We start from the raw sequence: 115,343 nt of genomic DNA, 5'->3' as shown, positions 1-115,343 counted from the left end.
AGGATTCATTCCTGTAGGCAAATGGTTAAGCAAGACTCCGTTCGGCAAGAAAGCGGTCGAAGAGGAAGAGGAGATTACCGCTTCCTTCCATCAGGTATTTCAGGATAAGCTGCAGCGTGTAACAACCCGCAACAAAAGCGTGGAAGAATGGATGTCGGATCAAAAACAAAAAGATCGGTTGAATGGCGAATGAAAAGAAACAAATTAGCACTCATTGTACTTATTGCTGTAGTGTCCGTTTTTGCATGCTCGTTGACAGCCGCTGCTGCGGACCCTGATCCCAACAATCCGATCCCCGGAATTAACTTGAACATCGGAACGAGCAGTGCCGGCGGATCGTCCAGTACAGTTACACTTTTGCTATTGCTGACCGTTTTGAGTCTGGCTCCGTCCATTCTCATCTTGATGACGAGCTTTACTCGGATTGTCATCGTACTCGGTTTTGTCCGTACGTCGCTAGGCACACAATCGATGCCGCCGAACCAGGTGCTCATCGGGCTAGCCTTATTTCTAACTTTCTTTATCATGTCGCCTACGCTCAGCGAGGTGAACAAAACGGCACTGCAGCCTTATTTGAACGGCCAGATCAATCAGACGGAGGCCTTTCAAAAAGCTGCGGGCCCGATGAAGAAGTTTATGTTTGACCATACGCGTCAAAAGGATCTCAAGCTGTTTCTTGATTACACCAAGGCGCCGAAGCCTACGGGCGTAGACGACATTCCCATTACGGCTTTGGTTCCTGCGTATGCAATCAGCGAATTGAAGTCTGCTTTTCAAATGGGCTTTATGATCTTTATTCCGTTTTTGGTCATCGACATGGTCGTATCAAGCACCCTGATGGCAATGGGGATGATGATGCTGCCTCCGGTCATGATATCGCTGCCGTTTAAGATTTTGCTGTTCATCTTAGTAGATGGCTGGTATCTTGTTGTGAAATCGTTACTACTCAGCTACAGCACATGATCAAGATGACGGAGGTCTTTTAAATGGGTTCGGAATTCATAATACGCATAGCGGGCGAAGCCGTGTATACGGTTCTCAAAGCGAGCGCCCCCATGCTGATAATCGGTCTGGTGGTAGGTTTGATTGTCAGCATTTTTCAGGCGACAACACAGATTCAAGAGCAGACCCTTGCTTTTGTGCCAAAGATCGTAGCCGTGCTGCTGTCGATACTCATCTTCGGTCCGTGGATTATGAATACTTTGGTCGACTTCACCTATAATTTGCTGAACAACCTTTACAAATTTGTTGGATAGGTTGTGAGGGAAATGGGACTCTTTATTCAGCTTTTGCCTAGCTTTATGCTTATTTTTTGTCGAATTACATCATTCTTTGTCGTGGTGCCGGTCCTATCTTCGCGCAATGTGCCTACGGTATTCAAAATCGGGTTATCCATCTTTATCTCATTGATTGTTTTCTCTGGCATGGGGATGGATCATTCGATAGCGATCGACGGGCAGTACATACTGTTAATTATTAGGGAAATGCTGGTCGGCATTCTTCTGGGGTTTCTTGCTCACATATTTTTTACGGTCGTCCAAACGGCCGGTTCTTTCATGGATATGCAAATCGGTTTCAGCATGGCGAATGTTATCGATCCTTTGTCCGGGATGTCTTCCCCGATGCTGGGGAATTTGAAGTACATGGTTGCCATTCTGCTGTTCCTGTCTTTCGACGGGCATCATTATTTCTTGAAAGCGATCATGGAAAGCTACCGCTGGGTTCCGCTGGATAACCAATTGTTTGACAGAATTTATGGCGGACAAATTTCGGATTTTTTGTTCCAATCTTTCGGCAAAATGTTTTACCTGGCTTTTCAACTTGCGGCGCCGATTATCGCTGCGCTTTTTTTAACCGATTTAGGGCTCGGTCTTTTAACCCGGGTTGCGCCTCAGTTCAACATTTTCGTCATTGGAGCACCGCTTAAAATGATGTTGGGTTTTATACTGCTAGTTCTGTTGTTTCCGGAGCTGATCTCGCAGTTTCAGGGATTGTTTTCTGCCATGTTCGAGTCTATGGAGAAAATGCTTCAGCTCATTGCGGGCTCACAGAAGCAAGCGCCGTAAGCCAGGAGGAAAGTTGTGTCTCACAAACTTCGTTTGCAGTTGGATTTGCAATGGTTTGCTGGAGAAAAGACGGAACCCGCGACACCGAAGAAAAGACAGGAAGTGCGAAAGAAGGGGCAAGTCGCCAAGTCGATGGAACTGCCCGCGGCCCTCATCTTGCTGTTTTCTTTTGTTTCTTTTCTCATGTTCGGCGGGTTTATGAAAGAGCGGATTGTCGGCATTTGCCGCAACATATTTGAGCATCAGCTGACGATGGACGTCACGAAAGGCAATGTGCAAGTGATATTTGCCGAACTTGTCACGCAAGGTCTGATCATTTTGGCCCCGCTTTTCTTATTGGCGTTAGTGATCGCAGTTATGGGGAATTATTTGCAGATCGGATTTATGTTTATCGGCGAGCCGCTGATGATGAAGTTTAATAAAATCAATCCGTTCTCCGGATTTAAACGGATTTTTTCGCTTCGCAGCATCGTCGAATTTTTGAAATCCAGCTTGAAGATGAGCATCATCGGGTATGTCGTGTATTCCACATTGATGGCTGAGAAAGTGAAGCTGCTCGGGCTCGGGCATGCACCGATCGAAACCGCGTTTTCGTTCATCGCTTCGATTACGATTAAGCTGGGAATCAAGATCGGCGCCATTCTTGTCGTGCTGGCCATACTCGACTACATATATCAAAAATATGAATTTGAAAAAAGCATCAGGATGTCGAAGCAGGACATCAAGGATGAGTACAAGAAAAGCGAGGGCGATCCTTTCATTAAAGGAAAAATCCGCGCCAAGCAGCGCCAGATGGCGATGCAGCGGATGATGCAGGAGGTGCCTAAAGCCGATGTTATTATTACGAACCCTACGCACTTTGCCGTAGCGCTGAAATATGATTCGAGCAATATGCAGGCGCCGACCGTCATTGCCAAAGGTACCGATCATATCGCTCTAAAAATTAGGGAAGTCGCGAAGCAAAACGGAATTTTAACGATGGAAAACAAGCCGCTGGCACGCGCGCTTCACGCGCAGGTAGAGATCGGCGAGGCGATTCCCGCCGAATTGTTCCAAGCCGTTGCCGAAGTGCTGGCTTACGTATACAGAATGAAAGGCAAGACTAGATAAACAAGGAATGGAGGTACATACTGTTGAGAATCAAAGATTTAATCGTCCTGGTAGGAATCATCGGAATCATTCTAATGATGGTTGTACCGATTCCTATTCCTTTGTTGGATTTTTTGCTGATTATTAATATTTCAGTCGCATTAATGATCATTTTGGTGGCCATGAACACACAGGAGGCCCTTCAGTTTTCGATATTTCCTTCCTTGCTGTTGATTACGACCTTGTTCCGGTTGGCGCTGAACGTTTCTACTACGCGGAACATTTTGGCGCACGCCGAAGCAGGTAACGTGGTCCGAACTTTTGGTTCTTTCGTAGCCGAGGGCAACATTGTCGTTGGATTCGTCGTATTCCTCATTCTTGTCCTGGTTCAATTTATCGTTATTACCAAAGGTTCTGAGCGTGTTGCCGAAGTTGCGGCGAGGTTTACGCTCGATGCGATGCCGGGGAAACAGATGAGTATCGATGCCGACTTGAACGCAGGATTGATTAACGAAACGCAGGCGCGCGAGCGCAGGCAAAAGATTGAACGCGAAGCCGATTTCTACGGAGCGATGGACGGTGCCAGCAAATTCGTAAAAGGGGATGCTATCGCAGGCATCATCATTCTCATCATCAACCTGATCGGCGGTTTTATTATCGGAATGACGATGAAAGGGATGTCTTTTCAGGAAGCGCTGCAAACATTTTCGATTTTGACGATCGGCGACGGTCTGGTCAGCCAAATTCCAGCGCTGCTCATTTCTACCGCTGCCGGTATTATTGTGACGCGGGCTTCTTCCGAAGGCAACCTGGGCCACGACATCACTTCCCAAATCACTTCACAGCCCAAGCTTCTATATATCGTTGCTGGGACGCTGGTACTGCTCGGCATTTTCACGCCGATTCATTGGTACACGACGTTCCCGATTGCCGGCGTATTGGTTTATTCAGCGATGAAGATGCAGAAGAACCTCGATCAAAAAGCGATCAAGGAAGAGCAGATGGTCGAAGAACAGCAGATCGAGGAAGTGCGCAGCCCGGAAAGCGTTATCGGCTTGCTGCAGGTCGATCCGATCGAGTTCGAGTTCGGCTACGGTCTAATTCCGCTGGCGGACACGGGGCAGGGCGGCGATTTGCTTGACCGGATCATCCTGATCAGGCGCCAATGCGCGCTGGAGCTCGGGATTGTCGTACCGGTCATTCGGATACGCGACAACATTCAGCTCCGACCTAACGAGTATATCATCAAAATTAAAGGGAATACGGTTGCGCGGGGCGAACTGCTCCTTAACCATTATTTGGCCATGAGTCCGGGAATTGACGACGATTCCATCTCGGGCATTGAAACGACAGAACCGGCGTTCGGCCTGCCGGCTTTATGGATCGACGAAGCCGCCAAAGAACGGGCCGAATTGTCGGGTTACACCGTAGTGGATCCGCCTTCCGTCGTGGCGACGCATCTCACGGAAATTATTAAGAAACATTCGTATGAGCTGCTGGGCCGTCAAGAAACGAAAGCGCTCATCGAAAATGTCAGAGAATCTTATCCTGCGCTTGTCGACGATTTGATTCCTGCCGTTCTGTCGATCGGGGACGTGCAAAAAGTGCTGGCCAAGCTGCTGAGAGAAAAAATTTCCGTTCGCGATCTGGTCACGATTTTAGAAACGCTCGCCGATTACGGTTCGTATTCGAAAGACCCGGAAATATTGACGGAATATGTAAGGCAGGCGCTGTCCAGGCAGATCACCCAGCAATATACAACTTCCGGAGATTCGCTCAAAGTGATTACGGTAGGCCCTTCCGTTGAGAAAAAGATCGCCGATTCGGTTCAGCAGTCCGAGCACGGCAGTTATTTGGCGCTTGATCCGTCTTCGTCGCAAATTATTTTTCACAGAGTCAGCGAACAAGTGTCCAAGCTGATTCAATCCGGCCAACAGCCGGTCATCCTGACTTCGCCTACGATCAGAATGTATTTGCGGCAGATGCTGGAACGCACGCTGCAGGATATTCCTGTCCTGTCTTATAGCGAGCTTGAACCGAGCGTTGAAATTCAGAGCATGGGAGTTGTCAATTTATGAGAGTAAAAAGATATGTCGTAGATTCCATGCCTGATGCGCTGCAAAAGATTCGTTCCGATTTGGGCAAGGATGCCGTCATATTGAATACGAAAGAAATTCGAACCGGCGGTTTTCTCGGCATGTTCGGCAAGAAAAGAATCGAGGTCATCGCTGCGATCGATGTGAATGCCGGCGGCACAGGTTCAGCCGTGCCTCAGCCTAAAATTCAACCTGCCAGACCGCCGCAGCCTTTGGCCGTTCCATCGATGCCGGCGGCGGCGTCTGCTCCGTCGAAAGAGCCGGTCTATCGTTCCGACTTCCCGGAAGTACCTGACGTTCTGGCTGCAGCCGTTCCGGCACGGAGAGAAGCTGCAGCCGTCCCTGCCAAGGCTGCTCCGGTTTTTTCTGCTGTGCAGCAAACTTATGCGCCGCACAGCGCGCCGGCGGCCGCAAGCGTCAAGGAGAAGGAAGAGCTGCTGCTCGATGAAATCAAGCAGATGAAGGAAATGATGCGCAAGCTCACGGTTTCCTCGGCTGCGGCGGAGGTGCTGCCCGAGCCGCTGCAAGTACTCGAGCAAAGGCTGCTCGACCAGGAAGTGGATCCTTTGCTGGCGAAGCAATTGACCGAACAAGTCATGCTCGATGCGCAGCAAAGCGGCGAGACGGTGACGGAGGAATCCGCCTTCCGGCTGATGCGTTCGCAGCTTGACGGTATCCTTCGATCCGGCGAGTGCAAGCGGATTTCTTCGGATACCCGGGTCGTTCATTTCGTAGGGCCGACGGGCGTGGGGAAGACGACGACGATAGCCAAGCTTGCTGCCGAACAGGTGTTGAAATACCAAAGGAAAGTCGGCTTCATTACTTCAGATACGTATCGGATCGCGGCGATCGAGCAGTTAAAGACGTATGCAACGATTCTCAACGTTCCAATAGAAGTCGTATTTTCCCCGCAGGATTTGGCAAAAGCATTTCAAAACCTGGAAGGCTGCGACGTTATTTTTATGGATACGGCAGGCCGGAATTTCAGAAATGAAATGTATGTATCGGAATTGAACGCCTTGCTCAAAACACAGGGAAACAGCGAAACGATCCTTGTTCTCAGCATGACGACGAAGTATCGGGATATGAAAGCAATTACTACTAATTTTAATAAATTCAAGCTGGACAAAGTTCTGTTTACTAAGCTGGACGAGACCGACTCCTTTGGCGCGATCCTCAACCTCGTCCATGAATTTTCGCTGCAGCTCTCCTACGTGACTAACGGTCAAAGCGTTCCTGACGATATATCGGAAATAAGTGAAGAGCAAATCATCGATCTGTTACTGGAGGAACCGGGAGCATGACTGACCAAGCAGAAGAGCTGCGGAACCTGGTACAAATACAAAATGAAAAAGGCACCAGAGCAACCAGGATTATCACTGTGACAAGCGGTAAGGGCGGCGTCGGAAAATCGAATTTTACGCTTAACTTCGCTCTAACGCTGCAGTCTCTGGGTTACAAGGTTCTAGTTTTTGACGCGGATATCGGACTTGCCAACATCGATGTGCTGATGGGCGTTTCTTCCAAATTCAGCTTGTATCATCTGTTGAAGAAGGAAAAAAGCATTTGGGACATTATTCAAAAAGGCGCCGGCGGCCTTGAGTTTATTGCCGGAGGATCGGGTTTTAACGATTTGCTTCGTTTGACGGAAGAGGAACTGGATTACTTCGCGGAGCAGGTAGCCCAGTTGAACGGATATGTCGACTTTATCATATTCGATACCGGCGCAGGCTTGTCGAAGGAGACACTGAGATTCATTCTTGCCGCCGAAGAAACGATCGTTGTTACAACTCCCGAGCCGACTTCGATTACCGATGCATACGCGATTATTAAAATGGTGAATGCGATGGGCCACAAGGTTTCGTTCAAACTGGTGATCAACCGCGTAACGGATTTCAAAGAAGGCAAGCAAACTGCCGATAAAATAAGTATGGTCGCCAAACAATTCTTGCAGCTCGATATTCCTACGCTGGGATTCGTAGATGACGACAGTTCGGTATCCAAAGCCGTGAAAAAGCAAATTCCTTTTACGGTCGCTTTTCCAAACTCTGCAGCTTCCAAAAGCGTCCACGCTTTGGCCGAGCGGTTTATCAGCGGCTCCCAGGCCGGCGAATCTGGGGCAACAGGTGTGAGAGGCTTTTTGAACAAAATGATAAGGCTTATGAAATAGGGATTCTTAGAGAGGCAAATTTCAAAGAAGCCCATAAAGGGAGGGAAGCAGCATGGCGTCTTATAACATACTTGTAGTAGACGACTCCGTCTTTATGCGCAGAATAATAAGCGATCTTATTTCTGAAAACCCGCAGTATCGCATTATCGGCACCGCCAAAAACGGCAAAGAAGCCATCGAGCAGGTGAAGCTGCTGCGTCCCGACGCTGTAACGATGGATGTGGAAATGCCCGAGATGAACGGTCTTGACGCACTTCAGCGGATTATGGCGGAACAGCCGACACCGGTTATCATGCTAAGCTCGTTAACGCAGGAAGGCGCCGCCGAAACGATCCGTGCGCTCGAATTGGGCGCCGTCGATTTTATCCGAAAGCCGTCGGGCTCGATTTCTCTCGACTTGTACAAAGTGAAGCAGCTGCTGCACGAGAAGCTGCAAATCGCGGTCCGCTCAAAGCTGCGGGCGATACAACCGCTTGCGACCAGGGTGATGCATCCTCCCGCGATGAAAAGCGGCTTGACGATGATGAAGCCCCCTGACCAGAAAGGCGGCGCAGCTCCCGCAGCGGGGGTAAGCCAGTTCGAGCATCTGGTGGCGATCGGAACTTCAACGGGAGGACCGCGGGCTTTGCATCAGGTGCTTTCGCAAATTCCTGCCGGCTTTCCGGCGCCGATTCTAATCGTTCAGCACATGCCTCCCAACTTTACGAAATCGCTCGCGCAGCGGCTGAACGACATTTCGCAGATCAAGGTCGTAGAGGCCCAGGAAGGCGAAGTGCTCCAGACCGCTACTGCTTATGTAGCTCCGGGAGGCTGGCACATGACAGCATACCGGGATACGTCCAAAACTTACAAAATCCGCTTGACGAAGGAAGATCCCCGTTCCGGCCACCGGCCTTCGGTGGATGTCATGTTTGAATCCCTGCTCGCTTTCAACGAGTTGAGGAGGCACATCGTCCTGATGACCGGCATGGGAAGCGACGGAGCGAAGGCGATGCTCGCTCTGCGGCAGCATGGAGCGGTTACCACGATCGCAGAGTGTGAAGAAACTTGTGTAGTCTACGGCATGCCGAGATCGGCTGTCGAATTGAAGGCCGCGATGCACGTGCTGCCTCAACAGGATATTGCATTGAAGCTGTCCCAAGCCGTGCTGACTTGAGAAGGCTGTGACAAGCAGGTTACTTATTGATCCTACCCGGAGGTGTGTGTGTTTGGAACTTAGTCAATATTTATCCATGTTTATCGATGAATCGAGAGAACACTTGCAAGCGATGAACGAGAACTTGCTCAGTCTGGAAAGCAACCCGCAGGACATCAGCATCGTGCACAATATTTTCCGCTCCGCCCATACGTTGAAAGGCATGTCCGCTACGATGGGATTTGAGGATATCGCTTCTCTGACTCACGAAATGGAAAACGTCCTTGATTTGGTGCGCAACAGCAAGCTGGCGATGAATTCGTTCATTTTTGACTGTATTTTCAAAAGTCTGGATTCCCTGGAGTCCATGGTGGAAGACATCATTCAGGGCGGGACAGGCAAAGCGGACGTGACCCAAATCGTAGCTTCGCTCCGTTCCATAGTCACGGGCGATTACGAAAAGCCGCAAGCTGCGGCGGCTGCGCCGAAGAAAGAGGGAGCCAAAGGGATTGAGGTCGATGAGTATCAATACTCCATTTTGCAGCAGTCGATCGATGCCGGATTCCTCGTCTTTTATATCGAGGTCAGCGTGCGCGAGGATTGCGTTCTAAAAGCGGCCCGCGCTTATATGGTATTCGATACTTTGGAAAGAAACGGCGAAATTGTCAAAGCGACGCCTTCGGTTCAAGATATCGAACAAGAGAAATTCGACCGTTCTTTTTCGGTTTACTACATTTCGAAAATCGATCAGGCTTCGCTGGAACAAGAGATTTTGAAAGTTTCCGAGATCGAATCGGCCGTCATCATTACCGTCGATTCGGAGTCGCTGGCCGAGATGTCGCGTCCGATCAGCGAGGTGGAAGCCGCCACACAGGAGATTGCGGCTGCGGTAGCGGCGGCAGTTCCGGCGGCTTCCGAGACGCCGGCGGCCAAGCCGGGTCCTGCGGCGCCAGCGAAGCCGGCTGCGGCTGGAGGAGCTCCCGTCGCCAATCGGACGATCCGCGTGGACATCGAGCGGTTGGACGCGCTGATGAACTTGTTCAGCGAGCTGCTGATCGATCGGGTTCGGTTGGAGCAATTGGCGAGCGAAGTGAAGCGCAACGATTTGACGGAAACCGTCGAGCATATGTCGAGGGTAAGCAGTGATTTGCAAAATATTGTCCTGAAACTGCGCATGGTTCCGGTAGATTCGGTATTCAACCGGTTCCCGCGCATGATCCGGGATTTGGCCAAATCGTTAAACAAAAAGGTCGATCTGGTCATTACCGGAGCCGAGACGGAGCTTGACCGCACGGTCATTGACGAGATCGGCGATCCGCTCGTGCATCTGCTCCGCAACTCGATCGACCACGGCATAGAGCCGATTAACGACCGCTTGGCCAGTCGCAAAAGCGAACAGGGCACGGTTCAATTGCGCGCGTTCCACAGCGGAAACCACGTATTTATTGAAATCGAAGACGACGGAAGAGGCATCAACCGCGAGAAGGTATTGAAAACGGCGCTGAAAAACGGCCTGATTACACAAGACCAGGCGGCGAAGCTGAGTGACAAAGAAGTTTACAACCTGCTGTTCGAGTCAGGTTTCAGCACGGCCGATAAAATTTCCGACATTTCCGGACGCGGGGTAGGTCTTGATGTCGTAAAAACGAAGATCCAGATGCTCGGCGGCCACGTACAGGTTGATTCGCGTCCGGGTCTGGGCAGCAAATTTTCCGTACAGCTTCCGCTGACGCTGTCGATCATTTCGGCGATGCTGGTCCGTCTGGGCAGCGAGAAGTACGCGATTCCGCTCTCATCTATCGTTGAAACGGCGGCGATTCAAAGAAGCCAGATTCGCAACATCCACGGGAACAAAATGATCGACTACCGCAATTCCGTCATTCCGTTAGTATCGCTCAGCAAGTTGTTCGAAGTTCCCGATTTCCTGGAGGAACAGGAAGAGGAAACCGAAATTGTCGTAGTCCGCAAGGGAGACAAGCAGGTTGCCTTAATGGTGGACGAATTTATCGGTCAGCAGGAAATCGTGTTGAAGACGATGGGCAAATATTTGACAGGGCTGTTCGCGATTTCGGGCGCAACGATTTTGGGAGACGGGCAGGTAGCCCTGATCATCGATCCGAATGCATTGATCAAATAGTGATCAATTAGATCAATTAGCCGGAATAGAGCCGGTAAACTCTAAGGAGGGTTTCACAATGGGAGAAGAAAAGAAAGTTATCGTATTTGCTCTTGGCACGGAAGAGTATGGCGTTGAAGTAGAGAAGGTACGTACGATTGAAAGAATGCAGCCCATGACCCGCGTTCCCAAAGCGCCGGAGTTTATTAAAGGCGTCATCAATTTGCGCGGCGTCGTTATTCCGATTATCGATCTTAGATCCAGGTTCGGACTTGAAACGCAGGATTATTCGGATGCGACGCGGATTATTATCGTATCCCAGGGCGAGTTTGAAGTCGGGCTGATTGTCGATTCCGCGAACGATGTTATCGATATCGATACGGACAACATCGATAACCCGCCTGAAATCGTCGGCGGCATCAAAGCCAAATATTTGGACGGCATCGCGCGCGTCGGTGAGCAAAGGCTGCTCGTTTTGCTTAATTTGGAGCAGGTGCTGGATCGCCACGAAATCCAACAATTGGAAAGAGTTGAGGAATAACAAGTGGATGTGTTTAAGGATTTAGCCGATTTTCAAATGGACGTGCTTAAAGAAGTGGGGAACATTGGCGCGGGGCATGCCGCTACCGCGCTTTCCACTCTTCTGGACAAGCCGATCGATATGTTGGTGCCAAAGGTGAGAATGCTGCCCTTTGAGGAAATTTGCGAAAGCGTCGGTGGAGCGGAGACTGTCGTTTTGGCCATCTTTTTGCGTGTCGAAGGCGATGCGCCGGGAAATATGTTCTTCATCCTCCATTTGGAATCAGCTAAAAATATTTTGAGAGACCTGGTGGGACTCGAAATTCAAAATGAGGACGAATATTCCGAATTGGAACTTTCCGCTTTGAACGAAATAGGAAACATTTTGGCCGGCTCTTACTTGTCTTCGCTGGCGGATTTCACGCATCTGAACATGCAGCCGACCGTACCTTCGCTCGCTATCGATATGGCTGGAGCTATACTGAGTTACGGCTTGTTGCAGTTTGGCGAAATGGGGGATCAGGCTTTATTAATCGATACTAAATTTTTGGAAGGGGAAAATGAAGTACAGGGACATTTTTTCCTAATCCCTGATCCGGAATCGTTTGGGAAAATATTCGTAGCTTTAGGGGTAGACTCTCCATGACTCAAGACAATTTGATCAAAGTAGGAATGGCTGACCTGAACGTCGCGCACTTGACGGGCGTATTGAAGACGACAGGGCTTGGGTCTTGCGTGGGCGTTACCCTGTTCGACAACCGCGTCAAGGTCGCAGGTATGGCTCACGTCATGCTTCCATCATCGGAAATCGCCCGCGAAGGCTCCGTCAACATCGCTAAATATGCGGACACCGCCATTCCGGAACTCATTGCCAGAATGGAGAAGCTCGGCGCAAGCATTAGCCGGCTTGAAGCGAAGCTGGCCGGGGGCGCTCAAATGTTCGCGTTTGCGGGCAATAACGACACGATGAGAATTGGGCCGAGAAATGTAGAATCTTGCAAAGAAATGTTGAAGAAGTTCGCAATTCCTATTAAAGCTGAGGACACGGGTGCAAATTTCGGACGCACGATTGAGTTCAATTGCGAGTCCGGCATTTTGCTGATCCGCAGTGTCCAACAAGGAGTAAAGGAAATTTAAGCCATGGTAGGAACAATTCGAATCAATCTGATCGTCGCTGCCGCAGCGGCCGTTGTAACTTTTGCATTGTCTATTGCTAATAATTTGCTGCTGACAACTTGTTTAAAAAGCTTGTACAGTTTTGTAATCCTGTTTGTCCTGACTTTCGGATTCAGATGGGTGCTTGGCCTGTTGGTCCAGTTTGAACAATCCAAAACCGTTTTCCCGCATGAAGATGCAGCGTCGTCGGAATCGCACATTGGCAACAATCTCGATTTGTCAACTCCAGAAGACGAGGCGGCCGGCAGGCCGGCGGATCCGAACGAGCTGCAGTTCGCACCGCTGAATCCGCCCAAACTCGCTACCAAAACTAATTTGGACCCTGAACAACTGGCTGGTGCATTAAGGCGAATGTCAGAAGATTAAGGATGGTGAAACGTAATCCATGATCGTACAAAAGCAACCTCAGCTGGCTAATATCGAGCTCTGGCAGCAGTGGAAAGAGCAAGGATGGGTACCTGCGAAGCAAGCGCTCATCGAGAACTACCTACCTTTGGTTGATTATGTTTCAGGACGTCTTGCCATAGGGCTTCCGAAAAATGTTTACAAAGAAGATCTGTCGAGTTACGGAGTCATGGGTCTTATCGATGCCGTGGAGAAGTTCGATTACTCGCGAGGTCTGCAATTCGAGACCTATGCGTCGTGGCGCATCCGGGGGGCTATTATCGACGGGCTCAGACAAGGGGATTGGGTGCCCCGTTCCGTAAGGGAAAAAGCCAAAAAAGTGGAGGACGCTTACCAAAAGCTGGAACAGCAATATCTTCGCTCTGTAACGGATTCGGAGATCAGCAGCTACCTCCAGGTTTCTGTGGGGGAGTTTCAGCAGATGCTTCAAGATATTTCGATTACGTCGATATGTTCGATCGATGACCCGATCCGCGAGGAAGACGCCGAAACCCGTCTATCGCTGCTGATCGATGAGAAGGCGAAAAATCCCGAATCAAAAGTAAACGAATTTTTTCTCAAAGAATCTTTGGCGCGAGCGATTGAACGTTTGACGGAAAAAGAAAGAACTGTAGTTTCTTTATTTTATTATGAAGAGTTGTCCCTTAGCGAAATCGCGGAAGTGATGAGCCTGTCTCCATCAAGGATTTCCCAGCTGCACTCCAAGGCGATTCTTCGTCTGAAAGGCGCGCTTGGCCGCTTTAAGTCGCAGCTTTTTCAAGATACATAATTTAATGAGAGAGAACGAAAGGTGGTAAGGTCAATGGGTGAGAGGAACATGCCTTTAGACTTCTATATCACGATCTCCGTCTCCGATGATAAACTATCGGCATTTATGGAAATTAGCAATGTGGAAGACGGCTTTACAGTCAGTGTGAATCAATTGGAAGAACTGTTGAACGCCCATCATATCGTACACGGACTGGATCACGTACAGCTTGTACAGATTGCCGCTAATCCCAACCCTTTTTTGTTTCAAAAGGTTGTTATTGCCAAAGGGACCAAAGCGATCGAAGGTCAGAACGGCTATATTAAATATATTTACAACCTCGATAAATCGGAAAAAAAACCGCTGGAGCTGGAAGACGGCAAGGTAGACTATAAAGAAGTGATTTCGCTGAACAATGTGAAAAAGGGGCAATTGATCGGCCAGCGATTTGCCGCGACAGAAGGAACTCCGGGCAGAGCCGTGACAGGCGAAACGCTTTTCACCAAAGCGGGAAAAGAAGCGCGGTTCAAAATCGGCAAAAACGTGATTGCAGATGCCGAACAGTTAGCCCTTTATGCCGCTATTGACGGCATGGTCGTCAAAACCGACCGCGACAAAGTCAATGTTTTCCCTGTCTATGAAGTTAACGGGGATGTCGATTACAACATCGGCAACATCGATTTTATCGGAACCGTCGTCATTCGCGGCAATGTGCTGCCCGGTTTTAAAATCCGCGCGTCCGGCGACATCCGCGTTACAGGAGGCGTCGAAGCCGCTGAGCTTGAAGCCGACGGTTCCATTGAAATCAACGCCGGAATCGTAGGGCAGAGCAAAGCTTTCGTCAAAGCGGGGAAAGACGTCAAAAGCGCGTTCATCCAGGATGCGACCGTGGAAGTCGGTGAGGAACTGCACGTAGCTCAGAGCATTATGCATTCGACGATCAGGGCGGCGAAAGCCGTCAATTGCAACGGGGCCAAAGGGTTGATCGTCGGAGGCACGATACAAGCCGGGGAACGGGTTACGGCCAGAACCGTCGGCAATTCCATGTCGACCACAACGGTTATTGAAGTCGGCGTGCTGCCCGAGCTCAGAAATGAAATGCTTCAGCTGCGCAGCCAATTGAAGGTTCATATGGAAAATATGGATAAAACCGAAAAAGCGCTGACTTTGCTGGACCAACTGGCTGCTGCCGGACAGCTCGGACCGGATAAGGTGGCGATGCGGGTCAAGCTGAACCATACGAAAAGACAAGCTTTGGAAGAGCAGAACGGCATTAAAGAGCGGATTTTGGACATCGAGAAGTCGTTGGAAGACTCCGAGCAGGCGAAAATCGAAATCCTTTCGACCATTTACGGCGGAGTGAAAATCGTCATCGGCCGGTACACAAAATTCATTAAGGACCCTACGAGCCGCGTGACTTTCCGCTTGAGCGGCGGCGATATCGCGATGATCGCTTACGTATAACAAGCCGAGAAGGAGATGCCGCGTATGAGTCTGAAAGCGATAGATATGCAGTTTGCGGTTCATAAGAACGATGAAGCGGGCATACGGCAAAATCAACTTATGCAGAAGCCGCGGCAAGATGAGGCTGTGTTGGAAAACCAAGCTTCGCAAACGACGGAGAGAGACAGGCAGCGAAGCGCGAAGGTTGAGGAGAGCGCAGGAGCGGAGATCAGGGACCAGGGCCACCGGCAGCAGCGGGAGGAAGGCGGAAGCGCGAAGGAGAAGCAGGAGCCGGAGAAAGGTGTCTCCCAGTCCGCTTCCTCGCACGAGCATCCGTACAAAGGTCATCATATCGACTTGACGCTGTGAAGAAGCTTTCCTTATTATATATCGAAAATATTTCGAAAAAGTATATTGAAAAAGGTGATGCCTTTTGACTTTGCATCCTTGGATGTACGTCGTGCTTTTAGGTTTGTTCCTCATTGTATATGCACGATTTTTACCGAAAAAAGAAACGTCCGCTTCCAAGGCCAACGTCGTTCAGGAGATCGAAGAGACGATTGAACACTTCGCGTCCGAAATGGACGAGCAGAACCAGGCTATTCTCAATCTGTTTTCCAAGACGAAGCAGGATTACGAGGTCGAGTTGGCCAAGTTGTCCGGCAGGCTGGAATCGTTGGAAAAGCAGCGAAACGAGCTGTCGCACGAGCTTAACAAAGCGCATGTAAACCAGCAGCTGAATTTGAAAGCGATGAGCGCGTTCCAGGCTGCCGAAGAAGCAGGCAGCGCTTCCGATGAACTCGTTCGGCACGTTGAGCGAACAGCGCCGATCCCGGCGCAGCAAACGCCTGAAGCGGGTCCCGCGCCGGCGGAGACGGCTGCCGAAGCGGCTGCGGAGACGCCCGCATACACAGGTCTCAGCATGAAAAGCAGATATGCGGAGCTGTTCGCTTTGTACGATCAAGGCAAAGGCGTCGAAGCTATAGCCAGGAAGCTGGGCATGAATAAAGGAGAGGTCAACCTGATACTGCAGCTCTCCAGACAGGAGGAACGGACTCGTGTTTAGAAACCGCTCTTACGTATACGGGATAGGGACAGGCATCATTGTCGGAGCGCTGCTGCTGCAGGTTATGCTGGCAGCCCAGAGGCCGGCTGCGGCCCCCGCCGGTACTCCGATCGAGGAGATGGAGCCCCAGAAGCTGAAGGAACAAGCCGCGAAGTTTTATCAAGTGTATGAGAAAAACGTGAAGGTGTACACGCAGGATGAATTCGACGCCGGCGTGCAAAAGAAAGCCAAGGAAGAGACGGACAAGCTTGCCGCCGCCATTCCGTCCGACAAACCCGCTGAGCAGACGAGTCCTCCGGCGCCCAGCCGCACCGTTCTTTATGTGCAGCCGCATCTGGATGCGACGGCCGTCAGCGAGCTGCTTATGCAATCGGGCGTTATTACCGATCAAAAGGCGTTTGCCGCAGAGCTGGACAAGCAGGGCGGGGCATACAAAATTCAAATCGGCTTTCACGAATTTCAGGGCGTCCTCACGATGGAGCAAATCGTCAAAAACTTAATCAGCAAACAGCAAACAGGCTGAACAAGGTCTTTGTGAGGTCTGTTTTTGCGTTTGCCGTCGTCTCCCGCCGGCCCTTTCTATAGGGAATGCATGGGACAGGATAAAAGGTTGCAAAGCTTATATGAGATATGGTATATTTATTCTCGGTGTTAAAAACGCACGCACGTCAATTCGCGCAATGGTGCTTACTTTCGTAAGTTTTGCCCGAAGATGCGACATGCGGAGGATACCACAAAAACCAAATCAGAGGAGGGATTGGAGATGGCAGTTATCTCCATGAAACAGCTTTTAGAAGCTGGGGTACACTTCGGTCACCAAACACGCCGTTGGAACCCAAAGATGGACAAATACATCTTCACCGAAAGAAACGGCATTTACATTATCGACCTGCAAAAAACGGTTAAAAAAGTTGAGGAAGCTTACAACTTTGTGAAATCCGTTTCCGAAGAGAACGGAACGATTCTTTTCGTAGGTACGAAAAAACAAGCTCAAGATTCCGTTGCTGAAGAAGCGGAACGCTGCGGCATGTACTACATCAACCAACGTTGGTTGGGCGGTACGCTGACAAACTTCCAAACGATTCAAAAACGTATCGATCGCTTGAAAGAGCTCGAAAGATGGGAAGAAGACGGCACATTCGACGTGCTTCCTAAGAAAGAAGTTATCATTCTCCGCAAAGAGAAAGATCGCCTTGAGAAGTTCCTGGGCGGAATCAAAAACATGAGAGGTCTTCCTAGCGCTTTGTTCGTTATCGACCCTCGCAAAGAGCGCATCGCAGTTGCGGAAGCTCGCAAATTGGGTATCCCAATCGTTGGTATCGTTGATACGAACTGCGATCCGGACGAAATCGACTACGTTATTCCTGGTAACGACGATGCGATTCGCGCTGTGAAATTGCTGACTGCCAAAATTGCGGATGCTGTTATCGAAGCTCACCAAGGCGAGCAAACGACAGCTTAATTAATAGGAATGAGAAAAAAGGGTGGTTGGAAGGTGTAACAGCCTGTCATCACCCTTTTTTTAAAGAATATCTACATAATTACAATCGGGAGGTACCTTTCAATGGCTATTACAGCTGGAATGGTAAAAGAATTACGCGAAAAAACTGGTGCAGGCATGCTGGACTGCAAAAAAGCGCTTGAAGAGGCAAATGGCGATCTGACGAAAGCTGGCGAAATTCTTCGCGAGAAAGGTCTTTCTGCCGCTGCAAACAAAGCGGGACGCATTGCAACCGAAGGCGCTGTCGAGTCCTATATTCATGCCGGCGGTAAAGTTGGCGTACTCGTGGAAATCAACTGTGAAACCGACTTCGTAGGTAAAACCGATCAATTCAAAGCATTCTGCAAAGACATCGCAATGCACATTGCTGCAGCAAGCCCTACTTACGTGCGCCGCGAAGAAGTTCCTGCCGAAGCGCTGGAAAAAGAAAAAGAAATTCTTCGCAACCAGGCTTTGAACGAAGGCAAACCGGAAAAAATCGTTGATAAAATGGTTGAAGGCCGCATCGGCAAATACTACGAAGAGTTCTGCTTGATGGAACAGCCATTCGTTAAAGATCCGGACAAAACGATCGAACAACTGCTGAATGAAAAAATCGCAACCATCGGCGAAAACATCACGATCCGTCGTTTCGCTCGCTTCGCGCTGGGTGAAGGGCTTGAGAAAAAGCAAGAAAACTTTGCCGAAGAAGTTATGTCCCAAGTAAAACTCTAATACGCAATTCCCTAAAAGAATGGAACACTTGGTGTTCCTTCTTTTTTAGTGAATTTCGGGTATCCTGCTCACCTATTGAAACGGAGGTTATACAAGTTGGAGCAACCTTATTATAAGAGGGTCGTACTAAAATTAAGCGGGGAAGCTTTAGCTGGACAACAGGGGTACGGCATTGATTCTGAAGTCATTACCTCCATCGCAGAACAGGTGAAGGAAGTTGTCGATTTAAAGGTAGAAGTTGCTATCGTCGTTGGCGGCGGCAACATTTGGAGAGGCATCGCCGGCAGCGCCAAGGGCATTGACCGGGCGACGGCCGATTATATGGGCATGCTTGCGACCGTTATGAATTCGCTCGCGCTGCAGGATGCGCTGGAAACGATCGGCGTTCCTACGCGCGTGCAATCTTCGATCACGATGCAGCAGGTCGCTGAGCCGTATATCCGAAGAAGAGCGATGCGCCATCTGGAAAAGGGGAGAGTCGTTATATTCGCGGCGGGTACGGGCAATCCTTACTTCTCCACAGATACGACGGCGGCACTCAGAGCCGCCGAAATCGAGGCTGAAGTTATTTTGATGGCGAAGAACAAAGTCGACGGTGTTTACTCTGCAGATCCGTTCAAGGATGCGTCTGCCAAAAAGTTTGAAACGCTGACCTATATGGAAGTTATCAGCAACAATTTGGGCGTCATGGACTCCACCGCTTCCTCCCTTTGTATGGATAATAACATCCCATTAGTGGTGTTCTCGATCACGGAACAAGGGAATATCAAACGCGTTGTCCTTGGCGAAAAAATCGGGACTACAGTTAAAGGGAGTGTCTAACCTATGCCACAATCTATTAAAAAGAACGCAGAAGACCGTATGGAAAAAGCGATCGGAGCTTTGAAAAGAGATCTGACTTCGCTGCGCGCTGGCCGCGCGACTCCTGCGTTATTGGACCGCATTCAAGTCGAATATTACGGTGCCATGACACCTGTCAATCAGCTTGCCAATCTGACGACGCCGGACTCCCGTTCCCTTCTGATTCAGCCGTGGGACAAGAGCTCGATGGGCGCGATTGAGAAAGCGATTATGAAATCCGATCTCGGCCTGACGCCATCGAACGACGGCAGTGTGATCCGGATCGTTATTCCGGCTTTGACGGAAGAACGCCGCGCCGAGCTTGTGAAAATGACGAAGAAATACGGCGAAGAAGCGAAGGTTGCCATCCGCAACATTCGCCGCGATGCCAACGATGAAATCAAGAAGCTGGAGAAAGCAGGCATTTCTGAAGACGAATCCCGCAAGCATCAGGAAGATATTCAGAAATTTACCGATAAATTCGTTGCCGAAGTTGAGAAAGTATTGGCGGCCAAAGAAAAAGAAATTATGGAAGTGTAACATAGAGCCAGCCCCCCGGGTATTCGCTGGGGGTTTTTCATCTTTCCATAGGTGGGGGAACAACGATGCTCAAACCGATAAAGAAATGGCTAGGAAGTGCTTCAAGAGATGCGACCTCGGCAGAATTTCCTGACATTGATTTGGATAATGTGCCTGCGCACGTTGCCATCATTATGGACGGCAACGGGCGATGGGCAAAAAAGCGGGGATTGCCTCGTGTAGCGGGACATCATTCAGGCATGAAAAATGTCAAGAAAATCACGATGGCGGCTAACGATATCGGCGTGAAGGTGCTGACGATGTACGCTTTTTCAACGGAGAATTGGAAAAGACCGAAGGAAGAGGTCGAGTTTCTGATGAAACTGCCCCAGGAGTTTTTTCCAATGGAGATTGAGGAGCTCATCGAAAAAAATGTCCGCATCCGCATGACCGGTTGGAAAGAAGGTTTGCCGGACTACACGCTCAAAGCGATCGAAGATGCGATTGACCGCACGAAAGACAACTCCGGACTTATCCTTAACTTTGCTCTGAATTACGGCGGGCGCAAGGAAATGATCGCCGGCGTGAAGGATATTATCCGCGACGTGCAGAGCGGGAAATTAAACCCGGATGAACTGGATGAAGCCCGTTTTTCCAATTATATGTTAACTTCCGACTTGCCGGACCCCGATCTTTTGATTCGAACGAGCGGGGAACTGAGGCTGAGCAATTTCCTGTTGTGGCAGCTGGCCTACTCCGAGCTTTGGTTCACGGATGCTTACTGGCCGGAATTCACGGAATCGTTGTTTTTGCAGGCGGTAGCCGAATACCAACGCCGCGGAAGAAGATACGGCGGTATTTAATGCTGGCAGCTGCCGTAACACTCAGCGAATGCTTGCACAGGCGGTTCATCCTGCCCGCAAAACTCTGAGGAGGAGTCACTTTGAAGCAACGAATCATCACAGGAGTTATTGCCGGACTCGTATTCATTACCTTGTTAGTGCTTGGCGGCTATTGGTATGCCGGATTGATTGTCCTTCTTTCGATAATCGGCTATCGGGAGTACATCCAAATGAACGGTTACGGCAAATATAAGCTATCCTCCTTGATTGGTTTGGCCGCTATGCTGCTGCTGGCCGTTCCTTGGGAAATGCTGCATGTGGAGCTTCCCGTCAATTTTACGGCTGTCATATGGCTTGCCATGTTTGTCCTCCTGTTCATCACGGTAGCTTCCAAGAATACAATTACGATCGATCAAATATCGGTCATTTTATTAGGCGCGGTTTATATCGGCCTCGGTTTTCATTATATGATTTCGGCGCGGATGCCTGAGAATGGCTTGTTTTGGGCGGTGCTTGTGTTCGTATGCATTTGGGCATCGGATTCCGGGGCCTATTTCGTAGGATCCGTAATCGGGAAACATCCGCTATGGCCGCAAATCAGTCCGAAAAAATCAATCGAAGGCTCCATTGGCGGCATCGTCATTGCAGTTATCGCCGCGCTCGTGTTCGCATGGTACGCTCCATCGCTGCTTTCCTACGGGAGAGCGATTTATTTGGGCCTTGTCATAGCGGTAGTCGGTCAAATCGGCGATTTGATCCAGTCCGCTTACAAACGGGTCAAAGGCATTAAGGACACGGGCACCCTGCTGCCGGGTCATGGCGGAGTGCTCGATCGGACCGACAGCTGGCTAATTGTTTTTCCTTTCATTCAATTGTTAGGGTTGCTCCCGCAATCCTAGCCGTTTACGAGGTGTATTGATGACAAAACGCATTGCGATCCTTGGATCGACCGGATCGGTTGGCACGCAAACGCTTGACGTTATTGCGCACGCGCCGGATCGTTTTTCGGTTGAGGCCTTATCCGGCGGATATAACAGCAAGCTTATTATCGAACAAGCCCGGCAGTTTCGTCCGAAACTTGTGTCCGTTGCCGCCAAACATCTGGCCGATGAAGTTGCGCTGCATGTTCCGGCCGGAACGAAAGTCGTCTACGGCGAAGAAGGCTTGATGGAAGCCGCCGCGGCGACGGAAGCCGAGATGGTGGTTACCGCGCTGGTAGGCAGCCAGGGGCTCAGACCGACGCTGGCGGCCATCGCCGCGGGCAAACATATCGGGCTGGCGAACAAAGAAACGCTGGTCAGCGCGGGGCATATCGTGACCGAAGCGGTCAAGCGCAGCGGTGTGGACATGCTGCCGATAGACAGCGAGCATTCGGCTATTTTTCAATGCCTGAACGGCGAAAACCGCAGCGACGTCGCGAAGATCACGCTGACCGCCTCCGGGGGCTCGTTCCGCGACCGTACACGCAAAGAACTCGAAGGAGTTACGGTCGAACAAGCGCTGCAGCATCCGAACTGGTCCATGGGCGCCAAAATTACGATCGACTCCGCGACAATGGTGAACAAAGGGCTGGAAGTCATTGAAGCTCACTGGTTGTTCGGATTATCCTACGACCAAATCGGCGTGCTGATTCATCCCGAAAGCGTCATCCATTCTTACGTGGAGTTCGCCGACAACAGCTTGATCGCCCAGCTTGGCAACCCGGATATGCGCGTACCGATCCAGTATGCGCTTACGTACCCGCATCGGCTGCCGACCCCGACTCAAAAGCTGGATCTGGCGGCCGTCGGCAAATTGCATTTTAGCGAAATGGATTTCGACCGTTTTCCTTGTCTACGGATGGCTTACGAGTGCGGCCGGCAGGGCGGCACGTCGACTACGGTATTCAATGCCGCCAATGAAATGGCGGTAGCTCGTTTTCTGCAAGGGGAAATCACGTTCTTGCAAATCGAGCGGGTGATCGAGGAAACCGTCGGAAAGCACGAGCCGGTCTCCGCGCCGTCGCTGGAAACGATTCAGGAACAGGATGCCTGGGCAAGGGCTCATGCGTCGTCGATTCATTTTTAGCCGGGGGAGCTCAGGTCAATCCGTTGGCTCGGCTCTTTTTTGGAATAACGCCGGAGTCTAAACCGTCCTCTTTTGCCGTATACTGTGCAAGTAGGGATAGCTTGTATTCAGTCGTTCAATAATGGTAATCTAAGAACATGCTATTCTGAAAATAATGCCCATTTGCGAAGCTAGGCACATGCTTACGTTGAAAGCCTTTTTGCACAAAGGCTCTAAGGAGGAAGGTACGACTTGTCAGCCATTGAAGTTGGATTAAAAGTAATTTTATTGTTTTTCGTTCTCGTGACGATACATGAATGGGGCCATTTTTATTTTGCCAAGCGCGCCGGCATTTTGGTCAGGGAGTTCGCGATCGGTTTCGGGCCAAAGCTTTTTTCATATAAAAAAGGAGAAACCAGGTATACGCTGCGCATGCTTCCGATCGGAGGGTTCGTACGGATGGCCGGGGAAGATCCGGAAATTGTCCAGATCAATGCCGGGCAGACGATCGCCGTCAACTTGAACAAGCAAAACCAGGTCTCCGCGTTGTACCTCGATCAACTGGATCGGCGCTCCAACGTGATCGTCGGCGTCGTCGACAAAATCGATCTGGAACGCAGCCTGAGCGTTACGCTGGACGTTGACGGGGAATCGGTCACGTATCCGATCGACCCGAAAGCGCTGCTCGTGACCAAAGGAACGGAAACGCAGATCGCTCCTTATGACCGCCAGTTCGGCAGCAAGACGGTAGGGCAAAGGGCTCTGGCCATCGTAATGGGGCCTGTGATGAACTTTGTGCTGGCAATTGTCCTGTTTTTGATCCTGGTCATTATGATGGGCGTCTTCACGAATGTGAAGTTGGATTCGGTTGTGGCCGGCAAGGCGGGAGATAAAGCGGGGCTCAAAAACGGAGATATCATTATCTCGATCGATAATCAACCTATCGGCGACGACCGGGAGAAGCTGGTGACGGCTATCCAGCAGTCCGCAGGCAAACCGATGACTTGGGTTGTGAACCGCGCCGGCAGTCCATTGACGCTGCAAGTTACACCGGAAATGGAGTCCGGAGCAGGCAAGCTCGGAGTTGTGATCTCGGGAGACCGGCGCAGCGCTACTTTCACCGAAGTCATCAAGGGAACCTATGATCAGGTGGTCGGCACGACGATCGGGATCATGACCGGGCTGCAAAAGCTGGTCATGCTCCAGTTCAAGCTCGACGACTTGGGAGGTCCCCTCCGGACGGCGCAGGTTTCCGCCGAATTCGCCAAGATGGGCATGAGCTACTTGATCTCTTGGGCGGCGACGCTGAGCTTGTACTTGGGCATATTCAACCTCCTGCCTATTCCGGCGCTGGATGGAAGCCGTTTGCTCTTCATGGGGCTTGAGGCGCTGCGCGGCAAGCCGATCGATCCGAACCGCGAGAGCATGGTGCACTTCATCGGCTTCGCGCTGCTCATGCTGCTGATGGTAGCCGTGACGTACAACGACATTTTAAGATTGATTAAAGGGTAGCGCGAGGGAAGATTTCCGTATGGAAGTTCTGAGGAGGAGAACATGTCGAACGATAAGCAGTTTGTTAAAGAAATTACCCCACAGGGAGAAGATTTCTCCCGCTGGTACATAGATGTAATAAAAAAAGCCGACCTGATGAGCTACTCGCCTGTGCGCGGATGCATCGTTTTCAAGCCGGACGGCTACGAAATCTGGGAGAACATTCAGCGCGAGCTGGATGCCCGCTTCAAAGAAACGGGGCACCGCAACGCATACTTCCCGCTGTTCATCCCGGAAAGCTTTTTCCAGAAAGAGAAAGAGCACGTCGAAGGCTTTAATCCCGAACTTCCTTGGGTGACGGAAGCGGGCGGGGAGAAGCTGGAGGAGCGTCTCGCGATTCGTCCTACTTCCGAGACGATGATCGGCCATATGTATTCGGAATGGATCAATTCGTATCGCGATCTTCCGCTGCTGATCAACCAATGGGCGAACGTCGTCCGTTGGGAAAAAAGAACGCAGCCGTTCCTGCGCACGAGCGAATTTTTATGGCAGGAAGGCCATACGGCGCATGAGGACGAGCAGGATGCCCGCCGCGAAACGATGCAAATGCTGGAGGTTTACCGCGATTTTGCCGAAAATTTCCTGGCGATACCGGTTATCGTCGGTCAGAAAACGCCGTCGGAGAAATTCGCCGGGGCGGTCGCTACGTACTCCATCGAAGCGATGATGAAAGACGGCAAAGCGGTACAAGCCGGAACATCGCATTACCTGGGCACGAATTTTGCCGTAGCTTTCGATATCAAGTATCTGGACCGCGAGAATCAGCACCAATTCGCCCATACGACGTCGTGGGGCGTGAGCACGCGGCTCATCGGCGCTTTGATTATGGTTCACGGCGACGACCGCGGACTGGCGCTTCCTCCAAAGGTGGCTCCGACGCAAGTGGTGATGATTCCGATCGGTCCTCCGAAAACGAGAGAGCAGGTCGTAGCGCGGGTGGACGAGCTGTACGCGGAGCTGAAAAAAGCCGGCGTTCGCGTGAAAGTGGACGACCGTCCGGATCAAAGTCCGGGCTGGAAATTCAACGAATACGAGATGAGAGGCGTGCCGATTCGCGTCGAGCTCGGTCCCCGCGACATGGAGAACGGCCAAGTCGTTCTCGTATCCAGAGTCAGCGGCGAGAAAAAAGTGGTGGCCCAGGCCGATTTTGTTCAGGAAGTGCAAAATTTGCTTGCTGAGATTCATCAGCAGATGTATGATAAAGCGAAGCAGTTCAGAGACGAACACTTCGTCGCCGTCGATACGCTTGATGAATTCAAGACGTTCCTCGAAGGCAAGCGCGGCTTTGCGCTAGCGGGCTGGTGCGGCTCGGAAGCTTGCGAATCGCAGGTTAAGGAAGAGACGGGGGCGACAAGCCGCAATATTCCGTTCTCGCCGTCCGTGACGAAATCGACTTGTCTGGTATGCGGGGAAGCTGCCGAACACACCGTCGTATTTGGCCGCAGTTACTAATAGCAGGTGTTATAAAAGGGCAAACGGAATGCACCATCTCCTTTGCCCTTCGTATTTTTCTTGGGGAGGATGTTCATGAGTAATCTGGCTGACAAAAGGAATCGCTTTGAGCTATTGATGCAGCAAGCGGAGATTCCGGCCGAGACGATCCGCTCGTTTTTTTCGGAAGGGTATATCGATCAGGTGGAGATTAGCCGCAAGAATCGGGATTGGACCTTTTATTTGATCAAAAACGAATTAGTGCCTCAGAACATATACCGCTCTTTTTGCAAAACGATTCAGGAAAAATTCGCCCATATCGCCAAAATTCGCTTTATTTGGCGGTTCGAACAAGCCGACCCGGCCGATTTGGTCGCCGAATACTGGTCTTTGTTTATCGAATGGCTGCAGCGGGAAGCCGCTACCGTCAACGGCTGGATGAGCAGGGCGAAGTTTGAAGTGCAGGGGCATAACCTCACTTTAATGATGCTGGACCAGATCGGTTTGGAACTGGCCAAGAAGAAAAATATCGATATGTACGCGAGAAACTTTTTCCTGAACTATTTTCAGACGGATTTCACCGTGAAGTACGGGCTGAGCGATTCGAGCGACGCGGAGGCGGAGAAGGAACGTTTTGCCAAACTGATCGAAGAAGAAGAGAAAACCGTAACGCAAGAGATCATGATGTCCATCGAGCAGGAAGAGGAGTCTTCGCTGCCGGATACGGATCTTAAGCTGATGATCGGTTACGATATCAAGGAAGTGCCGACGCCGCTGAAAGATATTGTGGAAGAGGAAAAGAAAGTGACGGTGCAGGGGACCGTTTTCGGCCTTGATGTCAAGGAATTAAGGAACGGCAGCACGCTGTTCACGTTTAATTTAACGGACTTTACGGACTCGATGTCCATGAAGGTTTTTGCCAAAACGAAGGACGATGTCAAAATTCTCAGCCTGCTGGCGAACGGCACATGGATTAGAGCCCGGGGCAAAGTGGAATACGACCGCTTCATGCAAATTCCCGAATTGGTCATGATTCCGAATGACCTCAACGAAGTGATGGGACCCAAGGATCGTATGGACGACGCAGCCGAAAAGCGCGTAGAGTTTCATCTACATACGGCGATGAGCACGATGGACGGCTTGACGCCGGTCGATCAATACATTAAAATGGCCGCCAAATGGGGGCATAAAGCGATCGCCATTACCGATCACAGCAACATTCAATGTTTCCCCGAGGCGGGAAAAGCCGGCAAAAAGCACGGGATCAAAGTGATTTACGGCATCGAGGCGAACGTCGTGAACGATTCCGTCCCGATCGCGATGAATGCGCAGGACATCGATCTTAAACAAGGGACTTATGTTATTTTCGATATTGAGACCACGGGCTTGTCCGTGACGAATAATAAAATTATCGAGCTTGCAGGCGTGAAAATGCAGGACGGCAAAGAAATCGACCGTTTTGCGACATTTATTAATCCGCATGAGCGAATTCCTTACAATATTCAGCAGTTGACGAACATTAACGACGACATGGTCAAGGACGCTCCCGAACTGAAGGACAAGCTGCCGGAGTTTGTAGCGTTTGTCGAGGACGCGATTCTTGTTGCACATAACGCCCGATTCGATATGGGCTTCATTCAGGCCAATTTGAAACAGATGGGCTTGCCGGAGCTGCCGAACCCGGTTCTGGACACGCTGGAGCTTGCACGCCTGCTGTTCCCGACATTAAAAAATCACCGTCTCAACACATTGACCGACAAATTCAAAGTCAGCCTGGAAAGCCATCACCGTGCGGTCGACGACTCGATCGCTTTGGGATACGTGCTGTTTCATTTGATCAATGAAGCCAGTGAACGCAACATGACGAATCTTGCCGGATTGAATGAATATGTCGGTAAGGATTTAAGGACTCAGCGGCCGTTTCACTGCAATATTTATGCGCTGAACGCCGTCGGCAAGAAAAATTTGTTCAAGCTTGTCTCCCTCTCTCACACCGAATATTTTCACAGGGTGGCCAGCATTCCCAAAAGCAAGCTCGTAGAGCTGCGGGACGGGCTTCTCGTCGTCTCGGGCTGCGAAAAAGGCGAGTTTTTCGAGGCTGTGCTCAATAAATCGGTGGAAGAGGCCGAGCAGGTGGCCGAGTTTTACGATGTGCTGGAAATCCAGCCTGTCAGTTACAATATGCATCTGGTAGACAAAGGACTGGTCGGCAGCAAGGAAGATTTGGAGGGTGCGGTAAGACGCGTGTGCCAGATCGCCAGTAAGCTGGGCAAGCCGGTCATCGCGACGGGCAACGTCCATTATTTGCATCCAAGGGAAAAATTGTTCCGGGACATCACTATACACGGGATCACAGGTTTTAGCCCGCTTAAAGATATGAAAAAGCCGGACGCCCATTTCCGTACGACAAAAGAGATGCTGGAAGAGTTCAAATTCCTTGGCGAGGACAAGGCGCACGAAGTCGTGATCCGCAACACTAACGAGCTCGCTGACCGGTTTGAGGAAATCCAGCTGTTTCCGGACAAGCTGTTTACGCCGATTATCGAAGGCGCGGATGACGAGATCCGCAGCACCTGCTACAGCACGGCCAAAAGCATCTACGGCGACGAACTGCCGGAAGTTATAGTGGCTCGTTTGGAAAAAGAGCTTGTGCCGATCATCAAGTACGGCTTCTCGGCGAACTATTTGATTTCCGAGCGGCTCGTGAAAAAGTCCAACGAAGATGGATACCTCGTTGGCTCCCGGGGTTCCGTAGGCTCCTCCGTCGTCGCGATGATGCTGGGCATCTCGGAGGTAAACCCGCTGCCGCCGCACTATGTTTGCCATTCCTGCAAGCAGAGCGAATGGTTTCTGGACGGAAGCGTGCCGTCGGGCTTCGATCTTCCGGACAAAATTTGCCCGCACTGCGGCACGAATATGCGCGGGGACGGACACGACATTCCGTTCGAGACGTTCCTTGGCTTCAAGGGGGACAAAGTCCCCGATATCGATTTGAACTTTTCGGGCGAATACCAGCCTGTCGCCCATAACTATACGAAGGTGCTGTTCGGCGAGAAAAGCGTATTCCGGGCGGGCACGATCGGTACGGTCGCGGAAAAGACGGCCTTCGGCTTCGTGAAGAAGTACGAAGAGGAGCACGGCCGAAAATGGCGGGGCGCCGAGCTGAACCGGCTTGCGGCCGGCTGCACCGGCGTGAAGCGGAGCACGGGTCAGCATCCCGGCGGCATCGTCGTCGTCCCCGACTATATCGAGGTCGACGACATTACGCCGGTGCAGTATCCGGCCGACGATACGAGCGCGGAGTGGAAGACGACGCACTTCGATTATCACGCATTCGACGCGAACTTGCTGAAGCTCGATATTCTCGGGCACGACGATCCGACGATGATGCGGATGCTGCAGGATTTGACCGGCATCGATCCGACTACGCTGCCCATGAACGACCGGAAGGCGATGAGCATCTTCAACTCGACGGAAGCTCTCGGCGTTACGCCGGAGCAAATTCGCTCGCCCGTCGCCACGTACGGAGTTCCCGAAATGGGAACGAAGTTCGTGCGGCAGATGCTGCAGGAGACGCAGCCGAGCACGTTTGCCGACTTGCTGCAAATTTCCGGTTTGTCCCACGGCACCGGAGTTTGGCTGGGCAATGCGCAGGAGCTGATCAAGAAAGGCATATGCAACATTAAGACGGTGATCGGCTGCCGTGACGATATCATGCTCTATTTGATCTACAAAGCCGGTATGGATGCCGGACTTGCGTTCAAAATTACCGAGAGCGTGCGGAAAGGCAAAGGGCTGACGGACGAGTGGAAGGAAGAAATGAAGCGCTGCAACGTGCCGGCCTGGTACATCGAGTCGTGCGAACGGATCGAATACATGTTCCCGAAAGCACACGCTGCCGCCTACGTCATCTCCGCCGTGCGCACGGCGTACTACAAGGTGTATCACCCGCTTGCTTACTACGCGACTTATTTCAGCGTGCGCGCTTCGGACTTTGACCTGGAAATTTTGTGCCAGGGCTATGACGCCATCTTGAAGAAGCTGATCGAAATCGAGGAGAAGGGCTTCCAGGCTTTGCCGAAGGAAAAAGCGATGGTGTCCATCCTCGAGATGGCGCTGGAAATGACGGCCCGCGGCTTCAGCTTCAAGCCGATCGATCTGTACCGTTCCGATGCGACGCGTTTTCTCATTGACGGCACTGCGCTGATTCCGCCGTTTGCCGCGATGCAGGGAATCGGGGAGAACGCTGCGAAAAATATCGCCGCCGCCAAAGAGGAAGGCGATTTCCTGTCTGTGGAAGATTTCCAAAACCGCTCGAAAGCTTCGAAGACGATCGTCGAACTGCTCGCTTCCATGGGCTGTTTCCGCGGCTTGCCGGAATCGAATCAGTTGTCCTTATTCTAATCCGCAAAACAGCATGAATTACCAATCTTCCTATTGTAAAGCCGTTAACGGTTATGGTATAATTTTTCTTGGCAATAATGAGGATATCATCTTGTGATTAAAGAGTGGGGAAACCCACTCTTTACATTTTGATATAGGACTTTTCGCGCTGGGTGTAGCCGGCGCGGGTAGGTTGGCTTATGAAGCTGCTCAGAATGCGAAAGTTCAATTTAGGAGGGTATATCAATACGTGGTTACACAAGCGCACATCAAATCCGTCGTTGAGGACATGCTGAAAGATTTCATCGAGCAGAATGGATTTGAGCTCGTGGATATCGAATACGTCAAAGAAGGCAGCAACTGGTTCCTTCGCGTCTATGCAGACAAAGAAGGCGGCATTGATATAGATGATTGCGGCCGTATCAGCGAATATTTAAGCGCCAAGCTCGACGAGAAGGATCCGATCGCCGACGCTTATTTCCTGGAAGTATCTTCGCCGGGGGCGGAGCGTCCGCTGAAAAAGCCTCAAGATTATCAGAAGGCTGTAGGCAGTCATGTATTTATTACGACTTATGAGCCGATTGACGGTGCGAAGGAATTCGAAGGGTTGCTGTTGTCTTACGACGGTGAGCAGCTTGTCGTTGAAGCTGGCAAAAAGAAGAGCACGATTCCGCTCGCAAAAGTAGCCAGCGCCAGGTTGGCCATAGTCTTTTAGCGATTGCTATTTATTGAAAGGGGGAACTCGGTTCAAATGAACATGGATTTTATCGAAGCGCTGTCGGAAATTGAACGTGAGAAAGGCATCTCCAAGGAGCTGTTGATTGACGCGATCGAGGCAGCGATGATTTCGAGCTATAAAAGAAATTTCAACACCGCGCAGAATGTGCGCGTAGACATTAACCGCCAAACGGGTTTGATTAGAGTTTACGCTCGCAAAAACGTGACGGAAGAAGTGCTGGACCCAAGAATGGAAATTTCGCTTCACGCGGCCCGGGAAATCAATCCGAACTATCAGCTTGACGACATCGTGGAGATTGAAGTTACGCCGCGCGATTTCGGCCGTATTGCCGCCCAGACGGCAAAGCAGGTCGTCACCCAGCGTATCCGCGAAGCGGAGAGAGGCTTGATCTACAACGCTTTTATCGATAAAGAGGAAGATATCGTAACAGGCATTTTGCAGCGCCAGGATCAACGCAACATTTATGTGGACCTGGGCAAGGTAGAAGCCGTGCTTCCGCTTACCGAACTGATGCCGACCGACAAATTCAAGCAAGGCGACCGGATCAAGGCTTACATTACGAAAGTGGAAAATACGACCAAAGGTCCGCAAATCATTTTGTCGAGAACGCATCCGGGCTTGCTCAAACGGCTGTTTGAGCTGGAAGTTCCGGAAATTTTCGACGGCGTGGTTGAAATTCGCTCCGTAGCGCGCGAAGCCGGTTTCCGTTCCAAGATCGCCGTGCACTCCCGCAATGACGAAGTGGATCCCGTCGGCTCCTGCGTAGGCCCGAAAGGAATGCGCGTGCAGACGATCGTCAGCGAGCTGCGAGGCGAGAAAATCGACATCGTGCGCTGGATGGAGAGCGTGGAAGAGTACGTTGCCAACGCGCTCAGCCCTTCTAAAGTGCTCGAAGTGCAAGTGCATGAAACGGAGAAAATGGCCCGCGTGATCGTGCCGGATTATCAATTGTCGCTCGCGATCGGCATCAAAGGTCAGAACGCCCGTCTGGCGGCTAAACTGACCGGCTGGAAGATCGATATCAAGAGCGAATCGCAAGCGGAACAAGAATACGGCAGACCGAGGACATCGACGGAAGAGATGCATCAGGATTCCGTCAGCATCGATTAAGCCGGACTGCGCTTAAGTTTGCCGAAATCAAGGGGGTGACCGGGGAATGAAACAAAGAAAAGTCCCTTTGAGAAAATGTGTGGCCTGCCAGGAGATGATGCCGAAGCGGGAACTGATCCGCATCGTCAAAACGCCTGACGGCGAGATTCTTATCGATCTGAAAGGGAAAAAGTCCGGGCGCGGTGCCTACCTGTGCGGCAAAGTTTCCTGTTTTAAGCTGGCCAAGAAAAGCAAGGCGCTGGACCGGGCGCTGAAGCATACGGTGAGCGCTGAAATTTACGACCAGTTGGAGCAGGATTTCATTAAAGTGGAAGACGAGTTTATCTCTTCGAAAGAGGAGATGACGGACGATGAAGAATAAATTTTTATCTCATTTGGGTTTAGCCATGCGGGCAGGCAAGTTGGTAACCGGCGACGAAGGCGTGATGAAGGCCATTCGCTCGGGCGAGGCCAAACTGGTCATTATCGCAGAGGATGCTTCCGCCAATACGCACAAAAAGTTTCAAGATAAATGCCGATTCTATGGGGTTACGCTCATGGAAATGGGCTCCAAGGCGGAACTGGGAGGCAGCATTGGCAAGGAAATGCGCGTCATTCTCGGCGTCTTGGACGGAGGCTTCGCACAGATGCTGCTGAAGTGTCAGGTAGACTGAAAGCCGGCTCCGATGTTTAAAAGAAGTTAGATGCAGTCCGCTTTCAGTATAATTACTGCGGAGGTGAAAAGTATTGACAAATAAACAGGATAATAAGGACAAACTTCGCGTTTACGAATATGCCAAATCGCTCAATATGAGCAGCAAAGAGATCATTACGATTCTCAAACGTTTAAATATTCCCGTTAACAATCACATGAGCGTCATGGAGAATGAAGCGGTGGATAGTGTGGAAAGATTTTTTCGCGATATTAAAGCAAATGCGGCTGCCAAGCGGGCAGCTACGGACGGAGGAAATGTGAACTCAACGACGACTAATCAGAAGCCTGCAGGACAGGGTTCTACACCAGAAAATAAAGGAGCTGCGAACTCGGCTTCGAAACCGGCATCGCAGCAAGCAAACAGCGGCAGCGGAACAAAACCATCCGCGCCTCAACAACAGCATAATCAAGCATCGCAAGGCCAAAGACAGGGCCATCAAGGCGGGCAATCCCGACGCTCCGACGATCAATATGTGGCCAGCCGTCCGGCTCAGCCGCAGCGCGACCAACGCCAAGGCGGGCAAGGCCAGGGCCAGGGTCAACGCACGAATTATCAAGGTCAAGGTCAAGGTCAAGGTCAAGGCCAGGGTCAAGGCGGCGGCAATCGCAGCGGAGACCAGCGTCAAGGCGGCCAGCAGCGTTCCGGCGATCAAAGACCGTACCGTCAGAACGATCAGCGTCCTTCCGGCGGCGGCAATTTTAATGGGCGCTCAGGCGGGCAAGGCCAAGGTCAGGGTCAAGGCGGCGGCAACCGCAGCGGCGGCTTCAACAATTCCGGCCCTCGCCCGAATCAGGGCGGCAATACTTCGTCCGGCGGATCGAATGCGGGAGGCGGCAACCGTCCACAAGGCGGAGGCACTCCGAACCGCAGCACTTCGTCGAACCGTCCGGCCCGTCAGTTTGACAACCGCCACAATCAGAGCAGCAGACCGGTCATTCAGGAAGCGAAGCCGCAGTTCCACGTCGGCGCGACGGCAGCGGAATTGGATGAAGCGGCGGCTAAAGCCGGCGTGAAAACGACGAAGAAAACGAAGCCGACGACCAAACGTTTCGACGATGGCAAACAAGGCGGCAACCGCGGCCCAGGCGGCAATTCCAGAAACAACCAAAGAGGCAATCAAAGAGGCAGATTCCAGCAGGAACCAGTGAAGAAAGAGAAAATCGACAATACGCCGAAGAAGATCATCGTCCGCGGCAGCATGACGGTCGGCGAAACGGCCAAACTGCTTCATAAAGACGCTTCGGAAGTCATTAAAAAGCTGCTCTTCCTGGGCGTCATGGCGACGATTAACCAGGAGCTTGATTTGGATTCGATCCAACTCATCGCAAACGAATTCGGAGTTGAGGTCGAAGTTAAGATCAAAGTCGAAGAAGACCGCTTTGAGACATTCGAAGAAGTCGATGATGAAGCCGATCTTCTGGAGCGTCCTCCGGTCGTTACGATCATGGGTCACGTCGACCACGGTAAAACGACCCTGCTCGACGCTATCCGCCAAACGAATGTGACGGAAGGCGAAGCAGGCGGCATCACGCAGCATATCGGCGCTTATCAGGTCGAAGTGAACCATAAAAAAATTACGTTCCTGGATACTCCGGGCCACGAAGCGTTCACAACGATGCGTGCCCGCGGCGCTCAAGTGACGGATATTACAATTATCGTCGTTGCGGCGGATGACGGCGTTATGCCTCAGACCGTTGAAGCGATCAACCATGCCAAAGCGGCCGGCTGCCCGATCATCGTCGCTGTGAACAAAATCGATAAAGAAGGCGCTAATCCGGATCAAATCAAGCAGGCTCTTACGGCATTTGAACTCGTGCCGGAAGAATGGGGCGGAGACACGATCTTCTGCGAAATTTCCGCGAAGCAGCGCATCGGACTTGAGAACCTGCTGGAGATGATTTTGCTTGTCGCCGAAGTTCAGGAGTACAAAGCGAATCCGAACAAGCGGGCAAGAGGAACAGTCATCGAGGCTGAGCTGGACAAAGGAAGAGGTCCCGTGGCCCGTATTCTTATTCAGCACGGCACGCTCAAAGTCGGCGACAGCTTCGTAGCCGGCGTATGCTTCGGCCGCGTCAGAGCGATGGTCAATGACAAAGGCAAACGTTTGAAAGAAGCAGGTCCTTCTACACCGGTCGAAATCACCGGTCTGACCGAGGTGCCTCAAGCAGGGGATCCGTTCCTTGCTTACGAGGATGAGCGCAAAGCCAGAGACATCGCGGAAAGACGCGCGACCGCGCTTCGCCAGTCCGAAATGGGCGCCAACGCGCGCGTTACGCTGGATGATCTCTTCAAACATATTAAAGACGGCGAAATCAAAGATTTGAATGTCATCATCAAAGGGGACGTTCAAGGTTCGGTCGAAGCGCTGAAAAGCTCCCTGGAGAAAATTGAAGTCGAAGGCGTACGCGTAAAAATTCTTCATAACGGCGTCGGCGCGGTTACGGAATCGGATATTATTCTCGCTTCCGCTTCGAATGCGATCATCATCGGCTTTAACGTTCGTCCTGAGCCTGCTGCGAAAGCGACGGCCGATCAGGAAAAAGTGGATATCCGTCTGCACAACATCATCTACAACGTCATTGAAGAAATCGAGCAGGCCATGAAAGGCATGTTGGATCCGATCTTCAAAGAGAACGTGCTCGGTCAAGCCGAAGTGCGCAACGTGTTCAAAATTACCGGCGTCGGGGCGATCGCAGGCTGCATGATCACCTCCGGCAAAATTACGCGCAACGCTCAGGCTCGCTTGATCCGCGGCGGCATCGTCGTGCATGAAGGCAAGATCGATTCCCTGAAAAGATACAAGGACGATGCAAAAGAAGTCGCTCAAGGCTACGAATGTGGTATATCTCTGGAGCGTTATCATGATATTAAAGAAGGGGACGTTATCGAAGCCTTCATCATGGAAACTGTTGAGAGGTGATTGACGTATGGCCAGAGTAAGAGTAGGACGTGTAGGCGAGCAAATCAAGAAAGAGCTCAGCCAAATTATACAATCCGAATTGAAGGATCCGCGTATCGGATTTTTGACGGTAACCGGCGTAGAAGTTACGAACGATTTATCCCTTGCGCGCGTGTTCCTGAGCGTTATGGGAACCGACGAGCAGAAGGAAGCCACGCTCAAAGCGTTGGCCTCCGGCACCGGGTATATCCGTTCGGAGCTCGGCAAGCGAATTCGTTTGCGCAAAATTCCCGAACTTCAATTCAAGTTTGACAGCTCCATTGACTATGGAAGCCGCATCGACCAACTGCTGCACAAGCTCAACGAGGAAGGAAATCCGAACTTATGACGAGCGGAATGAACCATGCACCCGAGTACAGGCAGCAGCTTGATGCCGCTGCAAAGTTTATCGAGCAGCATGACGATTTCCTGGTGGTATCCCATATCCAGCCGGATGGGGATGCCGCCGGCTCTACATATGTGACAGGGTGGATGCTGCAGCAGCTTGGGAAATGTTTCACAATGATCAACGAAGGTCCCATGCCATCCAAATTCGCTTATTTGTGGGGAAGCGATAGGGTGCTGGACTTCGGCAAGGAGCGTCCGGCCCGCAGTTTTCAAACGATCATAAGCGTAGATTGTGCTGATTTTTCCAGAATAGGCAAGATCAGCACTCTTTTTGACGATCAGGCGGAACTGCTCAACATTGACCATCATCCTACGAACGACAAATTCGGGAAGTGTCATTTGATCAAGGATGACGCAGCGGCTACCGTGCAAATTTTGTACGATCTGGCATTGCATATGAACCTCAAGCCCGCTCTGGCGTTTGGGGAATGCATTTATACGGGACTCTTGACCGATACGGGAGGTTTCCGCTATTCGAACACAACGCCGGAGGTGCTGCAAATAGGCGCTTCTTTGTTGGCGCTAGGGGTGAAGGGCGCGGACATCGCCGAGCAGGTGCTCGAGCGGTTGACATTTGCCCAGATCGAACTGCTGCAAAAGGCGCTTCCGACGCTTTCGTTTGCTTGCGACCGCAAGCTGGCCTGGCTTGCCGTTTCGCTTGAGGATCTCGAGTTAACCGGGGCTTCCGGCGAAGATCTCGACGGGCTGGTCAACTACCCGCGCAATGTGGAAGGCGTCGAGGTGGGGATGCTGTTCAAGGAAAAAGCCGCCGGTGTCATCAAAGTGAGTCTCCGTTCCGCAGGCAAAGTGGACGTAGCCCGCATCGCGCAAGCTTTGGGCGGCGGCGGCCATGTCCGGGCATCGGGCTGTACGATTCACGGAACGCTGGATGAAGCGGTGGCAACCATGATTCAGGAAGTAGGGACAGAACTGATATGACGTTAGAAGGCGTTTTGCCGGTATGGAAGCCGAAAAACTTTACGTCGCACGACGTTGTCGCCAAAGCCAGGCGCCTGCTGGGCGTCAAGCGGATCGGCCATACGGGGACGCTGGACCCGGAGGTTACGGGTGTGCTGCCCTTATGCGTAGGACGAGCTACGCGGATGGTGGAATACATTCAGGATCTGCCGAAGGAATACGAGGCCGTGCTTCTGATCGGTCTGGCGACGGACACGGAGGATATGACGGGAACCGTCCTCGAAGAGGCCGGACAAGTCTCGCTTCGGGAGGACGAGATCCGCGCCGCTCTGGCGTCGTTCGTGGGGGAGATCGAACAGGTTCCTCCGATGTTTTCGGCCGTGAAAGTGGACGGAAAGAGGCTCTACGAACTGGCCCGCGAAGGCAAGGAAGTCGAACGCAAGTCGCGAAAAGTAACGATTCACGGCATCGAGATTTTGCGCATCGATGCGGACGCGAAGCACCCTGAGATCCATTTTCGGGTAAGCTGCTCCAAGGGGACGTACATTCGCACATTGTGTGTCGATATCGGCAAGGCACTGGGCTATCCGGCGGTGATGAAAAGCTTGATCCGCACCTCAACGGGAAATATCCGCCAGGAGCAGTGTCTGACCTTTGAGCAGATCGAGCAGCTGAAGGCGGCGGGCACGCTGCAAGCAAAAATGATCCCCATGGATCAAGCAGTTTCGCATATTCCCGAAGTGCGGCTTTCAGCCAAGGAAGCGGAGCATGCGCTCCAGGGCAAACGAATCGCTTGCCAGGCCGGACGCATTCCGCATGTTCGCGCTTTGCAGCCGCTGCTCCGCGCTTATTCGCCGGACGGGCGTTTTCTGGGTTTATTTGAATGGAATAAAGGGGATCAAACGCTTGTTCCCGTAAAAATATTTTTATAATTTTCCGTATGTTCATGACCGGACGGGCTGAAATAGGCAGGTGAATTCAGTTTTTATGAAAATTATTCCGCTATCATATCCGATTGATCTGGAATCGGCTCCTCTCTGCGTCGGCAAGCAGGTACTCGCGATCGGCGATTTTGACGGCGTTCATTTGGGGCATAGGGAAGTGATCGGCCGCGCGATCCATACCGCAGAGCAGCTGAAACTTCCCGCTTCCATTATGACGTTCCATCCTCATCCCAGAGCTGTGATGGGCCAGGACAAATATGTCGAGCTATTAACGCCGATGAGCAAGAAGATGGAAATTTTTTCTTCCCTTGGCGTGAATCATGTTTACGTAGTCACTTTCGATGCTTCGCTCATGCGGTTGTCTCCCGAACATTTTGTGGACCGGGTTCTGCACGTGCTGGGCGTGGAAAGCGTCGTTTGCGGCTTTGATTTCACCTTCGGCTTTCAGGGGCGGGGGAATCCGGATTCGCTTTGCGAGCTGAGCCACGGCAAATTCGCCGTAGAAGTCGTTCGCCCTTTTCATATGGATGGAGAAAAAGTGAGCAGCACCTCGGTGCGGGACGCCCTCCAGCAAGGCGACATCGGAACGGCCAGCAGGCTCCTTGGGCGTTATTACGGCATGCGGGGCACAGTCGTAGACGGGTACAAGCGCGGGCGCACCATCGGATTTCCGACGGCCAATATTCGGCTGGAAGAGCCTTTTGTCATACCGGCCAACGGCGTATATGCGGTTAAAGCCCATGTTAAAGGGGAACCTTACAAAGGGGTTATGAATATCGGAGTAAAGCCCACTTTTGAAACCGGGGAGCTGAAACCGACTTTGGAGGCTCATTTGTTCGATTTTTCCGGTGATATTTACGGCGAGGAAGTTGCAGTCGAACTGGTCGCTTATCTCCGGCAGGAACGGAAATTCGCTTCGGTCGATGAATTGATTGCGCAAATCGGTCAAGATGCCGGGGCTGCGAAAGAAATATTCTCAACCATTTTATAATCCAGGCATTTACATCTGCCTATTCGATATGATATACTGATGAACGTTGTCAAAGCGAAGCATCGTTTTGGCTGGAACCTTAGCTTGGAACCACGCTATCACCGGCGTTTTCTGGGCTACAGGGGATACTTTGAAACAGGAGGTGAACAAGGATGGCATTAACACAAGAGCGCAAAACTCAACTGATTCAAACTCACAAGGTACACGATACCGACACGGGTTCTCCAGAGGTACAAATCGCTATCCTTACGGAAAACATTGTTAACCTGACGGATCATCTGCGGACGCACAAGAAAGATCATCATTCCCGCCGCGGTTTGCTCAAAATGGTCGGACAACGCCGTAAGCTGCTGACATACCTGAAGAACAAAGATGTGAAACGTTACAGTGCTTTGATTGAAAAGCTCGGCTTGCGTCGATAAAAACCGACAACGAGAAGCAACCTGCCGCTCCATGGCTGGGCTCGATAAGAGCCGAGCGAAAGAGCGGCATAAGGTTGCTTTTTCTGTAGATAAGAAAGTATATGTTTTATACTTTTGCTTCGCATCTACCTTGATAAACGCGTTCGTCCCAGAAGGACGACGGAGTCGTTTATCCTTGTGTACACGGACAATGTGCGTTCCGGGACCGGGACCGGACAATCGGATGCACCATTGTTATTTTTAAAACCGTAAAAGAAGGAAATACTGGTGAGTATGCAGAAATAGAGGAAGACTCAACGTTAGGTACATATTTTCGGGCCTGACTCTGTTTTTGCGCACTGAAAAGCCAAACTTGAAGGAGGATATTATGGAGACAAGGGTACAAATGGACCTCGGCGGCAGACCGTTTATTCTGGAAACGGGCCGGCTCGCCAAACAGGCCAACGCCGCCGTTACCGCACGTTACGGCGATACGGTCGTGCTATGTACGGTTACGGCGTCCAGCGAGCCGAAGGATCTCGATTTTTTCCCGTTAACCGTCAACTATGAAGAAAGATTATACTCCGTAGGCAAAATCCCCGGAGGATTCATCAAGCGGGAAGGACGCCCGAGCGAGAAAGCGATTCTGGCCAGCCGTCTTACCGACCGTCCGATCCGTCCGCTGTTTCCGGAAGGCTTCCGCAACGACGTACAGATCGTATCGATCGTCATGAGCGTCGATCAGGAATGCTCTCCCGAAATCGCGGCGATGATCGGTACGTCCGCTGCGCTGAGCATCTCCGACGTGCCGTTCAACGGTCCGATCGGCGGCGTTATCGTCGGCCGCGTCGACGGTCAATTCGTCATCAATCCGACGACGGAGCAAGCCGAGAAAAGCGACATTCACCTGACCGTCGCAGGAACCAAAGACGCGATCATGATGGTGGAAGCGGGCGCGAACGAAGTTCCGGAGGAAGTCATGCTGGAAGCGATTATGTTCGGCCATGACGAAATCCGCAAAATCGTTGCGGTCATTGAAGAGCTTACCGCACAGGCGGGCAAGCCGAAAATGGAAGTGAAGCTTCACACGGTCGATGCGGAAGTGAGCAAGGCTGTTCGCGACTTTGCGCAAGCGCGCCTCGTGGAAGCGATCAAAATTGCCGAGAAGCATGCCAGACAGGAAGCGATTGACGCCGTGAATGCCGACGCCGTCGAGCATTTCACTGGGGTATATGCGGAAACGCCGGACAGCATGGACGATGTGAAAGAAACGCTGTACGATATCGTCAAGGAAGAAGTACGCCGACTGATCACTCACGACAAAGTGAGACCTGACGGCCGCAAGCTCGAAGAAATTCGTCCGATCGAGTGCGACATCACGCTGCTGCCGCGCACACACGGCTCCGGACTGTTCACACGCGGACAAACGCAAGCATTAAGCATATGTACATTGGGCGCATTAGGCGATGTGCAAATTCTCGACGGTCTCGACCTGACGGAAACCAAACGGTTCATGCATCACTACAATTTCCCGCCGTTCAGCGTAGGGGAAGCCAGACCGCTTCGTCCGCCGGGCCGCAGAGAAATTGGTCACGGTGCGCTTGGCGAACGGGCTCTTGAGCCGATCATCCCGAATGAGACCGATTTCCCTTACACGATCCGTCTCGTATCGGAAGTGCTGGAATCAAACGGTTCGACGTCCCAGGCAAGTATTTGCGCCAGCACACTGGCATTAATGGATGCCGGAGTGCCGATTAAAGCTCCTGTAGCGGGTATCGCCATGGGTCTTATTAAAGACGGCGACCATTTCTCGATTTTGTCCGACATTCAAGGCATGGAAGACCACCTCGGGGACATGGACTTCAAAGTGGCCGGAACAGCCAAAGGCGTAACCGCGCTGCAAATGGATATCAAAATCGACGGCATCGACCGCAGCATTTTGCAGCAGTCTTTGGAGCAAGCCAAAGAAGGCCGCATGCACATTTTGAACAAAATGCTCGCGCGCATTGACGAGCCCAAGAAAGCTCTTTCGCCTTATGCTCCGAAAATCGTTACGATGCAGATCAATCCGGACAAAATCCGCGATGTCATCGGCGCAGGCGGTAAAATCATCAACAAGATTATTGAAGAAACCGGCGTGAAAATCGACATCGAGCAGGATGGCCGCGTATTTATCGCTTCTTCTAACCAAGAGATGAACGAGAAAGCCCGTTCGATCATCGAAGGCATCGTCCGCGAAGTCGTCGTCGGCGAAACTTATCTCGGTACGGTGAAACGCGTTGAAAAATTCGGCGCCTTCGTGGAAATTTTGCCAGGCAAGGAAGGGCTGGTGCACATTTCGCAGCTATCTACCGAGCGCGTGGCGAAAGTGGAAGATGTCGTGAATGTCGGCGATCAAATTACGGTAAAAGTGACCGAAATCGACCAGCAAGGCCGTGTCAATCTTTCCCGCAAAGCTACATTAACTTCGCAAGTCCCGGCTCAAACCTAAAGCCGTGTGACTTGCGCAGTCACAATTTCATATGCGCCAGGATAAAGAGTCAGATCAGTCTGTCTCTTTTTTGCTTTTTATCATGGCTTTCTGCGCCGTTCTATTCTTGTCCTTGCAGGCATAAGCTCAGGACATAGGGTAGAGGAGGACAAGAGAATGGTCAACAAAAAATGGCTGCTGCTCGGAAGCTTCTTTCTGGCGATGTTGACCGGTATCGAAGCTGTCCCAAGCATAGACGCCTTCATAGATGCTGTAAAATCCGGCTCTAAGCCTTATGCAGCGGCTGGCCGTACGAACAGCCCGGCTTCCGCCCAAACGTTTGATCCGGTCCGGGAGCAGCCCGGTCATCTGCTTGAGACGATCAAAGTCGAAGCGGAGAAACGCAAAATCTCGCCCATTGACGCCAAATTGGACCGCGTCTGGAAAGCGATACCCGGCTACAACGGTTTGGAGGTCGACGTCGAGGAGACGCTCAAGCTAGCCGAGCACCGGCTGACTCCGGGAACAATCCATTATGTGATGAAAGAGACGCCTCCCAACGTACAATTGAACGATTTGGGGCCGAATCCGATATATAAAGGCAATCCCAAGAAACCGATGGTTTCTTTTATGATCAATGTCGCCTGGGGCAACGAATACTTGGACAGCATGCTGGCGACGCTCCGGAAAGAGAACGTGCACGCGACTTTTTTTCTCGACGGCATGTGGCTGAGCAAAAACGCGGAGCTGGCAAAGCAAATTTTAAACGAAGGACACGAGCTGTCCAATCACGCATATTCCCACAAGGATATGAGGACGGTTAGCCGGGCCAAAGCAGCGGAAGAGATCGGCAAGACGGAGGAACTGCTGAAACGGCTGGGTGTCGAAAACAAGCTGTTTGCACCGCCGTCCGGTTATTTTAACGAAGAGACCGTTCAGGTTGCCGCCGAATACAAGCTCAAAACGATATTGTGGACGTTCGATACGATTGATTGGAAAAATCCGGGGGCGGATCGCATCATCCAGCGGCTGAATCAAAATGTGGAGCCGGGCTCGCTTATTTTGATGCATCCGACGGCGTCTTCCAGCGAAGCGCTTGCCGGGATGATCCGCACCATTAAAAATAAAGGACTTACTTTGGGGACGGTAAGCGAGCTCATTTCCCCGAGCCGGGTTCCCGAACCGAATCTGCAAAGTTGAGTCGATGGAACATTTTTGTTAGACTAAGTAAGTATAATTGGGGGAGCAGCATTTTAGGCGTTTCATTCGAGGAGGAACATTGGTGATCAACTACCGCTTACATAACGGGTTAAGAGTAGTTATGGAACAAATCCCGACGTGCCGTTCGGTATCGTTCGGAATTTGGGTCAAGACAGGCTCACGCAACGAAAAGCCGGACAATAACGGCATTTCGCATTTTATCGAACATATGCTCTTTAAAGGCACGGAACGCCATTCCGCCAAAGACATCGCCGAAATTTTCGACGGCATCGGCGGGAATGTGAACGCGTTCACTTCCAAAGAATACACTTGCTATTACTGCAAAGTGCTGGACGATCATCTGCCGTTGGCTATGGACGTTCTTGCCGATATGTTTTTCCATTCGACTTTTGACGAGACCGAACTGGAGAAAGAGAAGAACGTCATCTTCGAGGAAATTTCGATGTATGAAGACACGCCGGACGATCTGGTCCATGATTTGCTCGCTAAAGCGGCGTACGGCTCCCATTCGCTCGGCTACACGATTCTTGGAACGCAGGACAATTTGTCCGCAATGAAGCCCGACGACCTGCGCCGCTACATGAAGCAGTACTACAACACGGAAAATACCGTGATCAGCATCGCCGGCAACATCGACGACAGCGCGCGCGAATTAATCGAGCGGCATTTTGGAAGCTTTACTCAAACCGGCCAAGAAACCGGCTACGATGCTCCCGACTTTTTGAGCGAGCTTGTTTTTCACGAAAAGAAAACCGAGCAAAATCACATTTGCCTCTCGCTCCCGGGGTTATCCTTGCAGGAGGAAAACTTGTATCCGATCGTTTTGCTGAACAACGCTATCGGCGGGGGAATGAGCTCGAGGCTGTTTCAAGAGATTCGCGAGAAGCGCGGACTGGCGTATTCCGTCTATTCCTATCATTCTTCCCATATCGACAGCGGCATGTTTACCATTTACACGGGAACGGCCCCCAAGCAGACCGAAGAAGTGCTTAAAGTGACTTTGGAGCTGCTGCACGACATCGCCGTAAACGGAATCACGGACTCCGAGCTGAAAAAAGGCAAGGAACAGCTGAAGGGCAGCTTGATCCTAAGTCTGGAAAGCACGGGAAGCCGCATGAACCGGCTGGGCAAAAACGAGCTGATGACCGGCAAGCATTACAGCCTGGACGAAATGATCCGGCGCATCGAGAGCGTACAGATGGATCATGTCCGGGAACTGACGAAAACGTTGTTCGCCACGCCGTTCGCTTTGTCCATGGTCGGGCATTCCGATGCCGCGCTGAAAGAGTTTAGGAGGGATCAGCTTGTCAATTCCTGATTTTGACGTACAAATCAAGCGGCTCCCCGGTCATGAAGACATCGAGCTGCCGCGCAAAATGTCCGCCGCCGCCAGCGGCTTCGACCTGCACGCCGCCGTGAGCGAGCCCGTCGTGCTGCAGCCCGGCGAGCGCCTGCTCATACCGACCGGCTTTGCGCTCAGCATGCCGCCCGAGCTGGAGGCGCAAATCCGCCCGCGCAGCGGCCTTGCGTACAAGCACGGCATCACTTCGCTGAATTCGCCGGGCACGATCGACGCCGACTACCGCGGCGAAATCAAGGTGCTCCTGATCAACCACGGGCAGGAGCCGTTCACGATTCAGCGCGGGGAGCGGATCGCGCAAATGGTGTTCCAGCTCGTCCCGCAGATCCGGCTCACCGAGGTCGAGGAATTGACCGAGACCGAGCGCGGCTCGGGCGGGTTCGGGCATACGGGACGCTAACGGCGAAGCCGGCGCGTTCCGGTATAAAGCGGCTGTCCTCGTCAGCCGCAACGATCTGACGCCATCCAACCACTGTATCAAGCGGTTGGATGGCGTCTTTTTTCAATTGTGCCGGCTCCGGGGCGCGAAAGCGAAAGCCCACAAAAGCTCTCATGAGGTCGCGAACGTCACCCCACATGGTGAAATAACTCAGGTCTGCCGTGTTCTATTTTCGTAATGCAGTTTTTGCTCAACGGATGGGCTGGCCGCGCGGCTCTCAGCGCGCGGTGTTGCGCTGCATGACGGCGATTGGTCGACCGCAGCGAAATATTCCTGCAATTTCACGGGTTGCCCAGAACCAACACTCCAGAGCCGCGGTCGCACAATCTACTTGATTACGCGAAGAAAACCTGCAAAAGTGCAGTTTTTTGCCCGCGGATACGCTGCCGTCGAAAAATTCCTGCAAATGTACAGGCTTTTCGCCGCGAACAGGGGCCTAGGTTCATTTTCATCGAAAATTCCTGTATAATCGCAGGCTTTTCGCCAAGATGAACCACTTTTACGGAAAAAACCTGCACTTTCGCAGGTTTTCTCCTTGCCAAGCCGCCTCGTGCTCCCACTTCAGCGCCACAACCCTTGCAGGAGAGCGTGGGTTGGGGAAGAGCGACCGCACCCCCTCCGATTCCACTAGCCCCTCACTCTATCCACAATCCGATTTTGCACGTTTTCTACACGTTGATAGAGATGCGCCTCTACAATGTACGTTTTTCTCAACGGTCTACAATTGTGCGAGTTTTTCCGCGGGTAAATGAGCTCAAGCTCTTTTATCGGGAGTTTCTGCATAATCCGGGCTGTTGAGAAACCCACTTTTATGGCCTAAATATCCCTCTCAAATCGGTTTAAATCAATTTTTCCTCTTCGTGATGAGAGCCTCCCTACACGATTTTCTCAACAGCCGGACAATCGCACGTTTTTTCTCGTAATGGCCGCATGCACAGAAAAAAACCGCACTTTAACCGCAGTAGAGCTGATTACTTTCTTGCTGTGGAGTGACGGCTACGGCGTCGTGAGAGTTTTTGCAGGTTTTACACGCGTAGGCGAAAAGCCTGCGATTGTGTAAGAATTTCAATGTGCGGGAAGTACGGCAAAGCCCGGTGAAACGCTTGACGAAACTCCTTGCGACAAGTAACGCATCCTTAGGCGTAAGCATATTATAACTTATCGTAACGACCGAGAAAGGGGTGTAAGCGGGAATGCTTACTGGTATTTCGGTTGCTTTCATGGGCGGCGACGCCCGGCAGCTAGAAGTGATTCAGAAATTTACCGAGCTTGACGCCGCGGTTACTTTAATCGGCTTCGACAACTTGGGACGGCAATTCAGCGGAGTGACCAACGCCAGGCTTCGTCCGTCACTGTTTGAAACGATCGATGTACTGATACTGCCTGCCGTCGGTACAGACGATTCGGGACAAGTGGAGTCCATCTTTTCCAGTGAAGAATTGATTTTGACCGATGATCATATGACCGCTCTGCCAAGACATGCCAAAGTATATACGGGTATGGCCAAAGGTTATTTAAAGAAGCTTTGCGCGGCACACGGTATCGGATTGATTGAATTGTTTGACCGGGATGACGTTGCCATTTATAACTCGATTCCGACGGCCGAAGGCGCCCTCATGATGGCCATTCAAAATACGGATATTACGATTCACGGTTCCGTATGCATGGTTCTGGGCTTTGGCCGCACGGGTTTTACGATGGCAAGAACGCTGCAGGGACTAGGTGCGACAGTCAAAATCGGCGTGCGCAAGGCGGAGCATTTTGCGAGAGCGTGGGAGATGGGATTTCAGCCCTTCTATACGAGGGAGTTGTACTTGGAAGTGGCCAATATTGACTTGCTTTTTAACACAATTCCGACTATGATAGTCACAGCGCAAGTTATTACCAATATCCCGCATCGCGCGGTGATCATCGATTTGGCCTCCAAGCCCGGCGGAACGGACTTCCGGTTTGCCGAGAGACGGGGGATCAAAGCGATGCTCGCACCCGGACTGCCTGGCATTGTCGCACCGAAAACAGCTGGCCGCATCATGGCGAACACGCTAAGCCAACTGATTGAGGAAGACTTCAAAGACAGGAGCGATGTGAAATGAATTGGGCGGGGAAAACGGTCGGCTATGCTTTAACCGGCTCTCATTGTACGCTGGAGGAAGTTATGCCGCAGATTAAGAGATTCGTAGATGCGGGAGCTCGCGTAGTCCCCATCGTATCGAATTCGGTCTTGACAACGGATACGCGTTTTGGCAAATCGGCGGATTGGCAGCGGCAATTGAAGGAAATCACAGGCAGCGAGATTATATCCTCGATCGTCGAAGCCGAGCCTCTAGGGCCTTCCAAGCTGCTTGACGTCATGGTCATTGCGCCTTGCACAGGCAACACGACAAGCAAGCTTGCCAATGCGATGACGGAAAGCCCTGTGCTCATGGCGGCCAAAGCTCAAATGAGAAACCAGCGCCCGCTTGTCCTGGCCATTTCCACGAATGACGGGCTTGGTCTTAATGCGATGAACATCGCAAAGCTTCTGATTACGAAAAATATTTACTTCGTCCCTTTCGGTCAGGACGCTCCCGGAGCGAAGCCCAATTCGTTAGTAGCCAGAATGGATCTCATCATGGAAGCCTGCGAATCCGCATTGGAAGGCAAGCAGCTGCAGCCAATGATCATTGAGAGATTTCTATATCAATAAATATATATTCTTCACAGGGGAGAGGACAGGACATGTCGAACCAGAAATTATTTAACGTTGCAGTAGTCGGCGCTACCGGTGCCGTCGGAGAACAAATTATCCGTCTATTGGAAGAGCGAAATTTCCCCATTAAGGAATTGAAGCTGTTGTCATCCGCCAGATCCGCAGGCGTCAAGCTTGCTTTTAAAGGTCAGGAAATCACGGTTCAGGAAGCGGCTCCCGAAAGTTTTCAAGGGGTCGATATTGCCTTGTTCAGCGCCGGAGGGGACGTCTCCAAGGCGCTGATTCCGCATGCCGTTCAGGCCGGCACGATCTGTATCGACAATACGAGCGCGTACCGTATGGACCCGGAAACTCCGCTCGTCGTGCCCGAGGTGAACGTTGACAAAATCAACGAACACAAAGGCATTATTGCCAATCCGAACTGCTCGACGATTCAAATGGTGGCGGCACTCAAGCCGCTGTATGACCGTTTCGGCATTTCGCGTATTATCGTTTCGACCTATCAAGCCGTTTCCGGCGCAGGCGCCAAAGCGATCAACGAAATGCTGAGACAGTCCAAGGAAGTTCTTGAAGGAAGAGCGGCGAATCCCGACATTTTGCCGGTTGGTTCTTTACCGGTGAAGCACCAAATCGCCTTCAATGCGATTCCGCAAATCGACAAATTTTTGGACAACGGCTTTACGAACGAAGAGATGAAGATGATTTTGGAAACGAAAAAAATTATGGGCGACGAGTCCCTTGAAGTGACGGCTACATGCGTGCGCATTCCGGTCGTTTACGGCCACTCCGAATCCGTCTATGTCGAGTTGAAAGATGACTTCGATATCGAGGAAGTGAAGAGCTTGCTGGCCGACGCCCCCGGCATCGTTCTTGTCGACAATCCGGCCGAACAGCAGTATCCGCTCGCAACGGACGCGGCAGGCAAGCTGGAGACCTTCGTAGGCCGCGTGCGCCGCGACTTGAGCAATCCGAGAGGCCTCAACCTCTGGATCGTCTCCGACAACCTGCTCAAAGGCGCTGCCTGGAATGCCGTGCAAATTGCTGAATATATTGCTATAGAACAATAATCGCACCAGCTGCTTGATTTATGCAGATGGACATGAATATGGGGGAAACTCATGCGAATCCTTGTGCAAAAATTTGGAGGTACTTCGCTTTCCACCGCTCAAGCCAGAGAACATGTCATCGGACACATTCAAGACGCATTAGCAGACAGCTATAAATTAGTCGTAGTCGTTTCCGCGATGGGAAGAATAGGCGAGCCCTACGCCACGGACACCCTCCTTGATCTGGTACGCCAGAACGGGGAAGGGACTCCGGCCAGGGAGCTCGATTTGCTGATGAGCTGCGGGGAATTGATATCCGCAGTCCATTTGTGCAGCTTGCTGCAAGCCAGAGGAATCCGTTCCACGGTTCTGACAGGCGGGCAAGCCGGGATTCAGACGAACGATGTGCACGGCAACGCGCAGATCGTATCCGTTCAACCGAACCGGATTGTCGAACATCTGGAGCAGGGCTTCGTTGTCATCGTTGCCGGCTTCCAGGGCAAAACCGGCCAAGGCGAATTGACAACGCTCGGCCGCGGGGGCAGCGATACGTCCGCCACGGCGCTGGGAGCTGCTCTCAAGGCTGAAATTGTCGATATTTTTACCGATGTCAAAGGGATTTTGACGGCGGACCCGAGAATCGTGGAAGATGCGAAGCCGCTCGTAAGAGTCAGCTTTGCGGAAATATGCAACATGGCGCACAACGGCGCCAAAGTGATTCACCCCCGCGCCGTGGAAGTGGCGATGCAGGCGAATATCCCGATTCGCGTCCGTTCGACATTTTCCAAAGAAGAAGGGACGCTCGTGGCGGCAGTGGACAATGCGGCGCATGAGGACAGCAAAGTGGATGACCGCTTTGTGACAGGCATCGCGCAGTTTACGAATATTACGCAAATTCAGGTCGCCGCTGTAGACGGGCAATTTGATTTGCAGCTCAAAGTATTCAAAACGATGGCGCAAAATCAGATTAGCGTCGATTTTATCAATGTGAACCCTTCGGGGGTTGTCTATACCGTTTTTGATCAAGAAGCGGAGCGGGCCGTCAAGCTGCTGCGAAGCCAAGGCTATGAACCGAGAGCGTTAAGCGGCTGCGCCAAAGTTTCCGTCATCGGCGGAGGCATGAACGGCGTGCCGGGCATTATGGCCCGTATCGTAGAGGCGTTGACCGAAGAAGATATCCGTATTTTGCAATCGGCCGATTCCAATACGACAATCTGGGTGCTTGTGCAGGGCGACGATATGAGAAAAGCGGTGAGAGCGCTTCATCATAAGTTTTATTTGAACATGTAAATCGTTACACGTAGGAGGCATAATACGGTGGATTTCGGAAGATTAATTACAGCGATGGTAACTCCGTTCGACGAGAATTTAGAAGTCAACTGGAGCCAGGTAGAGCCACTGATCGACTATTTGATCGAGGAGCAGCATTCGGATAGCCTCGTCATTTGCGGAACGACGGGGGAGTCGCCGACATTGACGGAAGAGGAGAAGCTGCGCTTGATCGAAGCATCCGTCCGTTACGCCAGAGGACGCTGCAAAATTATCGCAGGTACAGGCAGTAATGACACAGCGCATACGATCCATCTGTCCCAAAAGGTTGAAAAGCTCAGAGTCGACGCTTTGCTCGTCGTAGCTCCTTACTATAACCGTCCTTCGCAGGAAGGGCTGTATCAGCACTTCAAAGCGGTTGCCGAGTCCGTGGAGCTTCCGGTCATACTCTATAACGTGCCAGGGCGCACGGGAGTGAATATAGATGCGGATACGACGATCCGGCTTTCGCAAATACCGAATATCGTAGCGACCAAAGATTGCGCCGGCACGGATCAGCTTACGCGTATCGTGAGCGGAGCGGCGTCCGGTTTTACGGTCTATACCGGCGACGACAGCAACGGGCTGCCCGCTCTGGCCGTCGGATGTCATGGAATTATCAGCGTGGCCAGTCATGTGATTGGAAAAGACATGCAATCTATGATAAAGTATTATTTGGAAGGCAACATACAGCAAGCGGCGGAGCTGCATCGCAAGCTTCATCCTGTATTTACAGGTATATTCCGTGTTCCGAGTCCTGCTCCGATCAAGCATGCTTTGGCTTTGAAAGGAATGCATACAGGTGGAGTCAGACTGCCGCTAGTAAACGTATCCGAGCAAGAAGGACAATTCATCCAATCTCTTTTTGAATGATAACGCCTAAAGGATCGGTGCTTCCAGCATCGGTTTTCTTTTTTTGGGGACACTAGCGCTTAAAGGATAGCGACTTGTAATTGCTGTTTTTCTTCATGTATAATGGTGGCAAGTGACTGGTTCGGTTTCTCATTTAAAATTCGTCGTCCAATCTTAGAAGGAGGTATATTCTTGTCCAAAAAAAATAATGACAAACTTTTGATCTTCGCTCTTGGCGGCGTGGGCGAAATCGGAAAAAATATGTACTGCGTGCAGTATGCGAATGATATTGTAGTGATTGATAGCGGTTTGAAGTTCCCTGAAGAGGACATGCTCGGCATTGACATTGTCATACCTGATATCGGCTATTTAACGGAAAACCGTGATAAAGTTCGAGGGATTATTATCACTCACGGACACGAGGATCACATCGGAGGCTTGCCGTATGTGCTTAAGCATCTGAATGTGCCTGTGTACGCTACGAAGCTGACACTCGGACTGATTGAAGCAAAGTTGAAGGAAGCTAACTTACTTGGGGAGACCAAACGCATTTTAATCAATTCGGATACGGTTCTTCCGCTGGGTACGATCACGGCCTCATTCTTCAAGACAAACCATAGTATCCCGGATTCCGTCGGGGTTGCCCTGGATACGCCGGAAGGCGTAGTCGTTCATACAGGCGACTTCAAATTCGATCAAACGCCGGTCAATGATCAATATGCAGATTTGCACCGTATGGCGGAGATCGGGAAAAAGGGCGTACTGGCTTTGCTTTCAGACAGTACGAATTCAGAAAAGCCGGGTTACACAGGTTCCGAGAAAAGTGTCGGCGTGGAAATCGAAGAGGTTTTCCGCAAAGCGAAGCAAAGAGTCGTGATTGCAACGTTCGCTTCCAACATTCATCGCGTTCAGCAAGTATTCGATGCCGCTGCGGCGACAAACCGCAAAGTAACGGTAATCGGACGAAGCATGGTGAACGTCGTATCGATTGCCAGCGAGCTCGGTTATTTACACATACCGGACGGTATGCTGATCGAGCCTGAGGAAGTGAATAAGCTTGCCGCCGACCGGGTCGTTATCCTTTCGACGGGAAGCCAGGGCGAGCCGATGTCCGCGTTAACGCGGATGGCGCGTTCCACGCATCGCAAAGTCGATATTTTACCGGGAGATACGGTCATTATCGCGGCGACTCCGATTCCGGGCAATGAGCGTTATGTCGGCCGTACGGTAGATGAACTGTTCCGCATTGGCGCGAATGTCATTTACGGTCCGGGTTCTGTAACGGGAGTTCACGTATCAGGCCACGGCAGCCAAGAAGAGCTGAAGCTGATGCTGAATTTAATGAAACCGAAATATTTCATTCCGATCCACGGTGAATACCGCATGCTGCGCCAGCACGGTTTGCTTGCAGAGTCCGTCGGCATTGACAAAGACGATATTTTCATTTGCGATATTGGAGATACGGTTGAAGTTCAGAACGGAGTTGCCCGCAAAGGCTCCAAAGTACAAAGCGGCAACATTTTGATTGACGGTTTAGGTGTAGGAGATGTGGGCAACATCGTGCTTCGCGACCGGAAGCTGCTGTCTCAGGACGGCATCCTGGTCGTAGTGGTAACGCTCAGCAAGCAGGATGGCACCATACTTTCCGGCCCGGATATCATATCCAGAGGGTTCGTGTATGTCCGTGAATCCGAAGGTCTGTTGGAAGAAGCCAATCGAATCGTAACAAATACATTAACGAAGTTAATGAATGAAAATGTAAATGAATGGGCATCGTTAAAAACAAATGTTAAAGATGCGCTAGGACGTTTTTTATATGAGCAAACCAGAAGAAGACCGATGATTCTTCCGATTATTATGGAAGTCTAGTCTTCAACTAGTCACTTGAACCTATGCAAATAATGACGAGCTCTCCCCGATTGCGGGGAGAGCTTTTTCATTCGCCAGACAATGTGCAAATGAATGAAAGAGCTCCTGACTATTCATACTAGGGAAGATTATGAAAAGGGAGGAACGCATATGGGAACATCGGAACAATCAAAGGAAACGGGCACGACAGAGGAAATCAAAAAAAATGAAGCGCTTGAAAACATTCAGCAGTTGGGACAGACGAACACGCCATCGGGCGAGTCCAACATTTTTTGTTTAACCATTATCGGCCAAGTAGAGGGGCATGTCGTGCTGCCGCCGCAAAACAAAACGACCAAGTACGAGCATATCATTCCGCAGTTGGTGGCGGCTGAGCAGAATCCAAAAATAGAAGGGGTATTGATTATTTTAAACACCGTTGGCGGTGACGTGGAGGCCGGACTGGCGATTGCGGAAATGATATCGACCTTGTCGAAACCGACGGTGACGCTCGTGCTCGGCGGAGGGCACAGCATCGGGGTGCCGATCGCCGTATCCGCCAATCATTCGATCATTGCCGAGACGGCTACGATGACGATTCATCCGATCCGTTTGAACGGGCTTGTTATCGGCGTTCCGCAAACATTTGAATATTTGGATAAAATGCAGGAGCGCGTCGTTCGCTTCGTAACGAAGCATTCCAATGTGACGGACGAGAAATTTAAAGAGCTGATGTTCAAAACCGGCGAACTGACGCGCGATATTGGCACCACGGTTATCGGCCCCGACGCCGTCAAATACGGGCTGATTGACAGAGTCGGCGGCGTGGGAGAAGCGATTCAAGAGCTGAATCAGCAAATCGAGCAAAGGAAATCGCAGTTGCATGGAGGTATGGTACAATGATACATTATTCGGTCATACCGATGGATGTGATTTTTCAAGGGATCGAATCTTACGAGCCGGAATATGTGGAGATTCAGCATCAGGGGATTACGCTGCAGGTCGAGCCGATGAACGGGAAGCAAGCCCGCATCGTCCGGCTGCACAGCGGCAATCCGCAGGATTATTTGAACGTGCGTTATGCGCCGGGAACCGTCATCCCGTACGTACCGGGCTTTGGCGAAGACGAAGCGGCCAAGTAAACGCTATCCGATCTGGCAGTATCTCCCCCTAGCAAACTATGGTATAATGTGGTTCTTGGGGGTGACAAGCGTGGCCAAACGCAAGAGGAAAAACAAGAATTTGAAAAACAGCTTGTTATTCGAACTGTATGGCATCGTTATTTTAATTTTTGCGGTTATCACGCTCGCCCAGCAGGGGCATGTCGGTAACTCGCTGATGTACCTTTTTCGTTTTTTTGTGGGAACGTGGTACTCCATCATTCCTCTGATTTTCATATATGTCGCTTTATATGCAATGATCAAGAGAGCATGGCCGCCGCTGCGTACAACCAAAAAAGCGGGAATTTTGCTGTTTATTTTGGCTTTGTTGATTAAAAATCATATCGATTTGTTTTTGCAGCTGTATCCCGACGGAGGCTTCACGTCCGGCAAAGTAATTTCATCGACCTGGAATGCGATGATGGAAGGCTTGAAGCCTACGGAAGCGGGACAGGAAGCCCTCAAGCATGGCGTCGGGGGCGGTATGATCGGCGCGTTCCTGTACAGTATTTTGTATTTTTTGTTTGACAATTTGGGAGCACGGCTCATTCAATATGCGCTTTTTGCGATCGGATTCATTCTTGCGACCGGCATTTCTTATGTGGATGTAGGCAATGTGGTTCGCGGACGCTTTAAAAACGTCGGCGATACCATCAAGGACAGAATGCATGAATGGCTGCAGGATCGAAGCGCCGCCAAGCCGCAAAGCGCCCCGTCCGGTGGAGGAGCGGCCAAGGCGAAGAAAGCGGCGTACGTCCCGGTTGACGACGAGTTCGACGAAGAAGTGTTCCAGCCCGTCAAGCGAGCGAAAAAAACGCCGGTGTTCATGGAACTGCTGCGTCCGATCAAAGAGGCGAGAAAAAACAAAGCGGCTCCCGTATCTGCCCGCGAGGAGGAAGAAGAGGAGGATTCCACTTCTTCCAAAACTGCGGCGCCGAAAACGGTTTATCACGCCGAAGACGATGATAAAGAAGCTTCCCTTCACGATCAGCAGCAGGACGAATCTGTCATTCCGATTATCCGTGATTTCCAAGAGCAGGTGTACCAGGAAACGCAGCAGCAAGTGGTCGAGCCGCCTGCCGTGCAGCAGGCTCCCGCTAAACCTGCCGCCAAGACTGCGCCGAAGGAGACGGATGCCGATCAAGAGCCGGTTACGCTTGAGTTTCAGACAGAGAAACCTGCCGTGAGCAGCAAGCCGTATGTGATGCCGGCGCTTGACCTGCTGGCCAAACCTGCCGTCGGCAAAGGCAGCGAGATGTCCGATTACAAAGCGAACGCGAGAAAATTGGAAGCGACTTTGGAGAGCTTCGGCGTCCGCGCCAAAGTGCTGGAGGTTGTGAGGGGGCCGGCCGTTACCCGTTACGAGATCCAGCCGGATGTCGGGGTAAAAGTAAGCCGTATCGTCAGTCTGACAGACGATATTGCGCTGGCGCTTGCCGCCAAGGATATCCGGATGGAAGCGCCGATTCCGGGGAAATCGGCCATCGGCATCGAGGTGCCGAACATGGAAGTATCGATTGTTACGATGCGGGAAGTCATGGAGACCGGAGCTTTTCAGGAGTCGAGCTCACGTCTGTCCGTCGTGTTGGGACGGGACATTTCCGGTCAGCCGATCGTCGGTAATCTGGCCAGAATGCCTCACTTGCTCGTCGCCGGTGCGACCGGGTCCGGGAAGTCGGTATGTATCAACGGCATCATTACGAGTGTGCTGTACAAAGCAAAGCCGAACGAAGTCAAATTTTTGATGATCGACCCCAAGATGGTCGAGCTGAACGTATACAACGGCATTCCGCATTTGCTGGCGCCGGTCGTCACCGATCCGCGCCGCGCATCTCTGGCGCTCAAAAAAATCGTCGTCGAGATGGAAAAGCGGTATGAGCTTTTTTCCAAAAGCGGAACACGCAATATCGAAGGTTATAACGCGATGCTGACCGAGACGGGCACGGAAGCTCCGCTCCCTTATTATGTCGTCATCGTGGACGAGCTTGCCGATTTGATGATGGTGGCGGCAAACGATGTGGAAGATTCCATTACCCGCCTTGCGCAGATGGCCCGTGCAGCGGGCATCCATCTCATTATTGCCACGCAGCGCCCATCGGTCGATGTCATCACGGGTGTCATCAAAGCGAACATCCCGTCCAGGATCGCTTTCGGCGTATCGTCCCAAGTCGACTCGCGGACGATTCTGGACATGGTCGGGGCCGAGAAGCTGTTGGGCCGCGGCGACATGCTGTATTTGCCGGTAGGCTCGTCCAAGCCGGTGCGCGTGCAGGGGGCCTTCTTATCCGATCAGGAGGTCGAGCATGTGGTCAACTTCGTGCGTACGCAGGAACAGGCCAATTACCAGGAGGAAATGGTGCCGCAGATTGAAGATCAACCGGAACAGCAGGCCGAGTTCGAGGATGAACTTTACGATCAGGCGGTGCAAATCGTGCTGGAAGCGAAGCAGGCCTCCGTTTCGCTGCTGCAGCGCCGCATGAGAATCGGCTATACGCGCGCGGCGCGGCTGATCGACTCGATGGAAGCAAAGGGCGTTGTCGGGCCGTACGAGGGCAGCAAGCCGCGGGAAGTATTGATGTCGATCGAGCAGTACCACCATAACCGGATCAGTTCCTAGCTGTACGGATGAACACTCCTTTAACCGGGAGTGTTTTTTTGTGCATAATCGCAGACTCTCTTTCTCATAATAAGCAAGAAAAGGCTGCTATATGAAAAGAGAGGTTGAGTAGGGGAATGAACAAAAGGCTAATCGTTCTGACATTCTGCATCGTTTTCGTGTTGTTTACCGCATTGCAATTAAAGAACCAGTCCAGCCCGCCTTCCGAGGAGACGTTCAGCAAAAACGAAATCAGATATGGAGCTACCGGAACGGATGTTTATGAACTGCAAGGAAGGCTGAAGTTCATCGGCTTTTACGGTGGCAATATCGACGGGGACTTCGGATACAGAACGTTAACCGCCGTCAAAAGATTTCAAGGCGAATTCGGCATGCAGGTTGACGGCATTGTCGGCCCCAAAACAAAGCTTAAGCTGTGGGAAGCTACTAAGGACTGGAAGTCTTCAGCGCCTCCGGCAGGCACAGCAAACAGTGGCGGAGGCGGCGGAAACGCAGGAGCGGGCAATGCACCGGCCAATTTGACGCCGTCCAATAATTTGGGGTTCTCGCAGCAGGACATCAACTTGATGGCCAATGCCGTTAACGGCGAAGCCAGGGGCGAGCCTTACATCGGTCAAGTGGCGGTGGCCGCAGTTATTTTGAATCGGGTCAAATCCGCGAGCTTCCCGAACTCGGTATCGGGTGTCATATTCCAGCCAGGCGCTTTTACAGCCGTTGCCGACGGACAAATTTGGCTGACGCCCAACGAGTCCTCGAAAAAAGCGGTGAAGGACGCCATTAACGGATGGGACCCTTCAGGGGGCTGCCTTTACTACTTTAACCCGGATACGGCGACGTCCGCTTGGATTTGGAGCAGACCGCAGGTAAAACGGATCGGCAAGCACATTTTTTGCAAATGAGATAAACCTCTAGGAAGTGTTTCGAAGTTGAGCGGGTGTAGTCAAATAGGTGTGACTGAGGAGAAGGAGCCGGCTGCGGTTGCTTCTCCTGTTTGTATCGGAATATAATGGATGCATATCTTGGAAACTGGAAGGGAGAGGGACCTTTGAAGCGTGTACAATTTGAGCGGAGCACCTGGAACCACATTCGTCTTCATGTGCTGCCGACAGATCAATTCAAAACGTTTGCCATTTCGGTATACATAGGCCGCCCGCTATCGGAAGATACGGTGACGGATACGGCTTTGACTCCTTTTGTGCTGAGAAGGGGGACGGAGCTTCACCCGGAAACGAAGCAATTTCGCGAGTATTTGGACGAATTGTACGGAGCCGGCTTCGGCTTCGACATCTACAAGCGAGGCGACTACCAGATCGTGCAGCTTCGCATGGACATCATCAACGACAGGTTCGTTTCCTCGAATGAATCTTTACTGAAGAAAGGGCTTGAATTTGTCGGCGGGACGCTGACGAAGCCGGCGCTTGAGAACGGGCGTTTCCGCGGCAAATATGTCGATTCCGAAAAACAGACGCTGCAAAAGCGGATCGAAGCGGTTATCAACGATAAAATCCGCTACGCGGCAGAGCGTTGTATCGAGGAAATGTGCCAAGGCGAGCCTTATCGCCTTCATGCGCTTGGCAAAATTGATGATTTGCACGGTATTACTGCGGAATCTTTATACGAACAATATAAGCAGTGGCTGCAAAATGCGCCAATGGACATTTACGTAGTCGGACATACGACTTTGGAAGAAGTGGAGTCTATCGTCAAGCAGGCGTTCAAGGTGGAAAGAAGCCAGGATGCCGGGTATGTGACGAACGCTTCCACGGCTTCATCCCGCGAAGTGCGAACCGTTGTGGAGCGACTGGATGTGAACCAAGGCAAGCTGAACATGGGGCTGCGCGCCAACATTTCGTACAAAGATGAGCAGTACCCCGTAGCTCTGATGTACAACGGAGTGCTGGGCGGCTATCCGCATTCGAAGCTGTTTATCAACGTCCGCGAGAAAGCGAGTCTGGCGTATTACGCATCGTCCCGGTTTGACGGGCATAAAGGAATTATTACCCTCCAATCCGGGATTGAAATCCAGAATTATGAAAAGGCCGTAGACATCATTCGGAAGCAGCTTCATGGGATGGAACAAGGGGACATCAGCGAGACGGAGATGAGCCAGACGCGGGCGATGATCTCCAATCAATTGCGCGAATTGCAGGATTCGGCGTTCGAGCTGATTTCATTCGATTTCAATGCGATTCTTTCGGGCAAACAGCGCACGGTTCCCTCGCTTATTGAAGCGGTGGAAGGGGTTGACGTTGCGGCGATCGCCCAGGCAGCGAAACAGGTGCAGCTTGACACGATATACTTTTTGCGGGATCAGAAGGGAGAGTAAGCGATGGAAGCCATTCCTTACCCACAGTTGAATGAAACGTTGTATCACGAACAGCTTCCGAACGGCTTGAGTGTGTTCATACTGCCGAAAGAAGGGTTCCAGAAAACGTATGCAACCTTTACGACGAAGTACGGATCGATCGACAACCATTTTCAGGTGGAAGGTAAAGACGAAGTCACAGTTCCCGACGGAATCGCTCATTTTTTGGAGCATAAAATGTTCGAGGAGCCCGAAGGGGACGTTTTTGCCAGCTTTGCGACGCAGGGCGCTTCCGCCAATGCGTTTACAAGCTTTGACCGCACAGCCTATTTGTTTTCATCGACCGATCAAATCGTGAAAAATTTAACGACATTAATTAATTTCGTGCAAAACCCTTATTTCACGGATGAAAATGTGGAAAAGGAAAAAGGAATCATCGGCCAGGAGATCAACATGTACAGGGATCATCCAGACTGGAGAAGCTACTACGGGCTCATCGAAGCGATGTATGCGAAGCATCCGATTCATATCGATATTGCAGGCACCGTGGAATCCATTGCGCAAATAACGAAGGAAACGCTGTACGAATGTTATAACACGTTCTACCATCCGAGCAATATGAGCCTGTTTATCGTCGGAGGCGTAGATCCGCAGGAAATCATTAACGTGGTTAAGGAAAATCAAGCCGGGAAAACGTTCCCTCCCCAAGGCGAGATCCGGCGCTTTTTTGAGGAAGAACCTTTGCAGGTGAACGAACGGCAAAAAGTTACCTGGCTGCCTGTTTCGCTACCGAAATGTTTGTTCGGCCTCAAAGAGCCGGCGCCGGGAGTGAACGGCAAAGAGCTGTTGGTCAAAGAATTGACGACCAAGCTGATGCTCGATATTTTGTTCAGCTCAAGCTCGGACATTTACCAGTCCTTATACGACGAACAGCTGATTTCGGATAATTTCGGCCATGAGTACAACATCGGCGAAGATTACGCGTTTTCGATTTTGGGCGGCGATACGAAAGATCCGGAACTGCTCGTTGCCCGCGTTCGGGAGGAAGTCGACAAGCGCAAAGAAGCGGGATTGGACAGCGCGGCGTTCGAGCGGAGCCGGAAAAAGAAGATCGGAAGCTTCCTCCGCACGATGAACTCCCCGGAAGCGATCGCCAACGAATTTACGAAATACCGTTTCAAAGGAATCGACCTGTTCGACATTCTTCCGGCTTACGAAAGCATTGCGCTGGAAGATGTTAACCGCAGGTTCCGCGAACATTTTGACTGGAACAGGCTGGCCATTTCGATTGTGCGCCGCCGCGAGTCGTGAACATGGCAAAACCGTTCACCGAACAAACGGTTTTGATTACCGGAGCGAGCAGAGGCATCGGCGCGGCGATCGCCGAACGCTTCGCATCGGTAGGGATGAATGTCGTCATCCATTACAAAGAGTCGCATGAAGCGGCGAACGAAGTCGCAAGAACGTGCATGAAACACGGGGCTAAAGTGCTGACAATATCAGCCGATATTCGCTCCAAAGATCAAATCTCGAAAATGAAAGAAAAGCTGGATCGGCGGGAGATGGTTCCCGATATTGTCGTAAACAATGCCGGAATCGCTCATTACGGGCTGCTTTCCGATATTAGCGAAGCAGACTGGGATATGATCATGGATACTAACTTGAAGGGCGCGTTCCTGTGCACGCAGTCGTTCATGCAGTCGATGATCCGGCAAAAATACGGCCGGATCATTAACGTTTCGTCCATTTGGGGGATATCGGGAGCTTCGTGCGAGGTCGTGTATTCTACGGCCAAAGGCGGGATGAACGCTTTTACGAAGGCGCTGGCCAAGGAGCTGGCTCCTTCCGGCATTACGGTGAACGCGGTTGCTCCCGGGGCCGTAGACACGGTCATGATGTCCGGCTTTCAAGCCGAAGAGAAGGCGGCGCTGGAAAGCGAAATTCCCGCCGGAAGGTTCGCGCTTCCGGGCGAGATCGCTTCTCTGGTGTACTTTTTGGCACTCCCCGAGTCCGGGTACATTACAGGACAGATCATTAGTCCCAACGGCGGCTGGCTGACGTAACGCACTTATTCATCATCTTTTTACCATTCGGGCGCGCCCGGAGCCTCGCGTATATTTCCTTGAGGAGAAAGGCATATTACTTCTTGTAATGACCCATTCTCATCGATAAAAGGAGGCTCTCAAACAAATGGCTACTGTACTTAAAGTATTTGATAAGTGGAAAGAGTTTTTGGCTGAACGCGTAAACCAGGCCGAGCATGCGGGGATGAGCGAAGAGACCATCAGCAAGCTTGCTTTTCAAATCGGCGAGTTTCTGTCCAACAAAATTGATCCGGAAAATACGCAAGAACGCGTGTTGAAAGAGCTGTGGGATGCGGGGAACGAAGAGGAAAAACGCACGCTTGCCCGCCTCATGGTAAAACTAGTGGACAAAGGCTAACAACCGATTTACAATTCAATAGGATGCACCGTGTGAAAGCCTCCCGCTTCGGAGGCTTTTGCATGCTTTATTGATAAGAAAGGACCGTTAGCGTATGTTACTTCGAAGGTATGCTTTATGTATGATTATGCTGTGTGTATGGCTGACCGGCTGCGGAAACCGGGGAATGCCCGTCATTAAGCAGGAGCTTTTGGACAAGAAGCTGTCCGTGCTTATGCTTACGGGCCCAAGCTTATCGGATGCCGCCAAGCAATCGATCGGCGCCGCGCTTTTGCAATGGAGAGAAACGAATGGCATCGCTTTTGAGTGGGTCAAAGATTTGCCGGCATTGGATGATCAAGTCGTTAATAAATTGAAATCAAGGACTTATGATTACATATATGTAGCCGGAAACGATTTGATCGCAACGGCGCCTGCTGTTATGGATCCAAGCAAATTGTCCGGCAAATGGACGCTGCTCCAAGACAATCTGTTCGTCGGCGGCGCTTCGGGCGTCAGTTCCGACAAAGCTGCGCTATTGACCGTCGATCCGAATCAAGTGGATTCGCTCAAAAATAAATGGGTTAACGATCTGCTCTTGCAGCGTTCGTCGATCGAATGGGTAACGCGCGCCGACAGTCCGATTCCTTCGGAATGGGCGCCTTCGGAAGAAGCGGACCATATCGTGCTGCTTGACAACAATGAGCAATGGTATCAGCAGTTATCCTATCAAGTCAGGCATCACGGCTCCAATTGGGTCGTTTTTTACACACCGGTGGATCAAACTTTTGTGCAAAAAGCTAAATCGATCGGATCGCAAGTTCAAGTGATGGATTTAACGAATGCTTGGTCAATCGAGCTGAATTGGGATGTGATCATGGCTGACCGTTTGGCGGCGATGACCCAACGAACTTGGAAAAATGGAACCATTGTATATAATCAACAAGAGCTTAAAGAACTAAAGATGAAATGAAAAATTATATTCATTCAGGTATTTAGAAGGATTTTATCGAATATTGTAGAAATATATTTTAACGGAGTAACGATTTGTTACTGACTTTGTGATGAGGTGGAACGATTGGACGTCAAAGAGTGGTATATGGAGTATAAGATTCATAAGAACCGTCCCGGTTTGCTGGGCGATATTGCATCCTTGATGGGGATGCTGGATATTAATATCGTTACCATTAACGGTGTTGAAGACAGAACCCGCGGCATGCTGCTGCAAACGAACGATGAAGAGAAAATCGATTTGATGGGTAAAATGTTGAAAAAAGTAGATAATATTACTATTACGGCGCTGCGGCCGCCGAAGCTCGTTGATATTTTGGCGGTTCGGCACGGCCGGTATATCGAGAGAGATTCCGACGACCGCAAGACTTTTCGCTTTACACGCGACGAACTAGGGCTGCTGGTCGACTTTCTCGGCGAAATTTTCAAAAGAGAAGGCAACCAGGTGGTCGGTCTTCGCGGCATGCCCCGGGTCGGCAAAACCGAATCGATCATCGCCGGAAGCGTATGCTCCAACAAGCGCTGGACTTTCGTGTCTTCCACGCTGCTCAGGCAGACGGTCCGCAGCCAGCTTTCCGAAGATGAAATGACGCCGAACAACGTCTTTATTATTGACGGAATCGTATCCACGATCCGTTCCAATGAAAAGCACTACAGCCTGCTGCAGGAAATTATGGCGATGCCCTCGACGAAAGTCATTGAACACCCGGATATATTTATCAAAGAATCCGAATATACTTATAATCACTTTGACTATATTATCGAGCTTCGCAACAGTCCTGACGAAGAGATTAACTATGATTCCTTTACCTACAATATAGAACCTTTTTAGCGGAATGAACGTCAAACATACATACAACAGTTACGGGGAGGTGAACTTGTGTCCGATCTAGGATTTATTTTGCGCAAAGCGCGCATGGACAGAAAAATATCTTTGGATGATTTACAGGAAGTTACCAAAATACGCAAGCGCTATTTGGAAGCGATTGAAGAGGGCAATTACAAAGTACTGCCCGGCAGCTTCTATGTTCGCGCTTTTATTAAGAGCTACGCGGAAGCGGTCGGACTTGACCCGAACGAAGTGCTGAAGATGTACCAGACTACAAATCCCTCCCCCGAATCCGAACCGCCTGTTGTCGATACGATACGGAAAAGACGTTCCAATGTTCGCCAAACGGAGAAGATCAGCCGCTGGGCGTCCAGCGTTATGTTTGTCAGCTTTATCATTTTGATTTCCGGGATTGTCTATTATTACACCTATAAGAATCATAAAACAACGCCTACGGAAAACAATCCGGCTCAGACTCAATCGCCGAGAATTACGGATTCTTCCGATCCGACAGCCGGAACGAAGTCCGGAGGCACAGGCGCCAATGCCGCGGCGAACACTCCCGTACAGACGATTGCCACGCCTACGCCCACGCCTGTTCAGACTCCGCCGGCAGTCGCCCAAGTCAAATTCAGCAGCAACGAGAAGGGCGTAGACAACTATACGATCACGAACAGCCCCAAGCTGAACATCCAATTGAAAATCACCGGCGCGCAGTGCTGGATTCGCGTCGATGCGCTCACCGACGGCAGCAAAAGAGACATGCTTAGACAAAAAACCTACAACAATAACGACACCGATTCCTTTGAAATCGACAGTTCCGCCTATTTGAATATCGGAGCCGCGAGCGCCGTCGAGCTGACCGTGAATGGAACCGTTATCCCTGTAGGCGATACGCCGAATCCGAAGAGAGTGCAGCTCAACCTGCAAAAAAGCTAGCTTTTTGCCGCTTCCTGCGCTTTCCCGGGTAATGAATCCAACGCGAGCATCCTTTGCCCAAGCGGCTGAAGGATGTTTCTTTTTGTACCGCTTCTTGCTATAATGCTTATGTAATTTCATGGAAAGGATGTTGCAGGTATGAGTTCGGAAAGTTCATTCGATATCGTGTCCAAGGTGGACATGCAGGAGCTTAACAACGCAATTCAGCAAGCGGAGAAAGAAATCGGAACCCGCTTTGACTTTAAAAACAGCAAGAGCAGCCTTAAGCTGGAGAAGGACCAGCTTGTCGTCGTTTCGGACGACGAGTTCAAGCTTCAGAACGTGCTGGATATTTTACATGCTAAAATGACGAAGCGCGGTATTTCGATCAAAAACCTCGATTACAGCAAAGTCGAGCCTGCGGCGTCTTCAACTGTAAGGCAGCGCATCAGCCTGAAGCAGGGGGTCGATCAGGAGAACGCCAAAAAAATCAACATTTTGATCCGCGACTCCAAGCTGAAGGTAAAAAGCCAAATTCAGGGCGACCAAATCCGGGTCACGGGAAAAAGCAAAGACGATTTGCAGGCCGTCATAGCGCTGCTGCGCAAGGCGGAGATTCCGCTCGATCTGCAATTCGTGAATCTCAAATAGACGTGCGCGTGCTCGGCGCAGCCTCGGAACGCCCCCCTTGCAAGGGGGTTTTGTTTTTTTGACACCCTATGGGGCATGTATTATACTTGTAAAGAATGGTTAGGACTATCTGGAGGTTGTTTCTTTCATGACGGAAAAGGTTAAAGTAGTGACACTCGGCTGCGAGAAAAATTTGGTCGACTCCGAGATTATGGCTGGATTAATTCACGGCCGCGGTTTTCAACTCGTTGATAACAAGGAAGAAGCCACGGTGATTATCGTCAATACATGCGGTTTTATCGATGCGGCGAAGGAAGAATCGGTCAATACGATTCTCGATATGGCCGAGTTGAAACAGACCGCCAAGTTGAAGGCTTTGATTGTTTCGGGATGCTTGACGCAGCGGTACAAAAAAGAACTGATGGAAGAAATGCCGGAGATTGACGGCATCGTCGGCACAGGCGATTTCGATAAAATCAATCACATTGTAGACGAAGCGCTCCGCGGTAAGAAGCCCATTATGGTCGGCAATCCCGTTTTCAACTATGATGCCGATTTGCCAAGACAAGTGACGACCCCCCGATACACCGCTTATGTGAAAATTGCGGAAGGCTGCGATAACGCCTGTACGTTTTGCAGCATCCCGATCATGCGCGGCAAGTTCCGCAGCCGAAGCATCGAATCGATCCTCGCCGAAGTAGCCCAACTGGCTTCCCAGGGAGTTAAAGAAATCAGCCTCATCGCCCAGGATTCGACCAACTACGGTACGGATTTGTACGATGGTTTTATGCTGCCTGCGCTGCTGGACAAAGTGAGCGAAGTACCCGGCATCGAATGGGTGCGCCTGCACTACGCGTATCCCGGATTTTTTACGGATGAACTGATTGAAACGATTGCAAGCAATCCCAAAGTGTGCAAATATATCGATATGCCTCTGCAGCACAGCGAGGACTCGATTTTGAAACGGATGCGCAGACCGGGCCGCCAAAAGGATACCCGCGAGCTGGTGCGCAAAATCCGCGCGCGCATCCCGGACGTGGCGCTGCGGACTTCTCTAATCGTCGGATTCCCGGGGGAAACGGATGAGGATTTTGAGAACCTGAAGCAGTTTGTCCGCGAGATGGAATTCGACCGGCTCGGCGTGTTCGCGTATTCCAAGGAAGAAGATACGCCTGCATCCCGGTTGCCGGATCAAGTGCCTGATGATGTGAAAGAATATCGTGCGAATACGCTGATGGAAATTCAGCGCGAAATATCGAATCTCCGCGGCGGACGCCGGATCGGTCAAGAGCTTGAAGTGCTGATCGAGCGTTACGACGGCAGAAGCGATGTCTATGTAGGCCGTTCGCAATTTGACGCTCCTGAAATTGATGGCGAGGTTTTCGTTGCCAATGCTAAACTGAACATCGGAGAAATGACCAAGGTTCGTATTACGCATTCCTTTGAGTTTGATTTGTCCGGGGAGGTTATTGCATGAACCTGGCCAATCGCATCACTGTGGCGAGGATATTACTAGTTCCGATCATCATGTTTTTTTTGCTGATCAAGGTGAAGTTTCCGCATATTCGGATTGAGGAATTCAGCATTACCTACAATCAGATTATTGCCGCTCTGATCTTCATTATTGCGGCAAGCACGGACAGCCTGGACGGTTATATAGCCCGAAAGCGCAAGCTGGTCACCAATCTGGGCAAGCTGCTCGATCCGCTCGCGGATAAGCTTCTGGTCACAGCGGTGCTCGTCTCTTTGGTCGAAATGGGCAAGGTGGACGCCTGGATCGTCATCGTGATCATCAGCCGCGAATGGGCAGTTACTGGCCTTCGCCAGATTGCGCTTTTGGAAGGAACGGTGATGGCGGCCAGCAAATGGGGGAAAGCCAAGACGGCTGCGCAAATCACGGCCATTATTGCTTTGCTTATCAACAATTTTCCATTCACGTTTTTGGATTTCCCCTTTGATGTGATTGCCAGTTGGGTTGCAGCGATCATTACGCTGTACTCCGGCATTGAATATTTTGTCAAGAACAAACATGTCATAGACTTTTCGGAAAAGACGCAATAGGGGAACCTATTGTTTTTTCCATTTGGGAGGATGGCTTATGAAAGCTGAAATCGTAGCTGTTGGAACCGAGCTTTTGCTGGGGCAAATCGTCAATACGAACGCCCAATTTTTATCTACCGAATGCGCCGGCTTGGGGATCGATATTTATTATCAAACGGTCGTCGGCGATAACGAACAGAGATTGCTGGATACGCTCAAGCTGGCGTCTTCGCGGGCTGATGTCGTTATCTGTACGGGCGGACTGGGCCCGACCCAGGACGACCTGACCAAGGATGTTCTGGCCGCATACATAGGACGTAAGCTTATTCTTCATGAACCTTCCATGAATAAAATATCGGAGATGTTCGCTTCCAGGGGAATACCGATGGTTGAGAGCAACCGCAGACAAGCGCTCATGCCGGAGGGCAGCGATCCGCTGCAGAACGATGCCGGGCTCGCAGTCGGTGTCGCGCTGACGCACGAAGGCACGCATTTCATCCTGCTGCCCGGCCCTCCGAAAGAAATGAAGCCGATGTTCTCGAACTACGCCGCAGCCTGGCTCAGGAACGTCATGACGGACGAAGTGCCTTTGTATTCCAAAATGCTCCGCTTTGCCGGGATCGGGGAGTCGAACCTAGAACACCAACTGCTTGATTTGATCGCCAATCAGACGGACCCGACGATCGCCCCTTATGCCAAAGAAGGGGAAGTGACGATCCGCCTGACGACCCGGGCGCAGGAAGCGGCGGAAGGCGAGCGCAAGCTTCAGGCTGTCGAACGGGAGATCAGGCATCGGTTGGGGCAGTTCATTTACGCCGAGGAGGATGTGCCGCTTGAGGCGGTCATTCTGCGGATGCTGGGCGAGAAAAAAATGACGCTTGCCGTAGCGGAGAGCTGCACAGGAGGCTTGCTGAGCGACCTGATTACGGCTGTGCCGGGCAGCTCGCAATCGTTCATGGGCGGCATCATCTGCTACTCCAATGAGCTCAAGCACAAGCTGCTGGGCGTGCCGGTGGAGGTGCTGGAGGGCGACGGCGCTCCCGGCGCTGTAAGCGAAGAAACGGCTTCTTTGTTAGCCCGTAATCTGCTCGATGCGGCAGGCAGCGATTGGGGAGTGGCGGTTACCGGAGTTGCCGGGCCCTCCCCTTCCGAAGGCAAGCCCGTTGGGCTCGTCTACGTAGGCGTGGCCCGCAAGGGAGGCGAAACCCAGGTCGTTCCGCTCAAGCTTTCCGGCAATCGGGAAATGATCAAGCTGAGGGCGGCGAAGAGCGCGCTTTACCACTTATGGAAACTGTTGAAAGAGAGCTAGGTTTCGCGTATAATGTAAGAATACGTTAACGGAAGAACCGTAGCAAAGCGATAACTTTGTTGCGGTTTTTTGTTTGCTCGCAGAAAAAACGAATGTATGTTCGAAAAAATGCTTGGCAAACACTCCAAAACAAGTTATCATATACCTATAATGATAAAAGGAAGTGAGTGTTTTGACAGATCGTCGCGCCGCACTTGAAAATGCATTGCGTCAAATCGAAAAACAATTCGGAAAAGGCTCCATCATGAAGCTCGGAGAATCCACACATATGCAGGTCGAGACGATCTCGAGCGGATCGCTTGCTCTTGATATCGCACTCGGAATCGGCGGATTTCCGCGCGGAAGAATTATCGAAGTGTACGGACCCGAATCTTCCGGTAAAACGACGGTTGCTCTGCACGCTATCGCCGAAGTGCAAAAGGTCGGCGGACAAGCAGCGTTCATCGACGCCGAGCACGCTTTGGACCCACTGTATGCAAGCAAATTAGGCATCAACATAGATGAACTGCTGCTCTCCCAGCCGGATACGGGCGAACAGGCTTTGGAAATCGCCGAAGCGCTGGTGCGCAGCGGCGCCGTAGACATCATCGTCATTGACTCCGTAGCCGCTCTCGTGCCTAAAGCCGAGATCGAAGGCGAGATGGGCGACTCTCACGTAGGGCTTCAAGCCCGTTTGATGTCCCAGGCGCTTCGCAAGCTGTCTGGCGCCATTAACAAGTCGAAGGTGATCGCGATCTTCATTAACCAGCTTCGCGAGAAGGTGGGGGTTATGTTCGGGAACCCGGAAACGACTCCGGGGGGGCGCGCACTCAAGTTCTACTCTTCCGTTCGTCTGGATGTTCGCCGCATTGAGACGATCAAACAAGGCAACGACATGGTCGGCAACCGGACCAAGGTCAAAGTGGTTAAGAACAAAGTGGCTCCGCCGTTCAAACAAGCGGAGATTGATATTATGTACGGTGAAGGCATTTCCCGCGAGGGCAGCATTATCGATATCGGAACGGAAATGGATATCGTTAACAAAAGCGGAGCTTGGTACTCTTTTGAGGGTGAAAGACTTGGCCAGGGACGCGAGAATGCGAAGCAGTTCCTCAAGGAGAACAAAGCCATTGCCGACAGCATTGAGTTGAAAATCCGGGATAACAGCAACTTGATTAAAGTGACCGGGCCCAACGAAGATGATGAAGAGGAAGAAGCCGAATTGGCATTCGAATAATGAAGCGTTTAACGGCAGCACCTTTAACCTCGCGTTAAGGTGCTTTCGTTTTTAGTCAGGGGGTTAAAAGTTGAACGGCGGGGAACAGCAGCTATTTATAATTACAATGGTGGAGAAGCAGAAGCGGAGCAGGCATCGATACAATATTTTTATTAACGATGAATATGCGTTCTCAGTTCATGAGGACATCATGATCAAGCATCGCCTTCTCAAAGGAGAGCCGATTCATCCCGAGCAAACGGCCTCGATTCTTGAGGACGAGGAGCGGAACCAGGCCTATATGAAAGCGCTGCGCATGATAGGCAGACGTCCGCATTCCACCAGTGAAGTGAAGCGTAAGCTGAAAGAGCAGGGCATTGAACAGGCCGTGATTGAATGGACGTGCGAGCTTCTAAAGCAGCAAAATTATATAAATGATGAAGAGTTCGCCAAAATGTGGACGGAACATCGGATCTATTCACAGAAAAAGGGACGCAATCTCGTTCGTCAGGAGCTCCAGCAAAAAGGAGTCAGCAAAGAATTGGTCAAGGACGCTATGGAGGCTATCGATCCGGATGAGGAACTCCAGGGGGCTCTGAAGCTCGGGCAAAATAAATGGAAGCAAACATCAGGCACGCTATTGGACCGCAAAAGGAAGACGGGAGCTTACTTGCTGCGCAGAGGCTTTACGAATTCGATCGTCAGCAGGACGCTGGCCGTGCTCTCACAAAATCATCATGAGGAGGAGACGGAGGAAGAAGAATATGAAGTATGGGAGGAAGATATTTAGCTGCATGAATGATCGCATGGTTAATGTAGTTAAAAAGATATCTCGGTTTCCTTATATCAAACAGGATTATGTAAGCTTTAATGGACAATCGCTTGACAAGCTTCTTTGACAAAAGATACAATAACTATTGTATATTTTCATAAGGATTCAAAATCATAAGAAATTGTTTGGTTTTGATGCAGCAGCTGTAGAAATCGCCAATTTATACGCTGTTGGTTATGAATGATGAGCACTAATGTGCCGCATACACACAGTGCGCATTACTTTTGAGCCATGCTTTTCAGGGAGTATGGGGTGTACGTACTTTGCCTAACAATTAAAAATCGGATTAAAAAACCGAAGGAATCCCAAGCTAACACCTTGGAGAAACCAACGAGGAGGTGAACAAGATGGAGCCTTTCATCTGGATCGCGATCGTTCTCTTTGTTGGAGCTGCATGCTTAGGGATTGGTTATTTTATCCGCAAATCTCTTGCAGAAGCGAAAATTTCCAGCGCCGAACAAGCGGCAGAACAAATTCGGGAAGCTGCTAAGAAGGAAGCGGAAGCGCTGAAAAAAGAAACGGTTCTGGAAGCGAAGGACGAAGTGCATAAGTTGCGGTCCGAAGCTGAAAAAGACATTCGTGAACGTCGAAACGAAATACAACGACAAGAGAGACGATTGTTGCAAAAAGAGGAATCGCTGGATAAAAAATTAGAATCTCTCGAGCGTAAAGAAGAGCAAGTAGCCAACAAGGAGAAGCGAATCGAGGATACGCAAGGACAAATCGATCAGCTTTATAGAAGCCAGGTCGCCGAACTGGAGCGAATTTCCGGTCTCACTATGGAAGAAGCGAAGACCATCATTCTCACCAACGTAGAGCAGGAAGTCCGCCATGAAACGGCGCAATTGATTAAAGAAATCGAACAGCAAGCCAAAGAAGACGGCGATAAGAAAGCTAGAGAAATCATTACGCTCGCCATTCAAAGGTGCGCTGCCGATCATGTGGCGGAGACGACGGTTTCCGTGGTTACTTTGCCGAATGAAGAAATGAAAGGCCGCATCATCGGACGTGAAGGCCGTAATATTCGCGCTCTCGAAACATTGACGGGTATTGACCTCATCATAGACGATACGCCGGAAGCGGTCATTTTATCGGGTTTTGATCCAATTCGCCGTGAGATTGCCCGCACATCTTTGGAAAAATTAGTTGCAGACGGACGTATTCATCCGGCACGCATCGAAGAGATGGTGGAGAAGTCGCGCAAAGAAGTGGACGAGCGCATTCGTGAATACGGAGAGCAGGCAACGTTTGAAGTAGGTGTCCACGGACTGCATCCGGACTTGATCAAAATTTTGGGTCGACTGAAATTCAGAACAAGTTACGGCCAAAACGTGCTGAAACATTCAATGGAAGTAGCTTATCTGGCCGGTCTGATGGCTGGAGAGCTCGGGGAAGACGTAACTTTGGCGAAACGTGCCGGGCTGCTTCATGACATCGGTAAAGCGCTTGATCATGAGGTCGAAGGATCTCATGTTGAGATCGGCGTGGAAATCGGGAAGAAATACAAAGAACATCCAGTTGTTATCAATAGTATCGCATCCCACCATGGCGATGTGGAAGCTACTTCCGTCATTGCGATGCTGGTCGGAGCGGCGGATGCGTTGTCTGCGGCAAGACCGGGGGCGCGCAGAGAGACACTGGAGACGTACATCAAGAGGTTGGAGAAGCTCGAAGAAATTTCCGAGTCGTTTGAAGGCGTTGAGAAATCATACGCGATTCAAGCAGGCCGTGAAGTGCGCGTAATGGTTCAACCGGAAAAAGTGGATGATACCGAAGCGTTCCGCTTAGCCCGTGATATTACGAAGAAAATCGAGGGTGAACTCGATTATCCGGGTCATATCAAGGTTACGGTTATTCGTGAAACGAGAGCTGTGGAGTACGCAAAATAATATTGGGTTAACATACCTCTATCGGGATCGCTCATTTTTGAACGACTCCCTAGAGGTTTTTCTTATTTTATTGAGCACAAGAGGAGAACGGATATGAAAATTGTATTCATAGGAGATATCGTTGGATCAGTTGGAAGAAAAGCGATCAAGGCGGTTATGCCGAGACTGAAAAGCGCACATCCGAACGCAGTGTTTATAGCGAATGGAGAGAACGCGGCCGCAGGCAAAGGGATTACGGCGGCTATCGCCAAAGATATGTATGAGTTGGGCATTCAGGCGCTTACGATGGGCAACCACACCTGGGATCAGAAGGAAGTGTTCGATTTCATCGACCGGGATGAAAAAATGGTCAGACCGGCTAATTTTCCGCCCGGAACGCCCGGTCGGGGGCATACGGTGATCAAGGTGAAGGATCAGGAACTGCTTATTATCAACCTTCAAGGAAGAACGTTTCTGCCGCCCATCGATTGTCCGTTTCGCAAAGTCGATGAAATTATTGAAAACAGCAAAAAGAAACATAAATTTATTTTTGTCGATTTTCACGCGGAAGCTACTTCGGAGAAAATTGCGATGGGCTGGCACCTGGATGGCCGGGTATCCGCTGTAGTCGGGACCCACACGCATGTGCAAACGAACGATAACCGTGTCCTTCCGCAAGGGACCGCTTATGTGACGGACGTCGGCATGGTTGGCCCGCGGGACGGTATATTAGGTATGGAACGTAACGCTGTTCTGCAAAAGTTTAAAACGCAGCTTCCCGTTCGGTTTGTGACGGATGAAGGAAAGTGGCATTTCCATGCCGTCGTTATCGAACTCAACGATCAAACCGGACTTGCTAACGGGATTCAGCTTATCCGCTATGACGAAGATCAAATTTTCTTAGATTGACGAAAAATTCTAAATCTTTAGAAAGTTCCGTCTACAGCAGGAGGAATTTTTAGAGAACCTCTAGAATATGATGGTTACTGGAATCTATCCATCATTCCCGAGGAGGTACTTTTCATGGAAGTATTAAAAGTTTCAGCAAAATCCAATCCAAACTCCGTAGCAGGTGCATTGGCTGGCGTGTTACGCGAGCGTGGAGCGGCGGAGCTTCAGGCTATTGGCGCAGGCGCGCTCAACCAGGCCATTAAAGCTGTAGCTATCGCAAGAGGATTTGTTGCGCCTAGTGGGGTTGACTTAATCTGTGTTCCAGCATTCACTGATATCGTGATCGACGGGGAAGATCGGACAGCCATCAAATTGATTGTAGAGCCTCGGTAAAATCGTTTCATTACATACAAACCAACGCCTGTTTACATCGTAGACAGGTTTTTTTATGTTTACAAACGAAGGAGGATGAGAACGGTGAGAATTATCGACGGCCATTGCGACGCAATTACGAAGCTGTTTTTGAACCCGAAGCTCGATTTTTTCAAAGAAGAGAAGGAACTGGACGTCAGTTATCCGCGGCTCTTGAAAGCCGGAGTCAAGATCCAGTGCTTTGCCATGTATATGACGGATAAAATCAAGCACCCTACATTTGATCATGTTTTGCAGATGGTCGACCTGTTTCACAAAAAAATTGCCGACAACCCGCAAATGAAATTTATTAACAACGTTAATGATTTGCTGGAAGTGGAACAGGGCAACCGGATCGGGGCAATTTTAACGCTGGAAGGTTTGGATGCGCTGCATGGCAATATGACCTACCTGCGTATTTTGTATCATTTGGGCGTAAGAAGTATCGGTTTTACATGGAATTACGCAAACTGGGCGGCAGATGGGGTGATGGAGCCGCGCAAAGGCGGATTTACGTGGAGAGGAAAAACGATGCTCAAAGAATTAGAAACAATGGACATAATAGCTGATGTATCCCACTTGTCGGTAAAAGGCTTTTGGGAATTGGCTGAACTGTACGGGAAGCCCTTCATAGCTTCTCATTCCAATGTTGTCAAGCTTTGTCCCCATCCAAGAAATTTATCAGACGATCAAATCACCGCCATTATTCAAAAGAAAGGACAAATCGGGGTTACGTTTGTACCCTATTTTGTGAATGAACGTTCGCCGGTGACGATCAGCCAGCTTTTGAAGCACATCGACCATATTTGTTCCCTTGGCGGCGAACGGCACGTTGGCTTCGGCTCGGACTTCGACGGTATTGAACAATGGGTTTCCGGATTGGAGCACGCAGGCAAATATGAAAATATAATTGAAGCTTTATGCAAAACCTATAACGCGGCTCAAGTCGAGCGGTTTTTGTATGGGAATTGGCGGAATTTCCTGGTTTCGAACCTGCCTGGCTCGGCGAAATAAACGTTCTATTATTGATATGGATTTCATCTAAAAACTCTATGTTTTAGATTTGTTCAAACCACTTGCTTTTTCCTTTACAAAGGCATAAAATTTGGTTGACAACTGAAAGATTTTTTTTATAGCATTATTCAACTTTAATGATGTATTACCCTTTGTTGTCTTCATGCAGCTACAATCAAAAGGAGTGGACGCACGGTGATTAGTCAGTTATCTTGGAAAATCGGAGGTCAGCAGGGGGAAGGGGTCGAAAGTACAGACCGCATCTTCTCTACAGCGTTGAACCGTCTCGGTTACTATTTGTATGGGTACCGTCATTTCTCTTCGCGGATTAAGGGGGGACATACAAATAACAAGATTCGCATCAGCACCAAGCCGATTCGCGCAATTTCGGACGATTTGGATATTCTGGTCGCTTTTGACCAAGAAAGTATCGATTTCAACGCACACGAGCTTCGCGACAACGGAGTAATCGTGGCGGATGCGAAATTCAACCCGGTTTTACCGGAAGGAATTAACGCTCGTTTGTTCCCTGTTCCGATCACTGCAATTGCGGAAGAGCTGGGAACTTCCCTGTTCAAGAACATGGCTGCATCCGGCGCATCCTGGGCATTGTTGGGATTGCCGCTCGATGTGTTTAATAAAGCGGTTGAGGAAGAATTTGGCCGTAAGGGAGCTGCTGTAGTCGAGAAGAACATTGAAGCTGTCCGCAAAGGCGCTGAATCCGTTCTTCAACTGGCAGGGGGCCCGCTTCCAGAGTTCCAATTGGAGCCTGCGGACGGCAAGCAAAAGCTGTTCATGATCGGCAACGACGCTATCGCGCTCGGAGCTGTGGCAGCCGGATGCCGGTTTATGCCTGCATACCCGATTACGCCTGCTTCGGAAGTTATGGAGTACTTGATTAAAGCGCTGCCTAAATTCGGCGGTACCGTCATTCAAACCGAAGACGAGATCGCAGCTTGTACGATGGCTATCGGCGCCAACTTCGGCGGCGTGCGCGCTCTGACTGCGTCCGCAGGTCCCGGTCTTTCCTTGATGATGGAAGCAATCGGTCTTGCCGGCATGACCGAAACGCCTGTCGTTATCGTAGATACGCAGCGCGGCGGTCCAAGTACGGGTCTGCCTACGAAACAAGAGCAATCCGATATCAACGCTATGATTTACGGAACTCACGGCGAAATTCCGAAAATTGTGCTGTCTCCAAGCACGATCGAAGAATGCTTCTATGATACGATTGAAGCTTTCAACCTGGCTGAGAAATACCAATGCCCGGTCATTCTGGTAACGGACCTGCAATTGTCCTTGGGCAAGCAGTCCGCCGAGCAGTTGGATTACAACCGCATCGTGATCGATCGCGGAAATCTTGTTACCGATGCTCCTGAGGTTGAAGCCAATCAATTGTTCAAACGCTATGAATTTACCGCTGACGGCATTTCGCCGCGTGTGTTTCCAGGAACGAAATACGGTCTTCACCACGTTACAGGGGTTGAGCACGATCAAACGGGCCGCCCTTCGGAAAGTACTGACAACCGTCAAAAAATGATGGATAAGCGTCTTGGGAAGCTGAAAAACATTCAAGTAACGGACGCGATCAAAGTCGATGCTCCGCACGAGAATCCGGACCTGCTGATTATCGGCATGGGTTCCACAGGCGGTACGATCGACGAAGCAAGAAGCCGTATTGCCAAAGAGGGAATCACATCCAACCATGCTACGGTTCGTCTGCTTCATCCGTTCCCTGCGACTGAGCTTGCTCCTTATCTCGAGAAAGCAAAAACCGTTATCGTCGTAGAAAACAACGCGACAGGTCAATTGGCAGATCAAATCAAGCTGCATGTCGGTTATGCCGATAAAATTAAAAACGTTCTTAAATATAACGGCAATCCGTTCTTGCCGGCCGAAATTGAACAAAAATGTAAGGAGTTGACCCTCGCATGGCAACGTTAAAAGATTTTCGCAACAATGTAAAGCCAAACTGGTGTCCGGGATGCGGAGATTTCTCCGTACAGGCGGCGATTCAAAGAGCGGCGGCTAACGTAGGCTTAGAGCCGGAAAACTTGGCGATTGTTTCGGGTATCGGATGCTCCGGACGTATTTCCGGTTACATCAACGCATACGGTTTCCACGGTATTCATGGACGTTCCCTGCCAATCGCGCAGGGCGTAAAAATGGCGAACCGCGATCTGACGGTTATCGCTTCGGGCGGCGATGGAGATGGCTTCGCAATCGGTATGGGACATACCGTACATGCTATCCGTCGTAACATCGACCTTACTTACATCGTCATGGACAACCAAATCTACGGCTTGACCAAAGGCCAAACTTCGCCGCGAAGCGCCGAAGGCTTCAAAACGAAAAGCACGCCTCAAGGTTCCATTGAGTCCGCGCTGTCTCCGCTTGAAGTAGCGATGGCTGCCGGAGCGACATTCGTAGCGCAATCGTTCTCCAGCAACTTGAAACAGTTGACTGCCGTTATTGAAGCGGGATTGAATCACAAAGGCTTCTCTTTGATTAACGTATTCAGCCCTTGCGTAACGTTCAATAAAGTAAATACTTATGACTGGTTCAAAGAAAACATCGTAGACCTGGACGAAATTCCGGACTACGATCCGACGAACCGCGTTATGGCTATGACAAAAATCATGGAAACACACAGCATGTTGACTGGTATAATATATCAGAACACAGCTAAAAAGAGCTATGAAGATATGGTTCCAAACTTCCCGCAGGAAGGTCTTGCGAAACAGAATATGAAGATTTCCGAAGCGGAATTCGAAAAGCTGCTTGCAGAATTTAAATAACAACTGCACCTTAAGGGCATACGGGGATCCTCCGTGTGTCCTTTTTATTGGGCGGTAAACAGAGAGGAAGATTTCGATGAGTAAATTAGTTCCCGTAGGCATTTCGGCTCGCCATATTCATTTATCCCAAGAGCATATCGAACTTTTGTTCGGACAAGGCTACCAGCTTACAAGCATGAAACCTCTATCCCAGCCCGGACAGTACGCGGCAGAAGAGACCGTTGCGGTGATCGGTCCGAAGGGGAAATTCGATAAAGTGCGCATTCTGGGTCCGGCGCGCAGCCAAACTCAAATCGAAGTATCGCGTACGGATGCGTTCTCTCTGGGAGTCAACCCTCCAGTGCGCGAGTCGGGAAATATTGAAGGAACTCCGGGTCTGAAAGTTGTGGGACCGCAGGGAGAAGTCGATCTGGAGCGCGGAGTCATCGTAGCTGCGAGACATATTCATTTACATACGTCGGATGCGGAGAAATGGGGCATCGCGGACAAGCAATTGCTGCGCGTCAAAATGAACGGGGAGCGCCCTTTAATATTCGAAGACGTCATTGCCAGAGTTTCCGACCAATTTGCGCTCGATATGCATATTGACACGGACGAAGGAAATGCATCGGGCGTCAAGACCGGCGATTTTGCGGAACTGCTGAATTAGGAAAATTCGTCATTTTCACGAATACGCCATTTTCCTTTTGTCTATGCACATCTATAATGGTATAATAATATCTACATGTTTACATTTATAGAGCATGTGCAGTGCAAGCTTACGAAGAAAGCTTTCCACTAGGGGAGCTCTTAGGAGGAAGTAAGGAAAATGGCTAACAATGCGAAATCCGTCAAGGATTATTCCCAATATTTTCAGCCTCCTTCATTGACAGATGCCAAGAAGCGCGGAAAAGAAGAGATCGCCGTTCATTATGATTTCACCATTCCTGAGGAGATGCAGGAGTTCGGCACAAATAAATTTTATTTGATTCGCACCTTTGGCTGTCAGATGAACGAGCATGATACCGAAGTGATGAAGGGCATGCTGGAGCAAATGGGCTACCAATCTACCGAAGACAAGTACCAGGCCGATGTCATTTTGCTCAATACCTGTGCGATCAGAGAGAACGCGGAAGACAAAGTGTTCGGCGAGCTTGGGCACTTGAAAGCTCTTAAGGCCGAGAAGCCCGGACTTGTTCTTGGCGTATGCGGCTGCATGTCTCAAGAGGAAGCGGTTGTCAACCGGATTATGCAAAAGCACGCTTTTGTCGATCTGATTTTTGGCACGCACAATATTCATCGCCTGCCGACTTTGCTGAGGGACGCTTTTTTCAACAAAGAAATGGTTGTCGAGGTTTGGTCCAAGGAAGGCGACATCGTCGAGAATTTGCCCAAGAAGCGGGAAGGAATCCGGGCTTGGGTGAATATTATGTATGGCTGCGACAAGTTTTGCACGTACTGCATCGTTCCTTATACACGCGGTAAAGAGAGAAGCAGAAAGCCGCAGGACGTCCTTGCCGAGGTGAGGGATCTGGCACGTCTCGGTTTTCAGGAGATCACGCTGCTCGGTCAAAATGTGAACGCATACGGCAAAGATTTCGAGGATATGTCGTATTCGTTTGCCGATTTGATGAACGATATCCGGAAGATCGACGTGCCACGGATAAGATTCACGACTTCGCATCCTCGGGATTTTGACGATCATTTGGTGGAAGTGTTGGGCACAGGCGGCAATTTGGCCGAGCACATTCATTTGCCTGTCCAATCGGGGAATACGGAAGTTTTGAAAAAAATGAGCCGCAAGTATTCCCGGGAACAATATTTGGAACTGGTTCGCAAAATTAAAACGGCGATACCGGGTGCCGTATTGACGACGGATATTATCGTCGGTTTCCCCGGCGAAACGGACGAGCAGTTTGAGGATACGCTTTCCTTGGTAAAGGAAGTGGAGTTTGACTCCGCGTTCACATTTATCTACTCGCCTCGCGAAGGTACGCCGGCGGCGGGCATGGAAGATAACGTGCCAATGGACGTTAAGAAACAGCGCTTGTACCGCCTGAACGAATTGCTTAACACATACAGCAAATTAAGCAACGAGAAGCTGCAGGGTGAAATTGTGGAAGTATTGGTCGAAGGGGAGAGCAAGAACAACCCGGACGTCCTTGCCGGACGCACCCGGACCAATAAGCTGATTCATTTTACGGGATCTAAGGATTTGTACGGTAAATTGATTCATGTCCGAATCACTCATGCGCAGACTTGGGTGCTGAAAGGCGAAATCGTGGAAGCGCCGCTAAAGATGTCCATATAAAATGATTTGTCAATAGTGAGGTTGAAGATTGGAGCGTGCAGTCGTGTCGGAACATAGTCACCATCATCCCCATGCGTTTGAAATGGAGCATTATACGAATACGGAATTAATTGTTCGTGAGGATATTTTGGCCAAAGCGAAAGAGCTTGCGGAACTGCTGACGACTTCGAACGAGGTGCAGTTTTACCAGCAAGCGGAGAAAAAAATTTCCGGTAATGAGCATATTCAAAAGCTGATCAGCGGAATCAAGAAAAAGCAAAAGGAAATCGTCGCTTTCGAGAAGTTTCAAAACGCCAAAATGGTGGATAAAATCGAGAAAGAGATCGATGAATTGCAGGATGAGCTGGACGGGATTCCTATCGTGAGCGAATTTAAACAGTCTCAGGAAGACATTAACTATTTGCTTCAGCTTGTCATGTCGGTCGTCCGCGATACGATTTCGGATAAAATCAACGTGGAAGCGGGCCAAGCGTCGAGTCCGAGCAGCTGCAGCGAATAAAGTGAATGAAACCGAAAATCGCCCTCTTGTCAGGCCAGATGCCGCTAGATGGGCGATTTTTGCCAATAGCTTACGGGTTCAAGTTCATGTTGAGCACAATGTTAAGGAGACGGTGTCATGATCACGGTACGAAATTTAAGCAAAGTTTATCCGCCGGACAATAAAGTGCTGTCTCAGATCAGCTTTCGCGTCGATGAAGGAGAATTCATCGCAGTGGTGGGAGGGAGCGGCAGCGGGAAAACGACGCTGCTGCGCTGCATCAGCCACCAGGAAAAATGGACGTCCGGCCAGCTCATCTACCAGTCGAACGATATTACGACGCCAGGGCTGTTGGATCGATGGAAGCTCGGCAAAGATTTCGCTTTTCTTGAGGAAAAGCCGGCGTTGAATAGAAATAAAAGCGCTATCAAGAATGTCATGATGGGGAAATTTTATCAAACGCCGATCCGTATTTTAACGGGAGCCGTTTCACGCGATGAGCATGTTATCGGGATGGACTATTTGGAAAAAGTAGGCTTGCTCGACAAAGGCGATAAAAAAATTAGCCAATTAAGCGGCGGCGAGCAGCAAAGGGTTGCGATCGCGAAAGCGCTCATCCATGGACCTAAAGTGCTGGTCGCCGACGAGCCGGTGTCGGGCCTGGATCCGAAAGCGACGGAATACATCATGAACGACTTGCGATCCTTATGCAAGGAAAGCAATTTGACGGTCATCGCCGCGCTGCACCAGGTCGAGCTCGCGGAGCGGTACGCAACGCGGATTTGGGGATTGGCGGAAGGCAAAATCGTACTTGACATCCCTGCCAGAGGGCTTACGATGCGAGAAAAACAGCTTATTTTCGGTGCGCCATGATTCAAGTGCTATTCGTATGCTTGGGCAATATTTGCCGCTCGCCTATGGCTGAGGCTGTTTTTCGCCATAAAGTGAAGCAGGCCGGCCTGGATGGGCGTATCGTTGTTGATTCCGCGGGCACGGGGGACTGGCACACCGGAGAGCGGCCGCATCAGGGAACGAGACGAATTTTGGACCGTCACCGCATCGATCATCACGGACTGACCGCAAGGCAAGTGAAGGCAGACGATTTTGAACAGTTTACATATATCATTGCCATGGATGACAGCAACATAACGAATTTAAAATCGTTTGCTCCGGATGCACATGGCGCCTCCATTCATAAACTGTTGGAGTTTGCCCCGGATAAGGGCGGCGGCAACGTCCCCGACCCGTACTACACAGGCAATTTTGAAGAAGTGTACGAGATGGTCGACAGCAGCTGCGAGCGCCTTTTCGCTTTTATCCGAAGCAGGGAAGGCATATAGCCTAGCCTCGGACGTCCTGAAAATTGCGCGTTTTTTACCACATAAGAATGTATAAGTTCTTTACAGCGCTAAAGCGCGTAGAACACATTCTTATTGGCGAATAAACCTACCTCTAAACGCGGTCGCTCATCTTCGAAAGACCTCGATAGAGGTTTATCTCACAACCAAATACGTTTACGGCCAGGTGCCCTTGCCAAGCAAGGGGTAACAGGGAATCGGGTGCAACTCCCGAGCGGTCCCGCCGCTGTAACCGGGGAGCCTTCTTCAATAACGTCACTCAGCCGCATGCTGGGGAAGACTGAAGAGAAGCATTGATCCGGGAGCCAGAAGACCTACCTATCCGTACACCTTAAAATGCCTTCGGAGAAAAGGAATGGTGAGTACATTGTCAACCGTATCGCTTATTTTTCTTGTTTTTGCTTTGGGATTGCGTCATGGCTTGGACGCGGATCATTTGGCTTTTATTGACGGACAAACCCGTTATAATTGGCGGATGGGAAGCCCGATCGCCAGATGGGTAGGCACTTTGTTTTCTTTTGGCCATGGGGCGGTAGTGGCCAGTATGGCGATTGTTTTGGGGATGTTCATCAAAGATTTTGAGTTTCCCGATTACTTCGATACTTTCGCAACATGGATTTCGATATTGTCGCTTTTCCTCATTGGAACGATCAATATTTATAATCTTCTGCGTTCGAAATACAAAAACGAGAGCTTTCAAATTAAAGGATACAAAGGGAAATTTATCGATAAAGTCGCCAAAGGGACAACCAATCCTTTTTTAATTATTTTGGTAGGCGCGATTTTCGCATTGGCTGCCGAAACGATTAGCCAAACGTCCGTTTGGGCGATTGCCGCAAGCAATAAAATCGAATACATGCCCGTTATTTTGGGGCTTGTGTTTATGTTCGGGATGATGCTGACCGATACGCTGGATTCGCTGATTGCTTACCGGATGATTCATCATTCCGGAAAGCTGGGGCAGTCGGCTTCAAGGCTGATCGGATGGGTGATCGTCATTCTTGCTTACGGGGTTTCGTTCTACGAAGCTTTTACGTTTTTCAATCCGTGGGCCGAACTCGATTTCGAAATCGTCGGCATCGGCATCTTTGTATTTTTACTGCTTTGCTTCGTGTTCGTCACGATACGTGCCAAACAGGAATCGCGTTCGCTCAGTTAGCGACGGCTGCGGAACGTTCCGCGGAAACCGCCGTTGACGAAAAGGCATCTTTACCCTGCCGGATGAGGGGAAGATGCCTTTTTTGCCTTTTTCGCACGCATGAGTATTTACAGTGCTGTTAACCCGGCGTTCTGCACGCACTCGGATATCGCCTGAAGCATACTCTTATGAATCGGAATGATAACATCCGTAGGTCCCAGAAGGAAAATTCCGCTTCTGTTATGAACGGTCGCTTTGTGAACATAAATTCTAAAGTGCTCCGAACCGGGAGTGAGTGAAGCGGACTCCTGATTCTTGGATCGCGCATTGACAAAAGTGATTGCTTTCATAGCTCCCACGTCATAGGGCACGATGCTGATCATATCTTCAAGCTTGAAGTAATAATTCACGTGCGGCTTATGAAGGACCAGTTCTCTCGTGGAAACCGTCAGCCCGTAATCCTTCTTTTTGTGGGACATCTTAAGATCGCCCTCAAGCGATTTGATCTGAATAAAATCCGGATTCATGGGACAGCCTCCTTCGCTATTCTGCTGATCGCTATTCTATCAGAATACCACAATCCGGCGGACTTGTTAACGGAAGCTTGTCAATCGTTATCCGGCCTGAAATTGAATCAGACAGACGGTGCCCTTATTCGGATTGCTGGAATAGGAAATTTTGCCGTTCATCGACTTTATGATGCTCATGACAACGACGAGGCCCAGGCCGGTTCCATCCGCTTTGGTCGTATAGAACGGCATTCCTAACGAATTGATTTGCGTTTTGCTCATGCCGACCCCGGTATCGGATATCCAAACATGAATGGTAGATTCGGTTAGGTGTGTATGTACGGTAAGCGTTCCGCCGTCAGGCATGGATTCGATCGCATTTTTGATCAAATTCATCAGGCACTGGCGCAATTTTTTCGATTCTCCCCATATGTAGAGAGGGGAGTCGCTGCTATGCGAGATGTCGACCGTTATTTGATTGGAGACAGCGATCGGATTCATAAATCGGAGCATCGAAGCAAGCTCTTCCTTGATATTCAGCTTTTCCTGCTGACTTCTGTTCGGCTTCGCATAATGCAAATAGTCGCTAATAATCGCATTGGCCTGATCGATGCCGGATAAAGCGAGCGAAATGAAGCGTTTGCGCTCTTCCTCGGAAAATTCCTTCTGTTCCATCATTTGCAAAAAGCCGCGGGTCGTCGTCAGCGGATTGCGGATTTCATGGGAGACCGAAGCGGCCATTTGTCCGATCATGCGGTCTTTTTCGAGATGCAGCAATTTCTCTTTATTGATCTCCTGCTTTTTGACGTGGAAAAAAAGAAAGGTCACGAACCAGCTCGAAACGAAGGACAGCGATACCGCGTAAGCGGCATACACGTAGTTTTGGTCAAGCAGTGCGGGGCCTGCCGCCAAATAAAGCGCCAAGTAACCGAACATCAGGACGGATACGAATATAAATTTGGCTTTGAAGCTGTCGGCGACCATCTTCCGCTTCAAATAGAGGCCCGCCGCGAGCATGAAGGTGCTGCCGAGCAGTACGGGAAGCAGTTCATTTTGCAAAATGACCAGATTGCCGAAGTTGAATGCGATCCACGTAAAAATGCCGGGTACGGATCCCTCGAAGAGGATCGCTAGCGTAAGTGAGACGGGAATCAGATGCAAAGTATAGACAATCGGCTCTATATCTTCATAGCCCAAATAGAAATAGGTGAGCACGAAGAGGATGAGGACGAAAAGAATTTTACGCTTTTGTTCTTTGTATACATATATAGGAGTAAGAACCAAGTAGATCAACAGCGCACTCATCATGTATAAAAGACCATGAAGTTCATGGGTGATGACGGAATGGAGCAATACGAACCGTCCTTTCTAAACGTACGACAGAATATGGTTTTTTTCTACATTATCTCACAAATTACGAGTACTTCAAATAGGTTGGATACGTTTCAAATGATAAAGATTTAACAAAGTGATGTGAGACATTTTCAGCGCATCGCTGTATAATAAGAGAAAGCGTTTTCAAATGATGAGCTGCGATAGAACGGAGAGCGATAAGGATGAGGGCTTGCCCGCATGTTTGTGGAGTTGTCTTTGATCCGCTTGACGAAGGATATGTCGATGTTTGCGAACAGTGTATGGACGGTTGTGCGGAGGAAAGTCCGAATGAAGCGGATGAAAAACAGGAGAGCTTTTATATGGGCTCGTGCGGATTGATTATGGATTACTTGTTATAATCCTAGTCATTGTAAAAAACTGTTGCTTACGGGAAATTTATTGTTACAATGAAAGTAGATTAACAATTCATAAAATTCAATCGCAGCACATTTTTGAAAGGAGACATGGAATGGTAACTTTACCCAAAGTGAACGATCTCGGCTTTTTCGAGATTAGGCTGGAATCCATTGGCGGACTCGGTGCGAACTTGGCCGGTAAAATGCTCGCAGAAGCAGGAGTAGTAGGGGTAGGGCTTAACGGTGTCAGCTTTTCTTCATACGGTTCGGAGAAGAAGGGTTCAGCCGTAAAGGCACACATCCGTTTTTGCGATATGAATACGAATATTCGCGATACGTCTCCGGTCGAACGACCGCATGTAGTCGGTGTTTTTCATGAAGCTCTTTCAAAAACTGTAAACGTTATCAGCGGAATTTATGAAGACAGCACGGTTTTGGTAAATTCGACAAAAACGCCAGATGAGCTGAAGGAAAAGATGAAGCTCAGAGGCGGCACCATTGCGGTTATCGATGCGATCGGCATCGCGCTGGAGGAGAAGAACAGAGTCAACATGGCGATGCTTGGCGCCTTGTTCCGCCTCTGCGACTTTCTGGACCCGGAAGTGATGCGCGGCGTCATCCGCAAATCGCTGGAGAAAAAGTATCCGCAGGCGGTAGCTCCGGCCATCCGCACTTTTGACCGCGGCTACGACGAAGTGCAATTCCAAACGTACGCACTGCCCGAAGGGGAGACGATGCCCGACTTTGTGCGCTTCGATACGCCTGTTCTCGGATATGCGACGCAGCCGATCGGCGGCGTGATTACGAATCCGGGCAACAGCATTCTGAAAGATCTCAGCATTTCCCGGGCGGGGATGATGCCGCATTTTCACGAAGACAAGTGCATACATTGCGCTTCTTGCGACAATGTGTGTCCGGACTTCTGCTTCGTGTGGGATGAGCTTCCGGATAAAAAGGGCCGTCCGCAAATGTTTTTGCAGGGCATCGACTATCAATACTGCAAGGGCTGCCTGAAATGTGTACAGGCTTGTCCGACCGAAGCGCTGTCCAGCGAAAGAGAAGAGGACGGCTACGCGGATTCGCACCGGATGCCGCACCGGTTCAATTTGGCCGCAGGCGTCTAGCCGCGCACGGCATAACATCCGCTATAGGATCATTCATGGGAGAAGGGTGGATACAAACGTATGGCCATTGATATCAAAAAGGAATTGGGGCAGGCCAAAATCGAGCAGCGGATTGTGTACGAATCCGGTAACGAGATGGCCGCATATGCCGCTCATCAAATCAATTATCATATCATGGGATATTTTCCGATATCTCCGTCCACGGAAGTAGCCCAATTTCTCGATTTGATGAAAACGAACGGCCAGCATGACATCGTGCTCATTCCGGCTGACGGCGAACACGGCTCGGCGGGCGTATGTTACGGCGCTTCGACCGCCGGCGGCCGCGTATTCAACGCGACAAGCGCCAACGGCTATTTGTACATGCTGGAGCAGATGCCGGTTCAGTCCGGCACCCGGTTTCCGATGGTGATGAATCTGGTATGCCGCTCGGTATCCGGCCCTCTGGATATTCACGGCGACCATTCCGATCTGTATTATGCGCTCAATACCGGCTGGCCGATCCTGATGTGCCGCGATCCGCAGGCCGTATACGATATGAATATTATGGCTTTGAAGCTGGCCGAAGACCCTGCGGTGCGCCTGCCTGTGCTCGTCGCGTCCGACGGCTACTTCACCTCGCACCAAAAACGAAGAGTGCAGACGTTCGCCAACCGTGAGGATGTGCATGCTTTCATCGGCGAGCAACCGCAAGGATTCCCGAATACGCTGGACCGCAACAATCCGATAACCGTAGGCCCGTATATGAACGAGCCGGACTATATTAACAACTGCTATCAGCAGTCGGTCGCCATGTACAACGCGGAGGAAGTGTTCGACCGGATCCGCCGGGAATACGCGGACTTGACAGGGCGCGATTATCCGATTCTCGATCTGTACCGGATGGACGATGCGGAAGTCGCCGTGTTTTTGATGAACTCCTCGTCGGAGATCATCAAGGACGTAGTCGACCAGCTGCGCGAGAAGGGCATCAAAGCCGGTTCGATTGCGCCGAACATGATCCGGCCTTTCCCGGCAAAGCAAATTGCCGAAGCTTTGCAGCATGTCAAAGCGGTCACGGTCGGCGACCGCGCCGATTCTTACGGCGGGCATGGCGGCAATATGGTCAACGAGATCAAAGCCGCGCTGTTCACGCACAGAAATCACGATACGCTTGTGATTAGCCGTGTCTACGGCTTGGGCGGCAAAGATTTTTACTCGGAAGACGGCCACAACCTGTTCCAATTTGCGATCGACGCGATGAACAAAGGGTACGTGGAAGTACCTTTCGATTATTACGGCCATACGGCGGGAGATCCGGCGAAGGCGCCGAAGCGCGTGCTGACGCCAATGAAATATGAGGATCTCAAGACGGGCCTCATTACCGTCACTCCGGACGAAGCTTCCGGCAAGCTGAACGTCCGCATTCCGCCGCTGCGCTCGCTGACGAAGAAGCCGAAGCGCATCGCTCCGGGGCACGGCGCTTGTCCGGGCTGCGGCATTTTCTCGGGCCTGGAGATGTTCTTCAAAGGCATCGAGGGCGATATCGTCGCACTGTTCCACACGGGCTGCGCGATGGTTGTCACGACCGGATATCCGTACTCCGCCCATAAGGCGACGTATATCCATAATTTGTTCCAGAACGGGGCGGCAACGCTTTCCGGCGTCGTCGAAATGTTCTGGGAGCGCAAGCGCCGCGGCGAGCTCGACGGGCTTGGGCTGCAGGACGATTTCACCTTCGTCATGATCACCGGCGACGGCGGCATGGACATCGGCATGGGGCCGGCCATCGGCGCTGCGCTGCGCAATCATAAAATGATTATCCTTGAATACGATAATGAAGGCTACATGAATACGGGCGCGCAGCTGTCGTACTCGACTCCGCTCGGTCACCGGACGTCGACGTCGAACGTCGGCAAGAAACAGGGCGGCAAAGTGTTCCACCACAAGGACACCGCGCAAATTATGGCGGCGACCCATATTCCTTACGTGTTCACAGGCTCGGAGGCATATCCGCAGGATTTGGTGAAAAAGGCGGCCAAAGCGCAGTGGTACGCCCAGCATGAAGGCATGGTGTACGGCAAAATTTTGATTGCCTGCCCGCTCAACTGGCTGTCCGAAGACCAGGAAGGCTCGAATATCGTCGGCGCTGCGGTAGATTCCTGCTTTTTCCCGCTGTATGAAGTGGAGCATGGCGTTACGACGCTCACGTACAACCCGGAAGACAAGGGAAAGAAAATTCCTTTGGCCGACTGGCTCAAAACGATGGGCAAAACGAAGCATATGACGAAGCCGGAGTACGCGGAATCGTTACAATCGTTCGAGCTCGAAGTGGAGCGCCGCTGGAACATGTTGAAAGCCAAGCACGACAATCCGTATTTGTAAATAACGAACAGGCACGGGCACTTTCCCCTCGCGGGACAGTGCCTTTGTTGCTGGCGGCGGGAAGGATGGAACAGGAATATGCCCTATGTGCTTCAGCACTCGGCAACGAAGCAAATCTATACATGCATGCTGGTCAATCATTATCAACTGGCGTATTATGGAGTTAAGTATTGGGCGGAAGCCAGGGAGGCGGAGGAAGAGGCCCGGCCTTTTTTGCAGGCCGCGGGGGTAGCGGAACCGGCCGAATGGGATGTGAGAGAGATGGACGAGAGGGAAATGAAGCTTTGCAACGTCAGGCTGAAAAATGATCCCGCTTACGTGTTGTTCGAGAATGAAGCGGGCAAACCGGAAGCGCGAAAAGGGGACATTTCCTGACATTTCGGAGCCGGACCGGGGTTTTGCAAATAACGACGGTTCGATCTTGACGTTTTTGCCATATAATATAGATAAGAGGCGGTTGGGATATACCGCCTTTGCTTCATCCGAATCTTAAAGAGAAAGGAAGCGCCTTATCATTGGGACATCGGAGAACCGTGCAGCAGCAACTGGAGTTTCGGAATACGACCGAAAGTGGACTCACGATTGAGGACGTTCATGAGAGAATTCTTCGCTTTATGCGGCTCGAACCACTGGCAGCGTACAAGTTCATCATCGGCACCGATTGCCAGGTGCATGCAGGATGCACGAAATTTATTACCGGTGTCGTCATCCAGCGGATGGGGAAAGGCGCGTGGGCTTGCTACCGCCAAGTGTTGGTTCCTCGCGCTTTGACATCGGTCAAAGAAAAGCTGTCGACGGAGACGGCCTTGAGCGAAGAAATCGCATTATACTTTGATGAGACCAAACGGCGAGATATGGAAAATGTGATACTGCCGCATATTTATCAGGGCGCCTCGTTCGAGATGTACATTCATATCGACGCCGGCGAAGACGCAGCCAAGAACAAGACGGCCAAGTTCGTCGAAGAAATGGTTCGCAGAGTCGAGTCGGTGGGCATGGTGCCCGTCATTAAACCGGATTGCTATGTGGCTTCGTCGTACGCCAACCGGTTTTCCAAAAAGCCCGTTTCTTACCAAGCTACTTATCATGCCCATGAGGTGACAGATGGAAGTTTATAAGGTTTCAGCCGCGCGTTCGTTCTTTCTGGTCCTTCAGGATCCGGAGAACGAACGTTTTTTTGTTTTTCCATTGAAATGCCAATAAGGAATTATGTATGATAGATGGAAGTATCGTTTTATTTAGAACAAAAGAAGGAGGGGTGAAGCATGTCCCGAGTTTTCGTTATTGAAGCCGTTATGCTGGCCATTCACGGGCAATTGCTGCATCCTGGGCGCCCGGTTACATTTGTGATCCCTTATACCAGTATTCAAGAATTGTACGAAATACAGGAAACCAACGAACCGATTATGCAAAATAGCGAGGACGACGTTTTCGTGAAGCAAAAAATCGGCGAATTGCTTGCGTTTTTCGAGGAATCGTTCAATAAGAAGAAAATTGAAAGGGCTTTACTCGTACCCTGGAAAAAAAGCCCGCCGCTGCCGATCAATGAGAATGTCTCCCTGACTGTCGTTTATGCGATCGATAATGCCGAATACGGCGAGCAGTTCGATCCGATTGAGACGGAGCTTATTTTGACTGCGATTAAAGAGAGTGCTGCTCTCCTGACGGACCAGTTGGACATGTTGGAACGGATGGTTGAAGCTGGAGTTCCGGCGGAAGCTTTTGATGTGGAAGATTTTGAGTTTGCGGTTGAAGGAGATTTTCTGGTCTAGCCAGGCGAAGAGGAGTAAAAAGCAGCGTATGAATGCAATTGTGGAACAAAATTTGCAAGCATTGGCAGAGCGCTGGTTTCCCGGTCAGAAATGGTCGATGACTGCCTGCGAAGGCGGCATGAACAATACGACCCGCTTTGTCGAAACCGGCGGAAACAAGTATGTGCTTCGCATCTATGAAACGCATCGGGATCGCGCCAAGATCGCCTATGAGCACGAGGTGCTGCTCGCTTTATCCGGGCTGAAGCTTCCTTTTCGAACGCCTGTTCCGGTTAGTCTGCCGTCAGGCGGGACGATAGCCGAGACGAATGGCGCTTCCGGGAAGCTTGCGGCTCTGTTCAGCTATACGGAGGGAACGAATCCGTACGGGATGAGCCCTGCGCAGATCGGGCGGGTCGGGGAAGCCGTTGGACAGCTTTCCAACGCGCTGCAGCGCCTGAACATCGCCTCCGCGCCGGCGTACAGGCCTTATTACGAAATTGAGGACATCCATCCGCGCTGTACGCCGGAAGCGATTTCGCAATTTTGCCGGATGCCTCCGGATTTCTTTTTGCCGCTGCAGACGGCGCTTTTGTACATCGAGAAACGGTTCGAAGCTTTTTTTGAGCGGATCGCGGATTTGAAGCGGCTGCCGCACCAGCTCGTCCATGGCGACATCAACGGCTCGAATATGCTTGTAGATGCGGAGGGCCGTATCGCAGCGATACTCGATTTTGAATTTGTCACGCGGGATTTGCGGGTTATGGAACTGGCCGTTTGCCTATCGGATCTAATTGACCCGGCGATTCCCGAGGCCGAAATGTGGGGAAATATCGAAGCTTTGCTATCGGGCTACCGCCGCTATGCCGCTTTGGAGGAAGAAGAGGTTCAGGCGCTGCCTCTGCTGGTCGAGCTTCGCAGGCTGGATGTATTCGTGCATTTCCTCGGCCGGTTTCTGGACGGCGTCGATGGCCGTGAAGTATTGGCAGGGATCGTTCGGAGTACGTGGGAGAAAACGAAATGGCTGGAACAGCACGGCGCGCGAGTGACGGAAATTTGGAAAAAAAGTGTTTACTAACCTTCAGGTAACTTAGACACGTTTTTTTCAGTTCTTTTTTTGTTGCGGCCGTTAGCCTATACTAAAAAGGATTGAAGCCAAGGGAGGAAGGTAAGCTTATGAAATATCAAGCAAGCGCAACCAGGTACGCAGAGATGAAATATAATCGGACAGGCAGATCAGGACTCAAGCTTCCGGCGATTTCGCTGGGCCTGTGGCATAACTTCGGCGGCGTGGATACGCATGAGAACGGAAGGGCAATGCTGCTGCGTTCTTTTGATTTGGGCATCACGCATTTTGATTTGGCGAACAATTACGGACCGCCTCCGGGATCGGCCGAAGAAATGTTCGGCAAAGTGTTGAAAAGCGATTTGGCCGCTTACCGGGACGAGATGATCATCTCGACCAAAGCGGGCTATTACATGTGGGAAGGCCCCTATGGCGAGTGGGGTTCGAAAAAATATTTAATTTCCAGTCTGGATCAAAGCTTGAAACGGATGGGGCTGGAATATGTCGACATTTTTTATTCGCACAGACCTGACCCGAATACGCCTTTCGAAGAGACGATGGGAGCTCTGGATCAAATTGTCCGCCAAGGAAAAGCGCTGTACATAGGATTGTCCAGCTATACGGCCGAACAGACGGAACAGGCGGTCAAAATTTTGAAGGAGCTGGGCACGCCGCTGCTCATTCACCAGCCTTCCTACAGCATGATGAACCGCTGGATCGAAGACGGTTTGCAGGACGTTCTTGACGAGCACGGCGTGGGCAGCATCGCCTTTTGTCCGCTGGCACAAGGGCTGCTGACGAACAAGTATGTTACCGGCATCCCGACCGACTCCCGTGCCGGCGGCAGCAGTGTGTTCTTGAACGCGAAGGACATTACCGAAGACAAGCTGGTCAAAATAGGCAAGCTGAACGAGCTCGCCGGCAGCCGCGGTCAAAGCCTTGCGCAAATGGCGCTTGCCTGGGTGCTGAGAGGGGAACGCGTCACTTCGGCGCTGATTGGGGCCAGCCGTGTCTCACAAATCGAAGAAAATGTCGCGGCGCTGAAAAATCTCGAATTTTCCGCCGAAGAGCTCGCGCAAATTGAAGAAATCCTGAAGTAATCTTCAGGATTCCGCCCGTTTGTCGATGGCCTCGGCCATCGTTTTGTCGGTAAGATGCGCGTAGATCTGCGTCGTCTCCGGGGAAGCATGGCCAAGCTGCTCTTGGGTTTTGTACAGATCGTTGAGCAAATAATAATCGGTCGCGAACGAGTGCCGCAGCTTGTGCACGGACAAATACGGCTTGCCGAAGCGCTTGGCGTATTTGATGACCATCTCCTGAATGGCCCGTTTGGTCATTCGCTCGCCTTCTTTTTTGCCGTTGGCTATGGCAAGGAAGAGGGCTTTTTCTTTTTTCGCCGGCTTGTAGCGGGTTTGCCGGATCGTCAGGTAGTCCGTCAGCGCCTGAATCGCATTTTGGCGGAAGTAGACCGGCGTCTTGAAGGTATCGTCGTTTTTCCCTTTGCGGTAAACGTAAGTCAGCTTTTTTTTGAGATCGATGTCGTCGACATTCAGATTGAACACCTCGGAAACGCGCAGACCGGAGTTCAAAATTAACGTAATGATGCAGGCGTCGCGTACTTTATTTTGCTCATAGGAATAAAGAGCCTGCTTGTTGGTGGCGACATCGTACTCGTAACCGCTATGCACATAATCAATAAATTCGATAATTTCCTGCTCCTGCAGCAGCTTTCCCTCCAGCTTCGCCGCGGTATCTTTCGGCTTGTGCGAACGCTTGATCTCGATTTTGGCCATCACATTGCGCTTCAGAAGCGGGTAAAAATTGTCATCCTCGGCAATTTGGCTCAAATAATGAAACAGGGAGCGGAGGGCGGACAGCTTGCGGTTAATCGTCGTCTTCACGTTAGCCTGCTCCTTGCGCGTAGCGAGAAACATGCGGAAGTTATCGACGCTGTCCATATGAATTTTTTCCAGATCCTCGATCGGAATATGGGCGATGGAATCTGCCGTGGAGAGGCCTTCCGCAAGCAGCCAGGAGAAGAACGTCTCGTAATCTCTGACGTATTCCAGCAGCGACGAAGGCGAAAGATCGGGCAGCTTGTAATTAATGAATTTCTCCACATACCACGGCATAGTCGGCAATTTTTTTTCCAGTTCGTTGCGGTCCTTGACTTTAATGATGTTCATAGCAATCACCTCAGGCGGGTTCTTGAAGTAAGTATAGCAGTGTGATTGAAAAAAAGGTAGACGAACTGTCACTTTGTCAGGACAAATCAACGCGAAAGAGCGGGAGCGGCAGCAAATGAATTCGCTTTCCATTGCTTGAAATTTTTGATATAGTATCGTTGTGTTTTATTAAAGTTGTTTAATAAGATGTGTTACAGGGTGGTGAACATAATGAATGGGCAGCCTGCAACCCCAAAAGATATGAAGCATTTCATTGTTCGCAGTTTGCGTACGGCACTGCTTGAGCTTGGAAGCGCAACGAAAGTTGAGCTGAGCGATAAACTGGGAATCAGCTTTCCGACGATTAGCAAATTCATTGCTCAATTGGAGAAGAGCGGGGAGCTTCTATTAGCCGGCATCGATGAATCCAACGGTGGAAGAAGGGCGAAAAGGTACGCTTATAACCCGGAGTATATGCTTGGTTTAGCGCTATTCTTAGAAAAAACGGAAACGAACTACACGGTTTTTAATTGCTTGGGTGAAGTGAAAGAACAAGGCAGCACATCGAGTGTCCTTATGGAAGATGTCTCAAGACTGGCGGAGCATATCGAACAAATAATTGTAAAATATCCGAATATCCGCTCGCTTGCGATCGGTGTCCCCGGTTCGGTCAATAATGGCCGCGTCATTTTTATCCCGACCTACAAGCAGTTTCACAATTTTGATTTGAAGGGATACTTTGAGGGGCGGTTCGCCATTCCTGTCGTCGTTGAGAACGATATGAACGCTGCGGTCCTTGGTTATTACAACAAAAGGAACCATGAAAACAATCCATCCCTGTTTTACTTATATTTCGGTCAAAACGGCCCTGGCGCCGGCATTTTAATCAACGGAGATGTGGTGAGGGGAAGCACGTTTTTCTCGGGGGAAGTTTCGTTCGTTCCTCAATACGATGACCGGAATTTTCAACAAGCTTTAAAAAAAGGCAATGAATCGCGGGACGCATCCTTGACAGAGGACGGCATCGATGCGGTCAGCCGGCTTGTAGCTGCATGCACGGCTATTATAAACCCGCATGCGATTATTTTTTGTCATGACGAAGTGGACTCAACCCTCGTTAACCGGATCGCGGCAAGGAGCGCAGACTATATTCCGGCGGAACATCTGCCCAAGCTCACAACCAGCGACTGGAAGCAGGATTATTTGTACGGTCTGCAGTATCTCGGGCTTAAGCTCATGATTTCTGCGAAAAGCAGTTGAAACGAAGCGAAAAACGGGAGAAACGGATGTCGGGCCCTATGGAATTCACCTCATGGATAGAAATGGGGGCTCCATCGCGGCCCGATTCGAACATAGTCCTCCACATATAGTGGATGTTTTTCACGTTGTTTGTTTACATAATAATTGTTATGTAACTAATATGCCGCAATGAAAAAAAATGCTGGCTTTTAGGCAACGGATTTAGTACAATGCCTGATAAAGGAGATGATCAGATGAATTCTGGCGGCATATCGTTCCAAACTGTCCGGCGCAAGCAAATTGTCGATGACGTCGTTCAGCAGTTGGAAAAAAAAATCTCGCTCGGCGAGCTTCCCGTCGGAACGCAAATTCCAACAGAGCCGGAGCTGATGGCGCAGTTCGCCGTCGGACGTTCGACGATTCGCGAAGCGGTGCGCGTGCTGGCTCACGCCGGAATGCTGGAGAAGCGGCAGGGGCACGGCACGTTCGTCATCGGTACGGCCAGCACGCAGGAGCCGCTTGATATCCGGCTTCGCCGCGCCGAGGTGCTTGATGTATACGAGGTGAGATTCTCCCTCGAGTCCGAGATCGCCCGGCTTGCCGCGCGGCGCCGCGATGAGAAGGATCTGGCGCACATTCGCAGCCAGTTGGAGGAGCGGAATCGGGCGCTTGCGGCCGGAGAGCAGCAGAAGTACCTGGACGCGGACATCGCGTTTCATTTGGCGGTAGCCGCCGCTGCGAAAAATCCGGTCATGATGGATTTGTACCGGACGTTCAGCGAAGTGCTGCGCGTCGCTTTGGAGAAACTGCATGCCGATCCTGCGCATCAAGACGAATACACGGAGGAGCATGTGAAGCTGTACGAGGCGATTTGCGATCAGGATGAGCAGGCGGCTGTAACTTACACGCTGCGGCATTTGGAAGGAACAAAGAGAGCGTTGGAGCAAGTGCTCCCATAACTCTTTTTTTGTCGGTTTAAACGTCAGATGATATTACGAATTTGGGAGAGTGGTATACCGCATGGAAAGTCAGACGATAAACAAACAGGCGAATACGATGGCGTTATCCATCTTGTTTGCCGTAAGTTTCGTACATTTGTTGAATGATTTGATTCAATCGGTTATTCCTTCGATGTTTCCGCTGCTGCATGAAACGCTGAAACTTTCTTTTAGCCAAATCGGCTGGATCGGTTTTGCCTTGAATGTTACCGCGTCTTTGTTTCAGCCCATAATCGGTACATATACGGATGCCAAGCCGACGCCGTATATTTTGCCTGCCGGAGTGCTATTCTCGCTGGTCGGCGTTGCCGGTCTGGCCTATGCCAACAGTTTCGCGCTGGTGCTTCTGTTCGTCATTCTGATCGGCATCGGCTCGGCCGTGCTTCATCCGGAATCGTCGCGCGTGGCGCATTTGGCTTCGGGGACGCGCAAAGGACTGGCCCAATCGATTTTTCAGCTGGGGGGAAATACCGGACAAGCTATGGCGCCGGTGCTGACGGCATTCGTCTTTGTGCAATTCGGTCAAAAAAGCATCATCTGGTTCACGCTGTTTGCGGCCGTGGCGGTTATCGTGCAATTCCGGGTGGCCCGCTGGTACCGGCAAGATTTGAGTCAAAGGGAGCGGAAAAAGGCTGACCGCAGTCAAAGCCAAAGCGAGCTGAAGCTTGACAAAAAAATTGTCGGATTGTCCGTGACGATTCTGATCATGCTGTTGTTCTCCAAATTTGTTTACTTGGCTAGTATGAACGGGTATTATTCTTTTTTCCTGATTGAAAAATTCGGCATTTCCATTAAACAGTCTCAGCTTTACTTATTTATCCTGCTCTTTGCGGGGATGGCGGGCACCTTTTTCGGCGGACCGCTCGCAGACCGTTTCGGCAAGCGCAATATGATCTGGTTCTCCATTCTCGGAACGGCGCCTTTTTCACTGCTTCTGCCTTATGTCAGTCCGGGGGTGGCCATTGTGCTGCTCATCTTCATCGGCTTGATTCTGATGTCCGGCTTCTCGGTCATTATCGTGTATGCGCAGCAGCTGCTTCCGGGGCGCGTCGGTATGGTAGCGGGGTTGTTCTTCGGCCTGGCGTTCGGCCTGGGCGGAATTGGATCTGCCGTGCTCGGCGCACTGGCGGATGCGACAAGCGTGGATTTCGTCATCAAATTGTGCGCATTTTTGCCGCTGTTAGGACTGCTGGCGATTTTGCTGCCGTCGGACCGCATCTTATCGGGAGAGTCGAGGAAAGAGGTGAGTGCTCATGGAGCAGGTGATCAGTATCAAGCAGGCGAGCTTTCGCAGAGGTGAGAGCGTCATTTTGAACGAGATTGACTGGGAAGTGGCAAAAGGCGAGCACTGGGCCATTCTGGGACTGAACGGTTCCGGGAAAACGACGCTGTTGAACATCATCACCGGCTATTTATGGCCGACTTCCGGGACGGTTTCCGTCCTGGAGAACGCTTTTGGCACGGTCGATTTGCGCGAGCTTCGCACTTCCATCGGCTGGGTAAGCTCATCGCTGCAGGAGAAGCTGTATGCCAACGATAAAACGGAGTATATTGTCGTCAGCGGCAAATATGCCACGATCGGCTTGTATGAGAAGCCGGATGAGGCCGATTGGCAGCGCGCCTATGCGCTGATGGAGCAGCTTCACTGTTCGCACCTGGCGGGCCGCACGTACCAGTCGTGTTCCCAGGGGGAGAAGCAAAAGCTGCTCATCGCCCGGGCGCTTATGGCTTCTCCGAAGCTGCTCATTCTTGATGAGCCCTGCAACGGGCTCGATCTCTTTTCGCGGGAGCGGCTGCTTGAAGCCATCGAGCAGTTGGCCCGGGCCGAAGGGGCGCCTACGCTTTTGTATGTGACCCATCATACGGAGGAGATTTTGCCGATCTTTCGCCATGCACTGCTGCTGCGCCGGGGCGAAGTGTTCATGAAGGGCGAGATGAGGGAGCTGCTCACGAGCGGGCATTTAAGCCGGTTTTTCGAATCTCCGGTAGAGGCCGTGCTCAGGGACGAACGTATTTGGGTGCTTCCCGCTGCCAAATAAAGGGGGTAAATTCCAGCGCGCAAAAATGGAGGAATCGTACAAGGGATCGTAGAAAGAATAACATGCCGAATATAAAGATCAAGCACGAACTGATGGAGGAGTTGGCGTGGAGTTCCTTTTATCCGTATTGTTTTCCACATTTGAGACGATCACCATTTTTATGCTGTTTTTTACATTGTACCGTCATCGCTCTACGATGATGCAGCTTCTCCATATTGGGCTGTTTGGTATGGTTTTGGCCGTCATTTCTTATGTTTTGAGAGTGAAACTGGGCTTTTCGTTTTATGATACGGCTTTTCAAACGCTGCTGACGTTTCTGTTTATTCGCTTCATTTTTAAAATGAAGTGGATCAGCATCGGCATCGTTCTGCTATCCGGATTGTCGTTATACTTTTTGCTGCAAATTATAGTTGTGATCGCATTGCAAGGCTGCAATTTGTATAATTATGACGATGACCAAATGCCTACCAGTTCCGGCTCGCTGCTGCTTCAGGTCGTAACCGTCTTGGTAGGTTTGTCTCTCGCATGGATTTTGAAGAAGAAAAACCTGGGCTTCTCCTTTATCTCGTTTCATCCGTTTAACAGATACAAAAAGGTGAACAATGAAAATCAGCTGTCGCTATCCTTAATTATTACCGGCTGTGTGCTCGCCCTTTCCATCGCTTCGTTTTTCATCTCCTCCGGCATGCTCTTGTATGTGGCGCTGCCGTTAGTGATTATTTCATTTGTTCATTTAATAAGGCAATCGTATGCGATCGAGCTGAAAGATTTGGATTCATAAGCTGTTTGGAAATGAAGGGGCCCTGAACTGAAGGATCAGGGCTTTTTTTGACTCTGAAAATCCGCGAAAAGCGCCAGTTTTCGATATTTAATGACATTAATTAATATGATTAAATATTAATGATGTAAATATATTTGAAGGCTGAAGGCTAGTTCAACATGAATATTTAAGTCTTGCAGTACCTAAACTGGGATAGAAGAGGCCATACGGCTGCGTACTGCGCAAACTTAAGCGATAGATGACTTCATTAAGGCATTGGGAAGCTTTGGGGGCTTAGACATGCGAAACCGATTGCCAATGACAAAAGGGGGGGGCTGTACGATGGACGGGTATGTGCTTGATTTTGAGCGGATCGATAAGGGCAGCCTGCCGCTTGTGGGCGGCAAAGGCGCCAACCTGGGCGAAATGACGCGAGCAGGCTTCCCGGTTCCGGGCGGTTTTTGCGTCACAACCGGCGCTTATGGCGCATTTATCGGGCAAAGCGGCGAGATGCCGGAGTTTTTTAGAAGGCTGGCATCCGTTAAGGCGGACCGTCTGGATGAAATCGCCGGGCTCGGGCGGCAAATACGCGATCATTTGACAGCGCTTCCGATTCCGGAACCGGTCTGCATAGCGATTGCGGAAAGCTGGCGCCGGACAGGCGAGGACAAGGCATACGCCGTCCGTTCGAGCGCGACTGCGGAGGATTTGCCGACGGCTTCGTTCGCCGGGCAGCAGGATACGTATTTGAACGTGTGCGGCGAAGAACAGCTGCTTCAGGCCATTCGCAAATGCTGGGCGTCGCTGTTTACCGACAGGGCGATTTCGTACAGGACGAAAAACGATCTCGACCACCGTTCCGTGCTGTTGTCCGTCGTCGTGCAGCAGATGGTATTTCCCGAAGTGTCGGGCATTATGTTCACCGCCGATCCGGTCAGCGGCCGCCGGGACACGATATCGATCGACGCCAGCTACGGGCTGGGGGAAGCGTTGGTATCCGGACTTGTATCGGCCGATTTGTACCAGGTGCGTTCGGGAGCATTGATCGGGAAAAAGATTGCCCGGAAAACAATCGCGATCTTCGCTTTGCCGGACGGAGGCACCGCAATGCAGGATTTGCCTGCGGACATGCAGGAGCAGCAGGCGCTCGACGACGGGCAGATCGTCCGGCTGGCCGCATTAGGCGAGAAAATCAAGCAGCACTACGGCACGGAGCAGGATATCGAGTGGTGCTATGAGGGCGGGCGTTTCTATATTGTGCAGAGCCGGCCGATTACGTCGCTGTATCCGCTGCCGCACGTTCCCACGGCGCCGGGAGAGTCTCCGCATTTGCTGTTGTCGCTCGGTCACCAGCAAATGATGACCGATGCGATGAAGCCGATGGCATTGACCGTATGGCGCACCATGTTTCCTTTTGGAAAGACGTCGCTTTGCTCGGAAAGCGGGTTGATGTATACAGCGGGAGGAAGGCTGTACGCCGATATCACGAAGCTGTTTTTGCTAAAACCGGCGCGCAAGCTGTTTCCGATTGCCCTGCGCATTGTGGATGAGCAAATGAGCAGCGGAGTCGCCCAGTTCATTGAGCGGGAAGGATTCATTCAACATTTGCCTCCCGAGCCCGGGCAAAAGAGAGCCGTGCTTGAATTCGCGGGTCCCATCGTGTTCAGGGCCATCCGAAACTTGTTTTTTGCCCGCCCTTCCGAAGCGGCAGAAAGACTGAACAAGAAGGTCGAAGCATTCGTGAAGACGAATGAGGAACGTTTGTTTGGCGTTACAGGGCCTGAGCGGATCGTTCGCATACAAGAGCAAATCGGGGTTTTGCTGCGGCGTTTTTTTCGCGAACTGCTGCCGTATCCGCTCCCGGGCATAATTGCATTAAAAATGGTCCAGGCGCTCGCGGAGAAATGGCTTGGCGATCGTGACACAGTGCACGTGTTGAACAAATCGCTGCCCGGCAATGTCACGAGTGAAATGGGGCTGATGATCGGCGATTTGGCCGATATCGCAAGACAGCATTCGCAGGTTGCCGAACTGATCGGTCACGGCGACCCTCGCGGCTTCCGCGAGCAGCTGCAGTTCGTGCAAGGAGGAGAGGCGTTTGCGCGGGAATGGGACCGGTTCATGGACATATACGGCATGCGCTGTCCCGGCGAAATCGACATTACGCGCCCGCGATGGCTGGAAGACGCGAGCACGCTGCTGCCGTCGATCGTTAGCCATATGCGCAGCGTAGCGCCGGGCGAGCATCGCGAAAAGTTCGCGCAAGGAGCGCGGGAAGCGGAAGCGGCTGCGCGCGATCTTGTTGAACGTCTCCGCGGCCAGCCTTTCGGCTGGTTGAAGGCAAAGCTGATGACCCGCCTGCTGCACGTGTTCCGGGGCATGATGGGGCTTCGCGAGCATCCCAAATATTTGCTGATGCAAGTATTCGGCATCATCCGTAAAGCGCTGAAGGAAGAAGCGCGCCTGCTCACAGGCGCCGGAGTGCTGCGCGACGAGGACGACGTATTTTTCTTGACGCTCGACGAATTGCTTGCGCTGAGCGAAGGGAAGCCGCTGGACGACTTGGAGCGGCTGCTGGAAAGACGAAAACGCGACTACGAGCGTTTTCGCACGCTGACACCGCCGCGTCTTATGTCCAGCGAAGGAGAAATCATTACCGGGCAGCGCAAACAGCAAGCCGCTCCGGAAGGCGCACTTCTCGGTACGCCCGTGTCCGCCGGAGTCGTCGAAGGCATTGCCCGCGTCGTGCTGCGTCCGGAAGAGGCCAAATTGAACAAAGGCGAAATTCTGATCGCGCCTTTTACCGATCCGGGCTGGACGCCGCTATTCCATTCGGCTGTCGGTTTGGTCATGGAGGTCGGGGGGCTGATGACCCATGGCGCCGTCGTCGCCCGCGAATACGGGCTGCCGGCAGTCGTCGGCATCGACGGCGCAACCGGGAAGATCAAGAGCGGCGATCGGATCCGGCTGGACGGAACCCGCGGATATGTGCTAATCCTGGCCCGGTCGGAACACAGACGGAACGAATAGATAGGAATGGCAATAGCGTCGTCAAGGCCGCTTTGGGGCAACAGGCTCCAGCGCGGCCTTTTATTTTGCAGTTGGACGTCTTACTGGAGGGCTTGCCCTTTTTTCTTGCATAGGCCGGTTGACAAATTCCGATCCCCGGGTTTTATATGGATGTAACAAATCATCACGCAAACAGAGGGGGGACTTGCTCATTTTCTACTCGCTCAAAAGCCGGTTGATCGTTATTTTCATCGTTTTGCTGCTCGTTTCGTTGGGGACGATGTCGTATTTGTTTTTTACGGAATCCCGTTCGACCATCCGCTCGTATATTGAGTCGTCCGCGTTCGAAAAAATGGACGAATACGGGTCGTTCGTCAGCATGGCACTCGCGCAAATATACGATGTTTCTTCGATTGTGTTCAATAGCAGCACGACGAAAAATTGGGACACTGCGCTGTCCGACCCCGCTTTGCCTGACGGCGAGAAAATGCTGGCGAACATTCATTTAAGCCAGTTTTTGACGCAGACGGTGAACAATTATTCGATTGTGTCGTCGATCACGTTGTACCGGCAGGAGGGAATGTGGGTTTCGGAAGATAACCAGATCATGAACGAGGCTGCTTTCAAGAGCGATCCATGGTATAACCGGTTCAAAGCGGAGGGAATCCAATGGGTGTCCGCTCACCAGGACCCGATTGAGGTCAGACGGGCGAAGTCTTTTGACGTAGTGAGTTTGCTGCTGCCCATCGGCACGTTCGAGCCGTCCCAATCCAAAAGCATGATGAAGATCAACGTCAAATCCGATTTTTTTCTGGAGCCGTTGAGCCGGATTCATCTTGGAGAAAAGGGCACGATTTTCCTGCTGGACCGCCAAGGAAACCCGATTTTGGGCCAGGGGGAATTTGCCGCATACCCGGAAGCTGTGAAGCAGATTGAGGCGATATCCGGCAGCCGTCTCCAGAATGGCGCGATCTCCCTGGATAATGGGCATGGCGGAACGAACATTGTAGTCTATAAAAAGCTGAAGCTGAACGATTGGCTGCTCGTCGGCATCGTGCCTGAAGCGGACTTATACGGCAAGCTGTACAAGCTTCGGACGAGCATCCTCATATTTGCCTCGCTGCTGCTTGCCGCCGCAATTGCCGCTGCGATATGGCTTTCGCACGGGATTTCCAAACCGCTCTCGCGCCTGGCGTCCGCGATGCGTTTTGTGCAGATGGGCGATTTTCACGGTGCAGAGAATCGGATCCCCGAAGAAGCAAAAGTCCGCAACGAAGTTGGCTATGTGACGACGACGTTCAGGAACATGCTGATACGGCTGCGGCATCATATCAAGACGGAGTTCGAACTGAAGCTGCTGCGGCAGCAAGCGGAATACAAAGCGCTGCTTATGCAAATTAATCCTCATTTTCTGTTTAACACGTTGGAATTGCTGAGCAGCCTGGCTATGCAGCATCGCACGCAGGATACGGTGAGAGTCATCGAATCGCTGGGAAAAATGATGCGCTTCTCGTTGAAAATCAGCGACGATCTCATCCCGTTGGAAGAGGAGTTGACCTATGTCCGCCATTATGTATCCATTTTGCAAGTGCGCTTTGCCGACCGGCTTCATATTCGGATTGAGCAGGACGAACCGGCGGGACCGTGCGTCATCCCCAAATTCATTTTGCAGCCTTTAATCGAAAATGCGGTGAAGTACAGCTTTGCGGAGCAGGCGGCAGCGAACGTCGTCGTCCGGGTAAGGCGGGATCGCAACCGGCTCCTTCTTGCCGTTGCGGATAACGGCCCCGGAATCGCTGCAGAATTGGCGCAGCAGCTGCGGGCGGAATCGTCGGCTTCGCAATTCGAGCACGTTTTGAACAGCCGGTCGCAGCAGATCGGACTGCGCAATGTGCTGGCCAGATGCCAGCTGTACTATGGGGCGCTGTTTGCTTTTGAAATCGATTCGGCGCCGCAGCAAGGAACCTGCATAACGATCATGCTGCCGCTGCAAGGAGGAAAGACAGATGTATAGTGTGCTCATCGTCGATGACGAACCCGAAATACGGCAAGGATTGCGGCTCAAGGTCGATTGGGCGAGCTTGGGGCTGCGCATCGCGGGCGAGGCGGGGAATGGGGAGGAAGCCATAGACTCTCTGGCTGATCATCCGGTTGATATCGTCATTACCGATATGAATATGCCGGTGATGAATGGCGTCTCGTTTTTGGAAGCTTGCCATGAACGCTATCCCGCGCTGCGGCTCATTGTCATTACGGGCTATGAAGATTTTCAATATGCCAAGGCGGCTGTCCGCAATCACGTGAGGGACTATTTGCTAAAGCCCGTCGCACAGGGCGAGCTGAAGGAGGCGCTGCTCAAGGTCGTCCGCGAGCTTGACGAGCAGCGCAGTGAGCGCGATCAGCAAGCCGTGATGCAGTGGCGGCTATCGCAGTATTACAAAGAAATGAAAGAACATTTTATCGTGCATTTGGTCAAAGAAGAGTGGGAGCGGGAAGCGGCGGTCAAGGAAAGGGCGAAGATGTTCCAACTGGACGACTGGGAGGAGCGGCAGGTCCGGTTCCTAACGGCAGGTTTGCCGGAACGCGCGGATGATGCCGGGCAGCCTGGGCGCACGCCGGACAAGCTGCGGCTTCCCTTTGAAATGGTATGCCGGGAAGTGGCGGAAACTTCGCAGCATCCGTGTCAAGTATTCCGCGACGGGAATTATGCGGGTTTGATGCATGTTATCGTCGTGATGTCCGAGACGGATCTGGATATGTTCGTCGAAGCTCTCAGCAGCGCGGTGAGCGAACATTTGGGCTTCCGGCCGGAGATCGCCGCCGGCAAGCCGGTCGCAGGCTTAAGAGAGTGGAAGGCCGGTTACTTGTCTTCGCTGTTGGCATGGAATTTGAAAGGCGATAAAGAGCCGCAAGCCATGCATATGCCACCTGCGACGGAGGCCGCCCTTTCGGAAGAAACGGCGAAGGTTATGCGGCTTTACCTAGCCAGAGGCGAGCTTGCCGCTTTTGAGCAGGCCGCGGCCAAAGAGCTGAATGAAGCTTTCGCCGCTTCGCAAGCGAAATTCGTGAAACTCATTTTCCAGCTGTATCTTATGCTGGATGCCGCGGCCTATTCCGCCGGTATCGCCCTGGACAGCGGAGAGCAGCTGTGGATTCGCCCCGAGCAAGTATGGGGGCTCGATACCCCTGCCAAAGCGCAGCTGTTTCTTAACAAGCTGGCGCATAAAATCGTGCGCGGCCCGGAAACTGGTCCCGGCCAGTCGGAGCAATCCATCATCCAGGCCGCCAAGCAATTCATTGAGGACAACTATATGTACGATATCAATTTGAACATGCTTGCCGAACGCTTTAATTACAATTCATCGTATTTTTCCGAAATGTTCAAGTCCAAGGCCGGGAAGACGTTCATCCGGTATGTGACCGATGTCCGCATGGCCAAAGCTGTGCAGCTGCTGGATGAAACAATGCTCAACTTATGGGACATCGCGGAACTGGCCGGCTTTTCGAATGCCAGTTACTTCAGTTCGAAATTTAAGCGGTTGTACGGAATGCCGCCTTCCGACTATCGTCTGCGCAAACAATCTGAAAAATTTAATAATCAAGAGCCGAAAAAATAACATTCAAAGCAGCGCTGCGAATCCTTATGATGATGGTACAAACGATGAATCTTCATCGAAACGATCACGAAAGGAGGAGGGCGCTCTTTTGACATCATTAGGCAAAACGGCTCTTTCACGGCAAAATCGTACAGCTTATTTGTTTTTGCTGCCATGGCTGGCCGGTTTTTTCTGCTTGACGCTGGGGCCCATGCTGGGCTCCTTGTATCTCTCCATGACGAAATTCAATTTATTGAATGCGCCCAAATGGCTGGGGCTGGACAATTATGCGCAAATTTTTAAGGAAGACGATTCCTTTTATCACTCAATGGGAGTTACTTTCCAGTACGCATTATTGTCCGTCCCGCTCAAACTTGTTTTCGCGCTGGGGGTAGCTTTGGCGCTGAACAAAGGGATTCGTGCGCTTGGCGTTTACCGGACCGTTTATTACATCCCGTCCTTGCTTGGCGGCAGCGTTGCCATTGCCGTCGTATGGAGGAAAATATTCGACGGCGACGGTCTGTTCAATCAATTGCTGAGCCGGTTCGGCATTCAGGGACCGGCCTGGGCGGCGCATCCGGACTACATCATGTCGACGATCATTGCGTTGTCGGTCTGGCAGTTCGGGTCGGCGATGGTCATTTTTCTGGCCGGGCTGAAGCAGGTGCCTGCCGATCTGTATGAAGCATCGCAAGTGGACGGTGCGGGCAAAGTGCGGCAGTTTTTTCAAATTACGCTTCCGCTGTTGTCTCCGGTCATTTTTTTCAACCTGGTGATGAGCATTATCAATTCGTTTCAAGTGTTCACACCCGGTTATATCATCGGAGACGGTCGCGGGGGACCTCTGAATTCGACTTTATTTTACACCTTGTATTTGTATCTGAAAGGGTTTTCTTTTTTCGATATGGGCTACGCCTCGGCGCTTGCCTGGATTATGCTCGTCGTGATCGGTGCGCTGACAGCCGTCGTGTTCGTTACGTCGAAGTATTGGGTGTTTTATGGCGACGGCAAGGATGAGAGGGGATAGCCGGATGATTGTACATACGAACTACGCCAAACTGTTGAAGCATCTGCTGATTATCTCTTTCGGCCTGCTCATGCTCTATCCCGTCTTATGGCTGCTCAGCAGTTCCTTTAAGCCGAATCAGTTGATTTTCTCGGATACGAGCCTGTGGCCCAAACAAATGACGCTCGTCAATTACGCGAACGGATGGAAAGGGCTGCAGGGCACGACCTTCGCCCGGTTTTTTCTGAATTCCGCGCAAATTTCGGTGCTTTCCGTCCTGGGCAACATCGTCACGTGCTCGTTTGCCGCCTATGCGTTTTCGCGCCTCCATTTCAGATTGAAAAAGCTTTGGTTCAGCCTTATGCTGGTGACGATCATGCTTCCGTACCACGTAACGCTCGTTCCGCAGTATATCATTTACAACAAGTTCGAATGGATCAACACGTATTTGCCGCTCATCGTTCCCAAATGGCTGGCGCACGACTCGTTCTTCATTTTGCTCATGGTTCAGTTCATCCGGGGAATTCCGAAGGAATTGGACGAAAGCGCGACGATCGACGGCTGCGGGCACGGCCAAATTTATTTTCGCATCATCATGCCGCTGCTTGTTCCGGCTTTAATTACGACGGCCATCTTTACGTTCATTTGGACGTGGGACGATTTTTTCTCGCAGATGATTTATCTCAATAACATTAAACTGTTTACGGTCCAGCTCGGGATTCGCTCTTTATTCGATCCGTCCGGCGAGTCCGATTGGGGGGCGCTGCTCGCCATGTCCGTGCTGTCGCTCGTGCCGATCATGACGATTTTCTTTACTTGCCAGAAGTACTTTCTGGAGGGCATTGCAACTACAGGACTGAAATAGTCCGCAAAAAGTACCGGGTCAACCGACGATTTGCAGCTATTTTGTAAGCGATTACCATAACGAACTTAGGGGGAGACTTTCTATGAAAAAAGGTTTGGCATTGACAACGATAGCCATGTTGATGGCCGTTATGGCCGCTTGCTCATCTGGCACCGGAGCCGGGAGCGGAGGCACAGGCAGCGCTCCAAGCACAGCCAAAGAACTGTCCAAAGCGCAACAGATAGAGCTGAGAATGATGTGGTGGGGCGACCAGAAGCGGGCGGACCGCACCAACGAAGCGCTGCGCAAATTCGAGGAGAAATATCCGAATATTAAAGTTGTCGGCGAATTCGCGCCCAGCTCCGGTTATTTCGACAAACTGAACACGCAGCTGGCTTCCGGCACGGCGCCCGACGTGTTTTTCCTGGGAGGCAATGTCGTCGATTACGCGAATAAAAACGTTCTGCTCGAACTGGACCCCTATGTCGGCAAAGAGCTTGATTTAACCGATATGGACAAATCGATGATTCAATACGGCACGCTCAAAGGAAAGCTGCTTCACATCTCCGCCGGAGCGAATGCGCGCGGCATCGTCGTCAATACGGAACTGTTCAAGAAAGCGGGCATTCCCGTTCCGCAGGATGGCTGGTCCTGGGATGATTACGGCCGCATCAGCAAGGAAATAACGGATAAGCTGGGCAAAGATATATACGGTACGTACAATTTTACGGTTGACGGCATGGACATTTACCTGAAGCAAAGAGGCAAGCAGCTTTACGATATGGAGAACGCCAAACTCGGCTTCGAGCAAAAAGATGCGGAAGAATGGTTCGCCTTATGGGAGAACATGTCGAAAGCGGGCGGCGTCGTACCGCCGGCCGTGCAGGTGTCCAATCCGCCGTCGGATACGAGCAAATCGCTCGTTGTGACAGGCAAAGTGGCTATGAGCCTGCTCGCTTCGAACCAGTTGGGCGCTCATCAAAATTTGACGCAGGACAAACTGACGCTCATCCAACTGCCCCGCGGGCCGAAAGGAACCGGCGTTGTGTTCGAATCGAGCCAAGGGCTGTCCGGCTACGCGAAAACGAAGCATCCGAAGGAAGCCGCCATGCTGATGAACTATTGGATCAATGATCCCGATGCGGCGAAAATTCTCGGCAACGACCGCGGCATTCCCGTCACTTCCAAAATGCGGGATCTTCTGAAAAAAGACGCCAACCCGGTGGAGCAAATCATCTACGATTACACGAACCGCGTTTCGGCGGCGACGAACAAAGAGCCGTTTGCCATCAGTTACAACCCTCCTGGCTTTACGGAATATACGAAATTGATCGAAACAACTGTACAGGAAATCGGATTCGGCAAAAAAGACGTGAAAAAGGGCGTTGAAGATTTTTACGCCGGGGCGACTAAAATTTTCAACAATAATAAATGACAAAAAGCCGCAACGGCAATACGACACACGGCTGGAGGACAAATGGATGAGAGAAGCAATGCTGCGCAAGCTGCGCGAGGTTCGAACGGAGGCGCGGATCGGCACTTTGAAAAAGCCGTCAGATGGTCCGGTTCTCGCCGAATGGCTGCACTCGGGAGTGAAATTTGCAGCTTCTTCCGGAAAATTGGAAGACGTCTATTACGAAGCGCTGCGCAAACTGCTCGATTGCATAGTGCCGACAGGCGGCGAAAAGCCCGTTTTGCACGAAGGGGGCATTTATTTGGGCTGCTGGCTGGAAAGCACAGGGACGATCAACGCCGAGCTGCTGTCGCGTTTCATACCGTCGGTATCCCGGTCGACCTATGAATTGTTCGCCGATTATCAGCGCGAGGACGGTTTAATGCCTTATAAGCTGACGGCGAATGGGCCGTCCTACAGGCAAATTCAGCTCGTAACGCCGCTGGCTAGAAGCGTATGGAACCATTACCGGTTGCATGGCGGGGACCGGCCGTTTTTGCGAAAAATGTACAAAGCGATGCAGCGTTATGACGAGTGGCTGTCCACATATCGCAATACGCGCGGAACGAACGGGGTGGAGGCGTTTTGTACGTTTGATACGGGCCATGACTTGTCGCCGCGCTTTTGGCACGTGCCGGATACTCCGCATGACAACGATGCAAGGTTGTGCAACCCGGATTCTCCTATCCTGCCTTTCGTGGCCCCTGATTTAACGGCCCATGTATACTGCCAGCGGCTTTATTTGGCGCGGATGGCGGAAGAGCTGGGGGAGAGCGGCGAGATCTGGCGGGAAAAGGCCGAACAAAGCCTGGACAGCTTGTTCCGGTATTGCTTCGATGAGGCGGACGGCTTCTTTTATGATCTCGATAAGAACGATAACCTGGTGCGCGTGCAATCCGACGTCCTTCTGCGTGTGCTTGCTTGCGAAGTGGGGGACCGGGCGTTCTTTGATCAGGCTCTGCGCCGCTATTTGTTGAATACGCGGAAATTTTTTGCCAAATATCCGTTTACGTCCATTGCGATGGACGACCCGCGCTTTGACCCTTTTTCCAGTTACAACAGCTGGGGAGGCCCGTCCAACTTCCTCAGCCTGATCCGCGCACCGTACGCTTTTGAGCATCATGGCCGTTTTGTGGAGTTGACCTATGTGATATATCCGCTTATGGCCGCTTTTCATAAAATGACGCGGTTTTCCCAAGCGGTAAGCCCGTGGACCGGCGAGGAAGGGTTTACGGAAGCGTATTCGCCCGCCATTCTGTGTGTGCTGGACTATGTGGAGCGGCTGAGCGGAATTATGCCCAGACCGGAAGACGAGCTTTGGTTTACCGGGCTGCTGCCTTACGCGGTCGATCACGGTGAGGAGATTGCGAACGGGACCGCTTACAGCCGTATCGTGGATGGAGCCGTATTTGAATTGGTCAACACGCGCGAACAAAGTACGGTTTATCGAAACGGCGAGCTGATTTTGGAGTTTCCGAACGGCTTGAGAGCGGTAACGGACCGGCAAGGAACGTTAAAATCGCTGATCGGCATGAGCGTGCGAACGGTGGAAGGAACTGTCGTTTACGAAGGCTGCGAGCGGCATGTAACGGTAAAAGGAAATGAGATCGCCGATATCGGCAACGGTCTTGAAATAAACAAACGCGCCGTTTACCCGGGCATTATCGCACCCTCATATGGCTAGGAGGACGGAAGGCTCACCGTATTATTGAGGACGCAGGGGCTGTCCCTTCAGCAGTGTTCGATGCTGGCGGGCAAGCCCTTTTTGCATTCGGGAGTCGGCCGGATGTACTAGGGCAAAAGCAACTATGACATTTGTTTCGTTCATGGTAGGATGAATACGCAGAGAAACGGAATCAGGCGTAGCCATGTATCCAAATCAGCGTGGAGGTACCGGACTATGAATATTAACCATCAAATTGTTCCGCTGCTGCAGCTGAAGGACAAGCTGCCAAGCGACAGCTGGAATTTTGCCCGGATCGAGCGGGGTAGGGAAGGGTTGGAAAACGAGATCGCCGTTTATTTTTCGGGGGATACCCGTCTGGAGAGCTTGAATCTGGACGAGCCGTTCGGCGACGAACGGATAGGACTCATCCTGATAGACGGCAATCTTATCGTAGACAATTACATTTACAACGAAAATACGGACGGCGCTGCCGGACTGATCGTGAACGGGCAGCTTTCCGCACGGAACATGCTTGTGGGCGGTCAAGAAATTTATGTGAGCGGCAGCCTGACGGTGCAGGAGCTGTTCTGGGGAGACTACAATCACGGCGATCTTACCGTAAAAGGAGACGTGAGCGCCGCAGTCTTTGCCGAAACGGACGAGTATCACGTGAACATCGCGGGATCGCTGAATTGTACGCAGCATATAACGCAATGGGATAGTCGCGGGGATTGGCAGGACCTGGATAGTGAAATGCTGGAGAGGTGGCTGGCCGAGGAACTGTATGACGAGGATGACGGCGAATGCATGCTGATCCGCAGCAGCGAAGTGCTGCAACTGCTGGAAGCCGGGAAGCCGCTGCTGAAAAAACAAACCGGCGAACCTCCGCTTCAGCCCGAATCTTATTTGCAGAAGCTGCGAGCGGCAGTTACCGTGCAAGCGATCGAAGAGATTTTGGCTTTCCCGATCGTTCATGAGAAGTATTACGACTATTACGATTTGGACAAGGGCGGTTATTGGCACGGGAATCTGTTTTTCGGCTTCCGCCTGCCGGAACAAGGCCGAACGGCCCGGCTCGTTGTAGGGGAAGAGTTCGCGGGCGCAAACGATGAGGAAGATTTCCGCTTTTTCCATTACGATATCGCCGTGAACGAACAGGGAGAAAAAATGGTCGGCCTATACTCCCAGGAAGGCAACGGATATGAAAAGCCGCTGAAGCCGCTATCTACCGATGATTTGAATGAGCTGAAAAAGGCTTTGCGCTATTTCGAGCGCCTCGTCGCGAGGGTTCGGTACGATAACAAAGGGTACGTGCAGGAGAGAGATCGGGAGCTTGCCGAAAGCGCGGCGCTTTCGTTGAGCAAGGAACAGTTTATGCAAGCACTCGCGCAGCAGGAGGACCTGCTCACACAGACATGCACGCTTCTTGGACATACGTTCCGTCTGATTACGGTCAAGCAGGCGGACAATCTGCTGAACGGCATCGAACATCCCCGTCACGACGCCATTTTGTACGATGTTCTTAACGACGCCTGGCTGCATGGCATGGATGAGAAGCCGGTTTATTTCCTGCTGTCCGAAGAAAGCGCGCATCTGGAGCGGCTGGATATGACGCAGCTGGCCGAGGAGGCGGACCGGCTTCATTTTACGATTGCGGGTTACATATTTGCCGCGAATTTGACGGTGGATGGCTTTATCGAAGCTTACGATATCGATTATTCGCCGCCTCTGGTCGTATTGGGCGATCTGACCGCAAGGCACATCGCTTTATGGGGCACCACCTTTTATGTAGGCGGGAATGTAAGCTGCGAATGCTTGTACGGATTTTACAATCACGGCGAGTTGATCGTGGCCGGTCAATTGGCGGCCGGCGCCGTTATTGCCCGTGACTTTGATGTGCATATCGGGCAAATCCGCAGCAATGTGCTCATCTCCGACGATCATATTTACGGTATCGACGAGCTCAGGGATGAGGACGGAGGGATTATCGAGCGCTGGACGCTGTACCCGTCGACACACCTCGCCAAGGACGTCCTGCGTGACGAACTGGTTGCGGCGAGTGCCGGAACGGACGGCCTATGGCCGGATCAGAGCCTGCTTCTGCGCTGGTTTGACGAAGGAAAATCGGTGATCGATCAGGACAAGCTGCAGCAAACTTATGCGTCTTTTGCCGAGGAGCTTCCGGCTGCGTTTGACGAGATTTTCCGCGATGGCGTCGGGAGTCCTGAAGGCGAGAGCCTGTACAAAATCAAACTGGACGATGCGGGGAGCTGCTTCTACTACCAGAGCCACGAACCGGAGTGGAGGCAGGTCGGGTTCATGGACGGCACGTACTTTTACAGCCTGCGGGTCGTTTGGTACTTGCAAGAGAACCGGTGGCAGCTATTGTACGATGTCCATAACGAGCAGTGGGAGCTGCTGTGCCAATTCGAGACCGCTCCGGAAAACGAATATACGTCAACGCTGGCGGTGAAAAAAAGGTTCCGCGAAGCTTTGCAAGCTCTGCGGTACGAGCGAAGCAGGTCGGCGTTGGTGAATCGGCCGGAAGACAAGCTGCTTGACGTCCTGAGAACGGGGGAAAGCCATCCCGATGTTCGGCAAGTCGTGCGGTTGCCTGACTTGTATGTGCCTTCCGGCAGCATAGTGGCCGCCGATCCGCTCGCGAATGCGGAAAGGCCGGCTTTTACCCGCCGGACGCCTGTCGGGACGTTCCCGGTCTATTTATATATCGACCGTCAGTACGGCCGTGTTTGCTGCGCTGAAATCCGCTTCTCCGAAGAGGAGATAGCGGCTTGGGAGCTGGCGCTGCTTCCCGGGCAAGATGTCCGCCAATTAAAGCCCGGCGAAATATTCGGGTATCCGGTCGATGCCGGACTGGGCTGCTTCATGGACGCGGAGAGCGCGCAGCAATTAATGGCGCACGAGCGGGAATTGGCGGCAGAGCTGGACGGCGAATATGACAACTATTACGACGATTACCTCAGCGAGCTGCTGGAAGGCGATGAAGCGGTAAGCCCGGATTACTGCAATGTTGTCCCTTTTCCGGAAAAACCGCACAATGCCGCCGTATTCAGATCGGGCTGGGGCGACGGGTTCTATGCTTCCTACTTCGCGCTGAACGAACACGGGCAAGTGGTCCGCCTTGTAACGGATTTCCCCTGCTTAGGGGAGTAGAAGAAAATTATAATCACTGACCGAATGTGTCAGTGATTATTTTGTATACTACTATTATGCGAATAACAGAAAGGTAGCGTTGCAATGTCAAAAGCGGACAATATGCTGTCCATTTTATGGCTGCTCCGGTCCGGCAAGCGAATGACCGCCCAACAGCTGGCAGACGAGTTGGAAATCCATATTCGAACCGTATACCGCAGCATCGATTCGTTATGTGCCAGCGGTGCGCCAATCATTGCTGACTCGGGTCCGGGCGGCGGCTATCAATTGCTCGACCATTTTACCGACGCCCCGCTGATGTTCGATGTCGAGGAGCAGAAGGCGCTGATGCATGCATCGGTTTTTGCCAGGGAGGCCGGATATCCGTTTACGGAGGCGCTGAACCGGGCGGTTGACAAACTGAAACGTTATGCGAACGACAAGCAGCTCGATCAAATGGAGCGGCATAGCGCGGGGATTTCAGTCATTCACCCGCCGGTCGACGGGAAGCTGCAGGTTCTGCTTCAAGTGCTGGAGGAGGCGACAGCTCGCGGGGAAGCGGTGGAGATGAAGTACTTTAGCGGCAAGCAAGAAACGCCGGGCACGCGCGAGTTCGAGCCTTACGGACTCATACATTGGAAAGGAAGCTGGTATTCCGTAGGCTATTGCTGCCTTCGGCGGGAGCTGCGCAGCTTTCGTGCAGACCGCATCGCCGCTTTGAAACCAACCGGCCGTCATTTCGAGCGGCCCGATCATTTTTCCGCGAAAGATTTCCTTATGAGCAGCCTGCTGCCCGGTTCCATGGATGCCGGCTCTCTTGTAACCGTGCGCATTCGAGGGCATGAACTTGCGCTGAACGAACTGGTCCGGCATTGGTTGTTTGGCCATACGCTGGCCGAACGCAGCGGCGGAGAAGCCGTATTCCGGTTAGGCAGCGACTCGTTGAAAACTTACGTGCCTTATTTTCTGCTCCCATACGGAAAATCGCTGACCATTCTCGAACCGGATTTTCTCATAGCGAAAATGACGGAAATAAGCTCTGAAATTGTGGCGCATTATAAAAAGATGCAATCGGAAATCATTCCTAAAAGAGGTGGCGACTATGAATAATTTCGCAATGTATGCTAAAATAACGGCCCATCCGGGGCAAAGGGACGCGCTTGTGCAAATTTTGCTCGAAGGAGCCGAACTGATGAACGCGATAGAGGGCTGCGCGCTTTATATCGTTAACGAATCGGAGGACGATCCGAATGTCGTATGGGTAACGGAATTGTGGGGAAGCTCGGAAGCCCATGACGCTTCCCTCCGCAATGAGGGAGTATTGGCGCTCTTGCAGCGCGGCAGGCCTTTGATCGCGGGAGCGGAGCCTATCAAGCTGCGTCCTGTCGGAGGCAAAGGCATTTCTTAAGCTTGATGGCCGGTAGCTCCCTGGTAATGATGCACATGAGGCCTCCTTCCATTTAGGGTTGTATACCCTTCAAAATAATGATAATGACCGCCGCCGGGAATGTCGATCGCCGGACCCGTTACACCGTGAATCGTGTGAGTGTGACCTTGATTGACTGACGTCATGGTATGGTATCTGTGCACGTGCGGAACTCCGGTTAGAGCCGGCTCGGTTACGCCGGCATATTGATGGACATGCCCGTCATCATAAGAAGTAACGCCGGAATAAGGGTGTACATGATAAACGGGCCGACCGTCCCAAGATGTAATATAAAGTCCATGAGCATGTTCGTTTCCTGATTCGTTGGAATGAACGACAAAACCCTCCACTGGTATTCTTTTCAAATTAGCAGCTCCTTTGCAAATTTTTTTTATATATTATGTTGGATATTGGCCGTATGGAATATCGTTTCATCAAAATTCCCATGCGTTTTTCAATTTATGGTAATGAAGCCAAACATCCTGATCATATATAAAAGTAAACAGAAAGGAAGCTAATGGAGGGCTGCTCATGAGTGATGGATTTGTCGGTCGATCTTTGGATGAAATCCGTTTTTGGTCCCGGATTATGAAGGAACATTCGTTTTTCTTGAGCTTGGGATTTCGCCAAGAGGATACTCAACTCATCCAGGAGGCTCACCATTTTTATCATATTTTTGAAGGAATTGAAGCGCAGTCGCATGCTTTGGATGAACATACGGATCCGACGACGATCCTGCAGTTTAATACGGAAGTACATACGGCTGCATCGCATATATGGGCTTTTAAAAGAAAAATATTGGGGCTTATCCTAACCTGCCAACTGCCGGGGCAAACGAATTTTCCGCTATTGGTGGATCATACCAGCCGGGAAGCGAATTATTTCCGCAATCGGCTGGAAGAATTAAACCAAGGCAATCTTGAACCGCTGCAAGATGCCATTATTGATGAAAATGTGTTCTTCCTGCGGATCATGGCCGACCATGCGAAGTTCATCGGCCACTTGTTGGATCCGTCCGAGCGAAAACTTGTCGATCAAGCCCGCGATTTTAGCCATGATTTCGATCAATTATTGTTTCAAGCCAGGGATTTATCCTCCATGCGGCCTCAGTCCCAGACAGATCCATTGTTAAACCAATTCCTTGATCAGAACAGGGTATCCGTAAAATCTTTGCGCGATTTCAAAAAGACGGCCAGAGATTTAATCGACCAATGTAAAATAAAAAGCATTATTCATCCGCTATTGGCGGATCATGTATTCCGCGAGGCGGAGCGGTTTTTGGAAATAATTGAGATGTTTGAAAGGTCGTTAGCAGGGGAAAGCATTGCCGGCGGCAAGTAAAAGCGTTAGAAAAGAAGAGCTATGCTTAGGCTTGGTACACCCTTCGGTAGAAGGGTTTCTTTTTTTGCCCAAAAAACGTCCCCGGCGGGTTGGTAAACAGAAAACCTGCGAAAGTGCAGGCTGCCCAAAAACCCCCACGTTAGAGGAGATAGCCATAATCTGCCCGTCTGCACGAAGAAAACCTGCAAAAATACATGAATTTGCGCCCGTGATCGCTGTACACGAAGAATTCCTGCAAAAACCCCATGACGTCGTGGACGTCACCCCACAGAATGAAAATAATTCAGGTCTACAGCTCCAGTTTCAAGCTTGAAAAGCGTAAGAACTGGAAACGATGAAACTAACAAACCAAAGGACG

At 51.2% G+C, this 115,343-nt stretch carries 105 protein-coding genes and 1 riboswitch (1 of these 106 running past the window's edge); of the genes, 101 read left to right on the top strand and 4 right to left on the bottom strand.

Features of this window, described 5'->3' with window-relative positions:
* From AC3G2T_RS27650 to AC3G2T_RS27265, 78 genes are all read left to right on the top strand, one after another.
* A protein-coding gene (locus AC3G2T_RS27650) for a flagellar biosynthetic protein FliO (protein ID WP_474683217.1) crosses the window boundary here: on the top strand, positions 1-193 show its 3' portion. It extends 440 nt beyond the left edge of the window; the window shows 193 of its 633 coding nt (coding positions 441-633); the start codon falls outside the window, past its left edge; its stop codon occupies positions 191-193.
* On the top strand, positions 190-963 hold the full coding sequence (fliP, locus tag AC3G2T_RS27645; RefSeq protein ID WP_474683216.1) for a flagellar type III secretion system pore protein FliP: 774 nt from the start codon (positions 190-192) through the stop codon (positions 961-963). Before AC3G2T_RS27650 ends, fliP begins: the two co-directional genes overlap by 4 nt.
* 23 nt (positions 964-986) lie before the next feature.
* A complete protein-coding gene (fliQ, locus tag AC3G2T_RS27640; RefSeq protein WP_474683215.1) occupies positions 987-1,256 on the top strand; it encodes a flagellar biosynthesis protein FliQ in 270 nt (89 codons plus the stop codon).
* 12 nt (positions 1,257-1,268) lie between these two features.
* On the top strand, positions 1,269-2,066 hold the full coding sequence (fliR, locus tag AC3G2T_RS27635; protein WP_474683214.1) for a flagellar biosynthetic protein FliR: 798 nt from the start codon (positions 1,269-1,271) through the stop codon (positions 2,064-2,066).
* A 15-nt stretch (positions 2,067-2,081) separates the two neighbouring features.
* A complete protein-coding gene (flhB, locus tag AC3G2T_RS27630; RefSeq protein ID WP_474683213.1) occupies positions 2,082-3,176 on the top strand; it encodes a flagellar biosynthesis protein FlhB in 1,095 nt (364 codons plus the stop codon).
* Positions 3,177-3,199: 23 nt separating this feature from the next.
* Positions 3,200-5,233 (top strand): flagellar biosynthesis protein FlhA, encoded by a 2,034-nt coding sequence (flhA, locus tag AC3G2T_RS27625; protein ID WP_474683212.1) that lies wholly within the window; start codon positions 3,200-3,202, stop codon positions 5,231-5,233.
* Positions 5,230-6,555: a flagellar biosynthesis GTPase FlhF gene (flhF, locus tag AC3G2T_RS27620; RefSeq protein WP_488437570.1), complete on the top strand. Its 1,326-nt coding sequence runs from the start codon at positions 5,230-5,232 to the stop codon at positions 6,553-6,555. The genes flhA and flhF overlap by 4 nt, the downstream gene beginning before the upstream one ends.
* Positions 6,552-7,421 carry a MinD/ParA family protein gene (locus AC3G2T_RS27615; RefSeq protein ID WP_488437569.1) on the top strand — a complete coding sequence of 290 codons (870 nt, stop codon included), beginning with the start codon at positions 6,552-6,554 and terminating at the stop codon, positions 7,419-7,421. Before flhF ends, AC3G2T_RS27615 begins: the two co-directional genes overlap by 4 nt.
* Positions 7,422-7,473: 52 nt before the next feature.
* Positions 7,474-8,577, top strand: a complete 1,104-nt coding sequence (locus AC3G2T_RS27610) for a protein-glutamate methylesterase/protein-glutamine glutaminase (RefSeq protein ID WP_474683209.1) — start codon at positions 7,474-7,476, stop codon at positions 8,575-8,577.
* 52 nt (positions 8,578-8,629) lie between these two features.
* The gene (locus AC3G2T_RS27605; RefSeq protein WP_488437568.1) at positions 8,630-10,693 is read left to right on the top strand and encodes a chemotaxis protein CheW; all 2,064 of its coding nucleotides are present in this window, start codon (positions 8,630-8,632) and stop codon (positions 10,691-10,693) included.
* A 58-nt stretch (positions 10,694-10,751) separates the two neighbouring features.
* Positions 10,752-11,213 carry a chemotaxis protein CheW gene (locus AC3G2T_RS27600; RefSeq protein ID WP_474683207.1) on the top strand — a complete coding sequence of 154 codons (462 nt, stop codon included), beginning with the start codon at positions 10,752-10,754 and terminating at the stop codon, positions 11,211-11,213.
* A gap of 36 nt (positions 11,214-11,249) precedes the next feature.
* The gene (locus AC3G2T_RS27595) at positions 11,250-11,837 is read left to right on the top strand and encodes a chemotaxis protein CheC (protein WP_474683265.1); all 588 of its coding nucleotides are present in this window, start codon (positions 11,250-11,252) and stop codon (positions 11,835-11,837) included.
* Complete coding sequence (locus tag AC3G2T_RS27590) at positions 11,834-12,328, top strand: chemotaxis protein CheD (protein WP_474683206.1); 495 nt, start codon at positions 11,834-11,836, stop codon at positions 12,326-12,328. Before AC3G2T_RS27595 ends, AC3G2T_RS27590 begins: the two co-directional genes overlap by 4 nt.
* Before the next feature lie 3 nt (positions 12,329-12,331).
* Complete coding sequence (locus tag AC3G2T_RS27585; protein ID WP_474683205.1) at positions 12,332-12,733, top strand: hypothetical protein; 402 nt, start codon at positions 12,332-12,334, stop codon at positions 12,731-12,733.
* 19 nt (positions 12,734-12,752) lie between these two features.
* Entirely contained in the window at positions 12,753-13,541 is a 789-nt protein-coding gene (locus tag AC3G2T_RS27580) for a FliA/WhiG family RNA polymerase sigma factor (protein ID WP_474683204.1), read from the top strand.
* Between the two features lie 33 nt (positions 13,542-13,574).
* A complete protein-coding gene (locus AC3G2T_RS27575) occupies positions 13,575-14,984 on the top strand; it encodes a flagellar assembly protein A (RefSeq protein WP_488437567.1) in 1,410 nt (469 codons plus the stop codon).
* A 24-nt stretch (positions 14,985-15,008) separates the two neighbouring features.
* Positions 15,009-15,332, top strand: a complete 324-nt coding sequence (locus AC3G2T_RS27570; protein ID WP_474683202.1) for a hypothetical protein — start codon at positions 15,009-15,011, stop codon at positions 15,330-15,332.
* A gap of 64 nt (positions 15,333-15,396) precedes the next feature.
* Entirely contained in the window at positions 15,397-16,029 is a 633-nt protein-coding gene (locus tag AC3G2T_RS27565) for a DUF6115 domain-containing protein (protein WP_474683201.1), read from the top strand.
* Entirely contained in the window at positions 16,022-16,552 is a 531-nt protein-coding gene (locus tag AC3G2T_RS27560; RefSeq protein WP_474683200.1) for a hypothetical protein, read from the top strand. Before AC3G2T_RS27565 ends, AC3G2T_RS27560 begins: the two co-directional genes overlap by 8 nt.
* A 240-nt stretch (positions 16,553-16,792) precedes the next feature.
* Positions 16,793-17,491 carry a 30S ribosomal protein S2 gene (gene rpsB / locus AC3G2T_RS27555; protein ID WP_474683199.1) on the top strand — a complete coding sequence of 233 codons (699 nt, stop codon included), beginning with the start codon at positions 16,793-16,795 and terminating at the stop codon, positions 17,489-17,491.
* Between the two features lie 102 nt (positions 17,492-17,593).
* Complete coding sequence (tsf, locus tag AC3G2T_RS27550; RefSeq protein WP_474683198.1) at positions 17,594-18,244, top strand: translation elongation factor Ts; 651 nt, start codon at positions 17,594-17,596, stop codon at positions 18,242-18,244.
* Between the two features lie 96 nt (positions 18,245-18,340).
* Complete coding sequence (gene pyrH, locus AC3G2T_RS27545; protein WP_474683197.1) at positions 18,341-19,066, top strand: UMP kinase; 726 nt, start codon at positions 18,341-18,343, stop codon at positions 19,064-19,066.
* 3 nt (positions 19,067-19,069) lie between these two features.
* Complete coding sequence (gene frr, locus AC3G2T_RS27540) at positions 19,070-19,624, top strand: ribosome recycling factor (protein ID WP_474683196.1); 555 nt, start codon at positions 19,070-19,072, stop codon at positions 19,622-19,624.
* Positions 19,625-19,689: 65 nt separating this feature from the next.
* A complete protein-coding gene (gene uppS, locus AC3G2T_RS27535) occupies positions 19,690-20,466 on the top strand; it encodes an undecaprenyl pyrophosphate synthase (RefSeq protein ID WP_474683195.1) in 777 nt (258 codons plus the stop codon).
* A gap of 80 nt (positions 20,467-20,546) precedes the next feature.
* Complete coding sequence (locus AC3G2T_RS27530) at positions 20,547-21,344, top strand: phosphatidate cytidylyltransferase (protein ID WP_474683194.1); 798 nt, start codon at positions 20,547-20,549, stop codon at positions 21,342-21,344.
* A 19-nt stretch (positions 21,345-21,363) separates the two neighbouring features.
* A complete protein-coding gene (locus AC3G2T_RS27525; RefSeq protein ID WP_474683193.1) occupies positions 21,364-22,512 on the top strand; it encodes a 1-deoxy-D-xylulose-5-phosphate reductoisomerase in 1,149 nt (382 codons plus the stop codon).
* 231 nt (positions 22,513-22,743) lie between these two features.
* Positions 22,744-24,003 (top strand): RIP metalloprotease RseP, encoded by a 1,260-nt coding sequence (gene rseP / locus AC3G2T_RS27520; protein ID WP_474683192.1) that lies wholly within the window; start codon positions 22,744-22,746, stop codon positions 24,001-24,003.
* A gap of 42 nt (positions 24,004-24,045) precedes the next feature.
* Positions 24,046-25,494: a proline--tRNA ligase gene (gene proS / locus AC3G2T_RS27515; protein WP_474683191.1), complete on the top strand. Its 1,449-nt coding sequence runs from the start codon at positions 24,046-24,048 to the stop codon at positions 25,492-25,494.
* Positions 25,495-25,569: 75 nt separating this feature from the next.
* On the top strand, positions 25,570-29,877 hold the full coding sequence (locus AC3G2T_RS27510) for a PolC-type DNA polymerase III (protein ID WP_474683190.1): 4,308 nt from the start codon (positions 25,570-25,572) through the stop codon (positions 29,875-29,877).
* A 229-nt stretch (positions 29,878-30,106) separates the two neighbouring features.
* A complete protein-coding gene (gene rimP, locus AC3G2T_RS27505; protein ID WP_474683189.1) occupies positions 30,107-30,571 on the top strand; it encodes a ribosome maturation factor RimP in 465 nt (154 codons plus the stop codon).
* A gap of 36 nt (positions 30,572-30,607) precedes the next feature.
* Complete coding sequence (nusA, locus tag AC3G2T_RS27500) at positions 30,608-31,705, top strand: transcription termination factor NusA (protein WP_474683188.1); 1,098 nt, start codon at positions 30,608-30,610, stop codon at positions 31,703-31,705.
* Positions 31,706-31,751: 46 nt separating this feature from the next.
* Positions 31,752-32,066, top strand: a complete 315-nt coding sequence (gene rnpM / locus AC3G2T_RS27495) for an RNase P modulator RnpM (RefSeq protein WP_474683187.1) — start codon at positions 31,752-31,754, stop codon at positions 32,064-32,066.
* Entirely contained in the window at positions 32,056-32,358 is a 303-nt protein-coding gene (locus AC3G2T_RS27490; protein WP_474683186.1) for a L7Ae/L30e/S12e/Gadd45 family ribosomal protein, read from the top strand. Before rnpM ends, AC3G2T_RS27490 begins: the two co-directional genes overlap by 11 nt.
* 73 nt (positions 32,359-32,431) lie before the next feature.
* Positions 32,432-35,320 carry a translation initiation factor IF-2 gene (gene infB / locus AC3G2T_RS27485; protein ID WP_474683185.1) on the top strand — a complete coding sequence of 963 codons (2,889 nt, stop codon included), beginning with the start codon at positions 32,432-32,434 and terminating at the stop codon, positions 35,318-35,320.
* 7 nt (positions 35,321-35,327) lie between these two features.
* Positions 35,328-35,687: a 30S ribosome-binding factor RbfA gene (gene rbfA, locus AC3G2T_RS27480; protein ID WP_474683184.1), complete on the top strand. Its 360-nt coding sequence runs from the start codon at positions 35,328-35,330 to the stop codon at positions 35,685-35,687.
* Positions 35,684-36,685, top strand: a complete 1,002-nt coding sequence (locus AC3G2T_RS27475) for a DHH family phosphoesterase (RefSeq protein ID WP_474683183.1) — start codon at positions 35,684-35,686, stop codon at positions 36,683-36,685. Before rbfA ends, AC3G2T_RS27475 begins: the two co-directional genes overlap by 4 nt.
* Entirely contained in the window at positions 36,682-37,596 is a 915-nt protein-coding gene (gene truB, locus AC3G2T_RS27470) for a tRNA pseudouridine(55) synthase TruB (protein WP_474683182.1), read from the top strand. Before AC3G2T_RS27475 ends, truB begins: the two co-directional genes overlap by 4 nt.
* Positions 37,597-37,651: 55 nt before the next feature.
* Positions 37,652-38,599, top strand: a complete 948-nt coding sequence (locus tag AC3G2T_RS27465; protein ID WP_488437566.1) for a bifunctional riboflavin kinase/FAD synthetase — start codon at positions 37,652-37,654, stop codon at positions 38,597-38,599.
* Positions 38,600-38,751: 152 nt separating this feature from the next.
* Complete coding sequence (rpsO, locus tag AC3G2T_RS27460) at positions 38,752-39,021, top strand: 30S ribosomal protein S15 (RefSeq protein ID WP_474683180.1); 270 nt, start codon at positions 38,752-38,754, stop codon at positions 39,019-39,021.
* 367 nt (positions 39,022-39,388) lie between these two features.
* Positions 39,389-41,491: a polyribonucleotide nucleotidyltransferase gene (pnp, locus tag AC3G2T_RS27455; RefSeq protein ID WP_488437565.1), complete on the top strand. Its 2,103-nt coding sequence runs from the start codon at positions 39,389-39,391 to the stop codon at positions 41,489-41,491.
* Between the two features lie 156 nt (positions 41,492-41,647).
* A complete protein-coding gene (locus AC3G2T_RS27450) occupies positions 41,648-42,670 on the top strand; it encodes a polysaccharide deacetylase family protein (RefSeq protein WP_474683178.1) in 1,023 nt (340 codons plus the stop codon).
* A gap of 82 nt (positions 42,671-42,752) precedes the next feature.
* A complete protein-coding gene (locus AC3G2T_RS27445; protein ID WP_474683177.1) occupies positions 42,753-44,009 on the top strand; it encodes a M16 family metallopeptidase in 1,257 nt (418 codons plus the stop codon).
* Positions 43,996-44,451, top strand: a complete 456-nt coding sequence (dut, locus tag AC3G2T_RS27440) for a dUTP diphosphatase (RefSeq protein ID WP_474683176.1) — start codon at positions 43,996-43,998, stop codon at positions 44,449-44,451. Before AC3G2T_RS27445 ends, dut begins: the two co-directional genes overlap by 14 nt.
* Positions 44,452-45,683: 1,232 nt before the next feature.
* Positions 45,684-46,583, top strand: coding sequence for a dipicolinate synthase subunit DpsA (gene dpsA / locus AC3G2T_RS27435; RefSeq protein WP_474683175.1), 900 nt, complete (start codon positions 45,684-45,686; stop codon positions 46,581-46,583).
* A complete protein-coding gene (locus tag AC3G2T_RS27430; protein WP_474683174.1) occupies positions 46,580-47,176 on the top strand; it encodes a dipicolinate synthase subunit B in 597 nt (198 codons plus the stop codon). Before dpsA ends, AC3G2T_RS27430 begins: the two co-directional genes overlap by 4 nt.
* 32 nt (positions 47,177-47,208) lie before the next feature.
* Positions 47,209-48,246 carry an aspartate-semialdehyde dehydrogenase gene (locus AC3G2T_RS27425; protein WP_474683173.1) on the top strand — a complete coding sequence of 346 codons (1,038 nt, stop codon included), beginning with the start codon at positions 47,209-47,211 and terminating at the stop codon, positions 48,244-48,246.
* A 51-nt stretch (positions 48,247-48,297) separates the two neighbouring features.
* Positions 48,298-49,515 (top strand): aspartate kinase, encoded by a 1,218-nt coding sequence (gene dapG, locus AC3G2T_RS27420; RefSeq protein ID WP_474683172.1) that lies wholly within the window; start codon positions 48,298-48,300, stop codon positions 49,513-49,515.
* A gap of 27 nt (positions 49,516-49,542) precedes the next feature.
* On the top strand, positions 49,543-50,406 hold the full coding sequence (gene dapA, locus AC3G2T_RS27415; RefSeq protein ID WP_474683171.1) for a 4-hydroxy-tetrahydrodipicolinate synthase: 864 nt from the start codon (positions 49,543-49,545) through the stop codon (positions 50,404-50,406).
* A gap of 171 nt (positions 50,407-50,577) precedes the next feature.
* Entirely contained in the window at positions 50,578-52,254 is a 1,677-nt protein-coding gene (locus tag AC3G2T_RS27410; protein ID WP_474683170.1) for a ribonuclease J, read from the top strand.
* Positions 52,255-52,404: 150 nt separating this feature from the next.
* Positions 52,405-53,136 (top strand): ClpP family protease, encoded by a 732-nt coding sequence (locus AC3G2T_RS27405; RefSeq protein WP_474683169.1) that lies wholly within the window; start codon positions 52,405-52,407, stop codon positions 53,134-53,136.
* Positions 53,133-53,375: a YlzJ-like family protein gene (locus tag AC3G2T_RS27400; protein WP_474683168.1), complete on the top strand. Its 243-nt coding sequence runs from the start codon at positions 53,133-53,135 to the stop codon at positions 53,373-53,375. Before AC3G2T_RS27405 ends, AC3G2T_RS27400 begins: the two co-directional genes overlap by 4 nt.
* 70 nt (positions 53,376-53,445) lie before the next feature.
* Positions 53,446-56,010 carry a DNA translocase FtsK gene (locus tag AC3G2T_RS27395; protein ID WP_488437564.1) on the top strand — a complete coding sequence of 855 codons (2,565 nt, stop codon included), beginning with the start codon at positions 53,446-53,448 and terminating at the stop codon, positions 56,008-56,010.
* A gap of 116 nt (positions 56,011-56,126) precedes the next feature.
* Positions 56,127-56,909, top strand: a complete 783-nt coding sequence (gene sleB, locus AC3G2T_RS27390) for a spore cortex-lytic enzyme (protein WP_474683166.1) — start codon at positions 56,127-56,129, stop codon at positions 56,907-56,909.
* Positions 56,910-57,055: 146 nt separating this feature from the next.
* On the top strand, positions 57,056-58,336 hold the full coding sequence (yfmF, locus tag AC3G2T_RS27385) for an EF-P 5-aminopentanol modification-associated protein YfmF (protein ID WP_474683165.1): 1,281 nt from the start codon (positions 57,056-57,058) through the stop codon (positions 58,334-58,336).
* A gap of 3 nt (positions 58,337-58,339) precedes the next feature.
* The gene (gene yfmH / locus AC3G2T_RS27380) at positions 58,340-59,626 is read left to right on the top strand and encodes an EF-P 5-aminopentanol modification-associated protein YfmH (protein WP_474683164.1); all 1,287 of its coding nucleotides are present in this window, start codon (positions 58,340-58,342) and stop codon (positions 59,624-59,626) included.
* Between the two features lie 2 nt (positions 59,627-59,628).
* On the top strand, positions 59,629-60,378 hold the full coding sequence (ymfI, locus tag AC3G2T_RS27375; protein ID WP_474683163.1) for an elongation factor P 5-aminopentanone reductase: 750 nt from the start codon (positions 59,629-59,631) through the stop codon (positions 60,376-60,378).
* Positions 60,379-60,505: 127 nt separating this feature from the next.
* Positions 60,506-60,757 (top strand): DUF3243 domain-containing protein, encoded by a 252-nt coding sequence (locus tag AC3G2T_RS27370; RefSeq protein ID WP_474683162.1) that lies wholly within the window; start codon positions 60,506-60,508, stop codon positions 60,755-60,757.
* A gap of 121 nt (positions 60,758-60,878) precedes the next feature.
* Positions 60,879-61,709, top strand: a complete 831-nt coding sequence (locus tag AC3G2T_RS27365) for a hypothetical protein (protein ID WP_488437563.1) — start codon at positions 60,879-60,881, stop codon at positions 61,707-61,709.
* Positions 61,710-61,835: 126 nt separating this feature from the next.
* Positions 61,836-62,579: a DUF3388 domain-containing protein gene (locus AC3G2T_RS27360; protein ID WP_474683264.1), complete on the top strand. Its 744-nt coding sequence runs from the start codon at positions 61,836-61,838 to the stop codon at positions 62,577-62,579.
* Positions 62,580-62,627: 48 nt separating this feature from the next.
* Positions 62,628-63,515: a helix-turn-helix domain-containing protein gene (locus tag AC3G2T_RS27355; RefSeq protein ID WP_474683160.1), complete on the top strand. Its 888-nt coding sequence runs from the start codon at positions 62,628-62,630 to the stop codon at positions 63,513-63,515.
* Between the two features lie 138 nt (positions 63,516-63,653).
* Entirely contained in the window at positions 63,654-64,145 is a 492-nt protein-coding gene (locus AC3G2T_RS27350) for a YajQ family cyclic di-GMP-binding protein (protein WP_488437562.1), read from the top strand.
* A gap of 127 nt (positions 64,146-64,272) precedes the next feature.
* Complete coding sequence (gene rimO, locus AC3G2T_RS27345) at positions 64,273-65,601, top strand: 30S ribosomal protein S12 methylthiotransferase RimO (protein ID WP_474683158.1); 1,329 nt, start codon at positions 64,273-64,275, stop codon at positions 65,599-65,601.
* Positions 65,598-66,185 carry a CDP-diacylglycerol--glycerol-3-phosphate 3-phosphatidyltransferase gene (gene pgsA, locus AC3G2T_RS27340; RefSeq protein WP_474683157.1) on the top strand — a complete coding sequence of 196 codons (588 nt, stop codon included), beginning with the start codon at positions 65,598-65,600 and terminating at the stop codon, positions 66,183-66,185. The genes rimO and pgsA overlap by 4 nt, the downstream gene beginning before the upstream one ends.
* Before the next feature lie 37 nt (positions 66,186-66,222).
* Positions 66,223-67,473 (top strand): competence/damage-inducible protein A, encoded by a 1,251-nt coding sequence (locus AC3G2T_RS27335; RefSeq protein ID WP_488437561.1) that lies wholly within the window; start codon positions 66,223-66,225, stop codon positions 67,471-67,473.
* A 172-nt stretch (positions 67,474-67,645) separates the two neighbouring features.
* Positions 67,646-68,689, top strand: a complete 1,044-nt coding sequence (gene recA / locus AC3G2T_RS27330; protein WP_474683155.1) for a recombinase RecA — start codon at positions 67,646-67,648, stop codon at positions 68,687-68,689.
* A 70-nt stretch (positions 68,690-68,759) separates the two neighbouring features.
* A complete protein-coding gene (locus AC3G2T_RS27325) occupies positions 68,760-69,458 on the top strand; it encodes a regulatory protein RecX (protein ID WP_474683154.1) in 699 nt (232 codons plus the stop codon).
* 389 nt (positions 69,459-69,847) lie between these two features.
* Entirely contained in the window at positions 69,848-71,389 is a 1,542-nt protein-coding gene (gene rny, locus AC3G2T_RS27320; protein ID WP_474683153.1) for a ribonuclease Y, read from the top strand.
* 93 nt (positions 71,390-71,482) lie between these two features.
* Positions 71,483-72,277 (top strand): TIGR00282 family metallophosphoesterase, encoded by a 795-nt coding sequence (locus AC3G2T_RS27315; protein ID WP_474683152.1) that lies wholly within the window; start codon positions 71,483-71,485, stop codon positions 72,275-72,277.
* 114 nt (positions 72,278-72,391) lie between these two features.
* Positions 72,392-72,652, top strand: coding sequence for a stage V sporulation protein S (locus AC3G2T_RS27310; RefSeq protein WP_005550495.1), 261 nt, complete (start codon positions 72,392-72,394; stop codon positions 72,650-72,652).
* Positions 72,653-72,727: 75 nt separating this feature from the next.
* The gene (locus AC3G2T_RS27305) at positions 72,728-73,684 is read left to right on the top strand and encodes a dipeptidase (RefSeq protein ID WP_488437560.1); all 957 of its coding nucleotides are present in this window, start codon (positions 72,728-72,730) and stop codon (positions 73,682-73,684) included.
* A gap of 195 nt (positions 73,685-73,879) precedes the next feature.
* Positions 73,880-75,628 (top strand): 2-oxoacid:acceptor oxidoreductase subunit alpha, encoded by a 1,749-nt coding sequence (locus AC3G2T_RS27300; protein WP_488437559.1) that lies wholly within the window; start codon positions 73,880-73,882, stop codon positions 75,626-75,628.
* Positions 75,616-76,482 carry a 2-oxoacid:ferredoxin oxidoreductase subunit beta gene (locus AC3G2T_RS27295; protein ID WP_474683149.1) on the top strand — a complete coding sequence of 289 codons (867 nt, stop codon included), beginning with the start codon at positions 75,616-75,618 and terminating at the stop codon, positions 76,480-76,482. The genes AC3G2T_RS27300 and AC3G2T_RS27295 overlap by 13 nt, the downstream gene beginning before the upstream one ends.
* A gap of 76 nt (positions 76,483-76,558) precedes the next feature.
* The gene (gene pduL, locus AC3G2T_RS27290; RefSeq protein WP_488437558.1) at positions 76,559-77,131 is read left to right on the top strand and encodes a phosphate propanoyltransferase; all 573 of its coding nucleotides are present in this window, start codon (positions 76,559-76,561) and stop codon (positions 77,129-77,131) included.
* Positions 77,132-77,290: 159 nt separating this feature from the next.
* Positions 77,291-78,772, top strand: coding sequence for a tRNA (N6-isopentenyl adenosine(37)-C2)-methylthiotransferase MiaB (gene miaB, locus AC3G2T_RS27285; protein ID WP_474683147.1), 1,482 nt, complete (start codon positions 77,291-77,293; stop codon positions 78,770-78,772).
* Between the two features lie 82 nt (positions 78,773-78,854).
* Positions 78,855-79,271 (top strand): YlbF/YmcA family competence regulator, encoded by a 417-nt coding sequence (locus AC3G2T_RS27280; protein WP_474683263.1) that lies wholly within the window; start codon positions 78,855-78,857, stop codon positions 79,269-79,271.
* A 117-nt stretch (positions 79,272-79,388) separates the two neighbouring features.
* Entirely contained in the window at positions 79,389-80,123 is a 735-nt protein-coding gene (locus tag AC3G2T_RS27275) for a phosphonate ABC transporter ATP-binding protein (protein WP_474683146.1), read from the top strand.
* Entirely contained in the window at positions 80,120-80,590 is a 471-nt protein-coding gene (locus AC3G2T_RS27270) for a low molecular weight protein-tyrosine-phosphatase (protein WP_474683145.1), read from the top strand. The genes AC3G2T_RS27275 and AC3G2T_RS27270 overlap by 4 nt, the downstream gene beginning before the upstream one ends.
* 165 nt (positions 80,591-80,755) lie before the next feature.
* Positions 80,756-80,944, top strand: a riboswitch (cobalamin riboswitch).
* Positions 80,945-80,963: 19 nt separating this feature from the next.
* Entirely contained in the window at positions 80,964-81,767 is an 804-nt protein-coding gene (locus AC3G2T_RS27265; protein WP_474683144.1) for a HoxN/HupN/NixA family nickel/cobalt transporter, read from the top strand.
* A gap of 107 nt (positions 81,768-81,874) precedes the next feature.
* On the opposite strand, the gene AC3G2T_RS27260 is transcribed toward AC3G2T_RS27265, so the two are convergent.
* Together AC3G2T_RS27260 and AC3G2T_RS27255 are read right to left on the bottom strand one after the other, a co-directional pair.
* A complete protein-coding gene (locus AC3G2T_RS27260) occupies positions 81,875-82,273 on the bottom strand; it encodes a hypothetical protein (RefSeq protein ID WP_474683143.1) in 399 nt (132 codons plus the stop codon).
* Positions 82,274-82,360: 87 nt separating this feature from the next.
* A complete protein-coding gene (locus AC3G2T_RS27255) occupies positions 82,361-83,608 on the bottom strand; it encodes an ATP-binding protein (protein WP_474683142.1) in 1,248 nt (415 codons plus the stop codon).
* 490 nt (positions 83,609-84,098) lie between these two features.
* On the opposite strand from AC3G2T_RS27255, the gene AC3G2T_RS27250 reads away from it, so the two are divergent.
* The 7 genes from AC3G2T_RS27250 (at position 84,099) to mgrA (ending at position 91,390) form a co-directional block, all read left to right on the top strand.
* Positions 84,099-85,109, top strand: a complete 1,011-nt coding sequence (locus AC3G2T_RS27250) for a 2-oxoacid:acceptor oxidoreductase family protein (RefSeq protein WP_474683140.1) — start codon at positions 84,099-84,101, stop codon at positions 85,107-85,109.
* 60 nt (positions 85,110-85,169) lie between these two features.
* On the top strand, positions 85,170-87,473 hold the full coding sequence (locus AC3G2T_RS27245; RefSeq protein WP_474683139.1) for a thiamine pyrophosphate-dependent enzyme: 2,304 nt from the start codon (positions 85,170-85,172) through the stop codon (positions 87,471-87,473).
* 78 nt (positions 87,474-87,551) lie between these two features.
* Positions 87,552-87,848, top strand: a complete 297-nt coding sequence (locus AC3G2T_RS27240; protein WP_474683138.1) for a hypothetical protein — start codon at positions 87,552-87,554, stop codon at positions 87,846-87,848.
* A 140-nt stretch (positions 87,849-87,988) separates the two neighbouring features.
* Positions 87,989-88,591 carry a ribonuclease H-like YkuK family protein gene (locus AC3G2T_RS27235; protein WP_474683137.1) on the top strand — a complete coding sequence of 201 codons (603 nt, stop codon included), beginning with the start codon at positions 87,989-87,991 and terminating at the stop codon, positions 88,589-88,591.
* Positions 88,592-88,738: 147 nt separating this feature from the next.
* A complete protein-coding gene (locus AC3G2T_RS27230) occupies positions 88,739-89,245 on the top strand; it encodes an ADP-heptose synthase (RefSeq protein WP_474683136.1) in 507 nt (168 codons plus the stop codon).
* Between the two features lie 28 nt (positions 89,246-89,273).
* On the top strand, positions 89,274-90,302 hold the full coding sequence (locus AC3G2T_RS27225) for a phosphotransferase (RefSeq protein ID WP_474683135.1): 1,029 nt from the start codon (positions 89,274-89,276) through the stop codon (positions 90,300-90,302).
* A 98-nt stretch (positions 90,303-90,400) separates the two neighbouring features.
* Entirely contained in the window at positions 90,401-91,390 is a 990-nt protein-coding gene (mgrA, locus tag AC3G2T_RS27220) for an L-glyceraldehyde 3-phosphate reductase (RefSeq protein ID WP_474683134.1), read from the top strand.
* Between the two features lie 3 nt (positions 91,391-91,393).
* On the opposite strand, the gene xerS is transcribed toward mgrA, so the two are convergent.
* Entirely contained in the window at positions 91,394-92,476 is a 1,083-nt protein-coding gene (gene xerS, locus AC3G2T_RS27215; protein WP_474683133.1) for a tyrosine recombinase XerS, read from the bottom strand.
* Positions 92,477-92,686: 210 nt separating this feature from the next.
* On the opposite strand from xerS, the gene AC3G2T_RS27210 reads away from it, so the two are divergent.
* The 15 genes from AC3G2T_RS27210 to AC3G2T_RS27140 all read left to right on the top strand — a co-directional run bounded on the left by AC3G2T_RS27210 (position 92,687) and on the right by AC3G2T_RS27140 (position 113,626).
* On the top strand, positions 92,687-93,715 hold the full coding sequence (locus tag AC3G2T_RS27210) for an ROK family transcriptional regulator (protein WP_488437557.1): 1,029 nt from the start codon (positions 92,687-92,689) through the stop codon (positions 93,713-93,715).
* Positions 93,716-93,948: 233 nt separating this feature from the next.
* Positions 93,949-94,653, top strand: a complete 705-nt coding sequence (locus tag AC3G2T_RS27205; RefSeq protein ID WP_474683131.1) for a FadR/GntR family transcriptional regulator — start codon at positions 93,949-93,951, stop codon at positions 94,651-94,653.
* A 61-nt stretch (positions 94,654-94,714) separates the two neighbouring features.
* A complete protein-coding gene (locus tag AC3G2T_RS27200; RefSeq protein WP_488437556.1) occupies positions 94,715-95,992 on the top strand; it encodes an MFS transporter in 1,278 nt (425 codons plus the stop codon).
* A complete protein-coding gene (locus AC3G2T_RS27195) occupies positions 95,946-96,731 on the top strand; it encodes an ABC transporter ATP-binding protein (protein WP_488437555.1) in 786 nt (261 codons plus the stop codon). Before AC3G2T_RS27200 ends, AC3G2T_RS27195 begins: the two co-directional genes overlap by 47 nt.
* 106 nt (positions 96,732-96,837) lie before the next feature.
* Positions 96,838-97,512: a hypothetical protein gene (locus AC3G2T_RS27190; protein WP_474683128.1), complete on the top strand. Its 675-nt coding sequence runs from the start codon at positions 96,838-96,840 to the stop codon at positions 97,510-97,512.
* Between the two features lie 321 nt (positions 97,513-97,833).
* The gene (locus AC3G2T_RS27185) at positions 97,834-100,521 is read left to right on the top strand and encodes a phosphoenolpyruvate synthase (RefSeq protein ID WP_488437554.1); all 2,688 of its coding nucleotides are present in this window, start codon (positions 97,834-97,836) and stop codon (positions 100,519-100,521) included.
* A 184-nt stretch (positions 100,522-100,705) separates the two neighbouring features.
* Complete coding sequence (locus tag AC3G2T_RS27180) at positions 100,706-102,514, top strand: sensor histidine kinase (protein WP_488437553.1); 1,809 nt, start codon at positions 100,706-100,708, stop codon at positions 102,512-102,514.
* Positions 102,507-104,117 (top strand): response regulator transcription factor, encoded by a 1,611-nt coding sequence (locus AC3G2T_RS27175; RefSeq protein WP_488437552.1) that lies wholly within the window; start codon positions 102,507-102,509, stop codon positions 104,115-104,117. The genes AC3G2T_RS27180 and AC3G2T_RS27175 overlap by 8 nt, the downstream gene beginning before the upstream one ends.
* 88 nt (positions 104,118-104,205) lie before the next feature.
* Positions 104,206-105,123 carry a carbohydrate ABC transporter permease gene (locus AC3G2T_RS27170; RefSeq protein ID WP_474683124.1) on the top strand — a complete coding sequence of 306 codons (918 nt, stop codon included), beginning with the start codon at positions 104,206-104,208 and terminating at the stop codon, positions 105,121-105,123.
* 4 nt (positions 105,124-105,127) lie between these two features.
* Positions 105,128-105,967 (top strand): carbohydrate ABC transporter permease, encoded by an 840-nt coding sequence (locus tag AC3G2T_RS27165; RefSeq protein ID WP_488437551.1) that lies wholly within the window; start codon positions 105,128-105,130, stop codon positions 105,965-105,967.
* Positions 105,968-106,049: 82 nt separating this feature from the next.
* On the top strand, positions 106,050-107,381 hold the full coding sequence (locus AC3G2T_RS27160) for an ABC transporter substrate-binding protein (protein WP_488437550.1): 1,332 nt from the start codon (positions 106,050-106,052) through the stop codon (positions 107,379-107,381).
* Between the two features lie 46 nt (positions 107,382-107,427).
* The gene (locus AC3G2T_RS27155) at positions 107,428-109,083 is read left to right on the top strand and encodes an MGH1-like glycoside hydrolase domain-containing protein (protein ID WP_488437549.1); all 1,656 of its coding nucleotides are present in this window, start codon (positions 107,428-107,430) and stop codon (positions 109,081-109,083) included.
* A gap of 216 nt (positions 109,084-109,299) precedes the next feature.
* On the top strand, positions 109,300-112,239 hold the full coding sequence (locus AC3G2T_RS27150; RefSeq protein WP_488437548.1) for a DUF4241 domain-containing protein: 2,940 nt from the start codon (positions 109,300-109,302) through the stop codon (positions 112,237-112,239).
* Between the two features lie 84 nt (positions 112,240-112,323).
* Entirely contained in the window at positions 112,324-113,328 is a 1,005-nt protein-coding gene (locus AC3G2T_RS27145; RefSeq protein ID WP_474683119.1) for a helix-turn-helix transcriptional regulator, read from the top strand.
* Entirely contained in the window at positions 113,321-113,626 is a 306-nt protein-coding gene (locus AC3G2T_RS27140) for a putative quinol monooxygenase (protein WP_474683118.1), read from the top strand. Before AC3G2T_RS27145 ends, AC3G2T_RS27140 begins: the two co-directional genes overlap by 8 nt.
* On the opposite strand, the gene AC3G2T_RS27135 is transcribed toward AC3G2T_RS27140, so the two are convergent.
* Positions 113,623-114,009 carry a YmaF family protein gene (locus AC3G2T_RS27135; RefSeq protein ID WP_474683117.1) on the bottom strand — a complete coding sequence of 129 codons (387 nt, stop codon included), beginning with the start codon at positions 114,007-114,009 and terminating at the stop codon, positions 113,623-113,625. The two genes, AC3G2T_RS27140 and AC3G2T_RS27135, sit on opposite strands and share 4 nt — an antisense overlap.
* Positions 114,010-114,175: 166 nt before the next feature.
* Here AC3G2T_RS27135 and AC3G2T_RS27130 point away from each other — a divergent pair, with 166 nt between their 5' ends.
* Complete coding sequence (locus tag AC3G2T_RS27130; protein WP_474683116.1) at positions 114,176-114,985, top strand: DUF2935 domain-containing protein; 810 nt, start codon at positions 114,176-114,178, stop codon at positions 114,983-114,985.
* Positions 114,986-115,343 lie beyond the last annotated feature (358 nt).

The organism is Paenibacillus sp. sgz302191 (genome assembly GCF_057749925.1).
The sequence above is the reverse complement of the archived record's forward strand: the minus strand, read 5'-3'. Positions and strand labels throughout refer to the sequence as shown.

Excerpts from the sequence above, each read along its gene's own strand:
- fliP (WP_474683216.1), top strand. The coding sequence starts at position 190 with ATGAAAAGAAACAAATTAGCACTCATTGTACTTATTGCTGTAGTGTCC.
- fliQ (WP_474683215.1), top strand. The coding sequence starts at position 987 with ATGGGTTCGGAATTCATAATACGCATAGCGGGCGAAGCCGTGTATACG.
- fliR (WP_474683214.1), top strand. The coding sequence starts at position 1,269 with ATGGGACTCTTTATTCAGCTTTTGCCTAGCTTTATGCTTATTTTTTGT.
- flhF (WP_488437570.1), top strand. The coding sequence starts at position 5,230 with ATGAGAGTAAAAAGATATGTCGTAGATTCCATGCCTGATGCGCTGCAA.
- AC3G2T_RS27615 (WP_488437569.1), top strand. The coding sequence starts at position 6,552 with ATGACTGACCAAGCAGAAGAGCTGCGGAACCTGGTACAAATACAAAAT.
- AC3G2T_RS27610 (WP_474683209.1), top strand. The coding sequence starts at position 7,474 with ATGGCGTCTTATAACATACTTGTAGTAGACGACTCCGTCTTTATGCGC.
- AC3G2T_RS27600 (WP_474683207.1), top strand. The coding sequence starts at position 10,752 with ATGGGAGAAGAAAAGAAAGTTATCGTATTTGCTCTTGGCACGGAAGAG.
- AC3G2T_RS27595 (WP_474683265.1), top strand. The coding sequence starts at position 11,250 with ATGGACGTGCTTAAAGAAGTGGGGAACATTGGCGCGGGGCATGCCGCT.
- AC3G2T_RS27590 (WP_474683206.1), top strand. The coding sequence starts at position 11,834 with ATGACTCAAGACAATTTGATCAAAGTAGGAATGGCTGACCTGAACGTC.
- AC3G2T_RS27585 (WP_474683205.1), top strand. The coding sequence starts at position 12,332 with ATGGTAGGAACAATTCGAATCAATCTGATCGTCGCTGCCGCAGCGGCC.
- AC3G2T_RS27580 (WP_474683204.1), top strand. The coding sequence starts at position 12,753 with ATGATCGTACAAAAGCAACCTCAGCTGGCTAATATCGAGCTCTGGCAG.
- AC3G2T_RS27575 (WP_488437567.1), top strand. The coding sequence starts at position 13,575 with ATGGGTGAGAGGAACATGCCTTTAGACTTCTATATCACGATCTCCGTC.
- AC3G2T_RS27570 (WP_474683202.1), top strand. The coding sequence starts at position 15,009 with ATGAGTCTGAAAGCGATAGATATGCAGTTTGCGGTTCATAAGAACGAT.
- rpsB (WP_474683199.1), top strand. The coding sequence starts at position 16,793 with ATGGCAGTTATCTCCATGAAACAGCTTTTAGAAGCTGGGGTACACTTC.
- tsf (WP_474683198.1), top strand. The coding sequence starts at position 17,594 with ATGGCTATTACAGCTGGAATGGTAAAAGAATTACGCGAAAAAACTGGT.
- frr (WP_474683196.1), top strand. The coding sequence starts at position 19,070 with ATGCCACAATCTATTAAAAAGAACGCAGAAGACCGTATGGAAAAAGCG.
- uppS (WP_474683195.1), top strand. The coding sequence starts at position 19,690 with ATGCTCAAACCGATAAAGAAATGGCTAGGAAGTGCTTCAAGAGATGCG.
- AC3G2T_RS27525 (WP_474683193.1), top strand. The coding sequence starts at position 21,364 with ATGACAAAACGCATTGCGATCCTTGGATCGACCGGATCGGTTGGCACG.
- proS (WP_474683191.1), top strand. The coding sequence starts at position 24,046 with ATGTCGAACGATAAGCAGTTTGTTAAAGAAATTACCCCACAGGGAGAA.
- AC3G2T_RS27510 (WP_474683190.1), top strand. The coding sequence starts at position 25,570 with ATGAGTAATCTGGCTGACAAAAGGAATCGCTTTGAGCTATTGATGCAG.
- nusA (WP_474683188.1), top strand. The coding sequence starts at position 30,608 with ATGAACATGGATTTTATCGAAGCGCTGTCGGAAATTGAACGTGAGAAA.
- rnpM (WP_474683187.1), top strand. The coding sequence starts at position 31,752 with ATGAAACAAAGAAAAGTCCCTTTGAGAAAATGTGTGGCCTGCCAGGAG.
- AC3G2T_RS27490 (WP_474683186.1), top strand. The coding sequence starts at position 32,056 with ATGAAGAATAAATTTTTATCTCATTTGGGTTTAGCCATGCGGGCAGGC.
- rbfA (WP_474683184.1), top strand. The coding sequence starts at position 35,328 with ATGGCCAGAGTAAGAGTAGGACGTGTAGGCGAGCAAATCAAGAAAGAG.
- AC3G2T_RS27475 (WP_474683183.1), top strand. The coding sequence starts at position 35,684 with ATGACGAGCGGAATGAACCATGCACCCGAGTACAGGCAGCAGCTTGAT.
- truB (WP_474683182.1), top strand. The coding sequence starts at position 36,682 with ATGACGTTAGAAGGCGTTTTGCCGGTATGGAAGCCGAAAAACTTTACG.
- AC3G2T_RS27465 (WP_488437566.1), top strand. The coding sequence starts at position 37,652 with ATGAAAATTATTCCGCTATCATATCCGATTGATCTGGAATCGGCTCCT.
- rpsO (WP_474683180.1), top strand. The coding sequence starts at position 38,752 with ATGGCATTAACACAAGAGCGCAAAACTCAACTGATTCAAACTCACAAG.
- pnp (WP_488437565.1), top strand. The coding sequence starts at position 39,389 with ATGGAGACAAGGGTACAAATGGACCTCGGCGGCAGACCGTTTATTCTG.
- AC3G2T_RS27450 (WP_474683178.1), top strand. The coding sequence starts at position 41,648 with ATGGTCAACAAAAAATGGCTGCTGCTCGGAAGCTTCTTTCTGGCGATG.
- dpsA (WP_474683175.1), top strand. The coding sequence starts at position 45,684 with ATGCTTACTGGTATTTCGGTTGCTTTCATGGGCGGCGACGCCCGGCAG.
- AC3G2T_RS27430 (WP_474683174.1), top strand. The coding sequence starts at position 46,580 with ATGAATTGGGCGGGGAAAACGGTCGGCTATGCTTTAACCGGCTCTCAT.
- AC3G2T_RS27425 (WP_474683173.1), top strand. The coding sequence starts at position 47,209 with ATGTCGAACCAGAAATTATTTAACGTTGCAGTAGTCGGCGCTACCGGT.
- dapG (WP_474683172.1), top strand. The coding sequence starts at position 48,298 with ATGCGAATCCTTGTGCAAAAATTTGGAGGTACTTCGCTTTCCACCGCT.
- AC3G2T_RS27405 (WP_474683169.1), top strand. The coding sequence starts at position 52,405 with ATGGGAACATCGGAACAATCAAAGGAAACGGGCACGACAGAGGAAATC.
- AC3G2T_RS27400 (WP_474683168.1), top strand. The coding sequence starts at position 53,133 with ATGATACATTATTCGGTCATACCGATGGATGTGATTTTTCAAGGGATC.
- sleB (WP_474683166.1), top strand. The coding sequence starts at position 56,127 with ATGAACAAAAGGCTAATCGTTCTGACATTCTGCATCGTTTTCGTGTTG.
- yfmH (WP_474683164.1), top strand. The coding sequence starts at position 58,340 with ATGGAAGCCATTCCTTACCCACAGTTGAATGAAACGTTGTATCACGAA.
- ymfI (WP_474683163.1), top strand. The coding sequence starts at position 59,629 with ATGGCAAAACCGTTCACCGAACAAACGGTTTTGATTACCGGAGCGAGC.
- AC3G2T_RS27370 (WP_474683162.1), top strand. The coding sequence starts at position 60,506 with ATGGCTACTGTACTTAAAGTATTTGATAAGTGGAAAGAGTTTTTGGCT.
- AC3G2T_RS27365 (WP_488437563.1), top strand. The coding sequence starts at position 60,879 with ATGATTATGCTGTGTGTATGGCTGACCGGCTGCGGAAACCGGGGAATG.
- AC3G2T_RS27360 (WP_474683264.1), top strand. The coding sequence starts at position 61,836 with ATGGAGTATAAGATTCATAAGAACCGTCCCGGTTTGCTGGGCGATATT.
- AC3G2T_RS27350 (WP_488437562.1), top strand. The coding sequence starts at position 63,654 with ATGAGTTCGGAAAGTTCATTCGATATCGTGTCCAAGGTGGACATGCAG.
- rimO (WP_474683158.1), top strand. The coding sequence starts at position 64,273 with ATGACGGAAAAGGTTAAAGTAGTGACACTCGGCTGCGAGAAAAATTTG.
- pgsA (WP_474683157.1), top strand. The coding sequence starts at position 65,598 with ATGAACCTGGCCAATCGCATCACTGTGGCGAGGATATTACTAGTTCCG.
- AC3G2T_RS27335 (WP_488437561.1), top strand. The coding sequence starts at position 66,223 with ATGAAAGCTGAAATCGTAGCTGTTGGAACCGAGCTTTTGCTGGGGCAA.
- rny (WP_474683153.1), top strand. The coding sequence starts at position 69,848 with ATGGAGCCTTTCATCTGGATCGCGATCGTTCTCTTTGTTGGAGCTGCA.
- AC3G2T_RS27315 (WP_474683152.1), top strand. The coding sequence starts at position 71,483 with ATGAAAATTGTATTCATAGGAGATATCGTTGGATCAGTTGGAAGAAAA.
- AC3G2T_RS27310 (WP_005550495.1), top strand. The coding sequence starts at position 72,392 with ATGGAAGTATTAAAAGTTTCAGCAAAATCCAATCCAAACTCCGTAGCA.
- AC3G2T_RS27305 (WP_488437560.1), top strand. The coding sequence starts at position 72,728 with ATGAGAACGGTGAGAATTATCGACGGCCATTGCGACGCAATTACGAAG.
- AC3G2T_RS27295 (WP_474683149.1), top strand. The coding sequence starts at position 75,616 with ATGGCAACGTTAAAAGATTTTCGCAACAATGTAAAGCCAAACTGGTGT.
- pduL (WP_488437558.1), top strand. The coding sequence starts at position 76,559 with ATGAGTAAATTAGTTCCCGTAGGCATTTCGGCTCGCCATATTCATTTA.
- miaB (WP_474683147.1), top strand. The coding sequence starts at position 77,291 with ATGGCTAACAATGCGAAATCCGTCAAGGATTATTCCCAATATTTTCAG.
- AC3G2T_RS27280 (WP_474683263.1), top strand. The coding sequence starts at position 78,855 with ATGGAGCATTATACGAATACGGAATTAATTGTTCGTGAGGATATTTTG.
- AC3G2T_RS27275 (WP_474683146.1), top strand. The coding sequence starts at position 79,389 with ATGATCACGGTACGAAATTTAAGCAAAGTTTATCCGCCGGACAATAAA.
- AC3G2T_RS27270 (WP_474683145.1), top strand. The coding sequence starts at position 80,120 with ATGATTCAAGTGCTATTCGTATGCTTGGGCAATATTTGCCGCTCGCCT.
- AC3G2T_RS27265 (WP_474683144.1), top strand. The coding sequence starts at position 80,964 with ATGGTGAGTACATTGTCAACCGTATCGCTTATTTTTCTTGTTTTTGCT.
- AC3G2T_RS27260 (WP_474683143.1), bottom strand. The coding sequence starts at position 82,273 with ATGAATCCGGATTTTATTCAGATCAAATCGCTTGAGGGCGATCTTAAG.
- AC3G2T_RS27250 (WP_474683140.1), top strand. The coding sequence starts at position 84,099 with ATGGTAACTTTACCCAAAGTGAACGATCTCGGCTTTTTCGAGATTAGG.
- AC3G2T_RS27245 (WP_474683139.1), top strand. The coding sequence starts at position 85,170 with ATGGCCATTGATATCAAAAAGGAATTGGGGCAGGCCAAAATCGAGCAG.
- AC3G2T_RS27240 (WP_474683138.1), top strand. The coding sequence starts at position 87,552 with ATGCCCTATGTGCTTCAGCACTCGGCAACGAAGCAAATCTATACATGC.
- AC3G2T_RS27230 (WP_474683136.1), top strand. The coding sequence starts at position 88,739 with ATGTCCCGAGTTTTCGTTATTGAAGCCGTTATGCTGGCCATTCACGGG.
- AC3G2T_RS27225 (WP_474683135.1), top strand. The coding sequence starts at position 89,274 with ATGAATGCAATTGTGGAACAAAATTTGCAAGCATTGGCAGAGCGCTGG.
- mgrA (WP_474683134.1), top strand. The coding sequence starts at position 90,401 with ATGAAATATCAAGCAAGCGCAACCAGGTACGCAGAGATGAAATATAAT.
- xerS (WP_474683133.1), bottom strand. The coding sequence starts at position 92,476 with ATGAACATCATTAAAGTCAAGGACCGCAACGAACTGGAAAAAAAATTG.
- AC3G2T_RS27210 (WP_488437557.1), top strand. The coding sequence starts at position 92,687 with ATGAATGGGCAGCCTGCAACCCCAAAAGATATGAAGCATTTCATTGTT.
- AC3G2T_RS27205 (WP_474683131.1), top strand. The coding sequence starts at position 93,949 with ATGAATTCTGGCGGCATATCGTTCCAAACTGTCCGGCGCAAGCAAATT.
- AC3G2T_RS27200 (WP_488437556.1), top strand. The coding sequence starts at position 94,715 with ATGGAAAGTCAGACGATAAACAAACAGGCGAATACGATGGCGTTATCC.
- AC3G2T_RS27195 (WP_488437555.1), top strand. The coding sequence starts at position 95,946 with ATGGAGCAGGTGATCAGTATCAAGCAGGCGAGCTTTCGCAGAGGTGAG.
- AC3G2T_RS27185 (WP_488437554.1), top strand. The coding sequence starts at position 97,834 with ATGGACGGGTATGTGCTTGATTTTGAGCGGATCGATAAGGGCAGCCTG.
- AC3G2T_RS27175 (WP_488437552.1), top strand. The coding sequence starts at position 102,507 with ATGTATAGTGTGCTCATCGTCGATGACGAACCCGAAATACGGCAAGGA.
- AC3G2T_RS27165 (WP_488437551.1), top strand. The coding sequence starts at position 105,128 with ATGATTGTACATACGAACTACGCCAAACTGTTGAAGCATCTGCTGATT.
- AC3G2T_RS27160 (WP_488437550.1), top strand. The coding sequence starts at position 106,050 with ATGAAAAAAGGTTTGGCATTGACAACGATAGCCATGTTGATGGCCGTT.
- AC3G2T_RS27155 (WP_488437549.1), top strand. The coding sequence starts at position 107,428 with ATGAGAGAAGCAATGCTGCGCAAGCTGCGCGAGGTTCGAACGGAGGCG.
- AC3G2T_RS27150 (WP_488437548.1), top strand. The coding sequence starts at position 109,300 with ATGAATATTAACCATCAAATTGTTCCGCTGCTGCAGCTGAAGGACAAG.
- AC3G2T_RS27145 (WP_474683119.1), top strand. The coding sequence starts at position 112,324 with ATGTCAAAAGCGGACAATATGCTGTCCATTTTATGGCTGCTCCGGTCC.
- AC3G2T_RS27140 (WP_474683118.1), top strand. The coding sequence starts at position 113,321 with ATGAATAATTTCGCAATGTATGCTAAAATAACGGCCCATCCGGGGCAA.
- AC3G2T_RS27130 (WP_474683116.1), top strand. The coding sequence starts at position 114,176 with ATGAGTGATGGATTTGTCGGTCGATCTTTGGATGAAATCCGTTTTTGG.